81 protein-coding genes and 16 pseudogenes are annotated in these 115054 nt (G+C 68.0%); 51 read left to right on the forward strand and 46 right to left on the reverse strand.

Annotated features, from left to right (window positions below):
• Nucleotides 1-383 precede the first annotated feature (383 nt).
• Nucleotides 384-1391, reverse strand: coding sequence for a LacI family DNA-binding transcriptional regulator (locus tag P1P75_RS01480; RefSeq protein ID WP_006379104.1), 1008 nt, complete (start codon nt 1389-1391; stop codon nt 384-386).
• 339 nt (nt 1392-1730) lie between these two features.
• Here P1P75_RS01480 and P1P75_RS01485 point away from each other — a divergent pair, with 339 nt between their 5' ends.
• From P1P75_RS01485 to P1P75_RS01510, 6 genes are all read left to right on the forward strand, one after another.
• Entirely contained in the window at nt 1731-3020 is a 1290-nt protein-coding gene (locus P1P75_RS01485) for a glycoside hydrolase family 1 protein (protein WP_010358259.1), read from the forward strand.
• Between the two features lie 456 nt (nt 3021-3476).
• Nucleotides 3477-4484 (forward strand): Gfo/Idh/MocA family protein, encoded by a 1008-nt coding sequence (locus P1P75_RS01490; RefSeq protein ID WP_010358260.1) that lies wholly within the window; start codon nt 3477-3479, stop codon nt 4482-4484.
• 252 nt (nt 4485-4736) lie between these two features.
• Entirely contained in the window at nt 4737-6878 is a 2142-nt protein-coding gene (locus tag P1P75_RS01495; protein ID WP_234361249.1) for a DUF6351 family protein, read from the forward strand.
• 1299 nt (nt 6879-8177) lie between these two features.
• Nucleotides 8178-8957, forward strand: coding sequence for an ABC transporter ATP-binding protein (locus tag P1P75_RS01500; protein WP_006378852.1), 780 nt, complete (start codon nt 8178-8180; stop codon nt 8955-8957).
• 80 nt (nt 8958-9037) lie between these two features.
• On the forward strand, nt 9038-11548 hold the full coding sequence (locus tag P1P75_RS01505) for an ABC transporter permease (RefSeq protein ID WP_006378563.1): 2511 nt from the start codon (nt 9038-9040) through the stop codon (nt 11546-11548).
• Nucleotides 11549-11921: 373 nt separating this feature from the next.
• Entirely contained in the window at nt 11922-12617 is a 696-nt protein-coding gene (locus P1P75_RS01510) for a transposase (protein WP_006378841.1), read from the forward strand.
• Nucleotides 12618-12625: 8 nt separating this feature from the next.
• Here the strand turns inward: P1P75_RS01510 and P1P75_RS01515 are convergent, their stop codons facing one another.
• The 5 genes from P1P75_RS01515 to P1P75_RS01535 all read right to left on the reverse strand — a co-directional run bounded on the left by P1P75_RS01515 (nt 12626) and on the right by P1P75_RS01535 (nt 16577).
• On the reverse strand, nt 12626-12775 hold the full coding sequence (locus P1P75_RS01515; RefSeq protein WP_162138053.1) for a hypothetical protein: 150 nt from the start codon (nt 12773-12775) through the stop codon (nt 12626-12628).
• Nucleotides 12776-12957: 182 nt separating this feature from the next.
• Nucleotides 12958-13548, reverse strand: a complete 591-nt coding sequence (locus P1P75_RS01520) for a TetR/AcrR family transcriptional regulator (protein WP_006378871.1) — start codon at nt 13546-13548, stop codon at nt 12958-12960.
• A gap of 137 nt (nt 13549-13685) precedes the next feature.
• Nucleotides 13686-14699 (reverse strand): NADP-dependent oxidoreductase, encoded by a 1014-nt coding sequence (locus P1P75_RS01525; RefSeq protein ID WP_006378619.1) that lies wholly within the window; start codon nt 14697-14699, stop codon nt 13686-13688.
• Nucleotides 14700-14773: 74 nt separating this feature from the next.
• Entirely contained in the window at nt 14774-15685 is a 912-nt protein-coding gene (locus P1P75_RS01530) for an alpha/beta hydrolase fold domain-containing protein (protein ID WP_006378832.1), read from the reverse strand.
• Nucleotides 15686-15761: 76 nt separating this feature from the next.
• Nucleotides 15762-16577: an oxidoreductase gene (locus tag P1P75_RS01535; RefSeq protein ID WP_010358267.1), complete on the reverse strand. Its 816-nt coding sequence runs from the start codon at nt 16575-16577 to the stop codon at nt 15762-15764.
• 543 nt (nt 16578-17120) lie between these two features.
• Here P1P75_RS01535 and P1P75_RS01540 point away from each other — a divergent pair.
• Complete coding sequence (locus tag P1P75_RS01540; protein WP_006379225.1) at nt 17121-17891, forward strand: recombinase family protein; 771 nt, start codon at nt 17121-17123, stop codon at nt 17889-17891.
• A 224-nt stretch (nt 17892-18115) separates the two neighbouring features.
• On the opposite strand, the pseudogene P1P75_RS01545 reads toward P1P75_RS01540, so the two are convergent.
• Nucleotides 18116-19353 (reverse strand): annotated as a pseudogene (locus tag P1P75_RS01545) (IS256 family transposase).
• A gap of 610 nt (nt 19354-19963) precedes the next feature.
• Here P1P75_RS01545 and P1P75_RS01550 point away from each other — a divergent pair.
• Nucleotides 19964-20278 (forward strand): hypothetical protein, encoded by a 315-nt coding sequence (locus P1P75_RS01550; RefSeq protein WP_223786220.1) that lies wholly within the window; start codon nt 19964-19966, stop codon nt 20276-20278.
• Nucleotides 20279-20662: 384 nt separating this feature from the next.
• Entirely contained in the window at nt 20663-21100 is a 438-nt protein-coding gene (locus P1P75_RS01555; RefSeq protein ID WP_010361140.1) for a VOC family protein, read from the forward strand.
• A gap of 48 nt (nt 21101-21148) precedes the next feature.
• On the opposite strand, the gene P1P75_RS01560 is transcribed toward P1P75_RS01555, so the two are convergent.
• Nucleotides 21149-22339 carry an IS110 family transposase gene (locus tag P1P75_RS01560; protein WP_006378715.1) on the reverse strand — a complete coding sequence of 397 codons (1191 nt, stop codon included), beginning with the start codon at nt 22337-22339 and terminating at the stop codon, nt 21149-21151.
• Between the two features lie 455 nt (nt 22340-22794).
• Between P1P75_RS01560 and P1P75_RS01565 the strand changes: the two are divergent.
• A pseudogene (locus P1P75_RS01565) lies at nt 22795-23670 on the forward strand (helix-turn-helix domain-containing protein); the annotation flags it as partial.
• Nucleotides 23671-23767: 97 nt separating this feature from the next.
• Here the strand turns inward: P1P75_RS01565 and P1P75_RS01570 are convergent.
• From P1P75_RS01570 to P1P75_RS01580, 3 genes are all read right to left on the reverse strand, one after another.
• Nucleotides 23768-24178: a hydrolase gene (locus P1P75_RS01570; protein ID WP_223786221.1), complete on the reverse strand. Its 411-nt coding sequence runs from the start codon at nt 24176-24178 to the stop codon at nt 23768-23770.
• A 25-nt stretch (nt 24179-24203) separates the two neighbouring features.
• Nucleotides 24204-24824, reverse strand: a complete 621-nt coding sequence (locus tag P1P75_RS01575) for an enoyl-CoA hydratase/isomerase family protein (RefSeq protein WP_010354083.1) — start codon at nt 24822-24824, stop codon at nt 24204-24206.
• 165 nt (nt 24825-24989) lie between these two features.
• On the reverse strand, nt 24990-25283 hold the full coding sequence (locus tag P1P75_RS01580; protein WP_037727451.1) for a hypothetical protein: 294 nt from the start codon (nt 25281-25283) through the stop codon (nt 24990-24992).
• A gap of 102 nt (nt 25284-25385) precedes the next feature.
• Between P1P75_RS01580 and P1P75_RS01585 the strand changes: the two genes are divergently transcribed.
• Both P1P75_RS01585 and P1P75_RS01590 read left to right on the forward strand, forming a co-directional pair.
• On the forward strand, nt 25386-25511 hold the full coding sequence (locus P1P75_RS01585) for a hypothetical protein (RefSeq protein ID WP_010354081.1): 126 nt from the start codon (nt 25386-25388) through the stop codon (nt 25509-25511).
• Between the two features lie 703 nt (nt 25512-26214).
• Nucleotides 26215-26511, forward strand: coding sequence for an oxidoreductase C-terminal domain-containing protein (locus P1P75_RS01590; protein WP_006378921.1), 297 nt, complete (start codon nt 26215-26217; stop codon nt 26509-26511).
• Here P1P75_RS01590 and P1P75_RS01595 read toward each other — a convergent pair.
• Nucleotides 26498-27499 (reverse strand): MarR family winged helix-turn-helix transcriptional regulator, encoded by a 1002-nt coding sequence (locus tag P1P75_RS01595; RefSeq protein WP_006378900.1) that lies wholly within the window; start codon nt 27497-27499, stop codon nt 26498-26500. The two genes, P1P75_RS01590 and P1P75_RS01595, sit on opposite strands and share 14 nt — an antisense overlap.
• 264 nt (nt 27500-27763) lie before the next feature.
• Between P1P75_RS01595 and P1P75_RS01600 the strand changes: the two are divergent.
• The 7 genes and pseudogenes from P1P75_RS01600 to P1P75_RS01630 all read left to right on the forward strand — a co-directional run.
• A pseudogene (locus P1P75_RS01600) lies at nt 27764-28066 on the forward strand (FAD-binding protein); the annotation flags it as partial.
• A gap of 196 nt (nt 28067-28262) precedes the next feature.
• Nucleotides 28263-28697, forward strand: coding sequence for an FAD-binding protein (locus P1P75_RS01605; protein WP_306080762.1), 435 nt, complete (start codon nt 28263-28265; stop codon nt 28695-28697).
• Nucleotides 28698-28984: 287 nt separating this feature from the next.
• Nucleotides 28985-29725, forward strand: a complete 741-nt coding sequence (locus P1P75_RS01610; protein ID WP_223786223.1) for an IclR family transcriptional regulator — start codon at nt 28985-28987, stop codon at nt 29723-29725.
• Nucleotides 29726-29968: 243 nt separating this feature from the next.
• Nucleotides 29969-30217 (forward strand): alpha/beta fold hydrolase, encoded by a 249-nt coding sequence (locus P1P75_RS01615; protein ID WP_231885298.1) that lies wholly within the window; start codon nt 29969-29971, stop codon nt 30215-30217.
• Nucleotides 30144-30344: pseudogene (locus P1P75_RS01620) on the forward strand (PadR family transcriptional regulator); the annotation flags it as partial. The gene P1P75_RS01615 and the pseudogene P1P75_RS01620, both read left to right, overlap by 74 nt.
• A gap of 181 nt (nt 30345-30525) precedes the next feature.
• Nucleotides 30526-33423 (forward strand): glycosyl hydrolase, encoded by a 2898-nt coding sequence (locus tag P1P75_RS01625; protein WP_006378968.1) that lies wholly within the window; start codon nt 30526-30528, stop codon nt 33421-33423.
• Between the two features lie 55 nt (nt 33424-33478).
• Nucleotides 33479-34249, forward strand: coding sequence for an SDR family NAD(P)-dependent oxidoreductase (locus tag P1P75_RS01630; protein WP_010354077.1), 771 nt, complete (start codon nt 33479-33481; stop codon nt 34247-34249).
• On the opposite strand, the gene P1P75_RS01635 is transcribed toward P1P75_RS01630, so the two are convergent.
• From P1P75_RS01635 to P1P75_RS01660, 6 genes are all read right to left on the reverse strand, one after another.
• Nucleotides 34243-35856: a DUF5597 domain-containing protein gene (locus P1P75_RS01635; RefSeq protein ID WP_006379260.1), complete on the reverse strand. Its 1614-nt coding sequence runs from the start codon at nt 35854-35856 to the stop codon at nt 34243-34245. The genes P1P75_RS01630 and P1P75_RS01635 overlap by 7 nt on opposite strands.
• Before the next feature lie 200 nt (nt 35857-36056).
• Nucleotides 36057-38474, reverse strand: coding sequence for a glycoside hydrolase family 3 N-terminal domain-containing protein (locus P1P75_RS01640; RefSeq protein ID WP_223786224.1), 2418 nt, complete (start codon nt 38472-38474; stop codon nt 36057-36059).
• A 43-nt stretch (nt 38475-38517) separates the two neighbouring features.
• Nucleotides 38518-40353 carry a glycoside hydrolase family 3 protein gene (locus P1P75_RS01645; RefSeq protein ID WP_006378679.1) on the reverse strand — a complete coding sequence of 612 codons (1836 nt, stop codon included), beginning with the start codon at nt 40351-40353 and terminating at the stop codon, nt 38518-38520.
• 127 nt (nt 40354-40480) lie between these two features.
• Entirely contained in the window at nt 40481-41302 is an 822-nt protein-coding gene (locus tag P1P75_RS01650; protein WP_006378596.1) for a carbohydrate ABC transporter permease, read from the reverse strand.
• Between the two features lie 89 nt (nt 41303-41391).
• Nucleotides 41392-42471 (reverse strand): carbohydrate ABC transporter permease, encoded by a 1080-nt coding sequence (locus P1P75_RS01655; protein ID WP_223786225.1) that lies wholly within the window; start codon nt 42469-42471, stop codon nt 41392-41394.
• Between the two features lie 71 nt (nt 42472-42542).
• Nucleotides 42543-43817, reverse strand: coding sequence for an extracellular solute-binding protein (locus P1P75_RS01660; RefSeq protein WP_319251127.1), 1275 nt, complete (start codon nt 43815-43817; stop codon nt 42543-42545).
• Between the two features lie 269 nt (nt 43818-44086).
• Here P1P75_RS01660 and P1P75_RS01665 point away from each other — a divergent pair, with 269 nt between their 5' ends.
• Nucleotides 44087-44734 carry a TetR/AcrR family transcriptional regulator gene (locus P1P75_RS01665; protein WP_006379142.1) on the forward strand — a complete coding sequence of 216 codons (648 nt, stop codon included), beginning with the start codon at nt 44087-44089 and terminating at the stop codon, nt 44732-44734.
• Nucleotides 44735-44871: 137 nt separating this feature from the next.
• Here P1P75_RS01665 and P1P75_RS01670 read toward each other — a convergent pair whose 3' ends face one another.
• Entirely contained in the window at nt 44872-45285 is a 414-nt protein-coding gene (locus tag P1P75_RS01670; RefSeq protein WP_223786226.1) for a cutinase family protein, read from the reverse strand.
• Nucleotides 45167-46195 carry a LacI family DNA-binding transcriptional regulator gene (locus tag P1P75_RS01675; protein WP_319251130.1) on the reverse strand — a complete coding sequence of 343 codons (1029 nt, stop codon included), beginning with the start codon at nt 46193-46195 and terminating at the stop codon, nt 45167-45169. Before P1P75_RS01675 ends, P1P75_RS01670 begins: the two co-directional genes overlap by 119 nt.
• A gap of 384 nt (nt 46196-46579) precedes the next feature.
• Between P1P75_RS01675 and P1P75_RS01680 the strand changes: the two genes are divergently transcribed.
• Complete coding sequence (locus tag P1P75_RS01680) at nt 46580-48013, forward strand: GH1 family beta-glucosidase (RefSeq protein ID WP_010354074.1); 1434 nt, start codon at nt 46580-46582, stop codon at nt 48011-48013.
• A 215-nt stretch (nt 48014-48228) separates the two neighbouring features.
• Complete coding sequence (locus P1P75_RS01685; RefSeq protein WP_319251155.1) at nt 48229-49779, forward strand: endo-1,4-beta-xylanase; 1551 nt, start codon at nt 48229-48231, stop codon at nt 49777-49779.
• A gap of 444 nt (nt 49780-50223) precedes the next feature.
• On the opposite strand, the gene P1P75_RS01690 is transcribed toward P1P75_RS01685, so the two are convergent.
• The 3 genes from P1P75_RS01690 to P1P75_RS01700 all read right to left on the reverse strand — a co-directional run bounded on the left by P1P75_RS01690 (nt 50224) and on the right by P1P75_RS01700 (nt 54656).
• Complete coding sequence (locus tag P1P75_RS01690; protein WP_107308056.1) at nt 50224-51246, reverse strand: LacI family DNA-binding transcriptional regulator; 1023 nt, start codon at nt 51244-51246, stop codon at nt 50224-50226.
• A 200-nt stretch (nt 51247-51446) separates the two neighbouring features.
• Nucleotides 51447-53411, reverse strand: a complete 1965-nt coding sequence (locus P1P75_RS01695) for a glycoside hydrolase family 127 protein (protein ID WP_119580271.1) — start codon at nt 53409-53411, stop codon at nt 51447-51449.
• A 267-nt stretch (nt 53412-53678) separates the two neighbouring features.
• Complete coding sequence (locus P1P75_RS01700) at nt 53679-54656, reverse strand: hydroxyacid dehydrogenase (RefSeq protein ID WP_319251132.1); 978 nt, start codon at nt 54654-54656, stop codon at nt 53679-53681.
• A 414-nt stretch (nt 54657-55070) separates the two neighbouring features.
• Between P1P75_RS01700 and P1P75_RS01705 the strand changes: the two genes are divergently transcribed.
• From P1P75_RS01705 to P1P75_RS01735, 7 genes are all read left to right on the forward strand, one after another.
• On the forward strand, nt 55071-56402 hold the full coding sequence (locus tag P1P75_RS01705; RefSeq protein ID WP_119580269.1) for an ABC transporter substrate-binding protein: 1332 nt from the start codon (nt 55071-55073) through the stop codon (nt 56400-56402).
• A gap of 89 nt (nt 56403-56491) precedes the next feature.
• Nucleotides 56492-57445, forward strand: coding sequence for a carbohydrate ABC transporter permease (locus P1P75_RS01710; protein ID WP_119580268.1), 954 nt, complete (start codon nt 56492-56494; stop codon nt 57443-57445).
• Nucleotides 57442-58308, forward strand: a complete 867-nt coding sequence (locus P1P75_RS01715) for a carbohydrate ABC transporter permease (RefSeq protein WP_205576221.1) — start codon at nt 57442-57444, stop codon at nt 58306-58308. Before P1P75_RS01710 ends, P1P75_RS01715 begins: the two co-directional genes overlap by 4 nt.
• Before the next feature lie 14 nt (nt 58309-58322).
• Complete coding sequence (locus P1P75_RS01720; RefSeq protein ID WP_319128977.1) at nt 58323-61736, forward strand: twin-arginine translocation signal domain-containing protein; 3414 nt, start codon at nt 58323-58325, stop codon at nt 61734-61736.
• 88 nt (nt 61737-61824) lie between these two features.
• On the forward strand, nt 61825-62973 hold the full coding sequence (locus tag P1P75_RS01725; protein ID WP_119580266.1) for an alginate lyase family protein: 1149 nt from the start codon (nt 61825-61827) through the stop codon (nt 62971-62973).
• Between the two features lie 11 nt (nt 62974-62984).
• Nucleotides 62985-64583, forward strand: a complete 1599-nt coding sequence (locus P1P75_RS01730; protein ID WP_119580265.1) for a glycoside hydrolase family 43 protein — start codon at nt 62985-62987, stop codon at nt 64581-64583.
• On the forward strand, nt 64580-65383 hold the full coding sequence (locus tag P1P75_RS01735) for an alpha/beta fold hydrolase (RefSeq protein WP_119580264.1): 804 nt from the start codon (nt 64580-64582) through the stop codon (nt 65381-65383). Before P1P75_RS01730 ends, P1P75_RS01735 begins: the two co-directional genes overlap by 4 nt.
• A 223-nt stretch (nt 65384-65606) precedes the next feature.
• On the opposite strand, the pseudogene P1P75_RS41940 reads toward P1P75_RS01735, so the two are convergent.
• The 4 genes and pseudogenes from P1P75_RS41940 to P1P75_RS01750 form a co-directional block, all read right to left on the reverse strand.
• Nucleotides 65607-65822, reverse strand: a pseudogene (locus P1P75_RS41940) (DUF4259 domain-containing protein); the annotation flags it as partial.
• Nucleotides 65722-66210, reverse strand: a complete 489-nt coding sequence (locus P1P75_RS01740) for a transposase (protein WP_162948091.1) — start codon at nt 66208-66210, stop codon at nt 65722-65724. The pseudogene P1P75_RS41940 and the gene P1P75_RS01740, both read right to left, overlap by 101 nt.
• 68 nt (nt 66211-66278) lie before the next feature.
• A complete protein-coding gene (locus tag P1P75_RS01745) occupies nt 66279-66842 on the reverse strand; it encodes a transposase (protein ID WP_119580274.1) in 564 nt (187 codons plus the stop codon).
• Complete coding sequence (locus P1P75_RS01750) at nt 66752-67297, reverse strand: winged helix-turn-helix domain-containing protein (RefSeq protein WP_276145706.1); 546 nt, start codon at nt 67295-67297, stop codon at nt 66752-66754. The genes P1P75_RS01745 and P1P75_RS01750 overlap by 91 nt, the downstream gene beginning before the upstream one ends.
• Before the next feature lie 240 nt (nt 67298-67537).
• On the opposite strand from P1P75_RS01750, the gene P1P75_RS01755 reads away from it, so the two are divergent.
• From P1P75_RS01755 to P1P75_RS01765, 4 genes and pseudogenes are all read left to right on the forward strand, one after another.
• Complete coding sequence (locus P1P75_RS01755; protein ID WP_240439284.1) at nt 67538-68026, forward strand: fibronectin type III-like domain-contianing protein; 489 nt, start codon at nt 67538-67540, stop codon at nt 68024-68026.
• 746 nt (nt 68027-68772) lie between these two features.
• Nucleotides 68773-70602, forward strand: coding sequence for a SpoIIE family protein phosphatase (locus P1P75_RS01760; RefSeq protein ID WP_162948090.1), 1830 nt, complete (start codon nt 68773-68775; stop codon nt 70600-70602).
• Between the two features lie 1085 nt (nt 70603-71687).
• Nucleotides 71688-72035 (forward strand): annotated as a pseudogene (locus P1P75_RS41945) (transposase); the annotation flags it as partial.
• Between the two features lie 374 nt (nt 72036-72409).
• On the forward strand, nt 72410-72763 hold the full coding sequence (locus tag P1P75_RS01765) for a transposase (RefSeq protein ID WP_240439283.1): 354 nt from the start codon (nt 72410-72412) through the stop codon (nt 72761-72763).
• Here P1P75_RS01765 and P1P75_RS01770 read toward each other — a convergent pair.
• On the reverse strand, nt 72727-72933 hold the full coding sequence (locus P1P75_RS01770; protein WP_240439282.1) for a transposase: 207 nt from the start codon (nt 72931-72933) through the stop codon (nt 72727-72729). The two genes, P1P75_RS01765 and P1P75_RS01770, sit on opposite strands and share 37 nt — an antisense overlap.
• A 65-nt stretch (nt 72934-72998) precedes the next feature.
• Entirely contained in the window at nt 72999-73718 is a 720-nt protein-coding gene (locus P1P75_RS01775; RefSeq protein ID WP_319251137.1) for an IS6 family transposase, read from the reverse strand.
• Between the two features lie 486 nt (nt 73719-74204).
• Here P1P75_RS01775 and P1P75_RS01780 point away from each other — a divergent pair, with 486 nt between their 5' ends.
• Nucleotides 74205-75068 carry a hypothetical protein gene (locus tag P1P75_RS01780; RefSeq protein ID WP_319251139.1) on the forward strand — a complete coding sequence of 288 codons (864 nt, stop codon included), beginning with the start codon at nt 74205-74207 and terminating at the stop codon, nt 75066-75068.
• Nucleotides 75069-75118: 50 nt separating this feature from the next.
• Entirely contained in the window at nt 75119-76555 is a 1437-nt protein-coding gene (locus P1P75_RS01785) for an RICIN domain-containing protein (RefSeq protein ID WP_319251141.1), read from the forward strand.
• An 89-nt stretch (nt 76556-76644) separates the two neighbouring features.
• Here the strand turns inward: P1P75_RS01785 and P1P75_RS01790 are convergent, their stop codons facing one another.
• Together P1P75_RS01790 and P1P75_RS01795 are read right to left on the reverse strand one after the other, a co-directional pair.
• Nucleotides 76645-78915: a LuxR C-terminal-related transcriptional regulator gene (locus P1P75_RS01790; RefSeq protein WP_319251143.1), complete on the reverse strand. Its 2271-nt coding sequence runs from the start codon at nt 78913-78915 to the stop codon at nt 76645-76647.
• 494 nt (nt 78916-79409) lie between these two features.
• Nucleotides 79410-79961 carry an SDR family oxidoreductase gene (locus P1P75_RS01795; RefSeq protein ID WP_319251145.1) on the reverse strand — a complete coding sequence of 184 codons (552 nt, stop codon included), beginning with the start codon at nt 79959-79961 and terminating at the stop codon, nt 79410-79412.
• 137 nt (nt 79962-80098) lie between these two features.
• On the opposite strand from P1P75_RS01795, the pseudogene P1P75_RS01800 reads away from it, so the two are divergent.
• Nucleotides 80099-80699, forward strand: a pseudogene (locus P1P75_RS01800) (transposase); the annotation flags it as partial.
• A gap of 332 nt (nt 80700-81031) precedes the next feature.
• A pseudogene (locus P1P75_RS01805) lies at nt 81032-81523 on the forward strand (transposase).
• Nucleotides 81524-81564: 41 nt separating this feature from the next.
• Here P1P75_RS01805 and P1P75_RS01810 read toward each other — a convergent pair.
• Entirely contained in the window at nt 81565-82281 is a 717-nt protein-coding gene (locus P1P75_RS01810) for an IS6 family transposase (RefSeq protein ID WP_319251147.1), read from the reverse strand.
• 193 nt (nt 82282-82474) lie between these two features.
• On the opposite strand from P1P75_RS01810, the pseudogene P1P75_RS01815 reads away from it, so the two are divergent.
• A pseudogene (locus P1P75_RS01815) lies at nt 82475-82825 on the forward strand (response regulator transcription factor); the annotation flags it as partial.
• A gap of 140 nt (nt 82826-82965) precedes the next feature.
• On the opposite strand, the gene P1P75_RS01820 reads toward P1P75_RS01815, so the two are convergent.
• Nucleotides 82966-83778, reverse strand: coding sequence for a hypothetical protein (locus tag P1P75_RS01820; protein ID WP_119580257.1), 813 nt, complete (start codon nt 83776-83778; stop codon nt 82966-82968).
• A 67-nt stretch (nt 83779-83845) separates the two neighbouring features.
• Nucleotides 83846-84574 carry a hypothetical protein gene (locus P1P75_RS01825; RefSeq protein ID WP_119580256.1) on the reverse strand — a complete coding sequence of 243 codons (729 nt, stop codon included), beginning with the start codon at nt 84572-84574 and terminating at the stop codon, nt 83846-83848.
• Nucleotides 84575-84922: 348 nt separating this feature from the next.
• On the opposite strand from P1P75_RS01825, the gene P1P75_RS01830 reads away from it, so the two are divergent.
• Nucleotides 84923-86605: a CocE/NonD family hydrolase gene (locus tag P1P75_RS01830; RefSeq protein WP_119580255.1), complete on the forward strand. Its 1683-nt coding sequence runs from the start codon at nt 84923-84925 to the stop codon at nt 86603-86605.
• 553 nt (nt 86606-87158) lie between these two features.
• Nucleotides 87159-88157 carry a YdcF family protein gene (locus tag P1P75_RS01835; RefSeq protein WP_119580254.1) on the forward strand — a complete coding sequence of 333 codons (999 nt, stop codon included), beginning with the start codon at nt 87159-87161 and terminating at the stop codon, nt 88155-88157.
• On the opposite strand, the gene P1P75_RS41950 is transcribed toward P1P75_RS01835, so the two are convergent.
• Both P1P75_RS41950 and P1P75_RS41955 read right to left on the reverse strand, forming a co-directional pair.
• Nucleotides 88040-88780 carry a hypothetical protein gene (locus tag P1P75_RS41950; protein ID WP_369076325.1) on the reverse strand — a complete coding sequence of 247 codons (741 nt, stop codon included), beginning with the start codon at nt 88778-88780 and terminating at the stop codon, nt 88040-88042. The genes P1P75_RS01835 and P1P75_RS41950 overlap by 118 nt on opposite strands.
• Before the next feature lie 109 nt (nt 88781-88889).
• Nucleotides 88890-89678, reverse strand: a pseudogene (locus P1P75_RS41955) (AMP-binding protein); the annotation flags it as partial.
• A gap of 239 nt (nt 89679-89917) precedes the next feature.
• On the opposite strand from P1P75_RS41955, the gene P1P75_RS01850 reads away from it, so the two are divergent.
• Nucleotides 89918-90736, forward strand: coding sequence for a LuxR C-terminal-related transcriptional regulator (locus P1P75_RS01850; protein ID WP_119580253.1), 819 nt, complete (start codon nt 89918-89920; stop codon nt 90734-90736).
• Nucleotides 90737-91223: 487 nt separating this feature from the next.
• On the opposite strand, the pseudogene P1P75_RS01855 reads toward P1P75_RS01850, so the two are convergent.
• The 6 genes and pseudogenes from P1P75_RS01855 to P1P75_RS01880 all read right to left on the reverse strand — a co-directional run.
• Nucleotides 91224-93023 (reverse strand): annotated as a pseudogene (locus P1P75_RS01855) (RICIN domain-containing protein); the annotation flags it as partial.
• A 51-nt stretch (nt 93024-93074) separates the two neighbouring features.
• A complete protein-coding gene (locus tag P1P75_RS01860) occupies nt 93075-95231 on the reverse strand; it encodes a beta-galactosidase (protein ID WP_119580251.1) in 2157 nt (718 codons plus the stop codon).
• Between the two features lie 29 nt (nt 95232-95260).
• Nucleotides 95261-96173: pseudogene (locus P1P75_RS01865) on the reverse strand (carbohydrate ABC transporter permease).
• Nucleotides 96170-97088, reverse strand: a pseudogene (locus tag P1P75_RS01870) (carbohydrate ABC transporter permease). The pseudogenes P1P75_RS01865 and P1P75_RS01870 overlap by 4 nt, the downstream one beginning before the upstream one ends.
• Nucleotide 97089: 1 nt before the next feature.
• The gene (locus P1P75_RS01875) at nt 97090-98478 is read right to left on the reverse strand and encodes an ABC transporter substrate-binding protein (RefSeq protein WP_119580514.1); all 1389 of its coding nucleotides are present in this window, start codon (nt 98476-98478) and stop codon (nt 97090-97092) included.
• Between the two features lie 280 nt (nt 98479-98758).
• On the reverse strand, nt 98759-99865 hold the full coding sequence (locus P1P75_RS01880) for a LacI family DNA-binding transcriptional regulator (protein WP_240439307.1): 1107 nt from the start codon (nt 99863-99865) through the stop codon (nt 98759-98761).
• Between the two features lie 1730 nt (nt 99866-101595).
• On the opposite strand from P1P75_RS01880, the gene P1P75_RS01885 reads away from it, so the two are divergent.
• From P1P75_RS01885 to P1P75_RS01900, 4 genes and pseudogenes are all read left to right on the forward strand, one after another.
• Complete coding sequence (locus tag P1P75_RS01885) at nt 101596-102489, forward strand: ribosome-inactivating family protein (protein WP_319097541.1); 894 nt, start codon at nt 101596-101598, stop codon at nt 102487-102489.
• A 365-nt stretch (nt 102490-102854) separates the two neighbouring features.
• Nucleotides 102855-103179: pseudogene (locus P1P75_RS01890) on the forward strand (hypothetical protein); the annotation flags it as partial.
• A gap of 153 nt (nt 103180-103332) precedes the next feature.
• Nucleotides 103333-103787 (forward strand): annotated as a pseudogene (locus tag P1P75_RS41960) (Tn3 family transposase); the annotation flags it as partial.
• A 655-nt stretch (nt 103788-104442) separates the two neighbouring features.
• Nucleotides 104443-104730, forward strand: a complete 288-nt coding sequence (locus P1P75_RS01900) for a hypothetical protein (RefSeq protein WP_119580518.1) — start codon at nt 104443-104445, stop codon at nt 104728-104730.
• A gap of 53 nt (nt 104731-104783) precedes the next feature.
• Here the strand turns inward: P1P75_RS01900 and P1P75_RS01905 are convergent, their stop codons facing one another.
• Together P1P75_RS01905 and P1P75_RS01910 are read right to left on the reverse strand one after the other, a co-directional pair.
• Nucleotides 104784-105512, reverse strand: a complete 729-nt coding sequence (locus P1P75_RS01905; protein WP_119580519.1) for a response regulator transcription factor — start codon at nt 105510-105512, stop codon at nt 104784-104786.
• Between the two features lie 14 nt (nt 105513-105526).
• On the reverse strand, nt 105527-105886 hold the full coding sequence (locus P1P75_RS01910; RefSeq protein WP_319128983.1) for a hypothetical protein: 360 nt from the start codon (nt 105884-105886) through the stop codon (nt 105527-105529).
• 40 nt (nt 105887-105926) lie between these two features.
• Here P1P75_RS01910 and P1P75_RS01915 point away from each other — a divergent pair.
• A pseudogene (locus P1P75_RS01915) lies at nt 105927-106157 on the forward strand (histidine kinase dimerization/phosphoacceptor domain-containing protein); the annotation flags it as partial.
• Between the two features lie 750 nt (nt 106158-106907).
• On the opposite strand, the gene P1P75_RS01920 reads toward P1P75_RS01915, so the two are convergent.
• Both P1P75_RS01920 and P1P75_RS01925 read right to left on the reverse strand, forming a co-directional pair.
• On the reverse strand, nt 106908-107915 hold the full coding sequence (locus P1P75_RS01920; RefSeq protein WP_162948131.1) for an ATP-binding SpoIIE family protein phosphatase: 1008 nt from the start codon (nt 107913-107915) through the stop codon (nt 106908-106910).
• The gene (locus P1P75_RS01925) at nt 107899-109095 is read right to left on the reverse strand and encodes a GAF domain-containing protein (RefSeq protein ID WP_162948132.1); all 1197 of its coding nucleotides are present in this window, start codon (nt 109093-109095) and stop codon (nt 107899-107901) included. Before P1P75_RS01925 ends, P1P75_RS01920 begins: the two co-directional genes overlap by 17 nt.
• A gap of 397 nt (nt 109096-109492) precedes the next feature.
• Between P1P75_RS01925 and P1P75_RS01930 the strand changes: the two genes are divergently transcribed.
• The 5 genes from P1P75_RS01930 (at nt 109493) to P1P75_RS01950 (ending at nt 114270) form a co-directional block, all read left to right on the forward strand.
• Nucleotides 109493-109915 carry a Zn-ribbon domain-containing OB-fold protein gene (locus P1P75_RS01930; protein ID WP_119580521.1) on the forward strand — a complete coding sequence of 141 codons (423 nt, stop codon included), beginning with the start codon at nt 109493-109495 and terminating at the stop codon, nt 109913-109915.
• 59 nt (nt 109916-109974) lie between these two features.
• Entirely contained in the window at nt 109975-111222 is a 1248-nt protein-coding gene (locus P1P75_RS01935; protein WP_119580522.1) for a CaiB/BaiF CoA-transferase family protein, read from the forward strand.
• Between the two features lie 64 nt (nt 111223-111286).
• Complete coding sequence (locus tag P1P75_RS01940; RefSeq protein WP_205576242.1) at nt 111287-112462, forward strand: acyl-CoA dehydrogenase family protein; 1176 nt, start codon at nt 111287-111289, stop codon at nt 112460-112462.
• A gap of 25 nt (nt 112463-112487) precedes the next feature.
• Nucleotides 112488-113270 carry an electron transfer flavoprotein subunit beta/FixA family protein gene (locus P1P75_RS01945; RefSeq protein ID WP_119580523.1) on the forward strand — a complete coding sequence of 261 codons (783 nt, stop codon included), beginning with the start codon at nt 112488-112490 and terminating at the stop codon, nt 113268-113270.
• Nucleotides 113271-113304: 34 nt separating this feature from the next.
• The gene (locus P1P75_RS01950; protein ID WP_119580524.1) at nt 113305-114270 is read left to right on the forward strand and encodes an electron transfer flavoprotein subunit alpha/FixB family protein; all 966 of its coding nucleotides are present in this window, start codon (nt 113305-113307) and stop codon (nt 114268-114270) included.
• Nucleotides 114271-115054 lie beyond the last annotated feature (784 nt).

Genomic DNA, 115054 nt, shown 5'->3' on the forward strand with positions numbered 1-115054 from the left:
ATCCGAGACGACACTCGGGCCCTCAACCTGCCCAGCCTCAGCCCACAGCACGAAAACGGTCCACCGACTCCGTCGGCGGACCGTCACGCAAGATCGAGGCTAGGCCGCCTTTAGGGAGACGATTTCCGTGAGGGCGTTTGTGGCGATCAGCGAGGTGACCGGCTCAACGACTGCGCCTCGCCTGACCGTCGCATCGTGTCGCCGGATCCGCAGTAACCAGTCGCGCCCGGGTCCTCGCGCCGACGAGGCATTGCCGTCTCGATCTCATCATCCACAATAACTAAAGCGCGTTAGTAGCGCGCGCAAGCGCCATCCTACGCCCTCACCGCGGTCGGAGGAGACAGCATCCAGCCTGCTGCGGCGCGGCGGGGCGTGATCCGAGATCAGACTGAGCGACGCTCGATCACCCGGGTGACCTCAGGACCGATAGGGACGGGCCGTCCGTCGAGGAGACTGATGATCGCCTCGACGAGATGTCGTGCGGTGTCCCGCATATCTACTGCCACCATCGTCAACGGCGGGGCTGCGAGGCGTGCGGCCGGCGAATCGACCGCGCCGATCACGGCCAGGTCCGACGGCGCGGCTAGTCCTTGCTCGCGTAGACCCGCGAGGACGGCCAAGGCTGCCACATCGTCGTGGGCGCACACGCCGGTGACGGCGGGGGTCATCCCACGCCATGCCTCGACAGCGGCTCCGGCTCCCACCTCGTCGCAGGGAACAGCCAGAGCCACCGGGCCCGGCACACCGTGCTCGGCGCAGGCTCCCTGCAGTGCTTTCAGGCGCATCTCGCTCGCCTCGGCCAGGCGTTCGTCGTGCGGGCGGGCGTAGCCGAGCCGACGGTGCCCCGCCCTGAGCAGTCGCTCGACCTGCAGCCGGGCGATGCTGTTTTCCCGGGCTCCCCAGATCCACTGCGCGACGGGGTCGGACTCGGCGGTGAGAGAGACCACGGCGCGTACGCCATTGCGCCGCATCGCGGCGACGTCATTATCGGGCAGGTCCCATGCGAGGACGGCCACGGGCGTGATGACGGTCCACACATCACCATCGGGCCTGCGGGACCACGGATGGATCACCGCAGTGAGCCCGACGGCCGCGAACTCCGCCGAGAGAAACTCGACCAGTGTGCCCAGGTCGGTCAGCGGCAACTGAGGGGGCTGATAGAGGAGCACGACGTCACTCCGGCCGCGGCTGAGCGTCCGGGCCTCCGCCGAGGGGGCATAGCGCAGCCGGGCCGCCGCTTCGAGGACGCGCTGCCGCGTCGACTCGGAGATCGTCTGCCCCTTGGTGCCGTTGAGCACGAAGCTGACAGTGGCCCTGGAGACTCCGGCCTCCCGGGCGACGTCGGAACTGGTGACCCGGCCCTCCGGCCGAGCAGCGGCCTCGCCCGCCATCCATCGCCCCTTCCGCTCTTGTGGGTGTACCACGCCTGATGTACTGTACCCGCACTCACTAACGCGCGTTAGTGAATGAATAGTCGGTAGGGCGTCCCCGTGGCCACGGGGACTCGTCATGCCGCTCCGACAACCACCCCCTAAGGGCCCTGAGAGGGGCCGGTGCCAATCCACGGCTTACCCCTGAAGGGGCACGATCGGTTCTGCTCCGTGTTCCGGCGGAGCAGAACCCACGCAGCCCGTGCGGGGTTCGAGGTCGTCCGCAGACATGCAGATTCGTTCTGCTCGACGACCGCGCGCCTGATCCCTACGAACTCAGAACCTCAGGAGCTGCTGATCGTGCCCGAACCGTTGATCTTCCCCGAGCGCTTCCTTTGGGGGGCCGCGACAGCCGCACATCAGGTCGAAGGCAACAACGCGAACAGCGACTGGTGGGAATGGGAGACCGACCCAGCGCCCAAGGCGCCCATGGCAGGGCCCTCCGGCATGGCGTGCGACCACTTCAACCGTTACAAGGACGACATCGCGCTGCTCGCGGAACTCGGACTGAACACCTACCGCTTCTCCGTGGAGTGGGCACGAGTCGAGCCCCGCCAGGGAGAATTCGACCGCGAGGCGCTCCAACACTACGCCGACATGGTCGAGACCTGCCTGACCCACGGCGTCACACCGATGATCACGCTGCAGCACTTCACGTTGCCGGCCTGGGTCACCCACGCCGGAGCCTGGACCAATGCCGAACTCCCGGCCTGGTTCACGCGCTACACCAGGCACGTGATGGAACATCTACAGAACCGTGCTCCCTACATCTGCACGATCAACGAGCCCGGCAACATGATCACGCGGGGGTATCTGGGCACCTTCCCGACTCCGCCCTTCGTCCGGAACCTCGACGCGTTCGACGCCGCAGCCTCAGGAGTGATCGCCGCACACCGCAATGCCCGAGAGGTCATCCGTGAACTCGCACCCGGCGTCAAGGTCGGCATGGCCCATGCGCTGCAGGACTGGCACGCCAATCCCGGCGGAGTCCCAGCGATGGAATGGGCTCGGGAACTCCACGAAGACAGGTTCTTCGCCGAGACCGCCGACGACGACTTCATCGGCGTCCAGACCTACACCCGCCTCGACGTCAACGCCCCCCGCATCACCAAACCCCTCAGCGCGGCGCTTCTGCGCAGCCGTCGCCTTACGCAGTCGCTCGCCCTGCCGTACCTGCGCCGCCAAGCGGCAGCCGTGTCTGCGGAAGGAGCACCCGTCGGCGAGGGCCGCCGCACCCAGATGGGATATCTGTGGGCTCCTGAGGCGGTCGAGGCCACGACCCGGCGAGTGGCGGGCCTCTTCCCCGGCAAGGAGATCGTCCTCACCGAGCACGGTGTCGCGACCGACGTCGACAGCGAGCGTATCGACTACATTCGAGCAGGTCTGCGCGTCGTGCACCGGCTGATCGGCGACGGACTGCCCATCACCGGCTACGTCCACTGGTCACTGCTGGACAACTTCGAGTGGTGGGACGGCTACGGCCCCAAGTACGGGCTCGTGGCGGTCGACCGCAGCACTCAGGAGCGGGTCGTCAAACCATCGGCACATTGGTATGGCGACGTGGCCCGGATCAACCGGATGCCAACATGAGCCGCCGCCTGGGACACGGTACGGCTACCTCGGCATGAGCCGTTCGCCCGCTGGGTGGCGTGGCCGAGTCCGCCCTCGAAGCGGCGCCGACAGGCCTTGAGGTCTTCGATACCACATGCACGCAACTGGCCCAGGGCGAGCGTCGCATACGAATATCGGCGGCGCTGAACGACCAGATCGCGCCACGCACGGTCCAGGTCACTGCGCGCGTCAGGCGGGCGACCTAATTTGCATGCGGCTGCGGAGCAGGCGTCTCGATGAACGTCATGGACTGTGGCGAACGCACCTGGCCTGGCTCCACCATCCCCGTACCGCAGGACAACCGCCCGGTCGGCCTTGGATCAGAGCCAACGACGCCAGGTGGCGGTTCGTCGCCGCCGTAGGCCGCACCCACCTCGTGGTTCCGGTGCCCACAGCGCCATCCCATGATCACCATCACAGCAACAAGGAGTTCTCATGTCGTTCCGCTGGGGCATCGCCGGCACTGGTGTCATAGCAAACAGTTTTGCGGACGCGTTGGGCCGGTTGCCTGACGCCCACTTGGTCGCCGTCGGCTCCCGCAGTCGGAAAGGGGCCGACGCGTTCGGCGAGAAGCACGGCATCGCCGCGCGACACCGGCACGCTTCGTACGAAGATCTGGCCGCCGATGACACTGTCGACATTGTCTACGTCGCATCGCCCCACTCCCACCATCACGAGCACACGTTGCTGTTCCTGAACGCGGGGCGTCCAGTGTTGTGCGAGAAGGCGTTCTCGCTGGACGCGGAGCAGGCCGCTGAAATGGTGGCTGTGTCCAGGGAACGGGGCCTGTTCCTGATGGAGGCGATGTGGAGCCGGTTCCTGCCGGCCTATGTCAAAGTCAGAGAACTGCTCGCCGAGGACGTCATCGGTGAAGTCCAGTCCCTGGAGGCCGACTTCGGCTTCCAATTCCCGGCGGACCCCGAACACCGTCTGTTCGATCGCGCGCTGGGTGGCGGTTCCCTGCTCGACCTGGGTGTGTATCCCCTATCGCTGGCCAGCATGGTGCTGGGTACGCCCGACCGGGTCACGGCGTACGGCACACTCGGCTCGACCGGCGTCGACGAGCATGTCGCTGTCCTCTCCGGGTACGACAGTGGGGCGGTCGCGCTGGCCCAGAGTTCCATGCGGGCGAACCTCGGTTGCACAGCCCGTATCACCGGCACCGAAGGTCACATCGAACTGCCGTTCCTGATGCACTGCCCGGACGAACTGACCGTGCAGACGCGGGGCACCACCGAACGCCTGAGTCTGCCCGCCGCCCGCGAGGGCGACGGCGACGACACGGCGGGCGGCGGCCTGCACCGCCAGATCCGGCACGTCCAGGAGCGGCTACGCGCAGGGGAGTTGGAGAGCGAGATCATGCCTCTGGACGAGACCGTGGCGGTGATGCGCACGCTCGACACCGTGCGCGACCAGATCGGCCTGAGCTACACCACTCACTGACGTTCCCGCAACCAGCCAGCCATACGGATGCGTTCGGGGTTACGGCCACTCCGCTGCCGTAACCGCGTCCGAGGGGATCGGTACGGATCTCCGCCGCCTGATGTGGCCCGCACCCGTGGAGCCGCTTGCGGCGTCGCTACTCAACCGAAGCCGGAGAAGCCGATGGCTCACAGTGCAGAACGGCCCCCAGGCAGGCTCACGCCACGGGCCAGAACCAGATGGCTGGTTGTTTTCGTCATGGCTTTCGATCTCATGCTGACTGGAATCGCGTACTCCGCCTCAGGGGAATCGCCTCAGATCAGGGTGCTGTCGAATCGCGCGGATCTGGTGTCCGGGGGCGACGCCCTCGTCGAGGTGGCCCTGCCTTCCGGGGGAACACCAGAGAATGTGCGCGTGGACGTGGACGGCCGGGATGTGACATCCGCTTTCGCCGTCCGGCCGGACGGCCGCTTCCTGGGCCTGGTCACCGGCCTCCAGGTCGGCGAGAACAGGATGACGGCCCGGACACAGGGGGGCGCGGCAAGCCTTACCATCACCGGCCATCCCATCGGCGGACCGCTGTTCGCCGGGCCACAGGTACAGCCGTGGGTGTGCGCGACCGAGGAGAACGGCCTCGGGAAGCCGCAGGATGTCGCGTGCAATACTCCAGCGAAGTACAAGCTCTTCTACAAGTCCTGGCTGACCGGCCAGTTCACCGCATATGATCCGAAAAGACCGCCCGCAGACCTCGCATACACAACGACGGACCAGGGCAAGCGGGTCGCGTACGTCGTACGCCGGGAACGCGGCGTGATGGACCGTGGCATCTACGACATCGCGGTGTTGTACGACCCGGCCAAGCCGTGGCAACCGTGGGCACCGCAAGGCGGCTTCAACGGAAAACTCCTTGTGCCGTTCGGCGGCGACTGCACGCCGCGGCATTCACAGGACGCACCCATGGAGAACGTTCTCAACGACACGGCTCTGTCCCGCGGGTTCGCCGTCGCGGTGTCCAACCTGAACATGCTGGGGCAGAACTGCAACGACGTGGTCTCCACCGAAGCGCTGGTGATGCTCAAGGAGCACTTCGTCGAGAACTACGGCCCGATCCGCTACACCATCGGGCAAGGCTGCTCCGGCGGTTCCATGCAGCAGCACTGGATCACCTCCAACTACCCCGGTCTGTTGGACGGCATCCTGCCCTCCTGCAGCTTCCCCGACGTCTGGTCCACGCTGCAGGAGGCCGAGGACTGTCACGTACTCGACCACCACTTCGACAGGTCTCCATTGTGGGCGTTGACCACCCACAGAACCGCGGTGACCGGCCACGCGTTCGAGACGGTGTGCCGGACACTCTGGGACAACCCGACAGGCAACGGGCAGTACTCCAAGACCTGGTTGGACCCGGACAACGGGGCCGGCTGCCTCGGCGGATTCCTGGCCGGCCACACCACTCTGGAGCCCAATCGCTCGTGGGTGTACGACGCCGAGGCAAATCCTGCCGGTGAGCGGTGCACTCTTCAGGACTACGCCGTGGCCGTCTGGGGCCGAAGGCCCGCGAGTTCATGGGGGCCGGTCGAACAACGCATCCAACGCGGTTTCGCCAACCGGCCGTACGACAACACCGGTGTCCAGTACGGCCTGAAGGCCGTCGAGTCCGGCACGATCACCGCTGAGCAGTTCGTCGACCTCAACGAGAGCGTCGGCGGGCTCGACATCGACTGGAAGTGGCAGCCGGAGCGTAGTGAAGCCGACCCTGCGGCGCTGGAAGTCGCATACCGCTCCGGTCGGGTGACCTACCCCCGCGAGGCGGCCAAGGTCCCCGTCATCGATCTGCGCTCTCCCGGCAACTGGGAGATCCACAGCGACTTCCACAGTTACGCCATGCGTGCCCGCTTCGACCAGGCCAACGGTGGCCATGACAATCAGATCATCTGGACGGGTGTGCCTCCGGTGCAAACCGACGGCGATGCCCGCGAGAAGGCGTTCCTGCTCATGGACAGATGGCTGACCCGCATCGAAGCCGACACGTCCAACGACCCGATCGAGACCAAGGTGGTGCGCGACAAGCCGGCCGACGCTGTCGACGCGTGCTGGATCGGCAACCGCAAGATCTCCGATATGTCCGTCTGCCGCGCCACCTACCCTTACTTCGGTGTGCCCCGGACTGCGGCCGGGGGCCCGACGGCCAACAACATCCTCAAGTGCCAACTCAAGGAACTCAACCGGGACGACTACACCGTCGACTTCTCCAACGCCCAATGGGGCCGACTGCGGAAGGCCTTCCCCGAGGGGGTGTGCGACTACCGCGAGCCAGGCGTGGCCCAGCAACCCTCTCTGCCGTGGCTGACCTTCTCCGGCGGGCCGGGCGGACAGCCACTGGGCGCTCCGCCGGAGTCCGCCCCTACACCCTGAAAGGCTTCCCCTCATCCGGTGCCCACGGTGTCCCGCATCCCCAGCTAAGCGCTACACCGTGGGCGCCCAGCACCCTGTACGTCTCGATGTCCCACCCGGTGTACTACTCGCCCTCGGAGACGAAGCGGCCACGCGTGTCCTGGATGATCGCCATGAGCCCGCGCTCGGCCGCGGCAACAGATTGAGAGGCCTGGCCATGAAGGAGGTCTGCTTGCCGTTCAGCAGCCGACTCGGCAGCACCGGCCATGGCCCCGTCCCACCCAGACGGTGGACGTCCGCGCGCAGCACCATCCCGTCAAGCAACATCGGCCCGGATCGCAGTAGGCTCCGTAGCCCCGGCAAGCGCCCGGTCGAACTGCCGCCGTCCTCGCCGAGGAAACCATCTGCAACCCGTGGTGGAGACGCGCACCGGCCGACGCCAGCCGCGCCTGCTGGTCATCTGTCTGCACGGCACCGGACTGTGCTACCACAAGCCCACGCCCCTCGGCCCACAGGAGCCCTGCTTCGCCGCCGCCCCGGTACCCCGTGCGGCCAGCAGACGGCGTGCTCGGCACGCAACCGGACCAGGATCTCCGCCTGGCCGGGTCCGAACAGGTCCTGATAGAGGTGCTCGGCCAGCGCGAAGCAGAAGGCGCGGTGATCCCCTATAGAGTCAAGGGTCGGTCTGCCATCATCAAGGGCGATGACGGCCAATCCACCGAGTCCGGGCCGAAGAGGCGACCACTGCGGTGTGGGCCGTGGGAATGCACAGGCTGACGACGAGGGCAGTTGGGTGTGCGGTAGACATGGCAGGGAGCCCGCTTGCCCGCCCAACCGCCCCACCTCGGCCGAACGGCCAGGAAACGAAGCGGTCGCAAGCGTCCTCGGCCGAAAGGCTGATACCCCGCGCGCGTAGGTCGCAGCCTCTGGCGCGTCTCCTGTGCGGGGATCTGCCTTGCATCAGTGAGCTCGAGGTGAGTTTGGCACCTGACCTGCGCCCTAACGTCCCGGGGTGCAGGCATGCACGCCGTGCCAATCCAGGGACACCATCCCTACCGCGTGCCAGTTTCTCAGGCTGTTTCGCTGGGCGTCATCCCAGGAGCTGATGCGACGACATACCTGAGGCTGACGAAACCCTTTCTCGCATCAGCCTCAGGTGGTCGGCAATTCAGCTGATCCGCAGGATCTGTGGGAACCGGACGATAGAGAGGTTCCCAGCGGGATGGACCCGGACTCTCGCGTCCATGGGCCTCTTGTGGCCGTTTGCACGGCCCGTGGCACGTGCCCCTCGCTGTCTCTATCCCGATCGGAGTGCTACCCATGATCACTAGCCCGTCCACCGGCCCCCGCGCCGCCGCCCCTGCCATCGCCGCCCGCGCCACTGAGCTCTCCAAGGTCTACGGACAGGGCGACACCAATGTGGTGGCCCTCGATCAGGTCAGTGTCGGCTTCGGGCAGTCCCAGTTCACCGCGATCATGGGGCCTTCGGGGTCCGGGAAGTCCACGCTGATGCACTGTGTCGCGGGGCTGGACAGCTTCTCCTCCGGCTCGGTCCGCGTCGGTGATGTCGAGCTCGGGTCACTGACGGACAGGCAACTCACCAAACTCCGCCGGGACAAGGTCGGCTTCATCTTCCAGGCGTTCAACCTGCTGCCCACCCTGACCGCGTTGGAGAACATCACGCTCCCGATGGACATCGCGGGCCGGACACCGGACAAGGAGTGGCTGGACAGCGTCATTCGGATGGTCGGTCTGTCGGGCCGGCTCAGCCACCGCCCCGCCCAGCTCTCCGGCGGCCAGCAGCAGCGCGTCGCCGTCGCCCGTGCGCTCGCCTCCAAGCCGGACATCGTCTTTGGGGATGAGCCGACCGGCAACCTGGACTCACGCTCGGGCGGCGAGGTCCTCGGCTTCCTGCGTGACTCGGTACGGGAGCTGGGCCAGACCGTCGTCATGGTCACCCATGATCCGGTCGCCGCTTCCTACGCGGACCGGGTCGTTTTCCTCGCCGACGGCCGGATCGTCGACGAGATGTACGAGCCCACCGCGGACGGGGTCCTCGACCTCATGAAGTCGTTCGAGACCCCGTTCCGTACGAGCTGAGCGGCCCGCAGCAGAGCCGACCAACCGGTACGCACCCCCTCCGTCCTCAGCTCCCCTCACTTCACCGGGATCACACCACCATGTTCCGCACAGCGCTGCGCAACGTCCTCGCGCACAAGGCCAGACTGCTGATGACCGTGCTCGCCGTCATGCTCGGCGTCGCGTTCGTCTCCGGCACTCTGATCTTCACCGACACCTACACGAACTCCTCCAGCAGCCAGAAAGCCAAGAGTTTCGCCCACGTGGACGTCCAGGTCGACCCGGACCCCAACCACTACTCCGATTCCCCCGGCATCAGTCGGAAGACGCTCGAAGAGGTCGCCCGTGTGGACGGGGTCGCCGAAGCCGCCGGGCGGGTCGACGGACTCGCCTACGTCTCCGACAGAGACGGCGGACTCATCGGCGGCGCGTTCAACTCGGGCGCCAACTACGCGCCGGGCAAGAACGGCAAGGACCCGCTCTACGCGTTCACCGAGGGTGGCGGTCCCACAGAGGCCATGCAGATCGCGCTCGACAAGGACAGCGCCGACAAGGGTGGCTACCATGTCGGCGACACCGTGCCTGTCGCTCTGACGGGTCCGGCCAAGAAGTACAAGCTCTCCGGCATCTTCACCACCGAGGACCAGCTGGTGGCAGGAGGCGGCAGCCTGGTGCTGTTCGACACACCGTCCGCACAGCGGCTCTACCTCCAGCCGGGCTTCTTCGAGAACGTCACCGTCACCGCCGCCCCCGGCGTTTCGAGCACCAAGCTCGCCGCCGCCATCGGCAAGGTACTTCCGGACTCCGCGAAGGCCGAGACCGGTCAACAACTCGCCGACGCCGAGGCAAAATTGGCGGAGGGAGACGCCTCGCTGCTCAGTGGGATACTGCTTGCCTTCGCCGGTGTCGCGCTCTTCGTCAGCGTCTTCTTGATCGCCAATACCTTCACCATGCTGGCTGCCCAGCGCACCCGGGAACTCGCTCTGCTGCGTGCGGTCGGCGCCTCCCGCAGGCAGGTCACCCGTTCCGTGCTGATCGAGGCGATGGTGGTCGGCGCGGCCGGTGCGGTCGCTGGGCTCGGGCTCGGTGCCGTCATGGCCGCCATAGCACAGTCAGTGGTCGATTTCGGCGGAGGGAAGCTCCCGGACGGGCCGCTGATCGTCACGTCGACGACTGTCCTGGTCTCAGCATTCGTCGGTGTGCTGGTCACCATGGTGGCCGCCTGGCTGCCGGCCCGTCGCGCAGCGAAGATCCCGCCGGTCGCGGCGATCAGCAGCGCACACCTGCCCTCCACCATCAGGTCCCTGATCCTGCGGAACGTGTTCGGCGGCATCCTCACGCTGCTCGGCGCGGCGGTCGTCGTCGCGGGCGCCGGGACCGGCGGCTCGCGCGGCGCGATGATCGTCGGGTTCGGTGCCTTCCTCGCGGTGATCGGTGTCCTCGTGCTGATCCCGTTGCTGTCCCGGCCGGTGATCGCGCTCGTACGGCCGCTGCTGCGGCGGGGCTTCGGTGTCTCCGGCACGCTCGCGGGCCAGAACGCCGTACGCAACCCGCGCCGTACCGGCGCCACCGCCTCCGCACTGGCCATCGGCCTCACACTGGTCAGTGCTCTGACCGTGCTCGGCGTCACTGTCGGTCAGTCCATGGACAGGATGACCACGGACATCGTCAAGGCCGACTATATGATCACGACCACTGCTGTGGACCTGGACACCTCGGCGGTCGCCGCCGTGCGCAAGCTCCCCGGCGTCAGGGCCGTGTCGCCAGAGCAGCAGTCGTGGATGCAGATCGACGGCATCCAGGAGGATGTAACAGCCATCGCCCCGGCGGAGTTCGACAAGGCACTCGACCTTCCGGTGGTCTCCGGCTCACAGGGCACGCTCGCCAAGGGGCAGATCGCCGTTGCCGAGGACGAAGCGCGATCCCACGGTTGGAAGGTGGGGGACACCCTGCCAGCGGTGTACGGGGACTCCGGCAAGAAGCGCAGGGTGACCGTCGGGGCTATCTTCGAGTCCAACGAGGTCGTCTTCCCTGTCGTCGTCTCCGCGGACGTGATCGAATCGACCCTCGCGGCGTCCCTCTCCAAGATCTACGTCAAGACGGACGGCAGCACGGACAGGAAGGCGCTCGCTGACGCCCTCCCCGGGCGCCCGGGGATCAAGATCGACGACCAGCAGGCCATCCGCAACGAGTTCAGCGGCACATACGATGCTGCGCTCAACGTCTTGTACGCACTGCTCGCGATCTCCCTGGCCATCGCGGTGCTGGGAGTGGTGAACACCCTCGCGATGTCAGTCTTCGAACGACAGCGCGAGGTCGGCATGCTGCGAGCCGTCGGACTCGACCGGCGAGGCGTGACGCGGATGATCCAGCTGGAGGCCGTGGTCATCTCCCTCTTCGGCGCGGTCATCGGCATCGGAGTCGGTTCCTTCCTGGGCTGGGCCGTCTGCGAGATCGTAAAGGCGGACATCCCCGGGTACGCGCTGGTGCTGCCGTGGGGCCGGTTCGCGCTCTTCCTGCTGCTGGCAGCGCTCGTCGGACTCCTGGCCGCCATGTGGCCGGCCCGCAACGCGTCCCGACTGAACATGCTCATGGCCATCAAGACCGACTAGACGGAGGGAATCGCCGTACGGCCGTAGGCACATCGATGTGCCTACGGCCGTACGGTTGTGTGGCGAGCACGGGGCCCCCAGGCCCAACAGGTCAGTCTTCGGTGGGTCCACTGACTCCTCCTGCACACATCCTGCGCAGCCCCCGCCTGACGCAGTCGCTCGCCCTGCCGCCCCTGCACCGCCAGGCGGAAGTCGTCTCACTGGCGGAAGACGCACCCGCACCCGCTGACGGGATCCCGCGATGCACGTAAGCGTATCGACTACATCCGAGCAGGTCTGCGCGTCGTGCACCGGCTGATCGACGACGGACTGCCCGTCACCGGCTACGTCCACTTTCAAGTGCTGGGACGGCTACCGCCCCAAGCACGGGCTCGTGGCGGTCGACCACACCACTCAGGACCGCATCGTCAAGCGCCCGGCCCGTCCATTCGTCGGATTCGCCTTCGCGCACATGCTCGGCTTCAACCTGCTGCCCCGGTTGAAGAACGTGGGCTCGGCCCGGCTGTACCGGCCGGTTGCCGGCGAGGACGAGACGTGGCCGCACCTGGCCCCGGTGCTGTCCAGCAAGACGATCGACTGGGAGCTGATCCGCCAGCAGTACGACCAGATCGTCAAATACACCACCGCGCTCCGCCTGGGCACGGCCGAGGCCGAGCAGGTGCTACGACGCTTCACCTGCGGCGGCCCGAAGCACCCGACCTACCGGGCGATCGAGGAGCTCGGCCGCGCTGTGCGGACAGCGTTCGTCTGCGACTACCTGGCCAGCCCCGAACTACGGCGGGAGATCCACGAGGGCCTGCAAGTGGTGGAGAACTGGAACTCCGCCAACCACGACCTGTTCTACGGCAAGGACGGGGACCTGACCGGCGCCGACCGCGAGAGCCAGGAGATCTCGATGCTCGCCCTGCACCTGCTGCAGGCTGCCCTTGTCCACGTCAACACCCTGCTGCTGCAGAGGTCCTGGCCGAGCCGAAGGGGGTCGAGCGCCTCGGCGATGCCGATCGGCGCGCGTTGTCCCCGCTGTTCTGGACTCACGTCAACCCCTACGGCCGGTTCGAGCTGGACATGAGCAACCGGCTAGATCTCCAGTCGGCTGTAGTCGTCCCGGGCCAGCGAGCGGACGAACCGCAGTCGGCGCCCGCCGGGGAGAGCGCCGCGCAGCGGTAGCGCCAGCGATTCCGGGTCGAAGCCGTCGGCTGCGGCTTCGACCCAGAATCCCGTGGTCACGGCCGGGCGGTGGGGAGAGCCGGGCCGACGCCGGGAACCGCTCGGAGCGGGGACGGCCGCTCATCGATCAGGCGGTGTCGATGAGCCGGCGAAGTCTCTCCCGCCCGTTCGGTCTCGGGCGCGCGCCCGCTGCCTCGGATGTCGGCTTCGCCGGGCCGGCTCGGCGAGGCTGCTGCGGCGTGTCAGCGGGACTCCTGTGCGCTGAGCAGCGTGAGGGCGTTGCGGATGCCCTCTTCGAGGAGTTCGTCGGAGAGTCGCGGGTCAGACAGGGCGCGGGAGAGCTGCAGTGTCCCGACCATCATGGCGTAGACGCTGAGGGTCTTCGTGTGCGCCGAGCGCGGATCGGCGGGCGCCAGGCGGGCGGCGATGCCGTCGATGACGGCGAGCACCCCGTCGGTGTACGCCTGCTTGGTCTCCTGCGGGCAGCGCCCGATCTCATCGAGGAGTGCGGCGGAGGGGCAGCCGTCGTCGGGGCTGTCGCGGTGCTGGGGCGACAGATACCACCGCACGATCTGCTCGAGTCCTGCGATGCCGGGGGCCGCCTGGTCGATGACGTTGGCGTACTGCGTGCGCAGCTGGTCCGCGACCGAGGCGGCCACGAGGTCGTCCTTGGACGCGAAGTGGGCGTAGAAGGCACCGTTGGTCAGTCCGGCGTCCGCCATCAGCGTCGAGATGCCCGAGCCATCGATACCGTCCTGCTTGAACCGGCGGCCGGCGGTCTCGATGATCCGCTGCCTGGTCGCCTGCTTGTGCTCTTTCCCGTAACGAGTCACGCGCTCGCTCCTTCGTGCGCCGGAAGGGTCGCCCGCTTTCCGCCGGCCTCGCCATCATATTGGATTACGAACGCACTCTAATGGTGTGCGGGCGGCGTCTTGGAGCACCGCCACGCCTTCTGCGCGGCCGGCCTGGTTCAGTCGTCGCCGGGCGTCATCGAGATCACGACCTTTCCGGCCGTGGTACGCCCCTGCTCGACGTACGCCATCGCCTCGAGCGTCCGGTCGAAGGGGAACGTCCGGTCGATGACCGGGCGGAGCCGTCCGCTGTCGTACAGGGCGCCGAGTTCACGGAGCTGGGCGCCGCTGGCCTGCATGAAGAAGAACTCATAGCGCACACCCAGGGCCTTGGCCTGCTTGCGCACCTTGCGGCTGAGCGCGTTCATGGCCACGCCCATGAACGAGGGCGCGCCGAGTTGCCTGGCGAACCCGGAGTCCGGCGGGCCGGCGACACCGATGGCCAGGCCGCCCGGCTTCAGCACAGTCAGCGACTTCTCGAGGTTCGCCCCGCCAAGGGAGTCCAGCACCAGGTCGTAGCCGGACAGCACCTGCGAGAAGTCCTCCTTCGTGTAGTCGACGACGGTGTCGGCGCCGAGGCTCCTGACCATCTCCTCGGCGCGGGAGTTCGTGGTCGTGGCCACCGTGGCACCGAAGTGCTTGGCGAGCTGGATGGCCGTCGATCCGAGGCCACCGGCACCGGCGTGGACGAGCACTTTCTGGCCCGGCACCACGTGGGCGCGCTCCACGAGGATCTGCCAGGCGGCCAGGGCCACCAGCGGCACCGCGGCCGCCTCGCGGAGCGTGAGTGACGCCGGCTTGGGCGCGACGTCGTCCTGGTCGACCGCAATGAACTCGGCAAAGCCTCCGACCCGCAGGTCGCGGGGACGTGCGTAGACCTCGTCGCCGACCGTCAAGCCGCGCACGGTCGGCCCGACCTGCGTCACGATCCCGGCGACGTCATGGCCGAGCACGAACGGAAGCTCGTACTTCAGGAGTCGTTTGAACTCCCCGTTGCGGACCATCTTGTCCAGCGGGTTGATGCTGGCAGCGCTCACCTGGACCAGGACGTCGCCGGCCCCGACGGTGGGCTCGGGAACATCAGCGGCGCGCAGGCCGCCCTTGCCGTACTTCTCGACGACGAACGCCTTCATGTCAGCCGTCCCTTCGCGTGATCTTCTCGGTTGTCTTCTCGGCGGACGATGCGCATGTCCGGGCAGCTTCCACCTCAGCGGCCGAGGTGCCGTCGAAGCCACTGGCCCATCTGCTCGATCGCCCGGTCCACCTCGGGCACGCGTCCCGCGCCCAGGATGAACGAGTGCTGGCCCTCCGGCAGCGGGCGGACCTCAGAGACGATCTTGAAGTCGGTCAGTCGGCGGCCGAAATCGGCGCCATCGCCGGCAAGCGTTTCGTGCTCGCCGTAGTGGAGGGCCGTGGGCGGCAGGCCGGTCAGGTCGGCGTTCACGATGCTGATGGCGGGGTCGGTGAAGTCCACGCCGGGGTCCTGCAGCCAAGCCGCTCGGAACAGCTCGAGGATGCCCCGGCTGAGCATCCTGTCGAGTTCCTCGTTCTCGTCCACCTTCGGGTTACTGATGGTGAGGTCGGTCCAGGGCGAGATGCTGACGACCGCGCCGGGGACTGCCTCGCCCTTGGCGAGCAGGCGCAGCGGCAGCGCGATCGCGAGGGTGCCTCCGATGGAGTGGCCGGTGCTGCCGATGTTCCGCGGCGCGTAGCCCTGAGCGAGCAGCCACCGGTAGGCGGTCTCGGCGTCGTCGATCTGCGCCGGGTGGGGATGCTCGGGCGCCAGGCGGAAGCCCACGACGAGTGAGCGGATTCCGGCCGCCTTGGCGATGTGGCCGGCGGCCTTGCGGTCCGATGCGATCGAGGCGGCGACCGATCCGCCGAAATGGAAGTGAAGCAGCGCCTTGTCGGGGTCGGCGCCCTCGGGGATGACCCACAGGGCGGGGACGCCGTCCGCGTCCACGTCGGCGTAGGTGACGCCTTCCGGCTCGGTCGATGCCGAAGCATGTGTGTCGACGATGTCGCGGACGACGGCCAGATCGAGTCCCGGCGTCGACGCCTTCGCACGCACGCTGTCGAGGAACTGCGCGAACTGCTGCGCTTCCGTGCTCATTCCCATGGTGATGCTCCTTGTCAGGTCAGAGCTGAACGCGCCTCTCGCGCGCGCTGCGGGTCGATGGGCCGGGTGCGACGTTTCAGCCGGGCATCCGGTTGAACCTGCGGATCTGCTTGTCGAACATCCCGGCGGGGACGAGGCGTCGCGCGGTGGTGATGCGTGAGGCGAGCGGTCCGGCGGTGTAGCGCAGCTTCGGCTTCGAGGCGGTGGCTGCCGTGACGATCTCCTTGGCGACGACGGCGGGGTCGTCGCCGGTCTTCATCGCCGCGGCGACCACTTCGTCGAAGACACGCCGCCGCTCCGCGTACAGCGGCAGCGGGGTGTCGGGCTGCGCGGCATTGGCATCGAAGGCGGTCCGGGTGTAGCCGGGCTCGACGAGCAGGACGCGGACGCCGTGCTCGCGGACCTCGTGATCCAGGGACTCGGAGTAGCCCTCGACGGCGTGCTTCGCGGCGGCGTAGAGGGCCATGTAGGGCTGCGGGATGACGCCGAGGACGGACGAGACGTTGACGATACGTCCACGGCCCTGGGTGCGCATGTGCGGCAGAACGGCCTTCGCCATGCGGACATGACCGAAGAAGTTGAGGTTGAAGAGGCGCTGGGCCTGGGCGACGGAGCTCTCCTCGGCGGCGCCGGCCGAGCCCAGACCGGCGTTGTTGACCAGGACGTCGATCCGTCCGAACCGTTCGATCACTTCCCGGACCGCGGCGGTGACGGATTCGTCGCTGGTCACGTCGAGGTCGAGGAAGGCCACACCGGCGGGCGGGGTGAGCCCCGAGGTGTTCCGTCCGGTTCCGATCACCTCGAACCCGGCTGTGACGAAGGCCCGAGCGGTTGCGTTACCGATCCCCGATGACGCCCCCGTCACGAGTGCTACCGGCCGTTGTGTCGCCATGACGGACTCCTTACACATTGAATTTCGATCGTATGGCTTACTGTCGTAATGTTATTGCGGGGCGGAGTGGATGGCAAGGCCGCTCCGAAGGCGCCGGCATCTCCGGCCTGCCCGTCTCATCCAGAGCTCTCTCATGAACAGTCCTTTGCGCGAGCAAGATCAATCGCGGGCCGCCGGACCCCCGCCGATCCCGGGTTCGTTCGCAGAACCCGTTCTCACTAAGAAGCAGGACGGGCCTCCTTCTGAGACTTGCATTGTGCGAAGATCCGGGCCCGTGACGGACCCTCGGCTTCCTTCCTCAACCGACCGGTCGGACGCCGACGACGCCGAACAGCACGCCTGTCCGAAGTGCGTCGCCCAGCCCGGTTCCCCGTGCCGCTCGCGCGGCGGCGCGGTCGCCTCCGCCTACCACACCCGCCGCTTCACGAAGGTGCCCCGGCTGAAGAAGGCGCTGCGGGTGCCGACCCCGGCCGACCGTGGGCCGGGGTCGGCCGTGGCGGCCCGGCACCCCGCCACCGGCGCCGATCGACCCGGACCTGCCGAGTGCGGACATCCACATCGGCTAACGCGCGATGCTCGACGCTCAACTCCCAGCTCGACGCGCTCAGCAAGCACGGCATCCCGAGGGGCAAGATCTTCAGCGAGAAGATCAGCACCCGGGTGCGGGTCCGGCCCCGGTTCGAGAAGGCGCTGCGAACCGCGCGGGAGGTCAAGGCGCACGCCCCGCACTGCCGGGTCATCTTCACCGTGTACGAGATGAAGCGCCTCGGCCGCGACGCCGCCGAACTCACCGCGCTCACCGACCACCTCACCGCCCACGGCCTGGTCCTGGAGATGCTCGCCGGACCCCTGCCCGGCATCTACGACCCCACTGGCCCGGGCAAGCTGCTGTTCGCGTACTTCGCGGCGATGGCGGAGACCGAGCGAGAGAACATCCGCGAGTCCACGTTGGAGGGCCTGGACACCGCGGCCCGCAAGGGCAAGCACGGCGGCCGGCCCCCGGCGATGACCGACGACATGCTGCACACCGTGCTCCGGCGCCGGGCCGGCGGCGAGTCCGTCGGGCAGATCCAGCCCGACCTGTTCATCCCCACCGGCAAGCGCAAGGGACACAAGCCTTCCGTCAGATACTTGAGTCAAGACACTTGGAGAAAGTGCAGGTCAGAGCCGCCATGGACGAAATTTTGGAGCGTTGGGCATCTCGGCAAGCGGCGAAAGCCCCCCAGATCTCGGTTGAAGACCTCCGCGAACTCGCGGACAGTTTGGGTATCGAATTGGGTGACTGAGCTGCTTCGAGGGGCCCTGCCTGGATAGCAGGGTCCCTCGGTGTGTGTGAGAAATCGGCAAGCTGCCCCGCGCCATGGCCTCCCTGCGCAACCTCGCCATCAGCGTCTTCCGCCAGGACAGCCGGACGCCAGACCTACATCGCCGCGCCCAGACAGATCTCGTTCACGCAATGCCCCTGACTGGCGACCACGGCGGGGGTCACGTCCGCTGGAGTGGTGTATTGACGGCCACTCGGTGATCTCCTTTTGAGGCTATGCGGTGAGTTCGGTGGGCAGGTCGGTCTCGTGGGTTTCTGACTCGATCGGGTGGAGGCAGGCTTTGGCCAGCAGGTCGAGTCCCATGTAGCGGCGGGCCTCGGTCCACTCGTCGTTCTGTTCGGCCAGCACGGCGCCGACGAGCCGGATGACGGCGGTGCGGTCGGGGAAGATGCCGACCACGTCGGTGCGGCGGCGGATCTCCTTGTTCAGCCGTTCCTGCGGGTTGTTCGACCAGATCTGCCGCCAGATCTCGCGTGGGAAGGCGGTGAAGGCCAGCAGGTCGTGCTGGGCGGTGTCCAAGTGGGCTGCGGCCTTGGGAAACTTGGCCTCCAGCGCGTCCAGGACGTGCTGCATCTGGGCCTTCACGGCGTCGGTGTCGGGTTGTTCGAAGACGGTCCGCAGCAGCGTGGCCACCCAGGGCTGGGCCGATTTCGGGACCTGGCTGAGCAGGTTGCGGGCGTAATGAGTGCGGCATCGCTGCCAGCTCGCGCCGGGCAGGACCGCGCCGATGGCGTCGATCAGGCCGGCGTGCGCGTCGGAGATGACCAGCTGGACGCCGGACAGGCCGCGGGCGATCAGCGAGCGCAGGAAGGCCAGCCAGCCGGCGCCGTCCTCGGCGGTGGCGACATCGATGCCGAGGATCTCGCGGTGCCCGTCGGCGTTGACGCCGACCGCGATCAAGGCGTGGACGTTGATGATCCGGCCGCCCTCGCGGACCTTCTGGGTCAGCGCGTCCACCCAGACGAACGCGTAAGGGCCCTGATCCAGGGGCCGGTTGCGGAAGCGGCGACCTGCTCGTCCAGGTGCTTCGCCATCGCGCTGACCTGGGACTTCGACAGCTGGGTGACGCCGAGGGACTCGGCGAGCTTCTCGACACGGCGGGTGGACACGCCCAGCAGGTAGGCGGTGGCGACCACCGAGATGAGGGCCTGCTCGGCCCGGCGACGTCGCTCCAGCAGCCAGTGCGGGAAGTAACTCCCGCTCCTGAGCTTGGGGATGGCGAGTTCGACGGTGCCGGCCCTCGTGTCCCACTCGCGCGGGCGATATCCGTTCCGGTGGTTGACTCTCTCTTCGCTGACCTGCCCGTATTCAGCATTGCAGAGGGCATCCGCCTCCGCGGACATGAGCGCGTCAGCGAACGTCTTGACCATCGCGCGCAGCAGATCGGGACTCGCCGCGGCGAGGTTGTCTTCGGCGAGGGCGTGCAGGGGCAGACTGTCGGATGCGGTCATCGTGCTGATCTCCTTCGAGGCTTCGACACCTCGAAGATCAGCCGGTGGCCGTTCATCTATGCGGGCCTCATCCCGACGCCGGAGCAAACCCCCGGATCAGGTCGAACCCGTACACCATCTCCATGGACGCAACCACGGCGGGAGCGAACTGCTAGCACTTCAGATCGCCAATCGCCTCAGCCATTCGGCCAGACTGCGGGTCAAGGTCTGCAGGTTTCTGGCCTTTCGGTCGAGGTGCCCACGCCGAGACAGCGCGAAGATGAGCGCGAACGGAAGCCCCGGACGTAACGGGGGCCAACCAGTGCTTGGGCCGGTATGCTTCTTCCTGAAAGCGCCTTTTAAAACACCTCGCCTGCAGAGAGGACGTGTAGTGAATCTGAAAATTCGCACTCTTGGAGATCTCATGCGAACCTCTGGAGTGACGCCAAAGACTCAATCAAGTTCGCCAAAGCGTCGCGTTCTTACGAGCCTTGCGACTATTCTCGCCGCGTCGGGCGTTGTGGTCGCAAATCCTTCCGCTGCGTTCGCCAATTCCACCTTCACTGCTGTGGGGTATTGCGACACGAATTACCAGTGTGCGGGAGGTAGTGGCTCGAGTAGCAGATGGTCAGTGAATTTCGATGACGGGCCGACGGTATCGACAATTGACCTCCATGAACTGTACCGCGACCAGAGCGACACCATGTCCTCCTTTCGCATTCTCGGGAGTGTGATGTCGCGCGCCAATCACCCGAATGAAACAGTCACGATTCATCAGCAATTTTATCGAGACAATGGCGGGCAGGTGCCGCTCGGAGAGTACGAAACACGGTTCAGGGCGAGCAGCTCCAACAATGCCCAGCGCTTCAATTTCGATCAAGGCATACCCAATTTGCCGTGGAATGACCAGGTGTCGTCGGTTGCTATATGGATAACGAGAAAGTAGCTGACTGGCCTTAAAGAAGCTCGATCCTTCGTGACGACCTGCCGACTCCGTTGGCAGGTCGTTTCGCTTTCCGTGGCTCTTGGTGGGCAAATCTATAGTCCGGCTGGTGTCTCGGGTGAGCTCCGGATTTCATTGTTTCGAAATTGAACTTAGTCTTTTTGCCACCGAACCGAGTCATGCCGGATTGGCGCGCTCAGAACCACGACACGAGTGAGGGCCGACGGCAAGCCCTGGATCTCAGCACGTGGCCGGGGCCCCAAAAAACGGGGGCTGCGGTCGGCGATTCCTAATGCCGTTCGTCAAGCCGTGGCGCACGCCTGAGGTAGCGGGCAGGAGGTGTCGGAGGTGCGGGGTACAGTCCGTTCATCCGACTGGGGAGGGCTCATGGCGACCAAGTGGAGCTTGACGATCGACTGTGCGTACCCGGGGAAACTGGCCGCGTTCTGGGCGCTGGCGTTGGGCTACGCGGAGAAGCCCGCGCCCGCAGGGTTCGGGAGCTGGGAGGAGTGGTTCTCGCATCATGAGGTTCCGGAGGACGAGTGGGATGACGGGGCGTACCTGTCAGATCCGGATGGCGTGGGCCCCACCTTGTCCTTCCTGAAGGTGCCGGAGCCGAAGGTGGCGAAGAACCGGCTGCATATCGACGTGCAAGTTGGTGGCGGCCGTGAAACCCCGTGGGAGGTGCGCTGGCCGCGCGTGGTCGAGGCGGTGCAGCGGTTGACCACTGCGGGCGCGACCGTGGTCCGCGAGGACGAGTTGCAGGGCAGGCCGGATCACGTGGTGATGGCAGACCCGGAAGGTAACGAGTTTTGCCTGGTCTGACGGGGTCGGTCAGGCCAATTGGCCGCGCGCAGCGTGTCGCGTCCCTTCCTATGCGGCAGCCCTTGTCGGCGGAGCGGGCTCGTAGCGCCGTCCGTCGCGGAGGAGGGCCCAGAGGACGTTGACGCGGCGGCGTGCGAGGGCAAGGACGGCCTGGGTATGGCGCTTGCCCTCGGCGCGTTTGCGGTCGTAGAACCGCCGGGATGCCTCGGACCGCCGAATGCTGATCAGCGCGGAGGTGTAGAGCACGCGCTGGAGCCGGCGGTTGTAGCGTTGCGGGCGCCGCAGGTTGCCGCTGATCTTGCCGGAGTCGCGCGGGACCGGGGCGACGCCGCCGAAGGCGGCGAGGCGGTCGGGGGTTCCGAAGACGGCCATGTCACCGCCGGTGGCGGCCAGGAACTCGGCACCGAGGATGATGCCGAGGCCGGGCATGCTGGTGATCACCTCGAAGTGTCGGTGATCGCGAAATCGGGCCTCGATGAGCTTTCCGAGCTCGGCGACCTGCTCGTTGAGGGCCATCACCTCCTTCGCCAGGGTGTGCACCATCTGGGCGGTCAGCTTCTCGCCGGGCAGGCTGGTGTGCTGGCGTTCGGCGGCTTCGACCGCGGCCTCGGCGAGCTGGTCGGCTCGGAGGACCTTGCGGTTCCGCAGCCAGGTCTCCAGGCGCTTGGCGCCAAGTCTGCGGATGGCCGCGGGGGTCTGGTAGCCGGTCAGCAGGGTCAGCGGGCCCTTGTTGGTGAGGTCCAGGACCCGTTCCAGGCCGGGGAAGATGCCGGGCAGCTGGGCCCGGAGCCGGTTGACGATGCGGGTGCGGTCGGCGACCAGGTCTATACGGCGACCTGTGAGGATCTTGAGGTCGGTGACGGTCTCGTCGCCGGTGCGTAAGGGGTTCAGGTCGCGGCGGATGCGGACCTGGTCGGCGATGACGGCGGCGTCCTTGGCGTCGGTCTTGCCTTCGCCGCGGTAGCTCTCGGAGGCGCGGTGGATGGCGCGGCCGGAGATGTAGTGGACCTGCTGGTCGTGGTTGAAGAGGACTGTGATGGCCAGGGCGGCTCCGCCGTCGGCCAGGTCGATGCCCCAGGTCACCTCGTCGCCAAGGGCTAGGACGTCGGTGAGGAGTTCTAGGAGTTCGGGCTCGTCATTGGCGACGCGCCGGGACAGCAGCCGGTGGCCGCTCTCGTTGATCGCGACGCAGTGGTGGTGGGTTTTGCCTGCGTCGATGCCGGCCCAGATCGCGGCCATGGTGCCTCCGTGCGGTGGGTGTGCTCGGTGCCTCCCGACGGACGACCTCGCTGTCGATTCCCTACGGAGCGATCATTCGCAATTCCTAATTGGCAGCCGAGTCGTCGTGGGGCGTCGGGTGGCCAATCGCTGGTTGCCCCAAGCGGCAGAACTTTGAAAGCCACGCCCGACGCCCCTGGGTGGAAGAACCATACGAAGGGCTCGCCCTGTCCCGCAGACAACGTAGGGAACTGTTGAGTGCAGCCCGGCAGGCTGGGCTGGAGCCATGGCAGCCAGCCGCCGGTTCGTCGGGGCTGGACTGACCCAGGCACCACAAGTAGTCACCTCCTGCCCTGGGCACTCCACACTCGGCCCAGCGACCTCGGTACCGTCAAGGGGACAAGCCCTGATGGATGGAGCACGATGCCTCGCCGCCCTCTCGAACGCTGGCGCCTCACCCCCAGGGGGGCGCGCTGATGCTGGAAGAAGCCGAAGAGATCGGCCGTCGCGCACGTCGCGCACGGCTCCGCCTTGGCATGACGCAAGCCGACCTCGCTGCCGCCCTGGGCAAAACACAGGGTTGGGTGTCCAAGATGGAACGCGGCCACATCGAACTCGACCGCGTCGGCCTGCTCAACCTGCTCGCCTCGGAACTGCATGTACACCCGAACGACCTGATCGGGCGTCCGTACAACAACACCGCACCGGCCGAGAACCAGTGGCAGGTGTCTGCCGCCGCGATCATGCGCGAGCTGCGCCGCTACGACCTCGCTCCCGTCTTCGACGGAACGCCCCGTACAGCCGGTCAGCTGTGGCAGGAAACCACCCGCCTGCATCGCCTCCGCGACGCTGCCGCGAACGTGGCGATCGTGCAGGTGCTCCCCGACCTGTTCCGTGAGGCGCGCGCCCTGGCCGAAGTCGCCACGGGCCATGAGCAGGAAGAGGCGTATGCCATCTACGCGGTGTGCTGCAAGTTCGCCCACACTGCCGCGCACGCGCTTGGACACCCGGAGCTGGTGGCCATGGCATGCGAACGAGCTGCTTGGTCTGCGCGGCTGTCGGGCGACCCGGTGATGCCTGCCGTCGCCGACTGGATGCGCGTGTGGGACATGTGGGCAACGGCAGACTGGGACGACTCTGTTGCCCTGTCCGACAAGGCGATTCGCAGCGTGCAGCGAGAGTACGACCGCGGTGACCCGCTGGCTGTTCGGGCCTGGGGGACATTGCAACTGCGCGCTGCTGTCTCTGCCGCGCGCGGTGGTCGCAAGGCTGAAGCGAAGGACCGGATCAAGCACGCGCGGAGTGCAGCCAAGCGGATGCAAGAAGCCGCCGGCCCTCCGGTGTACGACCGTCTCACTGGACTTGAAATCTTCCGTGCAGAGGCCCTGAAATCACACTGAGCTACTTGCCCCCTCGCCGTAGCTATACGAGAACAGGGCCGTCGTAGCGTCACAGTCGGCCCGTGGGGCGGCCGACGGCATCGCGTTCCACTTCGGGTGAGTGGTCCAGGATGTGGTGGACGAGAGCCAGCGCAGGGGAGTTGAGAATCCACAGGGCCCCGCTGCGGTGCTGGACACGCACGGCCGGTCGGGCACCCATGCGTCGAGCACCCTGCCGGTCGAGGTGGCCCGCTGTGCGCTCGTGGTAGCCGACGGCGCGCACCCAGGTGCCGGGGGCCGAGCGCAGCGCGGCGGCCAGCCCGTCAGGGTCGCCCGCGTGGACACCGCAGTCGACGGAGGACGCGGCGGCCGCCATCGCGAGGAGATGCAGATGGTGGTCGTGCAGCCCGGGCAGCAGAGCGTCGCCATGACCCTCGACCACCTCTGCCCCTGCGACGGGGGTGATATAACCGACCGCCACGACGGTCGCACCGCGTACGTGGACGTCAACCCTTCGGCCGTCGACCTCGACGTCGCGGAAGACCGTGTCGGCACGGGAGTTCCTCCATGCTCCGCCGGTGCGGATCCCCTCTCTCGGCACGTGCGTCCCCCAGTCCCCAGTCCAGCGCCGGCGTCGCATCGATGGCGTGCCCGGTCAACGCGAGATACGCCGTCCGCCACCGCCCGATCCTGCGTGTGACGCCAACCGTGCCCCCGGCTCCCGGGATCAGGCCCATCTCCAGCTCGGGCAACCGAAAGTACGCGTCGTCTGCCGCCGTCACGCGGGGTGCGAAGGACGGTACTTCGACGCCCGCGCCGACGCGGGCACCGTGCACCTCGAAGCGGATTCGGTCGCCGAGAGCGGCGACATGACGCGCGGCGGAGCGGTGCAGCCTGAGGAGGTGAGCGGTCGCCATGTCCGGCGCCGTGCCGAATTCGTCCAGGTCGCCACCGCTGCAGAACGACGGGCCTGCGCCACTCACCACAACGTGTTCCACGCTTCGATCGAGGAGCGCTAACTCCAGCCCTTCGAGCAGCCCGTCGCGCACGGCGTGGCCGAACGCGTTATGCCGTTTGGGCTTGTTGAGAGTGATCCGTAGCGTGCCGTCGTCCCGGTCGAGGAGCACCGGATCCGCACAGGCCGCCGTGGGGCGCGGCTTGGAGCGCGATCGCCAAGCCGCGAACTCCCTGGCGCCGAGCAGTATCGAGTATGAGAGGGACTCGATGAGCAGTCCTTCGGCGACCGTCGCCTTGGGCGTCGCTCGGAGCGTTTCGTCCAGCGTCAGCGCAGCCTACGGAGCGCCGGCGACCGTGGCACGGACGGCGTCGACATCCGAAGCAGTCCCCGCGCAGTACGGGGCGAGTCCGCCGCCGAGGGTGACCGTGAGCTGCTCGACGACCGGCACCGCTTCGGGTGGGAGCGGCGCGGTGGCAACGCCCACGAGCAGCGGAGCAGGAGCTACGCGAGGCGGGAGCAAGGGGTCGTCCCAGTCCATGCCGTCGAGCGGAACGACATGAAGCGGCGTCACCGGGGCGCCCGCTGCGGTGAGTTCCAGGCGGCCGCTCATCAGGAATTTGCTTGTCATGAAGCCGTTAGTTCTCCCGCATCTGCGCTGTTGGCAGGTGTCCTGCGAACAGCGAAGCGGATATGTGTCCCACACAGTAAGACCTGTTCCCCTAAGGAGAAAGTGCTCCGCAACGTCCGGGTGCCGGTGGAGAACTGCATCGGTGGGGAGAACAACGGCTGGGCCATGATCACCGGTCAGCTCAACACCGAACGCGTCGCCGTGGTGGCCACGGCGCCCTTCGAGTAGATCCTCGCGAGTGTGCGGGCGTGGGCCGCCGAGACCAAGGCGCCTGATGGCTCGTATGTCCTGGACGACCCTTCGGTGCGCCAGGCGCTCGCCCGGCGCCACGCGCGTATCGTGCGACATCGCGCCGTCGACCCGCCAGGTGCGGCCGTCGAGACGGGCATGGAAGCCGGGCGACGTACTGGCGCACCGATCCAACCCTAGCCGACCGTGACGGCCGGCAGGCTGCGGACGAGGTGGAGGCCCGAATCGGCGCCTGGGTCGCGGAGCGTGAGGCCGATGAGTCGTCGGTCTGCTCCTCGCGGCCGGTGTCCCCGCCGCCGTGTCCATCGACAGTCGGTGGGTGCACGAGCACCCTCACCTCGCAGGACGAGGCGCGTACGAAACGGCCGAACTGCCTTATGCCGGCACGGTTCCGTTGCCGACTCTCCCGTTCCGCCACCGAGGCCGGCCCGCCTGGCTCACTCGGCGCCCGTCGACCCTGGGCGAACACAATCGCGAGGTGCTGATCGGTGAACTGGGGCTGACCGAGGAGGCGTACGCCGGCCTGGTGGAGCAGGGCGTCGTCGGCACCGCTCCCGAGGGGTTCTGATGGCGACCGGAAGCGGACCGCTGGCGGGCGTGCGCGTGGTGGAACTCGCCGCGCAGGGCCCGGCCCGATGCCGCGGCCGCCACGATCCTCGGCGAGCGTCGTCCGTACACGTGCGTGCCGTGGTTCTGGTCGGATCAGGGCAGCCTGCGCATCCGGATCGTCGGACTGCGTGCGAGCGACGACACTGCTGTCACACGCCAATTCGGCGATCGCGACAGATGCCTCGTCGGCTACTACCGGGACGGGCGACTGGCGGCTGTCGAGGCCGTCAACGCGACCGCCGACTTCATGGCCTTGAAGAAGGCGCTGGCCTCCGGAACGGAGATCGCGGCTTCCGATCTCATGGATCCGGACGTATCGCTGAAGACGCTCATCAAGGCGGTGACCGCGAATGCGGTCAGTTCCGGCTGAACAGATCTCCTCCGGACGGGCCGGTCGAGCCCCGAGCGTCGAGCAGCGTGGTGACATACGACTCGACCAAGGGCGTCCAGCGCTGTCGGTCCTCGGAGCTGAGGTCGTCGATCAGCTTCTGGAATACCGTCAGCTGGACTTCGAGCACGCGCGTGAGCAGCGCCGCCCCCTTGCGCGAGATGCGGACCAGTGTGCTGCGGCGGTCGAACCCGTCCACCGCGCGGTCCACCAGCCGCAGTTGGGTGAGCTGGCGCAGGCGCTTGCTCGCCTGCGAAGGGTCGATCGCGAGCCGGGCCGCGACCTCTGCGACGGGGAGAGGGCCGCTGCGTTGGATCACTTGGAGGGCGAACAGCCCGGTCTGCCGTACGGGCGCGTCGATGAGTTCCAGCAGATCGTTGAACCCGCTGGACTGGCCGACCCAGGTGACGATTCCGATGACTGGGCGGAAGAAGGCGCGGGTTCCGGCGTCGTAGTCGTCACCCGCAAGCTCCGTCCAGCGGTCAGCGGCCGCGGACCGGGGGCTGTCGGGCAGCGCCGTCACCAGCCGGTCATACACGAGCGTGAACCATTCGGCGAGCGCCGCGATGCCGTCAGCGGACCACCGGGGTTCCGCCACCAGGTAGTCGCGGCTCCATGCGAGCAGCCACCGGTCGAGCGTCGCCGCGGCCGGCTCCGACAGTTCCAACAGGGTCCGGCGGCGATCCGCAGGATCCGTGCTGCGTACGAGGTGTCCGGCAGCCTCGAGCTGGGCCGCCTGTCGGCTCGTCTGGCCGAGATCGATGCCGAGCTCGCGTGCCACCGTGCTGGTCGGCACCGCGCCACGGCTGCCGAGGAGCTCGATGAAGCGCAGGTCGGAGGGCGACAGTTCGGTTCCGGTCACCGCTCGCAACCCGCGGCTGTGCGCCCGCGTACCGGACATGAAGGCGACCGTGTTGATGAGTCTGAGCGTCGCCCTCTCCAGCGCGAGCTCCTCGGGCACCCGGTCCACGCGGACTCCCCTTCCCCCACCACTCCATGAACGGCAGCCCGTATGCCGAGATACGGGACATCTATCAAGCATTGCACATCCATGCGGGTGGCAGAGAGTCGGCAGCGGTGCCCAGCACTGACGGGACCATTTGGAACCACGAGGTCGACGTACTGATCGGCGGCAGCGGGGCCGGCGGAATGGTCGGGGCCATCACGGCCCAACACCTTCGGGCTCACGTCGCTCGTGGTCGAGAAGGCGGCCGGGATCGGCGGCTCGACCGCGATGTCCGGCGGAGGGATCTGGATCCCCAACAATCCCACCCCGCGCAAGGAGGGGCAGACGGACGATGTCGAGGACGTGCGGCACTATCTGCGGGCTGTCGTCGGCGACCGCGTCGCGGCCGATCGGATCGACGCCTACGTCGACTGCGGGCTCGAGGTGCTCGAGATGCTGCATCGCGTCAGTCGGCACATGGAGTTCTCCTGGTGTCCCGGTTACTCCGACTATCACCCTGAGCTGCCCGGCGGCAGGGCGGCGGGCAGGACCATCCAGCCGCGTCCGATCGACGTCCGCAAACTGGGGGACGAGGAGCGGAAGTTGCTAGCGCTGGACGTCCCCATGCCGCTCGGTCTGTGGTTCACGGGCTACGAAGCGCGTAACCTCATGATGATCCGGCGCGAGTGGAAGGCCCGGCGGATGCTGGGCGTGGCGGCCTGGCGGGTCGTCTCGCGCGCGGCCGCCGCGCCGTGGCTGCTCGTTCTACGCAGCGGCCTGGTGGCGAATGCGGACACGCTGCGCGAACTCGCCGAGAAGATCGCGGTCCCGCCGGACGCCCTGGAGGCCACGGTCGCTCGCTTCAACGGCTTCGCGGCCAAGGGCAGGGACGAGGACTGCGGGCGCGGCGACAGTCCGTACGACAACTATTACGGCGACCACTCACTGCCGAACCCCAATCTCGACACGATTGACGGCGGACCCTTCTACGCGATCCGGATCGGAGGCGGGGGATCTGGGCACCAAGGGCGGCGTACTGACGGACGCTCAGGGCCGCGTGCTGCGGCCGGACGGCAGCGTGATCCCTGGTCTGTACGCCACGGGCAACGCATCGGCCGCGGTGATGGGCAACGAGTACGCCGGGGCAGGAGCCACGATTGGTCCCGCCATGGTGTTCAGCTACCTGGCGATGGAGCACGCGGCGAAGAGCGCCGCGGGCTGAGTGCCCTGCCAAGGTACTCCCCGAGGGGCGCACACCTTACTTGGCTGCATACAGTCATCTGTCCGAGCTGTCCTTCAAGTTGGGGCCATTTCGCCCGATTCCTCCATTCTGTAGCGGAGGAAAGCGGGCTCAAAATTACTTGATAAAAGGCATGCACATCTCTTGGCAGTAACCGTGGCGTCACTAGAATTGAAATCAATTCCAGTGGCCGAAGGGTGCTGACAATGACGCTGGCGCTGTCGTCACGACCGGAGGTCGCGGTGCGACCGCCCTCGATGGTCGAGCGAATGACGTTGATCATGGACTGCTTCGAGGGACCGAAGACCCGGCTGCTGTTGGAGGAGGTCTCCCGCCGCACCGGACTTCCGAGGTCGACCGCGCACCGCATCCTCGACCAGCTCGTGCGGCTGCAGTGGGTCGAGCACACCCGCTCTGGCTACCACCTCGGGCGGCGAGTGCGGACCTGGGGGGCGCGGGAGAGCGGGCACTCGGATCTGCGCGCGGCCGCCGCGCCGTGGCTGCACGAGCTCGCCGTCATGACTGACCTCGTCGTACATCTGGGCACCCTCGACGAGACGTATGTCGAGTACCTGGACAAGGTCGGCGGCCGCCGGGCTGCCGCTGTCGCCTCCCGTGTCGGAGGCCGGGCACCCGCGCACTGCACGGCGCTCGGCAAGGCGATGCTCGCCTGGCTGCCGCCGGAAGAGATCGACGAGTTGTACGCCGACGGGGTGCCGGCCGCGACGGGCGCGAGCGTCGACGGCCTTCCCGCACTTCACCGTGAACTCGGCCGTATCCGGCGTGACCGAGGGCTCGCCGTCGAACGGGGGGAGTGCGTCGAGGGGATCGCGTGCGTCGGCGTGGCGATCCGGGGACCTGAGGGTCCGGTCGGCGCTATTTCCCTGGTCGCCGGGCACGCGTCGCCACTGGAGCGCATCGCGCCGCTGGTGTACGACATGGCGCAGCGGATCACTCTGGACCTGTTCGGCGAAAGCGCACTGCGCACGGCACGCGTAGGCACGGCCTGAGCGGCGCCTCTGCGCGTAGATTCCTGGTCCCTGTACAGACCCCGGTCGCCGGTCCCCCTGCCGGCGACCGGGGAGTTCAGCTTGATCTAGCGCGGAACCCCGGGCGTTCACGCCCGGGAGGAAGCGCTTCTCTGGATCGCTCTGACCCGCTCCTGCTGCACGGGTCGGGGCCCGGTTGTCACCGGCTGGCGCAACTTCCGGCACAACCTGCCGACGCTTGCGCGGCAATTCCGCTGTCTCGTCCTGGAGTTCCCTGGCTTCGGTATCAGCGATCCGACCGACAGGCACCCCATGCTGGCCGCGCCGCGGGCCGTGCGAGCGCTGCTCGACGGGCTCGGACTGCAGCAGGCCGACGTTGTCGGCAACTCTATGGGCGGAGTCGTCGCACTTCAGCTTGCGATCGGCAAACCGGAGCTCTTCCGGCGAGCACGCCGTGCTGCGGCGCCGGCTGGAGTTCCTGGAGACTTCCGCGAGCTTCTTCTACGAGGGTGATCGTCCGCTGTCCGCGGAGGAGACCGCCGATCCCTACCGCCGCGGCATGCTGCTCATGGTCCGCAGCATCAGCCAGGCCGAACGCGCCTGGTTGCACCAGGTGCTCGACGGCGGCGAGGGTGATTGAACGCCCCGCCGGATGGCGCAACTTTGCTGACGGCGGGACTGCTGCCTCTTCTTGAGGGTTGAGGGACCACGTGAGGCGCTCCCGGTCACCGGGATCGACCGACACCGAACGGCCCAGGCGATGAAAGGGTGCCCGGCACACCAACTCCCGACTGCCGGGGATCACTTCATCTGGAGCCGCTGTGTCCCGTTTCTCCCGCAGACAGTTCTGTGCGACCGCGGCCGCGGTGACGCTGGCACCCACGGGGACCTTGTGGGCCGGGGCCAAGAGCGCTGCCGCCTCTTCGTCGACCGGGCTGGACAGCGCCTTCGTCCGGCGGTTCGCTCACCCGCCTGCGAATGCCCGGCCGAAGATCCGCTACTGGTGGCCGTGCGGAGAGATCGCGGCGGAAACCATCGACGCGGAGATCGAGGCGATCGCAGGCCGAGGTTTCGGCGCAGTCGAGATCCAGTGCATCGTCACCGCCGACGCTCAGCAGTACGGCTGGGGCAGCGCTGTGCTCACCGAGCGCCTGGAGCAGGCGGTCGCCGCCGGTCACAGGCACGGGGTGCGCATCGATCTCACCGTGGGCCCGGCCTGGCCGCTGGTGGCCCCCGGGCTGTCGCCGGACAGCCCGGAAGCAGCCCAGGAGATCGCCTACGGGCGTGCGGTCCTTGCGGGCGGCGAAGCATACGACGGGCCCGTGCCGGCGGCCCCGCAGCCGCACGCGGGCGTCACCGAGCAAACCCTGATAGCGGTCCAGGCGTTTCGCTGCGCGGGCCCAACCGACGCGAAGCCCGTACTGCTCGAGCGGGCTTCCCGGATCGACCTCACAGGACGGGTGAGCGACGGCACCCTCGCCTGGACCGCCCCAGCGGATGGGCAGTGGCTGCTGTTCGCGTTCTGGCAGCGCGGCACCGGCCAGGCCGCCGTCGTCGGCCAGGCCGCCACGACAGAGGCGGCGTATGTCGTCGACCACTTCAGTGCCGCCGGTACCCGGGCAGTAACCAGCTACTGGGACGAGCGCGTCCTGACGCCCCGCCTGCGCAGTCTGCTGCAGGACAACGGAGGGGATCTCTTCGAAGATTCCCTGGAGTTGGACTCCGCCCAGCACTGGTCCCGGGAACTTCCGGCGCGCTTCAAGAAGCTGCGCGGCTACTCCTTGATCGACAACCTGCCGGTGCTGTTCATCGACCGGATCCACCGGCAGTACACGAGCGTGACACCCGACGACACCCCGGACTTCGCGTTCACCGACGACAGTGGCGCCCGCGTCCGCGACGACTACTATCACACGCTCACGGACCTGTACATCAGTGAGCACGTCGAGCCACTGAAGTCCTGGGCGCACGCCATGGGCCTGAGACTGCGGGCCCAGCCCTACGGCACCACCACCGACGTTCCCACGATCGGCGCGGCCCTCGACATCAACGAGACCGAGTCGCTCGGCGCGGCGCCCGACTACACCGACGAGCCATACCGATGGCTCTCGTCCGGTGCGGTGCACCTGTCCGGGCAGCGCGTCTTCTCGCTCGAAGGCTGCGCGATCTACGGCGAGGCGTACGCGCAGACCTGGCCGCAGATGCTCAAGCACTTCAACGCCGCCTTCGCCCACGGTGTCAACCAGGTCGTCTATCACGGCTTCGCCACCGAGGCGGGCCTGGGAACCACCTGGCCCGGCTTCTCACCGTTCACCCTCCAGGGCGGCAACGGTTTCTCCGAGGCATGGGGGCCGCGCCAGCCCACGTGGAACGACACCGGCAAGATCGTCGACTGGACTGCGCGCACGCAGTTCGCCCTGCGCCAGGGCAGGCCTTCGGTGGACTTGGTCGTCTACCGCCACGCCTACGGGACCGGCATGCGCATCCCGGCCGGGCTGGACGGCTTCACTTACGACTTCGCCGGCCCGGCACAACTCGACGGAACCCGCGTACGTGACCGGCGCCTTGCCCCGGAAGGACCCGCCTATCGTGCGCTGATCCTCGACCGCCAGCCCACGTTGCCCATAGCCACCGCCCGACTGCTGCTGTCGCACGCCCGCAGCGGCCTGCCCGTAGTGATCGTCGGTGCGCCGCCGACCCGCACGCCTGGCGCCCACCGGGCGGCACAGCAGGATGCGGCACTGGCCGAGTTGATGGACCTGTTGCTCAAGCAGGCCTCGGTACGCCACGTCGCCGAACCGAGCGGGTTGCCCGCCGTCTTCGAGGTGCTCGGCATCCGTCCCGCAGCGGACACGCGCGTCGCTCCCGCCGTGCTCGCCCTGCGTCGCACACTGTCGCGAGGCGCGCTGTATCACCTGCACAACTCCTCGGAAAGAGCCGTGTCCGAGGAGGTCGCCCTGGAGGGCCGAGGCACCCCCTACGAACTGGATGCCTGGACGGGCACGGTCACCTCAGTCGCCCAGTACCGAACAGAACGCGGGCGGATCACAGTCCCGGTGCGGCTCGCACCCGGCGAATCCACCATCATCGTTCTCGTACCGGGCAGTGCCCGTCATGTGGTCGCCACCACGGGCGGAGAGGTCGTGACGGCGCCCGGTGGCGGTCTGCTCCTGCGGGGCTCAACGGCTGGTTCGTACACCGTGAAGCTTGACGACGGCTCCGAACGGAGGGTGACCGTTCCTCCCACCGGGGCAGCCCAGGAGCTGAACGTGTGGGAGCTCTCCGTCGAGGACTGGCACCGAGGCCCGGACGGCAAGCTCGAAGTCAGCGAGCACGAGCATCACCTGAACCGCCTTGCACCCTGGTCCGCCATCCCCGGCCTTGAGGACGTCTCCGGGGTCGGCACCTATCGCACCACGGTACGGCTCGTGCGGTTGGACGGGGCCTACCTCGACCTCGGACAGGTCACCGACACCTTCGAGGTGACGGTCAACGGCACGACGCTGCCACCGTCCGACCAGGTCGGCCGGCGGATCGATCTCAGTGGCTACGTGAAGCAAGGAGACAACAGCATCACGGTCCGGGTGGCGACACCGCTGCGCAATCGCCTTCGGGTCACGGAAGGCTTCCCGGGTCAGGCCGAGAAGCCCCGGCAGCAATACGGCCTCATGGGGCCGGTCCGTATCGCGCCGTACCGCCAGGTACCGATCCCGGAATGAGCGGGCGGCGATTCGCGGCCAGGGCAAGCGCACCGTCGAGACCTGGAGGAACCTCATGGAACGACTCAGCAGCAGACGCGTGTTCGTCACCGGAGCCGCTTCGGGCATCGGACGCTCGACGACGTTGAGGCTGCTCGAGGAAGGAGCGGCGGTCGTCGCGACGGACATCGAGGAAGAGGGGCTCAGCGGGACCGCCGGCCTGGCCGCGAAGGCCGGCACCGGCGAGCGGCTCGTCACCGCGGCGCTGGACGTGGCGGACGCGGACGCGGTCGTCGACGTCGTGGGTGAAACGATTGCCACCCTCGGCGGGCTCGACGCGCTCGTGAACATCGCCGGCATGCTGCGCGGAGCGCATACACACCAGTGCTCGCTCGAGCTGTGGAACCGCGTCCTTGCCGTGAACCTCACGGGCACGTTCCTGGTCACCCGGGCCGCGTTGCCCGCGCTGCTGGAGACGGGTAACGGCGTCGTGGTCAACTTCAGCTCCACGTCAGCCCAGTTCGCCCATCCGTTCCTGGCCGCGTACTCCGCCAGCAAGGGCGGGATCCTGTCCTTCACGCACAGCATCGCCCAGGAGTACGCCAAGCAGGGCTTGCGCGCGGTAAACATCTGCCCTGGCGGCATCGTCAGCGCCATGACCGAGAACTTCGCGTCACTGGTGCCGGAGGACACCGACTGGAGCCTCTTCGCGAAGCTCACTCCCGCAGTCCGGGAGCGCTACGGGTCGCCGGAGGTGGTGGCAGCAGTCGTGGCCACGCTCATCTCCGACGACGGCGCCTTCATCTCCGGCACGGAGATCCGTATTGACGGCGGCACCCATCAGTAGTCCGGGGCGGCGGTGCCCCTCGGCGCCCCGGGGAAGTACAGCGAGAACCTCACCACCCCTGACGGGATCCCGCTGGTCGCCATGAAACCGTGCATCGGGGCCGGGTGCTCCGCGATCCTGATGCCGGTGCCGGACAACGTCTCGTCACCATTGAGGCGCCTTCGCGGACGGAGCCGGCCCGTGCCTGCCACGAGTTCGTCCGCCTGCAAGATGGCCACCGGCCGGCCGTCCGGCGAGCGCGGGCAGACCGTGAAGTTGTCGCCGACGGCGATGAACACGTCGTCGTCGAACTGCAGCAGGAGCCCATAGCCGAACCGCTCGCCGTTGCCGTGTTCCGGATAGGCCCTGATCACGAACTCGTACTTGCCGAGGGCGAACGTCTCCTCCTTGGAGGCCGGGACCCGGAAGCCGCGCACGCGCCCTCGCGGCTGTGCGGCAAGGATGTCGTTCTCCAGCGCCGCGAGCTGCGCATAGATACGGCGCAGCTCCACCGTGCGGTCATCGTCGAGGGAGTCGAAGCCGAACGGCGAGACCCCGATGGCACCGTACTGTCCGATGGCGAGGAAGCTGTGCGAGACCCCGTGGCAGTCGGCGCGCATCTCGGGCACGAACAAGGTGGTGTTCGTGTCCGCGTAGCGCTTGAACGGGATGTCGAAGTCGCCGAAGTACACGTCTGGGGCGAGGAACGCGAGCGAGGGAGCGGCCAGCTTCCAGGCAGCGCTGACATGCGGTAGTGGCCCCCCACTGGGGAACACCCCCGGCGCGCTGCCGCCGGCGACGGCGATGTTCGCGGACTCCGATCCGTTCGGCACGCTCGAGTCCAGCCAGGCGTTGGCGAACAGCGGGATGTCGTAGCGGGCCAGGCCTGCGGCGGCGACGTGCTCGATGTAGCAGGCGTAGTGCCAGGCCATGAACAACTCGGCCTTCCGGTCGGAGTCGCCCGTCAGGAGGTCCCACGTCGGGGTGGACGGCTCGTCCGGGGCCTGGACGTACGGGGAGGCTCCGTTGCGCAGTGCTTCCGCAAGGGCTGCCGGAACGGGAGCCGCCCATGCGGCTGCCGCGTCCGCTCCGTAGGAGCGCGGTGCCCCGAGCAGCCCGACCTCGTTCTCGACCTGCACCATGATCACGGTCTTCTCGCGGCCGTCGACGCGTGCGAGGTGCTCCATGAAGGCCGCGAAAGCGGCCGCGTCGGCGTCGCGGTTGTTCGTGGAGAACGGGCTGAGGTTGTCCAGCGGATCGCCGGCCTCGTCGACCTGCAGCGGAAAACGGACCGGATCGAGCTTGACCCAGGCCGGCACGTAGCTCGACGAAGCGTTCTTCCAGCTGCCGAACCAGAGAAGCACCAGCTTGAGCTCGTGGTCGCGCGCACCGGAGAGCATGGCGTCGACCAAGTGAAAGTCGAACTCTCCCTCCGTCGGTTCCACAAGCTCCCAACTGACCGGTGCAAGAACGGTGTTGACCGCTGCGTCCGCACACCGCTTCCACACGGGTTCCAGGTAGTCGGCGTGGGACGAGGTGGAGTTGTGGACCTCGATGCCGCGGATCAGGTACGGCGTACCGCCGACGATCAGCTGGCCCGTGGCCTGGTCTATGCCGTGGTGTTGCAAGGGGCTCCCATCGATGTCTTCCGGTTGAGCGGTGTCTTCGGGCGAGGGCGGCGGACGGCGCCAGGTCGCTGCCGGCGCTCTCAGCCATCGCCGTCCCAGGGGTGCGGCGCGATGCCGGATAGTTGGCCAGGCGAAGGCCCGTGGGGAGCGGTGTCAGGTCCGCTCCCCACGGGCTGCTGGCGGGGCGGCGGTCTCGCGTGTCACGTTCCCGTCGTAGGAGCGGTCCGTGCAGAGTGGGTCAGGTACACCCTCCGTCGCGTGACGTCCACGGTGTCACCGACGACGTCCAGGCGACCGCGCAGGCGAAGGTCACTCGACGACGAGCCGACCGAGATCCACATCGGGCCCGGATCCACGACCCATCTGTCGTCCAGGGACAGGTAGGCCAGCAGCGGGAGTTCCAGAGCGAATCTCACCGTCGCCTGATCCCCTGGCTGCAGTTCGAGGCGATGGAACCCCGCGAGCTGGAGCGCCGGCCTCGACACGCCGGGCGCATCGTCCTCGACGTAGAGCTGCATGAGTTCTACGCCTGGGCGGTCGCCCGTGTTCGTGACGGTCGCGGTGACCTCGACGGTGCGGTCGGGTGCGATCGACGTGCTGCTCAGCTGGAGGTCGGAGTAGACGAATTCGGTATACGTCAGGCCGTGCCCGAACGGGTAGAGCGGTGCCGCGGACTCGTCCACGTATCCGCCGTGCGGATCGCCTTCCCGACGGCGGTATCCGCTGCCGAACCGCTGGCCCGCATGGAGGGGGACCTGACCGCTGGAGCGGGGGATCGTGTACGGCAGGCGGCCCTGCGGCTCGGCCGTGCCGCTGAGGATCTCCGCGACGGCAGGTGTGCCGAACTGCGAGCCGTAGTACCCGAGCAGGATGGCGTCGAGCTCGGGCTCGACGTCACCAAGGGCGAGAGGGCGGCCCGAGAAGATCACGCCGACGGTCGTCTTGCCGAGCGCGGCGATCTCGTGCACGAGCCGACGCTGTACATCCGGCAGCGTCACATCGGCGGTGTCCGCACCCTCACCCTCCGTCCGTTCACCGAAGAACCATCGCGCCACGCCGCCCAGTGCCAGGACCACGACATCCGCATCACGCGCGACGTCGACTGCCGCGCCGATCCCCTCGGCCCCGTCGGTGACTCCGCATCCAGTTGCGACGAGGATTTCGGAGTCGGGTAGCGCGGCTTGGAGGGCGTCCGCCAGGGAGACCGCTTCGTAGCGCGACCTCGCGAACTCGTCCTCGCTCATGGCGAGCAGGTCGCCGATCTCCTCGTGCACGTAGGCGTCGTCGGGGCCGAAGGAGTCGAGGTTTTCGACACCGACCATGGAACTCGTCTTGCCGTTCAGCAGTGCTCGGGTCAGCTCGATGAAGGAGGGGAAGGTGTACGGGGCGAAGGCCGTGCCCACAGCCTCGGCATGAGGTCCGACGACCGCGATGCGCGGGGCGCCGCTGAGTGGGAGCACCCCGTCGTCGTTCTTGAGGAGCGTGACGGACTCGCGCGCAAGACGCAGGGAGAGGTCGCGGCCCTCCTGCGCCACGGACATGATCTCCACCGGGTCGGTTTCCACGTAGGGGTTCTCGAACAGGCCCAGTTGGAACTTGTGCGTCAGTACGCGGAGGACCGACTCGTCGACGGTCGTTTCGGGAATCTCGCCGTCGCGGACGGCCTCGACGAGGTTGTCGCCGTAGCCGAACGGCTCGGGCATTTCCACGTCGATGCCGGCCCGCATGCCGAGCACGCCCGCTTCGCGTGCATCGCGCGCGGCGCGATGATGGGTCACGAGGTTCTCGATCGACAGCCAGTCCGACACGACGGTGCCGTTGAACCCGAGTTGGTCGCGCAACATCTTGCGGAACACCCGAGGGTCGGCGGCAGCGGGCACTCCGTCCCAGTCGGCGAGCGAGTTCATGATCGAGCCCAGTCCCGCGAGCTGGATGGCGGCGGCGAAGGGGCGCGCGTACACCTCCCGCAGCTCGCGCGCTCCCATCGGCACGGTCGCCATGTTGAGACCGGCCTCACTCATTGCGTAGCCGAGGAAGTGCTTGCCGGTGGCGATGACCCCGTCCAGCAGCGACTCGCCTTGAAGATTGCGTACGAAGGACACTCCCAGCGCGCTGACCAGGTATGGATCCTCGCCGTACGTCTCGTGAACTCGGCCCCATCGCGCGTCGCGGGCGATGTCGAGCAGCGGCGACAGGGCGTGGTGCAGGCCCACGGATCGCATCTGCCGACGGGTCAGTGCGGCCATCTCGCCCACCCCGGTGGTGTCCCAGGTGGCCGCGAGGGCGATCGCGGTGGGGAAGGATGTGAAGGTGGGGGCGTTCACACCGTTCAGCGCCTCGATGTGCATGATCGCGGGAATGCCCAGGCGGGTGTTCTCGACCAGGTGGCGCTGTACCGCGTTGTTGAGCCGGGCGAGTTCGGCCGCGTTCGCCGGAAAGCCCCCCATGTGCGGTTCGATGTAGCCGATGCCATTCGCCAGCTTGGCCGCGGCGACGTCCGGGCGGATGCCTTTGGCGTCGAAGAGCATTGTCGGGATCAGCGACGTCAGCTGCGCGACCTTTTCGTGCAGGGTCATGCGACCGAGCAACTCGATGGCGCGGGAACGTGCGTCGGTCATGACGTGATCCTTCTGTGCGAGTGCGGGTTCCACGAACGGGACATCAGATCTCCAGCCCCGATCCCAGGGGGAACAGCGGGTCGGCGGTGTCCGCCAGCGCGTCCGGCGCGGACTCTCGTACGGCCTGCATCGACCGCGGAAGCTCGACGGGAAGTTTGCCCTCCGGAGCGATGCGGCCGGTGAGGGCGGTGAGCAGAGCGTCATCCGAGACACCGAAGGTGACGGTCAGTCCGGCGAGCGCGTCGACGAGCGGCGTGAGGATGGCCGGGCGGTCCAAGGCGACATCCACGATCAGCGGGGCGTAGTGGGCGATCCTACGCAGTCGGTGTACGAGGCCGGGGGGCAGGTCAAGAGACCCCTGGTGGAAATACGACTCCAGGAACAGGTCGTCCCGCGGCTCGAACGGTGCGTCGATGCGCACGATGGCCAGTTCTGCCTCCTGCGGCGTCGTCACGGGGGTGAACTCCCGGCCGAGGACCTCCGGATCGATCCCCTCCGCGTACAAGCGCGCGCCCACGGCGAGCGGAAGCACTGGCCTTCCTTCGACCACGGAGTTCTTCAGGACGGTGACGGAACGGGACTGTGTCTCCAGGGCGACCCGCCGGGTCTCGGCGTTGCCCACAACGGCCACGGCGGCATCTTCGTCGATGAAAGGGTTGTCGAACAGACCGAGCCGGAACTTGATCAGCAGGACGCGGCGCGCCGACTCGTCGATCCTGCTCTCCGGGACGACGCCATCCCGTACGAGCTCAAGCAGGAGATCCGTGCACTGTTCACCGCCGAACTGGTCCGCGCCGGCATTGAGGATCTTGACCATGCGCTCGCGGGCGTCGAGCTCTTCAACCCCCCACGCGCGTGCGGGCAGGACCTGGTCCCCGACGTGGTTGTCGTTCACCAGCTCCCAGTCCGTGACGATCAGCCCGTCGAAGCCCAGCCGCTCGCGCAGCAGCCCGGTGAGGATCTGCTTGTTGTACCCGAACCCGACCTCCTCGATCGGTTCGCCGTCGATCTCAAGACCGACCGGCATGCCGTAGTAGGGCATGACCGCGGCGGTGCCGTGCTCGACGGCGGTGACGAACGGACGGAGGTGCTCCTCGAACGCACCACCTGGGTAGACCTGCTCGCGACCGTACGGGAAGTGCGCATCCTCGCCGTCCAGCTGCGCGCCGCCGCCGGGGAAGTGCTTGGTGACGCAGGCGATGCTCGTTGAGTCGAGCGCCGCGCCCTGGAAACCTTCGAGGTACGCGCGCGTGTAGGCGACCACGAGATCGGTGTCGGCGCCGAACGTCTGGAGTTGGCGTGCCCAGCGGGGTTCGCTGGCGAGGTCGACCTGAGGATGCAGTGCCATGCGGATGCCGACGGCGCGGTACTCCTCGCGCACCCGGCGCGCGAACTCGCGCACGGTGTCCGGGTCGCGCAGTGCCGCAAGGCCGAGGGCGTCGGGCCACTGCGAGAACGGACCTGCAGTGAAGGAAGCCCCGATGTTCTCCAGGAATCCGTGTCGAGGGTCGCTGGAAATCGTGACCGGGATGCCGTGCGGGGTCTTCTCTGCGAGCCGCTGGATCGCGTTGTGCCACCGTGCGGCTGCCCGAGGGTCTTCGATTCGGTGCGTGTTGAAGTGGCTGATCCCCCTGCCCAGGATCACCTCGCTGGTGGGTGACTTGCTGATCGCACCGGGCTCTTCGAGGACGGTGCCTCCCGGGCCCATCTCGATGACTGTGTGGAAGAGCAGACCGACTTTCTCTTCGAGCGAGAGCCGGGTCAACAGATCTTCCGTGCGTTCCTCGGCGCTGAGCCGCGGGTTCTCGTAGGGCTCCATGCGCCCGTTGCCGTTGAGATCGCGGAAGGTGGTACTGCCCGATGCAGTCGTCGCAGGCATGAGTGGTGGGAGTTCCTCTCGATTTCGTTCCCGGGGCCTGGGTGCAGGCCCCCTCGGGGCGGTCGGGGCCGTGCACCGTGTCAGTGCACCGGCACATGTCCCGGTCCGGCAGTGCGGTGCGGGCGGGTCACCCCTTGACGGCTCCCTGCATGACGCCTGCGACCAACTGCCTGCCGAGTACGGCGAACAGCACGAGAAGCGGCACCACGGACACGAGAACGCCGGTCATGATGAGGGGGATGTCCTTGAAGAACCCGGCCTGCAGCAGTTGCAGCGCGACGGGGAGTGTCGGATTGGTCGTGCCGAGCACGATCGACGGCCAGAAGTACTGGGTCCACGCCCCGATGAAGGTGAACAGGCCCAGCATGGCGGCCGCGGGCCTGGCGGCCGGCAGCACGATGGAGCGGAAGATCCGGAACGTTGATGCCCCGTCGATGCGGGCTGCCTCGATGAGCTCATAGGGCAGCGCCGACTGGAGGTACTGCGTCATCCAGAACACGCCGAAGGCGGAGGCGATACCGGGGATGATGACCGCCCAGAGGCTTCCCGTCAGGCCCATCTCGCGCATGACGATGAACAACGGCACGACCCCGAGCTGAGTGGGTACCGCCATGGTGCCCACCACGAATGTGAGGAGGCCGGCACGTCCCTTGAACCGGAGCTTCGAGAAGGCGAAGCCGGCCAACGTGGACACCAACACGACGGCGAGGGCCGTTGTCACCGAGACGAAGACCGAGTTCCAGACCGCGCGCGGCAGGTCGATGTCCGACTCGAAGACCCGCGTGAGATTGTCGGCCAGCTGCCCGCCCGGGATCGGCGAGGGGATCGGGTTCTGCGCGACCTCTGCCGACGTCGAGGACGCGAGCAGGAGCGCGTAGTAGAGCGGGAAGATCGAAATGAGCGCGACCAGAGTGAGGATGACGTAGGTCGTCTTTCCCGGTCGGCGCACAGCGCCGTCGTTCCGTCCACGCCGACGGCGCGCCGCACGGGCGGCTCCACGACCGGACGTCTGCTCGATGTACGGGATGGAAGGAGGGGTCACGTGCTGCTCCCGGGCGTGGCACCGGACGGTGCGGAGGAGTCGGGCGTACGAGCTGCTGCGCTCGGTGCGCTGCGTCGGGCGGCACGGCGCGTCTGCCGGGAGCCGGCCGTGGCGTCGTCTCCGGAAGCGATGCGGCGCGACAGCCAGTTGCTGACCAGAGCGAATGCGATGATCAGCAGGAAGAGCAGCCACGCGACGGCCGCTGCACGGCCCAGTCGCTGCTGGTTCCAGCCGAGTTCGTACAGGTACAGAGTGATCGTCTTCCACTGCCCTGAACTGCCGCCGAGCCCTTGCGTGTCGTACAGACGCGGCTCGTCAAAGATCTGCAGCCCGCCGATCGTGGACGTGATCACGACGAAGATGAGCGTCGGACGCACGGACGGCACCGTGACGGAGAAGAACTGTCGAATCCGCCCCGCGCCGTCGAGGATCGCCGCCTCGTACAGGTCACGGGAGATCGCCTGCATCGCCGCAAGCAGCACGAGGGTGTTGAAGCCGGTCCACCGGAAGTTGACCATGTTTGCGATGACGATGTGCGCCGGAAGGCTGTCCCGGTGCCATCCGATCGGATCCATGCCCAGCTGCTCGAGAAGCGCGTTCACCAGACCGGACTGGTCCGCGAACATGCGCGAGAAGATCAGCGTCACGGCGACCGGAGCGATCACGTACGGCAGCAGTACCCCCATCCGCCAGAAGGTGCGCGCACGAATGTTCGCGTGCAGGAGGCTGGCAAGTACGAGGGCGATCAGAATCTGGGGGACCGTCGAGAGCAGGAAGATGCTGACGGTGTTGCCCATCGCATCCCAGAAGACCGGCTGGTCGAGGATAAAGGTGAAGTTGTCGAGCCCGACGAATTCGCTCTGCCCACCGATGAGGTCCCAGTCGTGCAGCGAGACGTAGGCGGTGTACAGCAGCGGGAACAGGCCGACGATCCCGAACAGGATGAAGAACGGGGAGATATAGGCGTACGGCGACGCCTTCATGTCCCAGCGGCCCAGACGCTGATGCCAGGGCGAGGGCGTGTGTGGAGGTGAGGCATCACCACGGGGTGACGCGCTCCCTGCCGGACGGACCATGCGCTCTTCCTCCGATGGTGAATCGGGGGCGCCGTCCGCGGAGGGCGCCCCCGAGCGCGCGGACGAACCGATCACTTCAGCGAGTCCAGTCCCTCGACGAACATGTCCCATGACTCCTTGGCGGAGTGGGTCTTGTCGACCGAGACACGGTTGACCGCGTCGTTGAATGCCGCTGTGATCGCGAAGTAGTTGTCACCCTTGTACGGGACCACGCTGATGTTCGACGCGCGCTCGGCGAGGACCTTTCCTACGGGCGCATCGTTGAAGAAGGGTTCGGTCACCTTCTGCATCTCAGGGCTCTTCTGGGCCTCGACCTGGCTGGGGAAGTTGCCCGACGCCTTGAACGCCTTCATCTGCTGCTCCGGGGCGGTGAGCCACTCCGCCAGCGCCTGCGCCTCCTTGGGGTGCTTGGACTGCTTCGGCACGCTGAGGTACGAACCGCCGCTGTTGACACCGCCGTTGGGGAAGACGTCGGCGATATCCCAGCCCTTGACCCCGGCCGAATTGCCCTTGATGACGCCGAGCATCCACGAAGGCGCGAGCATCACCGCGAACTTGTCCTTCTGGAATGCGCTGACCCAGTCCTCACTGAACCGCGCGAGGTCTGCGGACAGGCCCTCATGCGACATCACGGTGTCGTAGATGTTCCGGAGGTCCTTGTTCTCGCCGGCGATGATCTCGCCGTTCTTGGGGTCCTCCCAGAGCACCTCGTACTGGTCGGTCCAGCCGGTCGCCACCGAGGCCGACGCATCGTAGAACGCCGGACCTGTCTTGGCGGCCTTGAACTTCTCGCCGACGGCGAAGAAGTCGTCCCATGTCGCGTTGTCGCCACCGAAGAGCTTGGCGACCTCCTCGCGGTCGTTCGGCAGACCGGCCTCCTTGAACAGGTCGGCGCGGTAGGCGATCGTCTGCGGTCCCAGGTCCGTCGCGTATCCGAGCAGCTTGCCGTCGTCCGTGGTGGCGATCTTCGTTGTCCAGTCCAGCCAGCGGCCCTCGACCTTCGGTGAGGAGAGATCCACGAAGTTGTCCGGGTACTTGAGGATCTGCGGCATCCAGCTGTTGTCGACACCGATGACATCGGCGAGACCCGAGCCCGCGCCGAGCGCGGTCTGGAACTGCTCCTTGGCCTCATCACTCGTGGCGAAGCGGTTGTGCTTGATCGTGATGTCGGGGTGGAGCTTCTGGTACTCCTTCAGCAGGCCGCTGTAACCCCACTCGCTGAACGTCGAGACGTTGAGGGTGATCTTGCCGCCGGCATCGCCCTCGTCGCTGGATCCGCACCCGGCGGTGACGGCGGTCAATGCGACCGCTGCAAGCACAGCGAGGGACCTTCGAATGGATCGCATCTGTACTCCTTATTTCCAGGCGGTGTGCCGCGATGTTGCGGCGGCAAGGAGCCGCCCCCCCCCGGCCGCACCACGCTCCTGAGACGTGCGCGAACCCCGTCACCCGAACGTCGTGTATGCCGCTGCGTCCCCGGCTGAGATGTCGTCTCGGAGTGGCGGTGGCCGTCAGTATCACGTAACACAGTTCACCTGACAAGTTTTCGTGGAGTTTTCATCGTCACGCCCACACCCAGGTCAAACGGGCCGCCGCGTCGCTGTATGTTGAAGGCATGGCGGAAAGCACCGGGCCTCGGGGGCCCTATCGCAAGGGGCTCCAGCGCCGCCGGGAGATCGTCGCCGCTGCAGCCGAGCTCTTTGCTGAATCCGGATACGCACACTCGTCGATGCGTGAGCTCGCCAGGCGGATGCGCCTGACACAGACAGGGCTTCTCCACCACTTCGCCGACAAGGAAGAACTCCTGGTCGAAGTGCTCAACTTGCGCGATTCGTCCGTTGCCGACTACCTGTCGGAGCAGCACGCCACCGATGTCGCTACGCGGTCCCGCGAGGTCGCGCGTCACTCCGCGGAGCACGAGGGACTGACGTCCCTGTACATCATCCTCTCGGCCGAGGCGATTGATCGCGATCATCCGGCGCACCCGTACTTCGTCGAGCACTACCAGGCAGCCCAGACACTCACGCTCGACCCCGGCCCTGAGGCGCCCGAAGGTGCCCCGATGGGGATCAGCCCGGAGATGATCGCCACGCTGGGGACCGCCCTGCAGGACGGGCTCCAGATCCAGCGGCGATACCGGGACGACCTGGATGTCGTCGAGGCCATCGACGCCTTCTGGCGGCTCGTGGCTGCTGCTCGGGCGCACTGGGTGCAGCAGGCGGCTTCGGACGACTCCAACCGCCGCGACGACGACTCCGACTGAGCGTCGTTCACGGTCCGCCGGGTTGATGAAGACCTCCGGCTCCGCTCGCGCGCGAAGCCGGAGGCGCAAGCGGCCGTCAGGCGGCGGTCTCAGCGGTGCTCATGACTCGCATCCGTTGTCGGACTGTGGATGTTGCGTCACATGCGTGCCGCAATGAACTCCGCGGCGGAGTCGTTGTGTTGCGGTTGGGAGTAGGCGCCGTGGGCGGCGGAGTCCGTCCCGCCGCCACAGATCGGGTCGCCGGTCGCGCAGTCGTCGAGCGTGCGTGCCTGGTAGGTGCCGGTCACCTGACGGTAGGTCGGGAACCCGCGGATGGGGTTGCCGAAGAGCACAACTGCCTTGACCTTCGGCTCTGTGGCGCCGGGTATGACGGCCACGGTGGCCGCACCCGTGAGGGCTCCTTGGCTGCAGACTCCGACATTGGAGAACCGGTCAGGCGGACGCTCGGGCCACGATGTCCGGTGTCCACACCGGAGGTTCGTCCGAGCTGGGGGGCGCGACTCCGCCGGCGTCGAGCCGCTGCAGAACCCACCCGGCCAGCATGGCCCCAAAGGGCTTGTTGGAGCCGCGGATCGTAGTCAGCGGTGGGCAGGCGTACCGGGCGGCCGCGATGTCGTCCGCGCCGATCACGGCCGGCTCGGAGGGAACTTCCACGCCCAGAACCCACGCGGCGTTCAAGATCGCCAGGGCGACGTCGTCGTTGAACGCGGCGATCGCGGTGACGGGCGCTTGTGCCGGCCAACTGCGCAGTATCGGCGTGAAGTCCCCGTCGTCGGGCATGCGACGCGAGGGCACCATAGGCAGGCCGAGCCGGCGCGCTGTTTCGTCGGCGCCCGCGTGGCGCCGGTCGGACATCGGTCCGAGCCGGGGATCGGCGGGGTGGACGTAGCCGATGCGGACGGTGCCGCGCCAGGCCAAGTGGGTCGCCTGGGCCGCGCCGACGACGCGGCCCGCGTCGTCACGGGGAGGCGGCGGGTCGTCGGGTCCTGGCAGTACCACCCGGGCGCCGCGTGCCTGAAATGCGACGACTTGCCTTGCGTCGAAGGGGGTCAGTCCCGGTACCGCGACCGGGGCGGCCAGCGATAGAGCCGGCTGGCGGCCCGGGCCGGCCGTATGGGTCACCAGCATCAATCCTTGCGAGGCCAATCCCCGATCGAGCTCGGCGACGATCGAGCTGGGCGGAAAGTCCGGCAGGCGCAGCAGCACAGTGCTGCCGCGTCCTCGCGACAGTGCCTGCGTGGGCCCGTTCGGGGTGTAACCCAACCGCTCGGCAGCCGCCAGAACCTTCTGTCGCGTCGCTTCCGGGATGGTCTGTTTCGGCACGTAGTTGAGTACGAAGCTCACCGTTGACCGCGACACGCCTGACTCCCGCGCGACATCCGCGCTCGTCACCCGCGACGCACCACCGAGACCCTCCAAGCGCCGGCTGCCGGAGCCGTCCAGCCGCAACCCGACGGCCACCTTACGCCCGACCTGGGGCGCTCTGCCTGACGGCACCAGCCCAGGGACCGCACCGACACCGGCCATGGTCGGTCAGGACCTGTGGCGTTCAGGCAGCCCTGCGCTGGTCAGCGTTGGCAAGCGCCTCGTCGGCTGCCGTCGTTGCCGTACGCACCCGCAACTGCCGTGACGGCGAAACGGCTTGGTCCGAAGTGCGCCGATTGGTCGATCCCTGCAGAAGCACGCCCATCGTGAGTCGATCGCCGTCTTCCCCTCAGGTCAACGTGGATGTTCGGCAGCGGAAGTCATCGCGAATGTGAAGTCGCAGTTCGCCTTGACGCAACCCTGTGCCGATAACAGTTCAGGTGATAGGTTTTGGCGCCACGTCACCAGAGAGGCTGATCCATGTATCGCGACTCCATCGACCGCGGGCACTTGGCGTTCCCGCCCGACTTCATCCTCGGCGCCGCGACCGCCGCGTACCAGATCGAGGGTGGCGCGAGGGAGGGCGGTCGAGGCTCGTCCATCTGGGACACGTTCAGCCACGCCCCGGGGAAGACTGCTGAGGGGGCGACCGGGGACGTCGCCGCGGACCACTATCACCGCGTCGAGGTCGATCTCGACCTGATGGCCTCGCTCCACCTCGACGCCTACCGGTTCTCCATCTCCTGGCCGCGCGTGATGCCCACGGGCGAGGGCGAAGCGAATCCGGAGGGTCTGGAGTTCTACTCGCGCCTCGTCGACGGACTGCTCGCACGCGGCATCAAGCCGATCGTGACGCTCAACCACTGGGACCTCCCGCAGGCATTGGAGGATCGCTACGGCGGCTGGCGAGGGCGGGAAACCGCATTCGCCTTCGAGAAGTACGCGGAGATCGTGGGGGCGGCCCTCGGGGACCGGGTCGCCGTCTGGTCAACCCACAACGAGCCGTGGAACAACTCCTTCGCCGGGTACGGCAATGGCGTGTTCGCGCCTGGCGGTAAGAGCCATGCAGATGCGCTCAAGGCTGCGCACCACCTCAACCTTTCCCACGGACTCGCGGTGGCAGCACTGCGGCGCACCGTGACCAATGCCGAAGCACAGATTTCCGTGGTGCTCAACATCTTCCGCATCGAAGCCGAGACCCCCGAGGACGCCGAAGCCGCGCGTCGGTTCGACGCTGTGGCCAACCGCGTGTTCACAGGGCCCATGCTCCGCGGGAACTATCCGGCCGATCTGCTGCAAGACACCCGGGCTTTCACCGACTGGAGCTTCGTTCTGCCGGGCGACTTGGAGATCTGCCACCAGCCCATCGACCTGCTCGGCGTCAACTACTACGAGGTCATGCACGTACGTCTGAATCAGGACTTCGACCCCAGCGCCGAAAGCTCCGGCGGCACGCCCTTCCCGGGCTCGGAGCGCATCGAGTTCGTCCGCCGCGACGAGCTGGCGCGAACGGTGATGGACTGGGGGATCGAACCACGAGGCCTCGAGGATCATCTGGTCGCCCTTTCCAAGGAGTTCCCCGAACTGCCGATCATGGTGATGGAGAACGGCGCGGCCTTCGAGGACGTGGTCGACGACTCGGGTGGCCGGCGCGTGGTCGTCGACCGCGACCGAACACAGTTCCTCATCGATCACGTCACGGCGGCTCATCGTGCTCGCGAGAGGGGCGCCCGCGTTGTCGGGTACCTCGTGTGGTCGCTGCTCGACAACTTCGAATGGGTCATGGGATACGGCCCGCGGTTCGGCATCATCCGGGTCGACTACGACACCCACGAGCGCATTCCGAAACTGAGCGCGCACTGGTTCGCGGAATTGTGTGCCACGAAGGTCGTCCCGGCCCTCGCCGGCCGCTGAGCGACCACCCTCAATTTCCGCATTCTGCACACCCGCAGAGGCGGTCTCGGGCCGAGCCGCGTTCGTGGGCCGCCGGGAGACAGCGTACGGTCCACGTCGTCCGGATACCGCAGCGTGCCCTCGGACCATCCTTCAACAGGAAAGCGAGACACCATTCAATGAGAATGCACCGCATCGGCGCGGCGCTCGCAACTGTCACCATAGGGCTCTTGACCGTGGCCCTCCCCACCACCGGCGCCTCAGCTGATTCAGACGCGACCCTCCGCGAACTGGCAGCGAAGGAGGGAATCCTCATCGGCTCGGGGGCGACCAACCCCACCTATCTCGACGAACCGAAGTTCGGCGAGGTGCTGGCGGAACAGTTCAACAGCTTGTCTCCCGAGAACGAGCTGAAGTGGAAATTCGTCCAGCCCACGGAGGGCGACTTCGAGTTCGGGGGCCTCGACCAGCTCGTCGACTTCGCTGAAGACAACGACATGGTAGTCAAGGCACACGGGCTCATCTCCCAGTGCTGCAACCCGGAATACGTGACCGACGTCACCGACCCGGACGAGCTGCGCGCGGTCATGAAGACTCACTTCAACACGATCATGGACCGCTACGCCGGAAAGATGGACCGGTGGGACGTCATGACCGAGCCGTTCTCCACCTTCGGCGGCACCGGCCTCGCGCCGAACCACTTCTACGAGGTGCTCGGCGAGGACTACATCGCGGAAGCGTTCCGGATCGCGCACGCCGCTGACCCCGAGGCGAAGCTGTTCATCAACGAGGCGTTGGTGGAGTTCTACCCGGCGAAGCGCCAAGAGCTCTACGACCTAGTGGCCGGCATGGTCGCCGACGGTGTGCCCATCGACGGGGTGGGCTTCGAGATGCACGAGACACAGGCGGGTCCCGAGCCCGGAGTCATCACAGAGATGACGAAGTCCTACCAGAAGCTCGGACTCGAAGTCGCGATCACCGAACTCGACGTGCACACCTACGACGTGGATCAGCAGACGCAGATCTACGGGGACGTCATGGCCGAGGCGCTGGCGGCCGGAATCCGGGACATCAGCTTCTGGGGCTTCACCGACAAGCACGCCTACACGTGGCTGCCGGGCGCGAAGCCGCTCATGTTCGACGAGGAGTACAACCCCAAGCCCGCGTACTACGCCACGCGCGACGCTCTGCGGAACTTCGTCTCCGCTTCCTCGGCTGCTGGCGCCGGCACCCTGTCGAACACCAGCGGGTGGACCCACGGCCTCCATGACGGCAACTACAGCGTGAAGATGAACCTTTGGCACGGCACGCCAGGCAGCTTCTTCCGTCTTTACGAGAACGACAAGCTCGTCGCCGCGCGGGTGCCCACGACAGTCAGCGGCACCTCGCAGTCAGTCGTGACCGAATTCAAGGACAGGCCCAACGGCACCTACGCGTACCGGGCCGAACTGATCAACTCGAAGGGCACCACGTCCACGAACACCACGACTGTCACGGTCACGGATGCCGCCCCGGGCAAGCCCGTGGTCAGCCACGACAACTGGGACAAGGACGGCACCTTCACCGCCACCGCGAACCTGTGGTGGGGCACCAACGCCACCTCGTACACCTTCTACCTCGACGGGGCAGTCGTCGGTGAGGGCCAGCTGGCCGCCGATTCGCCGAACGCACAGTCGCCTCAGGTAGCTCTGTCCGGGGTTCCGAAGGGCAAGCACAGCCTGAAGGTCGTCCTTACCAACGCGAGGGGATCGACCGAATCGGATCCCGTGGACGTGACGGTCGCCTGACGTCAAGTAGTTTCTCGTCTACGGTCAAACGGGGGATAGACGCCCGGCGCGCTCACGACAGGGTGCGCCGGGCGTCTGCGTCGCGTGCTGTCCAACTCCTCCGCCGGGTGAGAGGACGAAGGGCCACCGGCAGGCTGGAGACACGGGCACCCAATGCGTTGACGGAGGGTTTGCACTCGCCCCGGCTGCGACTTGCGCACGAAGTGCTGCGTTGGTCGTTGCCCTCGCTATTGTGGATGGGTGGTGGTCCGGGCTGCGGGAGTACACCGCTGCGGGCCTCTTTCTGGAGTGGAAGTCGGTATGAACGAAGTGGGAGGTTGCCAAGAGGACTGCGGGACTGGGTGATATTGCCCTGGCGGGGGCGGAGTGACCCAGGGCGGGATCTGCGGAGTTGTTCCCGCCGTCCAGGGTTCCCGACCGAACGGACGAGGAGTCTCAACGGCCTTACGGACGGGGGCGGCGTACGGACTGACGGATCACCAGTTGCGTACTGAGGACGACATGGTCGTCGCCGCTGATGCGTTCGCTGTGCTCCAGGGCGAGCCGGACCGCTGTTCTGCCGAGATCCTCGTACGGCACCCGGACCGACGTGAGCGACGGGGTCAGGTCCGAGGCGAAGGGGACGTCGTCGAAGCCCACCAGGGAGATGTCCCGGGGGACGTTCAGGCCGGCGTCGCGGAGCGCGGCCAACGCACCGAGGGCCACCATGTCCGTCCCCGCGAGGACGCCCGTGAAATCGACCCCCGCCTTCAGCGCGTCCCTCGTGCGCTGGTAGCCGGAGACGCGGGTGTACGGACCGGGGACGTCCAGTTCTTCCGCGTACTCCACGCCGTGCGCGCGCAGGGCGTGGAGGTAGCCCTCCCTCCGTTGCGCCCCCGTACTGAGTTGTGGGTCGCCGCCCAGGAAGAGGACGCGCCGGTGGCCTTGGACGAACAGATGGTCTGCGGCCTGGAAGGCGCCTCCGCGGTTGTCGTAGTCCACGACGGTGACTGGGTGATGCCCGGGCAGGGGCGGGCGGCCGACCAGGACCAGACGTGACCCGGCGGCGTCCAGGGCGCGCGCGTACTCGGTCATGCGCTGGAAGTAGACCTCGTCCTGCACTGCCCCGCCGACGAGGACCACCGCGGCCGCGTGCTGCTCGCGCATCAACTGCACCAGGTCGTCCTCGCGGGCAGTGTCTCCGTGAGTGGCGCAGACCAGGCTCAGCCGGCCCCGCAGGGCCGCCTCCTGCTCGACCCCGGCGGCGACATGGGCCAGCGACGGCCCGGTGATGTCCCGCAGGACCAGTGCGACGGGACCGGCCACCCGACCGGAGAGGGCTTTGGCGTGGACGTTCACCACGTAGTGCAGCGACTCCACGGCAGCCATGATGCGCTCCCGGGTGGCGGCCGACACGGGATAGTTGCCGGCCAGGGCCCTGGAAACGGTTGCTACCGACACCCCCGCCCGTTCGGCGACATCGCGAATCGTGCTGGGGCGCTCTTCACCTGCCTGGTTCTTGCGCCGACGCCTAGAAGCCTGGGAGGCGGGCGTTGGGGGAGAACCGTTTCCGTTCGCTGTCACACCTTGACGTTACTGCACTGAGCATCCTCGCGGACACAGAAGGGTGCGACCGGTTCCCGAATCTTGGTAAACGATTACTGCGGGCATGTTGACCGCGCCGACGTCTACCCGCGGGCGGCCAGCGGCAGCCAGACCCGCATGGCGCCCGGCTCGCGGTTGGCCCAGGCGTAGTACGGCACCGCCGTCAGCTCGACGCTCTCGTGGGGTTCGCCGGAAGTCGCCGACGTGTACGGCAGGTAGGGCCAGTCGCCGGACGTATCGTCGGCGCGGAGCCGGTTCCCCGCGACGCTCACCGTTCGCACCCCGCCGAGCAGTTCGGGGCGGCTGCGCACGGTCAGTGGCGTGTCCGGCGGCACAGCGATCGTGTCCGGGTCCAGGCGCCCCGGTTGGTCGGTCTGCTCCAGGCAGTAGACCAGCGGACCGCGTTCGACGGCGGCGCAGCCCCGGACGGCGTCGACGCGTGAGGAAGGGACGGTGAGCCGGGCCGGCATCGCGAGGTCGAGGCGGACGGTGTCGCCGGGGGTGAACGCGCGGGTGATGCGCAGCCAGCCGGAGTCGGCCCCGTCTTCGACGGTGGTGCCGTTCACGGTCAGGGTGTGGTCGGCGCACCACGCCGGCAGGCGTAGGGAGAGCGTGCGCGGCAGGGCGGTGGGAGCCTCGTCCACGGTGACGGTCACCGTGCCCTCCCACGGATACTCCGTCGTCACCCGTACGGTGAGGCCGTCGCCGCCGTAGACGCCCGTGGCGTACTGGTGCAGTTGCAGACCGCTGTCGTCGGCTGTGGCCAGGTAGTGCGGGAGCCCGGCGAGCAGGCGCATGACGTTGGGCGGGCAGCACGCGCAGCGGAACCAGGGGGTGCGGTGGGCGGTCTGGTCGCCGGGGCGTTCGTGTGAACGGGCCCGCCGATGAAGCGGGTTGACGTACAGCCAGGTGCGGCCGTCGAGACCGGCGCCGGCCAGGAAGCCGTTGAACAGGGTGCGCTCGACGAGGTCGGAGTAGCGGGCCTCGCCGGTGAGCAGGGCCATGCGCCAGGAGAAGTGGACGGAGGCGATGGCGGCGCAGGTCTCGGCGTAGGCGCGGTCGGCCGGCAGTTCGTGGGCGTCGCCGAAGGCCTCCCAGTCGTGCCGGGAGCCGACGGCGCCGGTGAGGTAGGTCTTGGTCGTGACCATGTCCCGCCACAGCCGCTCCAGCGCCGTGCGGAGTTCCGTGTCGCCGGTCTCCGCGGCCAGGTCGGCGGCTCCGGCGAGGAGGTAGAGCTGGCGTACGGCGTGGCCGGTGACCTCGTCCGCCGCGCGGACCGGCGTGTGGTCCTGCCAGTACTCGGGCCCCGGGTCGCGGTCGTGGCCACGGTCGGCGCCGGACGAGAGAGAGCCGTGGCCGCGGCGTTCCAGGAAGTAGCGGGCGAGGTTCAGGTACCGCTTCTCTTCGGTCGTCCGGTGGAGTTCGACGAGGGCGGTCTCCACTCCGGGATGGCCGCAGACGGTGTCCACCTGCTTGCCGGGACCGAAGACGGACGCGATGTGGTCGGCGAGCCGGCGGGCCACGTCGAGCAGCCGGTCGGACCCGGTGGCCCGGTGGTGCGCCACGGCGGCCTGGATCAGATGCCCTGCGCAGTACAGTTCGTGTCCCCAGCCCAGCTCGGTCCAGGGGATGCCACCGCCGAGCTGGTAGTACGTCTGGAGGTAGCCGTCCTCGCGCTGGGCGGCGGCGATCAGTTCGACGAGGGCTTCGACCTCGGCGGCGAGGCGCTCGTCGTGGGTGTCCGCGAGCTGCCAGCACGCGGCCTCCAGCCACTTGTAGACGTCGGAGTCCTGGAACTGGAAGTCGCCGGAGAAGCCCTTGCTCGGCGGGGTGTCCACGTCGTCGGCGCGCAGGGCCGCAGCGGCGCGGAAGTTGGCGAGGTTACCGGCCTGCTCCAGCCGCGTCGGCCCCTCGGCGAGGGAGATCCGAGCGTTGACCTGGCGGCGTTCGGCCCAGAAGCCGCCCTCGATGCGGGCCACGAAGGCGGGGCGCAAGGGGGAGAGGGCACGCACGGAGGGGCGGACCGGTCCGGAATGTGCGGTGTTCAGGGTGTGCCTCCGAAGGTAGAGGAGCGGGCGGTGGTGGGATGACGGGAGCCGCGCACGCGGGTCCCGGCCGGCGAATCGCCCCCGGCCGCGGCGTCGAAGCCCTTGGCGGGCTTCGCACTAGGAGCGTCCGACGGGGTCGCACGGTCTGGTGCCGCGCATGGCAAGGCGCCGGAGAGGCCTTGTGGCTGAGCGAGCAGGGCTTTTCGGCAACGGGGCGAGGTGCGGTGCCGGGCCGCGCGACCCGGGCGGGCCGTGCGCGAGGCCCCTTCAGGCGCTGATGGCCAGTTCGGACCGGTGGACCGGGTGGGCTGGGGGTAGTCCCGTCGTCATGCGTTCCAGTTCCGTCACGACCGTGCCGCCGAGGCGAGCCAGTTCGTTGCCGAGGGAGCCGGCGATGTGCGGGGTGAGGAAAACGTTCGGAAGGTGGTAGAGGGGGGATTCCGCGGGCAGCGGCTCGGGGTCGGTGACGTCAAGGATCGCGCCGAGCCGGCCGTTCACCAGGTGCTCGGTGAGCGCGGTGTGGTCGATGAGAGCCCCCCGTGAGGTGTTGATCAGGACGCCGCCGTCGGGGATGAGCGCCAGCCGTTCGCGGTTGAGCATGCGGCGGGTCTGCGGGATGTCGGGGGCGTGCACGCTGACGATGCCGCTGGTGCGCAGCAGCTCATCGAGGTTCAGCGGGGTCGCGCCCAGCTTCGCGGCCTCGGCGGCGTCGACGTAGGGGTCGTAGAGGCTCACCGACAGATCGAGGGGCCGGAGCAGTTCCAGGACCCGGCGGCCCACCCGGGACGCGCCGATCAGGCCGACCCGGCGGCCGAAATTGCCGACCCCCGCGTACTCCGTCGGAGCGGGATAGACGTGCTCGGCACGGAAGCGTTCGCGTAGTCCGAAGGCGTCCTTGCCGGCCAGCAAAATCATGGCGAGCGTGTACTCGGCCACGGGCAGGGCATTGGCCCGCACCGCGCTGGAGAGAGTGAGACCGCGCTCCCAGAACGGCTCGCCCACGAGGTGGCGGACGCTGCCGCCGGCGTGCAGGACGGCGCGCAGCCGCGGCGCGGCTGCGAGTGTCCGGGCGTCGAGGGGAGGGCAGCCCCAGCCGGTGATGAGCACGTCGGCCCGGCCCAGGGCCTCGACCGCGGTGGGGTCCGAGAAGTCCTGGACCACGAGCGCGGGATCTATCTGCGCGAGCTGCTGCAGATGTCTCATCAGGCCGGGCGGAAAGAGTTCGGGTATATGCGAAGGGTTCATTGCAAAAAGGGCAAAAGGTGGCGGTGATGGCGTGCGCATGGTGCTCCTGTGAGCGTGAGGGGCGAGGGTGAGGGGTCGAGAGAGTGCAGTAAACGTATTCCACGCTAGAAGGCCAGTCGGGTCCCGGTCAATGGTCGTCTTCGTGGCAGATGGCCGTCACTCAGAGTTCCGGCCGCGGCGGATCGGGAAGGAGCGCGCCGGTCAGGGGTTTGTTCAGGTAGTGCTCTTGAAATTATGGCGAAACAATCCGGCCGGGCCTCTTGTGGATTCGACACCTCCGGTCGTACGGTCCCCACAGCAAACGATTACTGCGCCGCTGATGCGCAGTATCGGCTCCCCTTCCTTGCGTCGTCTCGACCGCGCCGTCTCTCCCCCACGTGCGAGCGCCGTCCCATTCCCTCTCGTGGAGGACCGATGTCCAAGCACCGCATCCGCCCCAGAGTTCTTGTCCCGGTGGCCGCCGCCGCGTCGCTGTCCCTGCTACTGAGTGCGTGTTCGGGCGCCTCCGGCACCGACGACGCCTCGTCGGCGACGGAGGGCAAGGTCACCCTGGAGTTCTGGAGCTGGACCGACGGCATCGAGGCCCAGACCGAGGTGTGGAACAAGGCGCACCCCGAGACCCAGGTCAAGTTCGTCAACCCCGCGGGTGAGACGGCGTACCAGAAGCTGCGCGCCGCGGTGAACGCCGGCACTGCTCCCTGTCTGTCGAAGATGGACGGGATGAACCTGGCGAGCTTCGCCGCCGACGGTCTGCTCACCGATGTCACCGAGGTCGCCGCGCCGTACAAGGACAAGTACACTGCCGCCGCGTGGAACGCGGTCAGCCCCGGCGGCACCACGTTCGGCATCCCCATGGGGTCCTCGCCGCTGTTCACCGCCTACCGCGCGGATCTGTTCGAGAAGTACGGCATCGAGGCGCCCAAGACCTGGGACGACCTGATCGCCGCCGGTGAGAAGGCCCAGAAGGAGAACAAGAAGGTCAAGATCTTCAACATGGCCGGTGAGGACCCGTCCACCCTGGTCGACCTGTCCTGGGAGGCGGGTGCCCAGTGGTACAAGGTGGAGGGCGACCACTGGGTCGTCGACTTCACCTCGCCCGAGGCGCTGAAGGCCGGCGGCATCGTGCAGCGGCTGGTCGACAACGACCTCGCCTCCAGCGCCTCCTACGCCGACCCGGGAGTCTTCAAGACCTGGGACCTCGGGACGACGATCGCGATGACGACGTCGACCTGGCAGCTGCCGATCTACGACACCAACTTCCCCAAGTCGAGGGGCAAGTGGCAGCTCGCGGACTCGCCGGTCTTCGACACCGCCAAGCCGCGGACCTCCTCCAACTTCGACGTCCTGGCCGTCCTCAAGGGCTGTAAGTATCCCGACCGCGCAGCCGAGTTCGCCGCATGGCTGTCCAGCAGCAAGGAGTCACTGACTGCGCTCACCGACCCCGCCTCCAAGTCCGGTCTCTTCCCGGCGGTCCCGGACGTCTCGCCGTACGTCGACAAGATCATCCCCACCGAGATGTTCAACGGGAAGTCGGACAGCGCGAAGGTGATCACCGACGCAGCCTCGCGGGTGGGTGAGCAGTGGCAGTACGGGCCGAACTACGCGGCCATGTACTCCGAGATGCAGAAGCAGTGGGGCAAGGTCATGAAGAAGGAGATCACGGTCGAGGAGATGCTCACCAGCATCGAGAAGTGGACCGTCGACGACCTCAACAACAAGGGCGTCAAGGCCGTCGCGGGCAGCTGACCCCTCCCGGCCAGGAGCGGCGCGGTCGTGCCCCGCTCCGCTCCCGCGGACAGTCGACCCCCTCTCACCCGGATCCATTGGAGACACCCGTGTCCACCCTGACGCGACCGGCGAAGGTCGCGACCGACTCCCCGGCCCGGCGGTCCTCCCCCCGCCGGGCCGGGAGACGGGGAGCCTACAAGGGGCTGCTGTTCATGCTCCCCTTCCTGCTCGGCTTCCTCGCCACCTACGTCGTGCCGATCGGCTACGCCTTCAGCCAGAGCCTGCACGAGAAGAAGAGCAGCGGCCTCGGCTTCGGGCCGACACGGGTCGTCTACACGGGCTTCGCCAACTTCGCCTCGGTCCTCGGCGACGGCGGGTTCTGGGCGAGCATGGGCCGCACGCTGCTGTTCGGCGCGGCGCAGATCACGGTGATGCTGGGCATCGCCCTGCTGCTGGCCCTCCTGCTCGACGGGGTGGCGGCCCGTGCGGTGCGCTTCTTCCGCGCGGCGCTGCTGATCCCGTACGTCATCCCGGCCGTGGTCTCCACCCTGATGTGGCTGTTCCTCTACAGCCCGACGGGCAGCCCGCTGCTGGACATCGCGGAGCGTGCCGGCACGGAGATCACGTTCTTCGGCGGCCTCAACACCTACCTCTCGCTGGGCAATCTGCTCACCTGGCAGGGGATCGGCTTCAACATGATCCTGATCTCCGCCTCGCTGCAGGCACTGCCCCGTGAGCTGTACGAGGCGGCCCGACTGGACGGCGCGCGGGAGTGGCGGATCGCCTGGTCGATCAAGGTGCCCAACATCACCGGGATCCTGGTGCTGACCGGCATGTTCTCGCTGATCAGCAGGCTCCAGCTGTTCGGTGAGCCGCTGATCATGCGGCAGATCGCACCGGAATCCATCAACACCGACTTCACACCGATGATGGAGATCTACGACAAGGCCTTCAAGGTCGGCGACTACCAGTACGCCGCCGCCGAGTCCCTGGTCCTGGCCGTCGTCACCGGCATCCTCGCCTTCGTCTTCTACCGCGCCACGAACAGGAAGATGTCATGAGCAGTGTTGCCTCCGGGGGCGGCGTGCGCCCCTCCCGCCGCGCGGTGGTGCTCACCACCGGTCTGCTGGTGGTCTTCCTGCTCTACTCGCTCGCCCCGACCTGGTTCCTGATAGTCTCCGCGACCAAGGACCAGACCGACCTCTACTCCACGTTCGGTCTGTGGTTCTCCACCAACCACCTCGGCGACAACCTCCAGGACATCTGGACCTACCACGACGGGGTGTTCGTCCGCTGGCTGGGCAACTCCGTCCTCTACTCCACCCTCGGCGCGGCGGGTTCCACCCTCATCTCACTCGCCGCCGGGTACGGACTGTCGAAGTTCGACTTCCGCGGCCGGGGCGCGCTCTTCGCCGTCATCGTCGGCGCCTCGCTGCTGCCCAGCACGCTGCTGGCGTTCCCGCTGTACCTGGTGTTCTCCGAGATCGGGCTCACCAACACCATCTGGTCGGTGCTCATCCCGTACTTCATCAACCCCTTCGGGGTCTACCTCGGCAAGGTGTACGCCGACACCTCGGTGCCCACCGAGCTGATGGAGGCGGCCCGCATCGACGGCGCCGGCGAGCTGCGGATCTTCTACGCGGTCGCGTTGCGGCTGATGAGCACCGGCGGCATCACCATCTTCATGCTCGAGTTCATCAACATCTGGAACAACTTCTTCCTCCCCTTGTTCATGCTCAACGGCGAGCGCACCTTCCCCGTGACTCTGGGCCTCTACTCATGGCTCCAGCAGGCGCAGACCGCACGCGACATGAACACCCTCGTCCTCACTGGGTCCCTGCTGTCGATCGTTCCGCTCGCGATCTTCATGTTCACGCTCCAGAAGTACTGGCGCAGCGGAATTCTCATGGGCAGCCTCAAGTAAGAAGGAACAGAGCCGTGTCCCACGCTCCCAGAAGACGTGAAGTGCTCAAGTACGCCGGGACGACCGGCGTCGCCGCCGGTCTCGGCCTGCTGACCTCCCAGCCCGCCGCCGCGGCGTCGCCGGCTGCGGACGTCGCTTTCAAGCCGGCCGTCTGCAAGCCCCTGGACACTCTTGTCTTCGGCGACAAGCGTTCCGAGTCGGCGCACGGTCTCACCGCCACGCTCTCCGACACCGTCACCGGCGGCCTCGGCCAGAGCGCCCGCGTCCTCAATCCCACCGAGCCCGCCACGTACTGGGGCGGCACGCTGAAATTCGACGTTTCCGTCAGCCCGACAGAGACCACCTACGTCACCGTGCGGCTCTGGGGCGACGACTACGACCCCACCTCCGAGCAGGCGGGCTCCGGCACCAACATGTGGCGGCTGCAGCTGTTCTGCGATGGCAAGCAGGTCGGCTACCAGGACGAGGGCGCCGTCGACAGCCTCGACATCCTCGACACCGCGCCCCGCACCCCCGGCCGGTTCTTCTTCCACACCCTGCCGCTGCCGGAGAGCATGACCTCCGGCAAGAAGGAGGTGACGCTGGAGATCCGCTCGATGGGCCGCATCTGGTCCTACGGCCAGAACGTCGACCAGCTGTACTACAAGATGACCACGCCGTCGCGGGGTATCTACCGCCTCTACACCCACATCGAGCCGTACTTCGTCCCGCCCAAGGGGGAGGCGCAGGGCCCCGCGCCGGTGCCGAAGGTCCGTACCGTCGAGGGCCGCGAAGTTCTGGAGGCGGTGCGTCAGCGCGTCGCCAAGGACCAGAGGTTCTACCTGACCGGCGCCAACCCCGCCGGCATGGACGCCTTCGCCTTCCAGTCCCTCGCCGAGGGCTACCTCTGGTCTGGCAGCCCCGCCTACCAGAACCCGACCGCCCTGGACCGCGTCCTGCGCGCGCTCGACGGCCGGTACATGGCGTGGAAGAACGACGCGACCGTGATGACGGGCTCCGACCAGCAGTGGCAGGGCTTCGGCCGCGTCGGGCTGACGCTGGCCTTGCTCTGGGACCACCTCGGCGACCGCCTGGACCAGAAGGTGACGGGTTCGCCGTACGAGATCGCCAACCCCGGTTTCGAGGAGGGCGGCGACACGCCCATGGGCTGGGAGGTGCCGGGCTGGGGGAAGACCGCCGACGCCGACTGGACGCGGGACACCAGCGTCTCCCGTTCGGGCTCTGCCTCGCTCAAGGTCTCGGCGAGCGCGGCGAACGGCTTCATCACCGTGTACAACGCGCCCAAGACCCGCGTGGGCAAAGGGAGGTACACCTACGGCGCCTGGATCAGGACCGACGGCGTCACCGGCGCAGGCGCGCACATCGACCCGCTGTTCTTCGACGCGAGCGGCAAGCTCGTCGGCAGCGACAACCGCAAGTACGCCACCACCGGCACCCACGACTGGGAGTACGTCTCGATAGACATGGACACCCCGGACGGCGCCACCCAGATAGAGATGCACCTGCGCCTGTCCGGACCCGGTACGGCCTGGTTCGACTCCGTCGACCTGGTCAAGCCCACCGAGCTACGCAACCCCGGCTTCGAACAGGGCGCCGGCACTCCCTCCGGCTGGGAGGTGCCGGGCTGGGGCAGGACCGCCGACGCCTCCTGGACGCGGGACACCTCCCTCAACCGGTCCGGCTCCGTGTCGCTGAAACTGGCGGCCACCGCGGCGAACGGCTTCGTCACGGCGTACAACACGGCGAGGTTCCAGGTCGGCAAGGGCACGTACACCTACGGCGCCTGGATCCGGACGGACGGTGTCACCGGGACGGGCGCGCACATCGACCCGCTGTTCTTCGACGCGAGCGGCAAGCTCGTCGGCAGCGACAACCGCAAGTACGCCACCACCGGCACCCACGACTGGGAGCAGGTCTCCCTGGACCTGATGACGCCTGACGGCGCCACCCAGGTCGAGTTCCATCTCCGGCTGAGCGGCCCGGGCACGGCCTGGTTCGACGACCTGACCGTCACCCCGCCCGTGGACACGGGCACCCCCGAGCAGCCGGTGCGGCGCGCCGCGTACATCGACATGCTGATGTCGAGCCGGGACTACTGGAGACAACACTTCCCGCACTACACCAACCAGTCGCAGATCTGCGCCATCGGCATCTACCAGGCCAACCGAGGTCTCGGACTCCTCGACCCGGACCTCGCCCTGCCGGAGGAGAAGGCCCGCGACTACATGTACCAGTCCCTCGGCATGAAGCCCTACCTCGGCCGGGAGGACAAAGACGGCAACCCCACCAAGCCGCTCGGTGAGAGCTACCACCAGGTCAGCCGGGCCGGCCTGACCCGTGAACTGGGGTACGTGGGCAGCTACGGCGAGGTCCTCGACTGGCTGGTCATGATGTACGAGTCGGTCACGCGCGGGTACCGGGGCCAGGAGGCGCCGGAGCTGCGCGAGCAGATGGTGAAGATCATCAAGGCCCGGGGGCGGTTCCGGGTGGTCGACGTGGACGAGACGGGGGCCCGCGTCTCCCGCATAGAGACGGTCGTCGGCTGGCGCAACGAGGTCTATCCCGGTGAGGTCGCCTACGCGTCCCGTACGGCCTGGGACTCGCACCCGGTGATGTCGGCGGCGGTGTTCAAGGACCCGGACATCGTCGGCTGGACCCAGGAGATGATCGACGACGGGCAGTTCTACAGGCAGCTCGATCTGCTCGTCCACCACACCTGGACCCGCGTAGGCCTCGCCGCGCTGCGCCTGGTCTCCCGCGACTGGGATGCCTTCCAGGCCCTGCCGGCCCGCCCGGGGCGCATTCCCACCGCCTGGTCCCGCCCCGACTTCGTCTTCACCGACGAGGAGAACGGCGTCCTTGCCGTGAAGAACGGCGAGGAACTCCTCTTCGCCTCCCTGTACTGGCGTGCCCGCCAGGGTGTCAACGACTATGCCCGCATCCACCACCTCACCCCCGCCGACCAGCGCTCCGCCACGATCCGCCAGCACTCGGCAGGCACCACCGACGACACGTACACGGTCAACGACTGGATCCTGTGGGACTACGCGATCAACGACCCCGGGGCCGGGCACATCCCGCCCGGTGGCTTCCCGCCTCCCGGCGGCACCCTCCACCAGGCACTGAAGGGTGATGTGTATCCGCTCGCTCCGGTCCCGGCGGACGTCCCCGACCCCGCCATGGGCGTCCACTTCGAGGGCGTGGAGACCATGCTCGTCGGACGCGCGCCCTTCTATCTGTGCGAGTACGGCGACTATCTGATCGCCATGAACACCAGTACCGACCGGACGTACACCCTGCCCGCCCGCCAGGACTTCGGTCCCGCCCGCGACCTCGCCACGGGCAAGACCGTGGGTGCCGGCAAGCGTCCCAAGGTTGGCCCGCGCAGCACTCTCGTGCTGTACCGGGGCCGACGCGCGGCCGACTGACCGCATCGGGGGGAGTCGGGCTGACGCCCGGCTCCCCCTTCTCACCCCCGCTCCCTGGCACTCAACGACGAGTGAAAGAGGAAGACACATGGCCGAGCCGCACTCCACCATGCCCGGTTCCCCCAGCCGCCGCCGATTCCTGCAGATCACCGCCGTCGGCACCACGGCGGCCGCAACCGGGCTCGCCGCGATTCCGGCGGCGGACGCCCTGACCTCCTTCATCCACCCCGGGGTGCTGCACAAGCTCTCCGACATCCAACGGATGAGGACCCGGATCGCGGCAGGCACCGAGCCCTGGCTCAGCGGCTGGAACGTGTTCAAGGCGAACGCGTACTCGCAGTCGACGTACGCCATGGCGGGCCCCCGCACGACCATCGACCGCGGCACCACCGAGATCGGTAACTGGGAGTTCTGGAACGACTGCAACGCGGCCTACCAGAACGCCCTGATGTGGAACCTGACGGGCACCACCGCCCACGCCACCAAGGCGCTGCAGATCATCAAGGCCTGGTCGTCCACGCTCACCTCGATCACCGGCAAGGACGCCCAACTCGCCGCCGCCATCTACGGTTTCAAACTCGCCGCGGCAGCCGAGCTGATGCGGTACACGGCCCCTTCGGGCAGCTGGTCCGCTGCCGAGATTTCCCAGACCGAGAACCTCTTCAAGAACGTCTTCGTGCCCCTCGTGAGGACGTTCGGCGACGCGGGCTGGGGCACCAACTGCATCAAGGCCATGATGGCGTTCGGGGTGTTCTGCAACGACACCTCCGTCTACAACGCCGCCGTGGACGCCTTCCACCTGCACGACTGCTGCAAGATCAGCCGGGTGATCAGGGACTCCGGCCAGTGCGTGGACAGCGGCCGCGACCAGGCCCACACCCAGCTCATCCTGGGCAGCATGGCCGAGGCCTGCGAGATCGCCTGGGTTCAGGGCCAGGACCTGTACTCCGCCTCCTCCAACCGACTGCTGGCCGGCTTCGAGTACACCGCGAAGTACAACACCGGCAACGCCGTTCCATACACGGTCTGGGGCTCCTGCCGGCTCACGTTCAACTCCATCTCCACCATCGAGCGCGGCAATCTGCGCCCGATCTACGAGATGGCCTTCAACCACTACGTCAAACGCCGCAGCCTGCCCGCCCCCTGGACGTACGCGGCCATCGGGAACATCAGCCCGGAGGGCGCGGCGTTCCAGTGTGACCACGTGGGCTTCGGCACCCTGCTGTTCACCCTCTGAGCGGAGCTTTTGTGATCCACAACCCCGTCCTGCGCGGCTTCGAACCCGACCCCGTGATCCTCCGCGTCGGCGACGACTTCTACATCGCCACCTCCACCTTCGAGTGGTACCCGGGCGTTCGGATCCACCACTCAAGGGACCTGGTCAACTGGCGGTCGCTGGGCGGGGTTCTGGACGGCACGCGTCTGCTCGACCTCAAAGGTGTCCCCGACTCCGGTGGCGTCTGGGCGCCCGGACTGTCCTACGCGGACGGTCTGTTCCACCTCGTCTTCACGGTCGTCGACACCTACGCGGAGGGTTGGAAGGACCTCCCCAACTACGTCACCACGGCAGCCTCGATCGGCGGGCCATGGTCCGACCCGGTCCCGCTGCACGGCCGCGGCTTCGACATTTCGCTCTTCCATGACGATGACGGCGACGGCCGCAGTTGGCTGCTGAACATGCGGTTCGACTGGCGTCCGGACCGCGAGGGCTTCGCAGGGATCGAGATCCAGGAGTACGACCGCGAGAACCGGGTCCTGCTCGGTGAACCCCGCACCATCTCCACCGGAACCTCCGCCGGGGTCGCCGAGGGCCCGCACCTCTACCGGCGCGACGGCTGGTACTACCTGGTGCACGCGGAGGGCGGCACGGGCTACGAGCATGGCGCCGCCGTGGCCCGCTCCCGTGACCTGCTCGGCCCGTACGAACCCGACCCGAACGGGCCCCTGCTCACCTCCCGCGACGACCCGTCCCTGGAACTGCAGAAGGCCGGGCACTGCTCCCTCGTCGAGACGGCGACGGGCCAGTGGTACGCCGCCCACATCGTCGCCCGCCCCCACACACGGCGGGGCCGGTGTGTACTCGGCCGGGAGACAGCGCTGCAGCCGGTGACCTGGACCGACGACGGCTGGCCCCGGATCGCCGGAGCCGCCCCTGCCGTCACGGTACCGGCACCCGCGCTGCGCTCCGCGCCCGTTCCCGCACCACCGGCGAACGATCGCTTCGAAGCCCCTGTCCTCGGCTCCGACTGGTCCACCCTGCGCCGCCCGGTCGGCGACGACTGGATCGAGACGGCGCCGGGGCGGCTGCGCATCCGGGGCGGCCAGTCGCCGGTGGGCCGCCGCGCGCCGAGTCTGCTCGCCCGGCGAGTGACCGCCCCACGCTGCTTCTTCGAGACCAGCCTGACCTTCTCACCCCGTACCGCCGACCACCTGGCCGGTCTGACCGCCTACTACAACACCCGCAACTGGCACTATCTGTACGTCACCGCCGAGGATGACGGATCCCCCGTCCTGCGCGCGCTGAGCTGCGAGGCCGGCCGTCTTGCGCCACACGAGCCGGTGGTTCCGCTGGAGCCCGCACGCCCGGTCGTCCTGCGCGCCGACATCGACGTGCCCGTCCTGCGCTTCTCGTACGACACCGGTTCGGGGGCCCAGGTGCTGCCGGTCGAACTCGATGTCACCGTGCTCTCGGACGAGCACGCCGACGAGTTCCACGACGGGCAGCTGCGCGTTCTCGGGTTCACCGGCGCCATGCTGGGGCTGTGGGCGCAGGACCTCGACGGCGCCGGTGTCCACGCGGACTTCGCCTACGCCACCTACCGGACCTCCCAGGACGGCCCCGCATGACGACGATCGACCTGGGACGCGTCCGTCTCTTCTGCACCGCGTTCGGCCCCGACCGGGTGACGCCACTGCTCCTGGTGCACGGTTGGGGTGGAGACGGCCGCGAGTGGTCCGCGCACGCCGAGGCGCTGGCCGACCGGTTCTGGGTGATCGTCCCCGACCTGCGCGGACACGGCCGCTCGGGAGTACCCGCCGAAGGCAACACCCCGGTGGAGATGGCCGACGACCTCGCCGCGCTCCTTCGTCACCTGGGCACCGGGCCGGCGATCACCGTCGGTCACTCCATGGGCGGCCAGGTCGCCAACCTGCTCGCGGTACGGCATCCGGAACTCGTCGGCTCGGTCGTCGCCCTCGATCCGGCGCACGGCGCGCACGGCGCGGAAGTGGAGGGGATCCCGGCCCGGCTGGCGGAGTACAAGGAGTACGGGGCCCGCGCGGCAGCCGGGTTCGTCGCCGGTGCCTTCTCGGCGAGTGCTCCGGCCGGACTACGCACGGCTCATGTCCGCACCGTGCTCGGCACGCCGGACCACGTCATCGCCCAGGCGTACGCCGGCATGTACACCGACCCCGACGCGGTCGGTGTCCGCCCGCACAGCGAGGCGTACCTGCGCCACCGTGCGCAGCCCGCGCTTACCGTCTGGACCTCGGCGGAAGCGGCCGTCTGGGAACGCGGCACCCTGCACGTCCCCGGTTCCCGCGTCGACCACTGGCCCGACAGCGGGCACTACCTGCACGAGGAACACCCCGAACGGACCGTGCGCCTGGTCGAGGACTGGGCGCTGGGCAGTCCAGAGCCCGATTGACGAGTGCAAGGTCCCTCCACCGGCTCCCCGTCCAGAAGCTGTCGAGTATGGACATCACGGGCGGATTCAACCGGCCGCTCACGCGGCGGCATGCACTATTCCAGGGCGGACCACTCATCGCACGGGGCGGCTCTTTCGGCCCGTCGTCGGGGTCGATCACAATCCTGCTGCCAGGGACCTGGGCGGCGACCAGAGCGGCTGAAGCGACGGCTTCCACCCCGTCACCGCTATCCACCCGCGTGCCGGAATCCGCGACACGCTGGAGTGCCTTCTGCAGCACCTCGATGATCTGCTCAGGAGAGCACCTCTCCAGCTCGTCGACAAAGTCTGCGGCGAGGTCACTGTCGAATGGGCCGGTTCCCCACGTTCCCATGCTCGGCTCCTGGTATCGCTGGTCGTTGGCTGAGGCAGCACGCCAGCAGCCACGGACAGTGGTCATTAAGCAAGGAGTACTCGCTTGCGCAGGAGAGCGAATCCGGCGCGGCCGAACATCTGGCGCTTGAGCATCTTGATCCTTTTAGGTTGACGTGGCTTTCGACGACGCCGGAGTTCCAGGGGGTAGAAAGCCCGGCGGTGACCGCATCCATGTCTCGCTCGAGGCCGCTGGCGAAGGTGTGAAGGCTGGGGAGATCGTCGGCGCGAACAGCCGTGATCCACTCGGCGATCTGCTCGCCGTCGCGCTGGGTGAGCATGCGGGCGAAGGCACGGATGTGCCCGGCGAGGGCTTCCAGCTCGGGGCAGTTGACGAGCGCGGCCTTCAGCCGGATCCGGTGATCCTCCTGAAGAGTGTCGGGGTGGGTGAGCAGCCAGCCGGAGACCGTCCTCACCGAGGGCGGCCCGACGGCCGGGGGACGCGGGTTCGCCCGTAACGGACGCAGAAACTGACTTCGGCTCGTCAGGGTGACGCTGGTTCTTCGAGGGCCAGGCCGGTGCCCGCTATGAAGCCGTCGAGGATGCCGGACCGGTACTGAAGGCGCTTGAGCCGGTTGCGTACGAGTGCTTCGAGCCGGTCGAGGACGACGGCGAGGTTGGCCAGGCTGCGCTTGACGTGCGCCCATACCCACTCGACCGGGTTGAGGTCGGGTGAGTAGGCGGGCAGCAGGAATACCGTCAGCCACTCACGCTCGGCGATCAGCTCGCCCATGGCGCGGGAGACGTGGGTGTCCAGACGGTCCCACACCAGCACGATGGGCGCCTTGACGAGCTGGTGGACGCCGTCGATCAGCGCGATGAAGTCGCGCTCGCCCATGCTGCGACGTTTGCCTTTGCCCGCGCGGTGGGTGCGCAGGCGGTGGCACAGCCGGGTCCGGGAGCCGGGCCGCATGGCGATCAGCCCGGCCACGGACAGTCGGCCCGAACGTCGTCCGCTCACCGCCACCTGTGGGGTGTGGCCGCGGCGGCCCCAGGTGTGTCCCCTGGGCGGCCGGCGGGTGAAGCCTGCCTCGTCCTCGAAGCAGATGTAGCCCCCGCAGGCCGCCCGGGCTCGTTTACCTCCGTCCAGGTCGCCTCCTTCCACGCGGTGACGGCCTGCTCGTCGCGCTCGGCGACCCGCCGTGCGGGGACCTGCGGGCTGAAGCCGAGCCGGTGCATCAGCCTCGTGGCACCCGAGACGCTGTAGGAGACGTGAAACTTCCTGCCGATCAGCGTGGCCACCCTCGCCGCGGTCCACACCTGGTCCTCCGTCCAGCCATGCGCGGCCGGGCCCTGCTCGAGATACCTGGCGAGCTTTTCCAGACAGCGAGGCGACAGGCGACACCGGCCCCCGCTCGGTCCTCGCGAAAGCAGCTCGTCGGCACCGCCTTGCCGCCACAACTGCTGCCACTGGTAAGCCGACTTCAGACTCACACGCAGCTGCCGGGCCACCTCGGGCGGTTTGACCTGCTGCGCGAACAGCTCCGCCGCCTGTATCCGCACCGCTTCCCGACGCCGCCGTGCCGCAGGCGTCAGCCCGCCCCCATCCGCGTATCTCACACGCCACGGACTACCGACAACATCACACCCACATCGGCAAGTTCAGCAAACATCACCCTAACGAGCCGAGATCAGTAATCGCGGACAGCGCCGTAGCCGCTTCGGTAACCGCGCTCCGTGATCTCCTCCCACAGATGCGAGGCGTTGGTGCAGCCTTCCTCCCATCGCGGGTGGAGGTACGGCTTGAACGTATCGAGTTTGGTCCCGGTCAGCAGCCCGGCCCGCGAACTCCGGGGCTTCACCAAGGTGACCCTCGCCCCGGGCGAGAGCACCACCGTCGTGATCGCCCTCGACCGGCGTGCCTTCGCCTACTGGGACATCACCCGCGACGACTGGACCGTGGCCGCGGGCGAGTACCGGGTGCAATTCGGCGAGAACGCGCACGACGTCGTGGCGTCCGCCTCGCTGGAACTCGCCGGCGACCTGCTGGCCAAGCCACTCACCCTGGACTCCACCGTCGGCGAGTGGTTCGGCCACCCGACCGTCGGCCCGGCCCTCACCGACGCCATGACGGCCGGGATGACTGAGGAGCAGGCCGCCGCCGCCGAGAACGAGGACGCCATGCGCATGGTCGCCTCCATGCCCGTGCGCCAGTTCCTCGGCTTCCTGCCGACTCCGCTGCCGGACGAGTTCCTGGGCCAGCTCATGGGCATGAGCCGCACCCCGTCGTGATCGCTGCCGGAGCCCTCGTCCTCGCCTGCCGCCGCGATGTGCCGTTCGGCGGCAGGCAGGAGTCCTGCACTCGCCCCGGTAGACGGGGCGTGCCTGTGGTCAGGGCCCTGCGTACGGCCGGGAGGCCAGCCGGACTGGTGAACACACTCGACGGCGCCCGAACGCCCGGCACGGTACCGCAGCGCCGGATGCGCTCCGGGCCGCCCGCCCCGACGCTGATCCTCCTCACTATGCCGGGAAGGCCGCGACGGCCACCAGGTGGTCGCAGGTCGTGCGCTGCGTATCGAAATCTCCCCGGATCTGCGCAGCGGAGACCCGACCGCCGACCGGCTCCTCGTCTCGCGGTTTGCTCCGTTCTCCAGGTCCTCCGTGACAGGCAGCCTTCGCCCCGTCGCGACGCCCGGTGCACCCTCTCGGCCTCGCTCGACCGGGGCGATTCCGACGGGCCTGCCGCCCGCGCCGTTTCTCTTCCCCACAGGAGCGTTCTCGGATGCGCGGGATACTGAGAGGGAAGTGACCTCCCGCGCAGGGGCCAACACGAACACCTTGGGGTGCGTATGCTTCCGCAGACCCAGCCCGAAACCGGGGGCGGCGGTCGGTGGCCTCCGGCCACGCTGGTCGTGAGCATGCTCGGAGAGGTCGTGAGCTGGTCGAGGGGCGCCTAGACGCTGCTCGGTCACCGAGCCGAGGAGACCGTCGGTCTCGACGTCTCGAAGGTGCTGTCGGATCCGCCCACCTGGTCCGCCATGCTTGCCCACGCCGATGACCTCTCCGACGGGACGATCGCGGTACTGCGGCGGCGCGGCGGCGACGAGGTCCGTGTTCTCCTGTCCGTCGTGCCACTGACGGAAGGCGACACCTTCCTGGTCGTGGCGTTTCCGGTGGCGCACGGCGCGGTCGCCTTCGATGAGCTGGAGATGGCGGACCGTACCCGGCTGAGCGTGATGCGCGAGGCGTCGGCGCGGATCGGCAAGTCCCTGGACTTCGTGACGACCGCGCAGGACCTGGTCGACGTGCTCGTTCCAGCACTGGGGGACATGAGCTGCGTGACGCTGGCCGAATCCGTCCTCACCGGAGACGAGCCACCGTCGGTCTTCCAGAACGACGTGTTCATGCGCATGCTGGCGACCAAGCACGCTCTCGGCCCCTGGCCGCCTGGCCTGCTCCAGGCAGGGGAGGCGTGGCCGCCCTTGCCCGCGCGAGCGGAGTTCGAGTCCTCGTTCGAGGGCAAGGCCATCGTCTACGACGCCCGGCAGGCCTCGGCCATGCTGGGCGATGACCCTCGGCTGGTGGCCCAGCTGGTGCCGCCCGGCATGAGGCAGGCCATGACCGCTCCGCTGTTCGCCCGCGGGGTCGCGGTGGGCGCGGTGACCGTGTACCGCACCTGGGACACGCGTCCTTTCTCCGAGGCGGACAAGGAGCTGACGGTGGAGGTCGCCACCCGTGCCGGTCTGGCGATCGACAACGCACGCCGCTTCACCCGCGAGCGCCGGACGGCCGTCGAGCTCCAGCACAGTCTGCTTCCGCCTTCGGGCACGAACACCGCTGCCGCCGAGACGGCCGGCGCCTACCGGGAGACCGGGGGCGACGTCTGCGTCGGCGGTGACTGGTTCGACGCGATCCCGCTGTCCTCGATGCGTATCGCGCTGGTGGTGGGCGACGTGATCGGGCACGGTATCGGTGCCGCGGCGACCATGGCGCGGCTGCGCACGGCGGTGCAGACCCTCTCCGACCTCGACATAGCTCCGGACGAGCTGTTGCTACGCCTCGACGACCTGGTCCAGCGCCTCGCCGGCGAGGCCCAGCATCCCGATGTCGTGGGGGCGTCCTGCTTGTACGCCGTCCACGACCCCGTCAGCCAGATCTGTCTCCTGGCCAACGCGGGACACCCGCCACCCATCGTGGTGCGTCCGGACGATACGGCGCACTACGTCCATGTCGATCCGGGCCCACCGCTCGGTGTCGGTGGCATGCCGTTCAAGCTGACCCGGCTGCCGCTGCCCGCCGGCAGCGTCCTGGTCTTCTACACCGACGGGGTGCTGGGCCCCGACCGTGATCCGCAGGAATGGCTGCATCGGGTGACCTCCGCCTTCCGTCCCGAGCGGAGCCTCGCGGAGATCACCCGCGAGCTGGTCTACGGGCCCACGGTCATCCGTGACGACGCCACGGTGCTTCTCGCCCGGCTGCACGCCATACCGGCAGCGAGTACGGCCACCTGGACGTTCCCCGCCGACGCCGCGGCGGTGGCCCGCGCCCGCGAGGCGGTGGTCGGTCAGCTCTCCGCGTGGGGACTGGACGACCTCTCCTTCACCACCGAGCTCATCGCCAGCGAGCTCGTCACCAACGCGATCCGCCATGCCCGCAGTTCGGCCGACCTGCGTCTGATCCGTGACCGCGTCCTGGTGTGCGAGGTCGCCGACACCAGCAACACCCAACCTCGGCTGCGTCATGCCCGCTCGATGGACGAAGGCGGCCGCGGTCTGTTCCTCATCGCCCACGTCTGCAGCCGCTGGGGAAGTCGTTACGGCCTGTCGGGCAAGACGATCTGGACCGAGCAGCCGATCGTGGGGGCGTAACCGGCAGCACGGGCGCCGACGAATCCACGAGCCGTGCCGGCTCAGGCATGGGCCCCGGTGTGCGGTCTCCTCGCCGTAGTCGTTCCAGCAGTTGTCCATCCGTGAGGTCGGACTCGGACACGGAGTGACCGATCCGGTCACACGCGGCCTCAGAGCAGCGGCGCACCGCCCGTTCGGTGATCGGGTGTGCGTCGCGCCGAGCGATCCATGTCACAACCACACCCGACAGCGGATTCAAGTCGAACGACTTTTTCGAGTGATGAAGTCTATCGAACAAGGATATGCCGCATCACCGGGATCGGCGACGCCTGCCACTCCGCGCGTTCGCGTCCCTGTCCGCAGAGCTCCTCGCGCGACCCCTCTCCCAGGAAGGGCGGCCCTACCCATGCGTCTGTTCGTGAATGAACCGGTCGAGCGGATGGAGCGGCCCTATGCCCAGCGCTGGTGGGCACTGCCTCTCCACGACACACCCATGCCAGTGCGACACGCCGATCAACATCACGCGAAAAAGACCCGACAAGGTCACACGAAGGGTGGGGAGATCAAAAGAGCAGGTTTGGTCCACCTCAGAGCACAAGGTGGCCGCTTTCAAGGTTCAGGCAAGATTTTCGTGGAGCGTGACAGAGCGTCATCTACCTGGCATCGTCGTCTAAGTGTGACGAGCTTCTGAATATAGCGTTTCAGCACCTGAAGACGGTGCTGGTGGAGCGGTTGTTTGTCGAGGGTGGCACGGTGCACGTCACCGCGCGTACTCGGGACGACCTCGTGGTGGACTGCCCCGGCTCTGGTACGGCCGCGCATCGTGTCCACAGCCGTACCAGCGGCACCTTGCCGATACCGCCGTCGCCGGGCGGCCCGTCGTTATTGACCTGTCGGTTCGCCGCCTCGTCTGCGATCAGCCGGCTTGCCTGCGCCGTACCTTCGTTGAACAGGCCGAGGGCCTGACCGTCCGCTAAGGCCGGAGAACCCCGCCACTGCACCGCCTGCTGGTGGCGATCGCGTTGGCCCTGGCCGGGCGGGCCGGAGCCCGTATGGCGGCGGTGCTTGCGGTGGCAGTCAGCCGGGTGACGCTGCTCAGCATGCTGATGGCTCTGCCCGACCCGCCCGCGACCAACGCAGCGTCCAGTCCGCTGGTGCTGGGGGTGGACGACTTCGCCTTCCGCAAGGGCCGGACCTACGGCACCGTCCTGGTCGACGTCGACTCCTCGGCGGTGATCGATCTGCTTCCCGACCGTTCGTCCGACACTCTCGTCGCGTGGCTGACCGCGCACCCCGGCGCCGAGGTCATCTGCCGTGATCGCGACAGCAGCTGCAGCCTCGCTGCGACCACGGCCTGCCCAGATGCGGTGCAAGTTGCTGATCGATGGCATTTACTTCAGGGCTTGTCCCGGGCGGTCGAGCGGGTCTGTCACCAGCACCGCAGCTGCCTGAAGAAGCACGCAGAGCGGGGCCAGGGGCGTCCCGTTCAGCTGCCGGTGCTTGATGCCCTGCCTCCGACGTTGATCGTCCAGCGTGTCCTGAAGCGGCACGTGGAGATCAACCGCGTGGTCAATATCGGCTACCCGGTCAGGGAGATCGCCCGCCGCCTGGGCCTGGACCGCAAGGCCGTGCGCCACTACCGTGACATCGACCTCGACACCCAGCTCGCCTCCGCCCGCGACCGCCGCAGCGTCCCCCTCGACCGCTTCAAGCCCTTCCTGCAGGCCGAGTTCGCTGCCGGCCCACGAGCGGCAAGGAGTTATTTCAACGCCTGCGCGAGCAGGGCTACCGGGGCGGCTACTCCACCATCACCCGATACCTCCGCACCGTGTGGGTCGGCACCGCGCCCCCATCCCCCGCCGAGATACCAAGTCCACGCCGGATCACCGGCTGGATCATGCAGGCCCGCGAGAGCCTGTCACCACGCAGCGCCGCAGGGCTGGACGAGGTACGGCTCGCCTGCCCGGACATCACCGCAGCCTGCGACTTCGCCCGCGCGTTCACCGACCTGCTCCGACATCGCCGAGGCTCCCTGTTGGAGGACTGGATACGCCAGGCCGAACGAACCGCACCGCCGCCCATCAAGGGCTTCGCGGGGTTCCTGCGCCAGGACCTCGACGCCGTACTGGCCGGACTGACCCTGCACTACAGCTCCGGCATCGTCGAAGGGCACGTCAAGTAGTGCTGCTCGAACTCGCGCAGGGCGTGGAGCAGATGGTGCTGGTTCCGGATCAGGGTGCGGTCCAGCAGCTCGCGTCGGCAGGTCTGCCCCCACCGTTCCATGAGCGCGTTCATGCGCGGCATCCGGATCCCGCTGAGTACGACCTCGATCCCCGCATCCGGCGCTGTCACGTTGTTGGGTGGGTAGGTGTCTGATGGTGCGTCGTGGTGTGGTGGAGCCCGGTTCCGGGCTGTGCTCAGGCCGTGGTGGAGGGGTAGGCGGCGCCGGTGATCTGCTCCCAGATTGCGAAGCGGACGGTCATCTCGGCTCGGTAGCGGTGTGCGGACAGCCGGTGGCGTCGGGGTCGGAAGTGGGGTGAGATGCCGCTGAACGCGGACAGGAACCGCTGGGCTGCGCCGGTGCCGCGGAAGCCTTTCATCGCGCGTTCGCGCTGCCTTGTCGGCTGGTGGCTGTTCTCCGCCCGGTTGTCCAGCCCTTTGTGGGAGCGGTGCTCGACGGAGGGCATGACCTCGCGGTGGGCCGCGCCGTAGGAGCGGAGCTTGTCGGTGACGATCACCCGCGGCACCGTGCGGGTCTTCTTCGTCAGCCTGCGCAAGAAGCGCCTGGCCGCGGCCTTGTCCCGGCGGCTCTGTACCAGGATGTCCAGGACGTTGCCGTCCTGGTCGACCGCCCGCCACAGGTACTTCTGTTCCCCATTGATCTTGATGAAGACCTCGTCCAAGTGCCACTTGTCACCAGGTCGGGGCCGGCGGCGGCGCAGCGAATCGGCGTACCGCTGACCGAACTTGGCGCACCAGCGGCGCACCGTCTCGTAGGAGAGGACGATCCCGCGCTCGAGCATCAGCTCCTCGACCTCGGGGAACGACAGCGGGAAGCGGTGATACAGCCACACGCAGTGGGAGATGACCTCGACCGGGTATCGGTGCCCCTTGTACGACGGAGCCACGGCCCCCACGGAACAGCCCCCTCCAACACGATCAACCAGAAGATCATCCCACCCGCTCAGCCAACGTGACAGCGCCCGGCAGAGGGCTCGGCCCGGCAGAACGCCGGCGCCTCCGGAAGGTTCGGCCTGCGTCGTAGAGGCCGTAATTCAGGTTCGAACCTCGTAGAACTACCGGTACCGGGGGGACGATGCAGCCCCGATGCTTGTCGGCGTGGACGCACGACGGCGGACATGACACATCGGTGGCACGGACCGCCTGCCTGCACAAGCAGTCGTTCCCGATCCCACGCGGCAACAACTCGTTCGTCACCGGCCCATCAGACCAAGCCGGGAAACGCCCCCCGTTCATTGGACGGCCCACCGGCCAGAACAGGCCAGCCGCACTCGGGCCTGTCGAGTATTCCTACCCAGTCCGGAGCACACATGATCAGGCGAATCACGCTATGCACAAGAAGACACAGGACAACCAGGAATTCTGCTGCCCTGACGCTCCTCATGGCTCTCTTGGCCATCGCATTCCTCCAGTTCCCCCTGGGAACCACGAAGGCGCACGCCGCAAACCAGAACTGTCCGGGAGGCTCTACTTCGGGACAAGGATCATCGAACTGTTCCAACCTTCACAACGCGGGCCTGCTGACCCAGAGGTCCTTCCCGCAGTCGCTGTACCGCGGTGACTCCAGAACGCCGTACACGATCTTCAGCACCGGGTTCGGCGCGCGTGGGGGCAACAACAACCTCGTCTCGCATGTCCAAGGCGACCGGGCCGGCAACAGCAATTACATTTCGACCACCGGGACGCTCGGCACCGCAGCGACATTCGCGCAGAGCCAGGGGCTGCGCAACCTGGACAGTGCTGCCCGAGCGCACTGTGCGCAGGTGAGAGCTACGAACGACGCGAGGCGGGGGTGGGTCTCGAGAATTTTCCCGTCGAACTGCAATGGACAGGCGCTGATGCGGGCCGAGAGCTACGTCTATGAGATAGACCCCAGGTTGGCCAGGAATGCATTGTACGTGCCCGATGAGATTCGCGGGAACGCAAATCTCTACAACCAGTACGCATCCCAGGACGAATGGGCTTACGTCCATCGGATTCCGCGCGAGGCGATCCGGGGGGTCCGCGTCTATCGTATGACCGCTCGAGCTAACGGAGACGTACTTGACCTGCGTACCCGGACGTTCACCTACGACCGGTACATAATAAATCCCCACTATGCGACCGTGACCATAAACTACAACCCCGGTTACGACCCGAATTCCCACTTCACCTATTCCTCGAACCTGAATATTGCAGCACCACCAGCGAATCCGTACACCCGAGGTTGCAGCGCGATCACCCGGTGCAGAGGTGGCGGAAGCTGATGACGCGAGAAGTAGGAGAACCAACGTCCGAAGGCGAAGGGAATTGCATTGTGAAGAAGAACAAGCGAAGAGCAGTGGTCCGGACCGGCGCCTCATCTCAATGGCGCATACGCGGCGGTCTCCTCGCCACCCTGGCCCTGCTGGCCGCCAGCACGCTGACCTTCGCCGCTCCAGCGCGGGCCGACGAGAACGCGGTGTGGGAGCAGGTGGGGGCCCTCGCCGACCACGAAGGCGCCATCGCTGCTTTCGAGGATCCCAACATCGGGCCGGTGATCATCTTCCCGAAGGACCACACCGGAGACATCGACCACCTGCAGCCGCCGCCGAACTGGACGGACTCCTCCGGGAACACACCCACCAGCTGGCCCACGCCCACCACCGCGAAGAGCCAGCTCTTCACCCTCGACGACATCAGCCAGCTCATCAGCGCGGCCTACGAAGTGGTGCAACCCGAGGGTGACCTGACGTACGACCTCTTCGTGACCTACGACGGGCCGACCGACCGGGTGGTGGTGCAGACGAACGCCCCGTCCGCGGTGACAGACCCCCTGGCCCACGAGCATTCCGGTGAACTCGTCATCGACGGGACCACGTCCGACCTATCTGAGGTCGCCAAGTGCAATCCGGCGCGCGGTCCTCTCGCGTCGGGGTACCTCTCAGACCCCCTGACCCAGCTGAAAGAGCTGGCCGACTTCAACTGTGCGCTGTCGTACTTCAACGATGCCAACATCGGGCCGGTGGTCATCTTCCCGAAGGACTACGTCGGTGACATCGACAACCTTCCAACACCGGCGGACTGGACCGACGCCGGCGGAGAGGCGCCGAGCAACTGGCCCACCGCCACCACCGCGCGCAGTGTCCAGTTCACCACCGCCAAGGTGAAGGAGGTCAGCGAAGCCGCCTACGCGCGGCTGGCGCCCAACGGTGACAACGCCTTCAACACGTTCGTCTACTACGACGGCGAGAGCGACCGGCTCGTGGTGGTCACCGCCGCTCCGTCCTCGGTAACCGCTCCACTGCTCAGCGACTATCCCGACATGATCACGGTCAAGCCCAGCCCGAGCAACAACGTGCGGCTGATCAACGTCAACAGCGGCAAGGCCCTCAACGCGGCGGACTGCGGTACCGCCGACGGAACAGGGATCAACCAGTGGGCTTCGATCGACAACACCTGTCAGCAGTGGCAGTTCGCCCCTACGAGCGACGGCCACTACACCATCACCAACGTCAACAGCGGCAAGGCCCTGGAGAACTATCACTGCGGAACATGGAATGGCGCGCTGATGGCCCTGTCACCTTCCGCCGACAACGACTGCCAGAAGTGGGACTTCGCCGAGGTCGACGGCCACTACACCATTACTAACGTGAAGAACAGCCTGGCCATCGACGTGCAGAACTGCGCGACGAACGACGGCGCTCTGGTCCGCCAGTGGACCTCGCTCGGCAACACCTGCCAGAAGTGGGACATCGTGCTCGCCAACGGGTGATCGCTCGACGTCCGTAGGCGCGACGGTCCGTCGGCTCCACCGACGAACCGTCGCGCAAGGCCGAGGTCAGCGGGCTTCTCGCCTGGCACTTACTCGATCGGTCCCTGGGTCGACACCCACCAGCCCGCGATCTGGGCGCGAGTCCGGAAGCCGAGCTTGGCCCGGATGTTCCCCACGTGGAAGTCGACTGTGCGCGAGGAGAGGACAAGGCCGGTGGCGATCTGCCGGTTGCTCATGCCTTTGGCCACCAAAGCGGCCACCTCCAGCTCCCGCCGCGTCAGAGGACTGGGACCGGAGGCCTGGGCGGCGGCCGGTTCCACATCGCTGCCCAGGGCCTGCTCGATGGCCTGGCGGGGACTGGCATGACCGCCGCCGAACGCAAGTGCCCTCTCGTACGCCTCCGGACCCAGTGCTCGTACGACCGACTGCTCGCACTGTATGTGGTCCTCGTCCAATGGCGGACCGAACGCGGAGATGTCCGCACCCACATCGCGCCACAGCTTGCGCACGGAGCCCAGCAGCCGCCCTGCTCGCTCGTACTCCCCGTAGGAAGCGCTGATCCAGGCGAATGCCTCCAGCATCAGCGCGGCGCTGAGCGGCTCGTTGAAGCCCCGCTCGATCTTGAGCGCGGCCCGGATCAGCGCTAGGGCGTCCTCGCGGTCACCCTGCCTCCAGGCGTAGCAGCTCAGGCTCCACAGCGCGTGCGCGCGTGCCCAATGCTCACCGTGGGCCTCCGCCAAGGCGACCGTCCGCCGGCCGGTCTCCGCCCCACGCGGATCCCCCTGCTCCATCTGCACCGCAGCCAACTGGAACAGCTCGAACAGCGCCGAAGCCTCGCCCTGGGCTGTCGTGAGTGCGGCGATCGCGTCCTCGAACAACAACACCGCGTCGGCCAACCGCCCCTGGAACCCCGCCATTGAGCCTTGCAGGCCCAAGACATGCGCGCGCATCACCGAATCATCCTGTTGTTCGCCGAGGTCTGCGGCCTCGGCTAGCCACTGGCCGGCCGCGCTGTGGTCACCCTGCAGTAGCGCCACCCAGGACGCGGCGTACAGCGCCCGGGCGCGAGCCGGGGTGGGCTCGGGCGCGGCAACGAGTGCACGGTCGAGCCATCGTCGCCCTTCGGCGAGGAACCCACCGGCGCACCAGTGGTAGCGCAGCGCCGCGGCCAGCGCGAGCGTGGCCTGCGGGTCGTCGCCGTGAGCCAGGGCGGCCAGCAGATTGGCGTGCTCGGCGCGCATTCGGGCCAGGGCCCTCTCCTGACCAGGGCCGAACCAGCCGTCGGAGATGCGCTCGGTGAGGGCAAGGTGGAAGTCGCGGTGCCGCAGCAGCAGTCGCTCTTCCTCGCCGGACTCGGCGAGGCGCTCGCGGCCGTACTCTCGGATGGTCTCCAGCAGGCGGTAGCGGGGCAGGCCCTCGGCTTCCGTAGGCAGGACGACGGACTGCACGACCAGCCGGTCGAGGAGGTCCAGAACATCCTGCTCGGGGATGTCCTCTCCCGCACAGACGCGCTCGGCCGCGTCCAGGCCGAAGCCGCCGGCAAAGACCGACAGCCGCCTCCACAGCTGCCGCTCGGCCGGGGAACAGAGCTCGTAACTCCACTCCATCGCCGCACGCCGCGTGCGCTGCCGCGCCCTCGCGGTGCGGCTGCCCCCGGTGAGTAGCGCGAAGCGGTCCTCCAGCCGGTCCACGGCCTGTTCGAGGGTGAGCGTACGCAGCCGGGACGCAGTCAGCTCGATGGCAAGCGGCAGTCCGTCCAACCCAGCGCACAGCCGGATGACCGTGTCCCAGTTATCGTCGGTGATCCTGAAGTCGGGCCGGACGGCGCAGACACGGTCCCGCAGGAGTTCGACCGCTTCGTCCGGGACCTTCAGAGGCGGCACGGTGTACACATGCTCGCCGGCGATGCCGAGCGTCTGGCGGCTCGTCGCCAGTACGCGCAGTTCGGGGCAGGCCGACAACAGCGTGTCCGCCAGCTCGGCGCAGGCATCGATCAAGTGCTCGCAATTGTCCAGCACGATCAGCGCCCGGCGCTCGGCCAGGTGATCGGCAAGCCGGTCAAGGGCGGGTCCGGTGCCCAAGTCCACGATGCCTACAGCGGTAGCAGCCGTGGTCGCCACCGCTGAGGGGTCCCGCACCGGCGTCAGGTCGACCAGCCACGTCCCGCCGGGGAAAGCCTTCCTGGCCGCGGCAGCCACCTCCAGCGCCAGCCGCGTCTTGCCCACGCCGCCCGTCCCGGTAAGGGTCAGCAGCCGCGCCGAGCCGAGGACGCGGCGGACCTCGGCGATGTTGTGGCGCCTGCCCACGAACGTGGTGAATGCCTCGGGCAGGTTACCTGCCCGTGCCACGGGTACGGTCACGTCAGTCGCCTCCCTGCCCACTCCGGACGATGCCCGAACGCTCACTCAGCCCCTGATCGGCGGCCGTACGTGGGCGGTCGATGCAGAGGTGCACCAGTCGCCGCAACTCAGCTACGTCGCCTGACACAGACACGCCCTGGGACGACGCGGCAGTCGATCCGGTCGGTCCCGCCGTATCTCGTGTCCCATTACGCACTGGTCCATCATAGATTATTCGCCCACGAGTGATCACTGCGAGCACTATCGGGCGTACCACTGCACGATCCGGAATCGCTGACAGGGCGTCAGCAGGTCGGGGAGGCGTAGGTCAAGTCACCCGCAGGGCGGATGGGCCAGATTCCTTCCAAGCGCTTGGCGCAGGTTCGAGTCCTGCTGGGGGGCCACTGACCATCAGCCTGACTGGCAGTGTTTCCGCAGGTCAGACCAATGACGGCGATTCGGCGCAGGTCAGGCGGGACGGCGTGCCCGTTCAGCGAGCGGGCCGCCCCTGCCCTTCAGGCGACCATGGCCATGCAGCTCATCGCGGCTGGAAGTGCGGCGGCCACTGCGGCTCGGACGGTGTGGACCGGTCCTGGCGGGTCCATGCGGGCTGCCCATAAATGGACTGACCGCCATCGACAACGAGCGCCGCGCCATCTGTCCACTGGGCCTCGCGCGAGGACAAGATACGCGACCGCGGAGGTCACATCGCTCGGTCGGCCCAGCCTGCCCATCGGTGTCAAGTTCAGCAGGCCCTCGGTGACACCGGGCTCGTCGAGCATCTGCCGGGTCATCGCGGTGGCAATGGCTCCGGGTAGTACGGCGTTGACGCGGATGCGGTGAACCCCGAATTCCGCAACGGCGGAACGCACCATCGACAGCAGCGCGGACTTGGTGACGTTGTAGGCGCTGACGTAGTCGGTGTGTCCCAGCGCCAGGTTGGAGGAGATCACCGTGATCCAGCCGCCGGTCCGGGCCGCCACCATCACCTGCGCCACGACCTGGCATACGCGGAACGTGCCGGGAAGGTTGACCTGTACGTGCCGATCCCAGGTCGTGGCAGGCATGTCGAGCAATGCTCAAGATCTGTGGATCGGACTCGGGAGAGGTGCCTCGCGGAACGCGGAGGGCGTACCTTCCCGAGTGATCGATTTCTGGTCATCGAGTAGGCCCGCGTTGCAGCGCGGGTCAGGAAGGCACGCCCGTGCTGAGCGTAGTCAACGAGGACGGCACCACCCAGAGCGGCTCCCTGATGGACGACATCGTCCGTGAGGATGCTCGCCGCGGCCCTGGAAGCCGAAGCCAACCAGTACATAGCCGAGTTGGCGGGCGAGCGGGACAAGGCCGGTCGGCGTCTGGTGGTCCGTAACGGTCACCATCGTGAGCGGACGGTGACCACTGCCGCCGGGCCGATTGCAGTGAAGGCGCCGCGGGTGAACGACAAGCGGGTCGATGGCGAGACGGGCGAGCGCAAGCGGTTCTCGTCGAAGATCCTCGCCCCTTGGTGCCGGAAGTCCCCGAAGATCAGCGAGGTCCTGCCCCTGCTCTACCTGCACGGTCTGTCCTCCGGCGACTTCGTGCCCGCGATGGAGCAGTTCCTCGGCTCGGCCGCTGGGCTCTCGCCGGCCACGGTGACCCGGCTGACCAAGCAGTGGAGCGACGACCACGCCGCCTTCCAGGACCGGGACCTGTCCGGATCCGACTACGTGTACGTGTGGGCCGACGGCGTCCACCCCAAGGTCCGCCTCGGCCAGGCCCGCTCCTGCGTCCTGGTCCTCATGGGCGTGCGCACCGACGGCAGTAAGTTGTCGTTCCGATCTTGAGGGGTGTGCGTCGAACGGGAGTCTCGATCGGGTGATCGCAGCTGGTCGCGGGCATGAAGGCAGGGCCTCTTGGTAGTCATCCCGGGCCCTGTCGGTCCCGCCCCGTGGCCGGGAAAATCGGGGCTGGTGCCCGTCCGGAGGACGTCGATAGAGCTTGGTGCCGAACATTGAGCCCGTTTGGTAGTCGGACGCGGGGGCCGAGCGCAGGAGTCCAGTGATGTTGCCGCGAGCACGCAAGAGAGCTTCTTTGAACCCTGTGGTCCCTGATGGGCGGGTACCGCTACTGGTGCACGTCAGGAAGGGCGGGGCGGGACATGGATGTGATCGAAGAGCGGTGCGGGGGAGCCGACTTGGGCAAGGCGGATGTCAAGGTGTGCATCCGGGTGCCGGGCACCGGCAAGCGCGCCCGTTATGAGGTCCGCACGTTCTCCACGATGAACGACGGCCTGCTGGAGTTGCGGGACTGGCTGGTGGAGAACAGGATCGCCCGGATCGGCATGGAGGCGACAGCGTCGTACTGGAAGCCGCTGTTCTACCTGCTCGAGGCCACTGACGGGATCGAGCCGTGGCTGCTGAACGCCCGGCACATCAAGACGGTTCCCGGTCGTTAGACCGACGTGAAGGACTGCCAGTGGATCTGCAAGCTGGTCGAACACGGCCTGGTCCGCCCCTCTTTCGTTCCCCCGCGATACATCCGTCAGCTGCGGGACCTGACCCGGTATCGAACCGAGACCGTCCGGGACCGGGCCCGCGACGTGAACCGTCTCGCGAGGCGCTGTCACGTTGTTGGGTGGGTAGGTGTCTGATGGTGCGTCGTGGTGTGGTGGAGCCCGGTTCCGGGCTGTGCTTAGGCCGTGGAGGGGTAGGCGGCGCCGGTGATCTGCTCCCGGATTGCGAAGCGGACGGTCATCTCGGCTCGGTGGTGGTGTGCGGACAGCCGGTGGCGTCGGGGTCGGAAGTGGGGTGAGATGCCGCTGAACGCGGACAGGAACCGCTGGGCTGCGCCGGTGCCGCGGAAGCCTTTCATCGCGCGTTCGCGCTGCCTTGTCGGCTGGTGGCTGTTCTCCGCCCGGTTGTTCAGCCCTTTGTGGGAGCGGTGCTCGACGGAGGGCATGACCTCGCGGTGGGCGGCTGCGTAGGAGCGGGGCTTGTCGGTGACGATCGCCCCCGGCACCGTGCGGGTCTTCTTCGTCAGCCTGCGCAAGAAGCGCCTGGCCGCGGCCTTGTCCCGGCGGCTCTGTACCAGGATGTCCAGGACGTTGCCGTCCTGGTCGACCGCCCGCCACAGGTACTTCTGTTCCCCATTGATCTTGATGAAGACCTCGTCCAAGTGCCACTTGTCACCAGGTCGGGGCCGGCGGCGGCGCAGCGAATCGGCGTACCGCTGACCGAACTTGGCGCACCAGCGGCGCACCGTCTCGTAGGAGAGGACGATCCCGCGCTCGAGCATCAGCTCCTCGACCTCGCGGAACGACAGCGGGAAGCGGTGATACAGCCACACGCAGTGGGAGATGACCTCGACCGGGTATCGGTGCCCCTTGTACGACGGAGCCACGGCCCCCACGGAACAGCCCCCTCCAACACGATCAACCAGAAGATCATCCCACCCGCTCAGCCAACGTGACAGCGCCGTCTGCACTGATGTCCGAAGTCCTCCCGCATGCGCGTCGGCTGAGGTCGGCGACGGTCGCGCTCGTCCGAACTTCCCGTGCACTCGACTACGAACGCGCTGGTCACCCGTGCAGACGACTTCGGACATTGACAGCGACTACTGCACCTGCATGCTCTCCTCCGCAGTCATGGGCGCCACCGTCGGGCACACCTACCTCTCCCCGGCGGCCTGCGCCGCACTGCAGGAGGGGGCCCGGCGACTGCCCACCGGCGGGGCGGCGCTGGAACGGCTGCGGGAGATGCTCTCGCCGCGCGAGCGACAGATCATGGAGCTGCTGTCGACCGGCCTGGGCGCGCAGGAGATCGGGCTGCGCTTACAGCTGAGCGAGAAGACCGTCCGCAACAACCTCAGCAACATCTACGCCAAGCTGGAGGTCCGGGGGAGCGCCGAAGCGGTCCTGACGTGGCTGGGAGCCACCCCTGCGGTCCGGTCCTGAGTTCCCTGGTTCGCGTATGGGAACGAGCCTCCGCGTGGAGTCCACACGGGGGCTCGTTCCGATGGCGCCGGCCGTCGCCGCCTCTTATCCGGCCGGCGCTTTCCGCGATCGCGCGGGACATCGCGAGAATCGCTGCGGAGCTAGGGTGCGACAATCTCCGAGAGCGGGATTTCGACGTCGATTACGTCGGGGCCGCCCTCTTGGAAACCGGGTTGCGTCCCGTCATCGGATCCGGGGCGCTCCCGGGCGCCGTTTGACGAGTTCTGGAGCTCGCCCGCCTGCGGAGTTTCGCACTTCACGTTGCGCAGCCAGAGCCGGCCGTCGGGAGTGCCGCCTTCCAAGAGCTGCGGATAGAACACGTGTACGCTCGTGCTCCCCTCCTTGGGGGAGAAGAACACCTTCTGGCCGTCCTGCGCGTCGTTGTACGTGGCCTTGAGGTAGCCGCTGACATCGGTGCGCTTCTCCGACCACATGAAGAAGGCGATGTGGCCGGCCTTCACGGTGTCGGTCCTGGAGAAATCGAACCCGACCGTATTGTCGTCGCGCTGGATCGTGTATTCCGTCGTGTTGAACTTGGCGCCGATCTCGAAGAACGAGTTTCCCAGCTTCGAGTCGGCGGAGGCAGTGAATCCTTCCTCGAGCGTGATGGACCTCGTCACCGAGGCGGACACGCTGAAGCTCTTCGTGGCGTCGGATGCGGATCCGCAGTTGTCCGTAACCGGGGAAACGCGCTTGTTCGGGCCCAGGTTGTCCCTCTTGAACTGGACATCGACGAATTCGCAGTTCTCCAGCTTGGAGGAGTCCTCCGCACAGTCCTTGGACACCTCGGAGGCGGTCGCGGCACCCGCCTGGTTCATCAGCGGAACGGCCGCCGCGACGGCCACCAACGGGGCCAGGATGAGACCTACGCGCTTCTTCTTGCTCCGGTGGTTTCCGCGTCCGGTGCGGGTCATCGTGCGTCTCCTTGAGAGGGCCGGGGACATGTGAGGGGGCTGCGAAGTTGCCTGGTCACGAGGGCCGTCAGCAGTCGGTCAGGACGGGCTTGGACGTCCCGTCCGCGATGCCGGGAGCGCCGGCGGCGCCGTCCAGGACGACAGCTCCCTCGACGGATTCGGGCGCGGCGTAGTTCTGTTCCTCGACGGGGTTGATGGCCGTGCTCCCCGGCTTGGCGTTGATCTTCACCCGCCATTCGCCCGTCATACGCTGCATCTTCGGCGTGAATTCCAGGTGGAGGACCTTGCCGACGGGGACCTCCCTTGTTTCCGTGTCGCCGGCGGCGACCGACTTGAGGGTAAGGTCCGTCGTTGCCTTGTGCTTGAGCCAAGCTCCGCTCAAGGCACCGAAGAGCCCTCCACCGGCACCCTGTTGTGTCGCGGTGTACTTGCCTTCACCCTGGAGGACGGCCGCCTTCCAGGTGATCGACACCTTTGCCGGTTCGGTGGCATTCGGCTCGCAGTTCGGGAAGTCGATCGAGGCCTTCTTCGTGGGGCCGTCAAAGGTCTCGAACTTCGTCTTGACGAACTCGCAGCTGTCGGCCAGGAAAACATCCTGGACGCCGCTTCCCGTCTTCTGCTCCTTGCCGTCGATCACCTTGGCCTTCTGGCACATCCGCATGATCTCGTCCGGAGTTTTCTCTGCCTGGGCGGCATTCGCCGACGGCAGCAGGGTGATAACGGCCGCACCGGTGGCGAGCGCGGAAACAACGGCGACGAGCCGGACCTTCCTGCTCTTCAGGTCCCTCTTACCCATGTCGTGCTCCTTCCTTGAACGATTCTTTGTCTCACCGGGATGAAATTATTGGACCGAACCGAAAGGGCTGACAGAGTCAAATGTCCCTACCGGCTGGTATTGATGTGTGCCTTGAGGCACATTCAGGGGTTTGTCGCCTCGCCTGACCATGCGTCGGCAATGTTCACGAGTGCCTCGTCACAGGCGCGAAGGACGCGGGTCCGTTGGGTAAAGCCGTCCTGGCGCCACCGTGTGGCTCCCCCGTCTCCGCCAGCGACACCCCCTCTTTCGGGGGTGCCGGGGCGTGATGCGGCCTGCGAGAGTCCGGAATCCCTCGACACGACACGACACGACAGAAGGATCCGGTACATGCCCGACGTGACGGCCCGCTACGACGTTCCCGCCACCATGCGCGACGGCACCGTGCTGCGGGCCGATGTGTATCAGCCCGTCGAAGGCGGACCATGGCCCGTACTCCTCACCCGTCTTCCCTACGGAAAGAACACTCCGTTCCTGCTCGGCGCTCTCGATCCGACGGGCCTGGCACGCAAAGGATTCCTCGTCGTGATCCAGGACACCCGAGGCCGGTTCGCCTCGGACGGCGCGTGGGACCCGTGGACCCACGAGGCGGACGACGGCTACGACACGGTCCGCTGGGCCGCCGCCCTCCCGGGCTCCAACGGCCGCGTCGGCATGTTCGGGCAGAGCTACTTCGGCAACACGCAGTGGATGGCCGCGCTGTCGAAGCCACCGGAGCTGAAAGCCATCGTTCCGCTCGACACCTTCTCCGAACCGGACGACGGGCTCTTCGCGCGGGGAGGGGCCCGCGAGCTGGGCATCGCGCTGCCCTGGTCCTTGCAGCAGGGGGTGGACACCATCCTGCGTCGGCACGCCGCCGACCCGGCCGCACTCCCGCCGGCGCTCCAGGCGTTGGTCCACGATCTGGACATGGCCGAGACGTCCGGATACCGGGAACTGCCCGCCGGGCACCATCCCGCCTTCCAGCGCCACGGCATCCCGGACATCGGCTACGAGCGCTCCCGCCAGGAGCCCGAGTGGAGCTCGGCCTGCCGGGTCGCAGGACGCCAGGCCGAAGTCGACCTGCCCAGCCTGCAGACCGGCGGCTGGTACGACATCTTCAGCCAGGGCACCCTCGACAACTTCGCCGCAAGCCACGCGGCGGGGCGGCCCAGCACTCTGATCATGGGCCCCTGGACACATCTCAACCACGGTCAGCAGATCGGTGACGTCAACTTCGGCATGGCGGCGAGCGCGGAACTCCTCGGTTTCCGCGGCAGGCTCACTGACATCCAGAGCACATGGCTCCGGCAGTGGCTCACCCCCGAAACCACCCCGTCGGGGCCGGAGCTGCCCCCGGTGCTGCTCTTCGTCATGGGCAGGAACGAGTGGCGCGAGGAGCAGGAGTGGCCGCTGGCGTGCGCCGTCGACACGGACCTGTTCCTGCGAGCGGACGGCGCGCTCACCTTCGAGCTCCCGCAGGCGGGTGAGGAGAGCGACACCTACACCTACGACCCCGCCGACCCCGTGCCGACCATGGGCGGCGCGCTCCTGATGACGGAGAACTTCCGGCCGGGCCCACTCGATCAGGCCGCGGTCGAAGCACGGCCGGACGTCGTCGTCTACACCACGGAGCCGCTGACCGAGGACCTGGAGGTCACGGGCCGCGTTCGCGCGATTCTCCACGCGGCGACCGACGCCCCCACCACGGACTGGGTGGTCCGGCTCTGCGACGTCGACACCGCGGGCGTCTCCCGGAACATCGTCGACGGGATCGTGCGGTCGGTCACCACACCGGGAGAGTTCACCGAGCACGCCGTCGACCTGTGGTCGACGAGCCATGTCTTCCTCGCCGGGCACCGCGTACGCGTCCACGTCACCTCCAGTAACTTCCCCCGCTGGGACCGCAATCTCAACACCGCCGACTTCCTCGACGGCGGAGCGGACTCCCGGCCGGCCCGCCAGCAGGTCGCCCACGACGCCGTACGCCCCTCCCGCATCGTCCTGCCGGTCGTCCCCACGCCCGCAGGCTGAAAGCAGGAAGCCCGCCGGCCGCTCACGCCGGTTCGACGGCGGGACGCATTCCGGCCCCGCCCGTCGCCGTACGCCGAACCCACCCTGCGGAATCCCGCCAGGGACGGGGGCCAGCAGGCGAGGCGGTGGTCACCGGCACTCGATCAACGGCGGGGGCGGTACGGCTTCTCCATCGTCCGGCTCGAAGGGACCCCGCGTATCGGCCAAAGAGCCGACCACCTCGGGCTGACGCGGGCGGCCGTCCCATCAGCCTCAGGTATACCGTCGCATCAACTCGGAGGATGACACCCGGCGGAAACCGCCGGGTAAGAGGGTCTGCCGTGGGGACGACGGCCCCCGATCATCGAGGCGCGGCGCCATCTGATGACAGGACTCCGCTCCGTCACCGCATCGGCCGTTCGGCCGATGCACAGCCGAGCCGAGCGATGCGACGCTCATCCGGGCGGCGGGCGAAGCACGGCCTGCACGGTCGGCGGATGCCCCTTCTTCATCTCCCTACTCGGCCGGGGGGCTCCTCACGGCCCGCTCAGTTGACAGACAAAGGGCCCAACGCGTGATCACCTTTGCTCCTGCAGGCGTCTTCTTCCTGGTGTTCGCCTGCGGCTTCCTGCATGACCGAAGACTCGTACGCAACGGCGTCTACCTCTTCTTCGGGCTCCTCTTTCTGTCCTTGGGGCTGCTGTACAGACTGGCGTCGGTGTCCACGACGGCGACCCTGATGCTGCTGTGGTCGCTCTGGTTCCTCCTCATCCTGCTGCCCTTTGTGCTCGCGATCTTCCTGATCGCCAACGGAGTGACGATGCTGCGCCGCGAGGGCAGGCGCCCGGCAAATCTGCTGTCTCTGGCAGCAGGCGCGTGCATCCTCCTGTTCATCACGCTGAAGGCGCTGGCCAACAGCACTCGGTGGAAGCTGCTGGACACCCCGCTGGACGCGGTGGGGTTCGTCCTCGGTTACGTGTCGCTGCTGTTCGTGTGCTTCCTGCTCTACTCGTTCCTCTACGGCAGGATTCCGCACCGGCACTCCGTCGATTTCGTCGTGGTGCTCGGTTCCGGGCTGATCGGAGGTTCGCGGGTCCCGCCGCTGCTGGCCGGCCGACTGGACCGGGGACGCGCCGCCTTCGACGCCGAACGGGCCGAGGGCCGGGAGACGATGCTGCTGATGTCCGGTGGCCGGGGGCCGGACGAGGACCTTCCCGAAGCGCGGGCGATGGCCGACTACCTCATCGCGGCCGGCGTGCCGGGCGATCGGATCCTCATCGAGGACAAGTCCCGCACCACCCAGGAGAACCTGCGGTTCAGCAAGACGCTGATGCAGGACCGCAAGGCGGATTACCGAGCCCTGATCGTGACCAACAACTTCCACGTCATGCGCGCCGCACAGATCGCGCGCATGGAGATGCTCGAGGCACAGGTCATCGGCTCGCCGACGGCCCGCTACTTCTGGCCCAGCGCGACGATCCGCGAATTCGCGGCCGTCTTCCTGTCGCACCGGGTCCTGAATCTCGGCATCTGCGCGCTGCTGGCCGTCATCGCCCTTCTGCGCCTGTACTGATCCCATTTTGGTGTGCCGACGCCGACCAAGGTCGCGGCGCTGAGAGGAATCCGCTCGTGATTACGAGGATGGAGCCGGCCATCTTGGCCGCCGTGCTGATGTCCGTGGCCGCGTTCGTGCTGTTCGTGCCCTATATCGCCGTACGGTACCGGCGACGCGGCGAACTGGGCCTCGGAAACCTGGCATTGGCGTTCGCCGGGCCGCTGTATGGCCTGGCGCTGTTCTTCTACGTATTCGCCCCGTTCCCACCCGTGCGGCCGGACTTCTGTGCCGCCATCGGTGTGCGCCGACCGCAACTGATCCCCTTCCAATTCCTGCACGACATGGGGAAGTCCGCCTGCGGAAGCGGTCCCATGGCGATGCTGAACAACCCGGCGCTGACCCAAGTGCTGCTGAACGTGGCGCTCTTCATACCTCTGGGCCTGTCCCATCGAGCCGGGACGCACGTCGCGCAGCAGTCTCGGGTCCCAGGCATTGACGATCACCATGCCCTGCTCGGTCTGGCCGAAGTGGTCGCGGACCTGTGTCCCGAGAGCATCCGGAGCCCACGCGGTGACATCGGGGGTCAGCGGCTCGCCGGCCGAGGACGCGACGCGCAGACGATCGCTGTCCGCCAGGACCACTCCCCGCTGCTTGAGCGCCCGGTAGACGGTCGGCGCCGCCGCGAAGTTGGTGACACCGGCCGCGCCGGATCACTTGTGCCGTGAGTTCCGCCGAGAACCCGCTGGAGAGCAGCACATTGGGGCGCCCCATGGCGAGGGGGCCCACCACACCGAAGTACAGCCCGTACGCCCACCCCGGGTCGGCGGCGTTCCACAGAACATCACTGTCGAGGAGGTGACAGCCGTAACGCATGTAGGCGACGAACGCGGCGATGGCCCGCGCCGGCACTCCCACGCCTTTCGGGGCACCCGTGGTTCCCGAGGTGTACAGCTCGATGAACAGACCGTCCGGGCCAACGGCCGCGCTGTCCTCGACCGGGCGGTGCGCCGCGACAAGGCCGTCCAGCTCGTCTCCCGCCTCGATCACGTCCGTCCCCAGCCCGTCGACCTTCGCACGCTGACCCGGCTCGGTCACGACCAGCTTCGCGCCCGCCCCCCCCCGCACCCGCACGCTGATGGCCGGTGCGGCGAAGGCCGTGAAGAGCGGCACCTGGACAGCGCCGAGCCGCCACAACGCGAGCAGGACGACGGGAAGCTCGCGCCTCCTGCTCATCAGCACCCCGACCCTGTCCCCCGGGCCGATCCCCCGCGCACGGAGTGCGGCGGCGAGCCTGCGCGACTCGTCCACGAGTTCACCGAAGGTCAGGCGGCGGACATCGAGCTCACTGTCGACGAGGATGAACGCCGTGTCCTCCCGCGGATGCTCGTCGCACAGGACGGACGCCACGCAGAGATCCGGCTGATCGAATCGCCGGCGCAGGTCTGCCACCTCATCCACGACGTCCGGCAGGTCCAGCCATGGTGCGGGGGCGGCCAAGGGGATGTCATCAGCGGCTGGGGCGGCCGGCAGACCGGCCATGGGGTCGGACACTTCGCCTCCGTGGGTCTGGCATCAATGCGAACAGCGCCCACGCCCGAGGAACGCGGCCGGGAGGCTGCGGGTCCACTGTCTTCTCCTGGCGAGGCGGAGCCACACCCCCCCATGGAGGGGGCCGAACTCGTTGCCGATGTCCTGGCCTTCGCTGAGAATGACCTTCCTGCCTTCCCCTCGCCCAGACGTTCCGACCCCACGGCAGGCATGTACGAAGAAGGGGATCAATGAAGATCGCCAATGACCTCCCCCACCGGCTTGACCGAACGGCCGAACGCGTCCGCAAGGTGACAGGTGTCTCCCTGGCCTTCGCAGGCTCCGTCACACCCGCCAACGACCTCGTGCTCGGCAACTTCGCGGGACCGACGGTGGGCGCCCTGCCCGGAGTGATCCTGCGCTACGGCGAAGGACTGGGCGGCCGAGCAGTGGCCTCACGCCGGCCGATCGCGGTGAACGACTACTTCTCCTGTGACCAGATCACCCACCGCTACGACCTCATCATCCGCGCCGAGTGCATCCGCTCCATCGCCGCCGTTCCCGTGGTCGTCGACCGCAGGCCCATAGCCCTGGTGTACGCGGCATTCCGCACCGACGAGATCGTGGGCGACCGGATCCAGGACGGCCTCAAGGACGAGGCCCGCGCACTGGAACAGGAACTCGTCACCCTGCACGCCCTGCGCGGCAGCCAGGAGGAGACGGACGCGGATCTCGGAAGGCTGCGCGAACGCGTTCGGGAGGCGTACACCGAGCTACGGGCCCTCGGCCGACGTGTTTCGGACCCCGCGGTGGAACGGGCGCTCCACGACATCGCGCGACGGCTCACGGAGCCAGGCACCGACGCACGCCCCCTGGACAACCTGACCAGGCGAGAGTTGGACGTGCTCGCTCTCGCGTCCTCCGGGCTGCCCAACAAGACAATTGCTGACCGGCTCGGACTGACTTCGCAAACCGTGAAGAGCTACATGAAGTCCGCGATGTCCAAGCTGCACGCCACCACCCGCCTCGAAGCCGTCGTGATCGCCCGCCGCGCCGGCCTCCTGCCCTGACCCCTTCCACGCGCACGCCCTGCGCCGCCGCCGCCGCAGGTCATCTCCCGCTATCACCGCTGCATGGTCTGACGGGCTGGCGGAGGACGACGCCGCACTGCTCCTGGTACGGGGTCAGCCGGCTCGCCGGCTCACCCCGTACGCTGGGTCAGCGTTCGGTGGCAGCAGCCCGAACGGTGACCGCGTCCCACATCAGCGGCGTGTCGTCGAAGACGACGGCGATCTTGATCTTCTTCCCGGCCGCGATCGTCGTCGGCAGCGTCACGCTGCCCTTCTGACCCTCGTCGAAGGAGACTGTGCCAAGGTCCGTGACCTTCCCGCCAGCCGTGAACGCATAGGCGTGGCCGGTCGTGTTCGCGTGCAGATCCGTGCCCGCGGGATCCGACGCGGCGGCGTTCAGCGACACGGTGGCCTTCTGCCTGACGTTGCTCGTGACCAGGTGCTTCGACCGCTTGAGCTTCGTCAGCTCCGCGGCACTCGGCACCTGTTGGACGAGCTGCCACTCCTGCGAGCCGTCCGTGGCGGCGTTCTGCAGGGTCAGTGGCGCGCCCTTGGACGCACCGGTCAGGTACAGGTTCGTGTTCTTGGACGCCTGGAACTTGTAGTAACCATCGGCGGTCCTGACGACGTTCCAGACTCCTGTGGCGCTGTTGTCGACCCACTGGCCGATCCGCTGGCCGGGCGTCGCGTTCCCCGTCCAGATCCCCGCCATGCGGCCGCCCGACTTGTTCAGCAGGGTCGTGCCGCCCTTCGGCGCGTCCACCACGTGCCAGTACTGGGTGTCCTTGTTCGCCGCCGAGCCACGGTCTTCCATGACGACGTCAGGGACGTCCCCGTTGCCGATGTTCGCGTCGTTGGTCTTGTTCCCGGTGCCGATCACCTGGCCGGTCTTTCGGTTCACCAACTCGTAGTAGGCGCCCTCTGAGTCACCGAGATCGACCTCGGCGTAGGCGAGCGTGGAGGTGCCCTGGTTGTTGAGTATCGAGAGGCGCCCGGTGCCCTCGACGTACTGCAGGTTGCGGCTGTAGCCGTTGCGCGAGGTCGTCTGGTACTCCTTCCACTCGCCGTCGCTGCGTCCGCTCTCATTGACCCAGACGTTGCCGCTGCCGTGGGCGTTGTAGACCAGGCGTCCATCGGGGAGCCTGATGATGACCGGGCTGCCGCCGGTCGCGAGGGGGCGGGAGCCGGGGGCGAGCGGCAGTTTGGTGACGGGGTTGCCCGCGGAGCCCTCGTAGAACTTCAGTGGGTCGTCGGCGACGACGTACCTGGTGTTCTCTCCGCCGCCCCACCACTCGTAGGTGAGGAGCCACTTGCCGTCCGTCGTCGGGACGACGTTCGTCATGCCCGGCCGCCCTCCTCCGATCTCCTTCCTGCCGCCTCCCATGTCGGTGGTCAGGCCCGCGACGTCGAGAACGGGCTCGCTCCACTGCGCGCCGCGGCCGTTCCAGGTCTTGTGGACGAGGATCTGGCCGTGCGAATCCGTAGCCGTTTCGTTCTCCGGATCGACCTTCGCCACGCCGGTGACCGGGTCGTATCCGGTGTAGTCGTTCTCGTCGGAGTAGTAGCAGACGAGCTTGCCGTTGTGGACCATCAGGTACGGCTCCCAGAGGGGATCCACCTGCTTGTACGTGTTCGCCGTGGCGATGTTCCTGCCGATCGCGCCCGCGCTGCCGCCCTGCCAGCCGCCTGTCGCGATGATGTTGAGGACCTTCCACGTCGCACCGTCGTCAGTGCTGGAGTACAGGGCGAGCGCCATGTCGGGGCGGTCCCCGTCGTTGGACGGGATCCAGTTCGGGTCGGCTGCCTTGTGTTCGTTGTAGTAGGCGTCGTCGCCCGTCACGACGCTCGCGAGGAGCAGCGTGCCCTTCTTCAGCTTGCCGACGCTTTGCGGAAGCGCGTAGAGGTACGGGCTCCCCCAGTTGCTCTTGTACTTCGCGTAGCGGGGATCGCTGGAGAGATACGCCGGGGCCTTGACGTCCGACAGGTGCTGCCATGACGTTCCGTAGTCGTCGCTCTTGTAGATCGGGAGCGTCTCCTGGTCGGCGCTTCCCGTCTGCGGCACGACCGTGGCCTTCTCGAACGACGCGACCAGACGTCCGCTCGGCAGCTGCGTCGACTTCGGGTAGATCGCGCAGTTGCCTCTTCCCTTCAGGCATGGCTCGTTGCCGAGCTGGTAGAGGATCCCACCTGTCGGGTTGTATGCCTGCGCACCGCCCATGGGTATCGCCACCAGTGCGGATGCCGCGACGAAGGTTCCCAGTGTCTTGCCCAGTCTTCTTCTCTGCATTGCCTCTCCTTCGAGGTTGATCACGGTGCCCCCGTACCGACGGCCTTCGTCCTAGGCCGTCGGCCTGTCTGCGGCGATGAACACCCGTACGTCCCAGGCGTGGAGCTCCAGCGTCGTGCCTGCGGGTATCGGACCGCTGTCCAGGAGGTCGGACAGCTCGACCGGAGCCGTGACGTGGGCCGGCTCCCAGCTCCAGTTGTGGATCACATGGACTCGGCGTCCGTCGGGGGACGTGCCGGTCGTCGCGGTGACGGTCTCCGGAAGGTCGCGCCACCCGCTGACCGCGGAGGGCACGAGCCACTCGGCCACCGCGTGCGCAAGACTCCGGTTCGGGACCGTGCCGACACAGGTGACGCGGCCCGCGCCGTGGCGGCGGGTGGTGACGGCGGGCCAGCGGCCGAAGTGCGGGTGGTCGTATACGGCGAGGACCTCGGCGTCGGTGACGGTCAGGCCGTCGGTCCAGCGGGTCGCCGTCGCCTCCTGCGGCAGCTGCAGCGGGCTGCCGGACACGGGGCGGACCGGGATGTCGCGCGAGAGGTTGCTGAACTCGTCGTACGTGACTCCCGCGGCCTCGGTGAGGCGTCCGGGTGCCTCTTCATGCCGGGCGCGGGCCTCGTGGTCGGCGTATCCGGTGCGCGGTCCGAGGGCCAGGTGGCCGCCCGCGTCGGCGTAGGCGGTGAGCCAGTCGAGGGTCGCGTCGGCGGCGATGTACAACGCCGGTACGACCAGCACGGGGTGGCGGCCGGCGGCCTCTGCCGGGGCCATGCCCTCCTGCTCGCCACTCGGGTCGTGCAGTTGGCGGGCGTGCACGATCCGCACCTGGCGGCCGGCGTCGAACGCGCCGCGGTAGAAGGGGTCGAAGATGCGGTGGTAGGCGGCGGGGTCGGGGGCGCCGTCGGGGGTCGCGAGCGGTGGGTGCTTCTGCAGCAGCCACTTGCTGGGTGTCGAGTAGACCATCGTGATGTCGGCGTCCGGCTCGATCCCGGCGACGAGTGGGCCGGCGGCCTCGAACTCGGCTCCCAGACGCGCGAGTTCGGCGTAGACGCGACCGGGTTGTCCGCTGTGCGGCAGGACGCCGCCCCAGTAGGTCTCGGCGCCGAAGCGCAGGGTCTGCCACTGCCAGTACTCGATCATGCGGGCGCCGCGTGCCACGTGTGCCCAGGCGGCCTGCCGCCACTGGCCGTCGTAGCCGGGCCGGTTGTCCCAGGCGAAGCCGATGGAGGCCGCGTTGGTCTCGGTGACCAGGAAGGGCTCCTGACGGGAAGAGAACATCCAGTCGGCGGTCTCGTACATCGACCAGACGCCGGTGGTCTTCCAGACCTGCTCGTGGTCCTCGGGGGTGGGGTCGGGGAGCAGGAGGCCGTCTTGCATGTCGTAGTACGGGTTGCCGGAGGCTATGTCGAGGCGGGCGGACAGTTGGTCGTCTACCACTCCCTGGCGGGTGTAGGAGATGCAGGTGGTGACGAACTGGCCGGGGCGCGCGTACTCGCGGACGATGTCGGCCTGCCAGCCAATGAACTCGGTGACCTGGCGGGCCTGGAACTCCCGCCAGGCGACGTCGTACTGGGGCTGTTGGTTGCCGTCCGGGGTCCACAGGTCGGCCCAGGTGGACAGGCGGTGGGACCAGTAGACCAGGCCCCACTCCCGGTTGAGGGTCTCGACGTCCCCGTACTTGTCGCGCAGGTGGTCGACGAAGCGCTGGAAGACGCCTTGGTTGTGGAAGAGGTGCAGTCCCGGTTCGTTGTCGACCTGCCAGCCGATGATCGCCGGGTGGTCGGCGTACCTGGCGATGATCTTGCGGATGACGTGCTCGGCGTGGAAGCGGAAGGCGGGGTGGGTGAAGTCGGCCTCCTGACGGCCGCCCCAGCCGATGCGCTTCCCGGTGGCGTACTCGCCGGTGATCTCCGGGTACTGGCGGGCCAGCCACGGCGGTACGGCGTACGTCGGTGTGCCGTGGATGACGGAGATACCGCGTTCGTGGGCGCCGTCGAGCACCGGCTGCAGCCAGTCGAGGTCGAACCGGCCGTTCTCCGGCTCCCAGGTCGACCACACCGACTCGCCCACCCGGATCACGGTGAAGTTCGCCTCGGCCATCAGGTCGAGGTCGGCCGTCAGCCGTTCGTCGGACCGCGATTCGGGGTTGTACGCAGGCATGTACTCGTGGCAATACGCGGCCCCGAACAGGACGTGGGCGGGTAGATCCGCCATGAAAGACATCTCCGGGAGAGTCGAGGGGGTTACTGCTTGACGCCGCCGGTGGCCAGCCCGCTCTGCCAGCAGCGCTGGAGCAGGAGGAAGGCGATGACGAGCGGCACGATGGAGAGCAGGGAGCCGGTCACGACGAGTGGCAGCATGTCGCTGCTGGCGCCGCCTCCTCCGTTCTGTGCCTGCGCGGCCCAGGAGGAGAGGCCGACCGTGATCGGGTACAGATGCGGGTCGTTGAGCATGATCAGCGGCAGGAAGTAGTTGTTCCAGGTCGCGATGAGCGTGAACAACAGGACGGTGACCAGGCCGGGGGCCAGCAGCCTGAGCGCGATCCGGAAGAAGATCCGCGCCTCCCCCGCGCCGTCGATGCGGGCGGCCTCCAGGAGGCTGTCCGGGATGGCGTCGGCCGCGTAGATACGCATGAGGTAGAGGCCGAAGGGGTTGACGAGAGGGCAGGATGATCGCCCAGGGGGTGTTGACCAGGCCGACCTTGGCGAACAGCAGATAGGTCGGGATCGCCAGGGCGGTGGCCGCGATGGCGCCGAGGATCAGGTTGAACGCGGCGTGGTCGCCGCGGAAGCGGAACTTGGCGAACCCGTATCCGGCGGCGGCCGCGAGCAGGGCGGCGCCGACCGCGCTGACGCCCGCGTACGCGGCGGTGTTGAGCAGCCAGTGGACGAAGACGCCGTCGTCCTGGGTGAAGGTGGCTTTGATGTTCGCCAGGAGCTGCGGGGCGTCGGAGAACCACAGGCCGAAGCTGTTGATCAGGTCCTGGGTGCCCTTGGTCGAGGCGACCAGCAGCCAGAACAGCGGGAGGAGGAAGTAGGTCAGGGCCGCCAGCATGGCGATCGTCAGCGGGGTGCTGCGGCGGCGGGGCGCGGGCCGGCGCCGCCTGGGCGCGGTGGGGGCCGCCGCGGTAGCCGGCGGCTGCAAGGTGGTCGTCACGCGGCCCTCCTGCGGTTCGTGGTGAGCAGGACGACGTAGGAGGCGATGACGATGACCAGTCCGAGGAGGAAGGACACCGTGGCCGCGTAGTTGAGCTGGTTGCCGGTGAAGGCGAGGGAGTAGGAGTAGAGGTTGGCGGTGTAGGAGCTGCTGATGACGTCCGGGGCGATCTTCATCAGCAGGTTCGGTTCGTTGAACAGCTGGAAGCTGCCGATCACCGAGAAGAGCAGGGTCAGCAGGAGCGCCGGCCGCAGCGCGGGCAGCTTGATTGACCGGGCGATCCGCCAGGCGCCGGCCCCGTCCATCGCCGCCGCCTCGTAGAGGTCCTGCGGGATGGTGCGCAGGGCGGCGTACAGGATGATCATGTTGTAGCCGACGAATTCCCAGGTCACGATGTTCGCCAGGCTGCCGAGCATCCAGCTCTCGCTGAGGAAGGCCGGGGCCGGGATGTCCAGTTCCCGGCTCACCTGGGCGAACGGGCCGAAGCCGGGGCCGTAGAGGTAGCCCCACATGAGCGCGGCGACCACGCTCGGGACCGCGTACGGCACGAAGATGCCCAGCCGGATCACGCGCGCCAGCCGCAGCAGACCACTGTCGAGGGCGAGGGGCCGCCAGGGCCAGCAGCAGCACCAGCGGAACCTGGATCACGAAGAACAGGGCCACGCGACCGATGCCGTGCAGGAGGAGGGGGTCCTTGAGGGCGGTGACGTAGTTGTCCAGGCCGACGAAGACGGTGCCGCCGATGAGGCGTTGCTGGAAGAGACTGAGGTAGGCGGCGTAGCCGAGCGGCGCGAGGAACAGCAGGAGGAAGAGGACCAGGAACGGGGCCACGAACAGGGGGCCCGGACCGCCGAGCCGGCGGCGCGGTCCGGCTCGGCGCGGTTTCCGGGCAGGGGCGGCGGCGGTGGCTGCCATGTCAGGCCCCCTTGACCGTGAAGCCCTGGTTCTTGGCGTACGTCGTCAACCGTGACTGCCAGGCGCCGAGGGCTGCGACGGCGTCGGCCCGGTCGGCGAGGGACTTGCCGACGGTCTCGGTCCAGTCCTTCGCCGCCTGGCCCAGGAACGGCGGCCACTGGAACGTGGTCGGGACCGAGTCGCTGATGTCGGCGAAGACCTGGTTGACCTTCTGGCTGCCGTAGAAGGCGGGGGCATCCCTGGTGAAGCTCTCGTCCGCGAGCAGGGCCTTGGTCGCCGGGAAGAAGAACTGCTTGGTGGCGAACATCTTGGCGCTCGCCGGGTCGGTGTTGAGGAACTGGGCGAACTGGGCTGCCGCGATCGGGTTCTTGGTGGAGCGGATGACCGCGGTGGTGGAGCCGCCCCAGTTGCCCGAGACCGGCTTGGCGGCGTCCCACTGCGGCAGCGGCGCCGCCCGCCACTTGCCCGCGGTGGGCTTGGCGGACCCGGAGAGGAACGCCGGGCCCCAGGCGGCGGTGAGCCAGATGGCGTACTTGCCCTTGTTGAACCCGGCGTACCAGCCGTCTGTGAAGTCCGGGTCGGTACTGATGACGCCTTCCTTCGCGAGCCCGCCCCAGTAGCCGGCGAGCTTCTTGGAGACCGCGTCGTCGACGCTGATGGTCAGGTCGCTCTTGCCGGAGGTGGCGTACGGCTTCGCGCCCGCCTGCCAGAGCAGTCCGTGCCAGGCGGCGTGCTCGTTCGCCGCGAGGTTGGTGAGGTAGACGTCCGGGTCGGCCTTGTGGAGCTTTCGGGCCGCGGCCGCGAACTCGTCCCAGGTCTTCGGCACTTGGATGCTGTGCTTGTCGAAGATGTCCTTGCGGTACAGCATGCCCATCGGGCCGGTGTCCTGGGGGATCGCCCAGACTTCGCCGCCGGGTCCGCTGACCTGTCCCCACGTCCAGTCAACGAACCGGTCCTTCAGTGCCGTGGCGCCGTACGGGCTCAGGTTCAGCAGGCTGTCCGTGATCGTGAAGGTGGGGATGGCCTGGTACTCGATCTGCGCCATGTCGGGCGCGCCGGTGCCGGCCTTGAGGGCGGTGCGCAGCTTCGTGTAGTGCGCGACGCCCTGACCGGCGTTGACGACCTTGACCTTGATCGCGGGGTACTTCTGCTCGAAGAGCGCGACTTCCTGCTGGATGTCCGGGACCCAGGTCCAGAAGGTGAGCTGGGTCGGCGTCTTCATCGCCTTGTCGATGTCCGCCTGGCTGACCGGCTCGGTGGCGGCGGAGGAGCCGCCGGAGTCGCTGTCGCCGCTGCACGCGGCGAGTGCGGCACCGAGGGAGACCGCTCCGGTCGCGGCGAGGAACCGCCGACGGCTCATGGAGGACGTGGGTACGAAGGATCTGGGCATGGTTGAACTCCCGCCGATGGGCATGGGCACGGCACGCCTGACGTGGGCGTGTCGCCCGGGTGGGAAGGATGAGGTGTGAGGAGGGGCGAGGCGCGGACGTCGCTACCAGGGCATCGGGGTCGCCGTGTTCGGGTGTGCGTCGCGCGGGCTGTGGCGGGCCCGCGCGTCGCGTGCCTTACAGCGGAAGTCCACGGTCGTGGAGAGTCTTCGAGGAGCGGTGAGCGCCGACGGGCTCACCGCCCGGCCATGAACGGGTGGCGCTCGGGCCGATGAACGTTGATCAGTCGGCGGTGCACGGTCCGTGTTCGGCCGGGGGTGCGGATTCGGCCGGGGGTGCGTGTGCCGAGTCGTTCGAGCGGGAGGCCGTGCGCTGCCCGCGTCCCGGGGTCTTCCGGGCCGGTGGGGGTGAGGTCGAGGAGCGGACGACGAGTTCGACCGGCGGATCGCTCGCCGGTGCCGGATCCTCGTCCGGTTTCTCAATGGCCTGCACGAGGAGCCTGAGCCCTTCCTGGGCCACGGCGTTGAACGGCTGGCGCACCGTGGTCAGTGGTGGAGTGACGTAGGCCGAGACGGGGGTGTCGTCGAAGCCGACGACGCTCACGTCGTCCGGCACACGCAGGCCGGCTTCCGTCAGAGCGCGGATCAGACCGATGGCCATGTCGTCGTTGGCGGCGAACACCGCCGTGACGTCACCGGCGGAGGCGAACTGGCGACCCGCCGCGCAGCCGGACGCGGCGGACCAGTCGCCCTCGATGACGGGCGGCTGTTCCCTGCCCCGTGCCGACAGCGCCGCCCGCCAGCCCTCGATGCGGTCCCGGGCCGCGAACCACCGCTGTGGTCCAGCGACATGATGGACCGTCACATGCCCGAGATCCACAAGGTGTTCGGTGGCCTCCCGCGCAAGTGACTCGGCACCGACCCCCGCGACCACGGTCCGGGAGCCACCGAAAGTCCCGGGCGCGCCGAGGACGAGGACCGGTACGTCGACGCTGAGCGAGACGGATCCCTCGTCTCCCTCGTCGATCGGTTCCGACACGACGATTCCGTTCACACCCTGCTCGAGCAACGACGCCACGGCGCCGGAGACGCCCCCCGGGTCGCCTTCCACCGTGTTCGACACCCGCAGCGCATAACCCGCGTCCCGGGCGGCCCGCTCGATTCGGATGAGCAGTGAGGCGGGTCCGTACAAGGCGGTCCCCAGGGTGACCACCCCGATGGTGCGGGAACGCCCCGACGCCAGTGCCCGGGCCGCGCTGTTCATGCGGTAGCCGAGTTGCTCGGCGGCGTCGAGAACGCGCCGACGCACCTCGGCGGACACGTAACGCTCACCGTTGAGGACCCGCGACACCGTCTTCTGCGAGACGCTGGCCGACCGGGCCACGTCCACGCTCCGCGGCGCTGCAGGGCTACCGCCCCGTCCTCCCACTCGCGTCATTCGTGTCTCCCGATGTCCGGCGGCTGAGATCCTGGCCCGTCACGTTCCGTCATCTGATGTCAACTGGCCGTCATGCGTGACTGCGCTGTCATGACTGCGCAGTCATATCTACGCAGTCGAACAGGAGGTGTCAATCCTTCGCGCAACATCGCGGCAGCCCGGTCCGCGAGGACGAACGCGGGTCAGGATGCGGTAACGATCTCTCAGCCTGCGTACCGATCAACCATCTGAGCAGGCGTTTTCCGACTCATGGGCCACGACGCCTTCGCCCGACACGGCCTCGGCAGTGCCGCCCTCATGGTCATCAGCGCGCTGCACCAGCCCCCGACCAGACGGCCAGCGAGCTCGTCGGTACCTCCTCGGTCTCCCGCGCGACCACCTACCGGACCTCGCAACGCCTCGCCGACCACGGCCTCGTCCACCGCACCGGGGAGACCTGGTCCCTGGCGCCACGGGCCCTGGAGGGCATTGGTGACAGCCATCCTGAGTCTGCTGCCGGCCCGGACGCAGCGCCTGCCCAGGGCTGGTACGAGGTCGCCGAGCGCCATGCCACCAAGGGGGTCGCGGCCAGGCGGAATGCCCGGCCCGCGGCTCAGCGTGCGGCGTACCGAGAGGCGCTGGAGCGGCTCGCGGAACACCGGAGCAAAGCCGTGGTGGTCCTCCGAGACGGCCGCCCTGTGCTGGTCCCCGCGCGACGGCCCGACGAGATCCCGCCCGCGTGGCACGCCCCGAATGGGCGCGTCCTCGACCCGGTCACAGGTCGTCCGGCCGCCGACTGGCGCGTCGCCACTGACGGCCAAGATGGTTCAGCCAGGTGCCGGTCGCGATGTCCAGGCGTTGTCGTCGAGCGGCCAGGAATCGGCCCAGAGTGCGGGCGCGGGGCGCCTCGCGTGAGTCCGCCAGGGTGGCCCAGGCCGGGCCGAGTCCGGCGGCAGGACGGGGACATCGCGGCGAGCGTGAGCGCCTGGGTCCGCCGACTGACGATCGCCGGAGCAGGGCCAACGTAGTAGGAGTGACCCGCAATACCGGTGACTTACCGCGTGTCTGCAGTTCAGGCGTTTGCCGGTGGTGGATTCCAGGCGAAATATCCCCTGGTGGGTGTTGCGGAGTTCGTCACTTCGGGTAATGCACCGCGAAGGCCGGGACGCGGCAACGGAGCTCCCGGCAGGACAGAAGATCCGGCTGTCGGTGAGGGAACTCCGTTGGGTGCTCAGGAATTGAGGAACCGTCTGCGTGGCGCCGGATTCATCCTCCGCTCCAAGGCACCAGAACTGATCTACCAGGCCGCAGCCCTCGGCCCTGCGCCACGGTGCCGGGCCCGGCACCGTGGCGCGGTACGCGCGGGGCTCGATGAACCGGACCGATGCGTGCATCCCGAACTCTTCTCGTTACTCATTGGTCGGGATGTTTGACTCTGGTGAAGTCAGTTGCCCGAGTGAAAACTGAGACGCCCAGAAACCTCCTGCCTGGGCCATTTGGGGCGGCATGCGGACGACATGCCCGCGTGCACCCGGAAGCACTCCTTCCGAACCATGCGGTCCGCGGATCCGTTGGGGCAGGACGGTACGCCGGCAGAGAAAGGGCACACGCACATGCACTCGGTCTCCGATCCAGCCCCGTCGCCGAGGGCGGGCAGCCGCGGGCACAGGCGCGGTTCCCGATGGTTTACAGGGAAGTTCCTGGTGCTATTCCTCGCCGTCGCCACGCTGCTGGGCGGCGCCGCCCTGGTGGCCCCGCAGTTTCAGGAGAAGGCCAGTGCGGCCGGCGACAATGTGGCACCCCGCGCCACGTCGTCACCAGGGGAAAGTAAATTCCTCGAGGAGGTCGCCTGGGACATCGGCAACGGAAACGCCGGCGCGTCCCGCTACACCAGCATGCTCAACGCCGTACGGCAGCGCGCGTCGAGCAACACGTTCCTGCACGACAACACGCACCGCACGCGTCCCGAGGCCAGCAACGAATTCTTCAGCGTCAACATCAGTGTGCAGGACGAGGGAACGAGCACCCCGAACCAGATCCGGGTGCTCATCCGCGCCAGCGACCTGTTCGTCGTCGGCTGGCTCAACCAGAACGAGAACATCTACAATCAGCTCGAGGCTGGCACTCCCGTCCTCGGTACGGACGTCACGCCGCGCGCCACCCCCTTTAGCGGCAGCTACATCGATCTGGAGCGCCGGGCCGGCGACCGCGCGAACATCCCGCTCTCTCCCAACTCGGCCCGGCAGGCGGTCCGCGACCTGGCCAGGAGCGGGTCCAGCGCAGCCCAGCAGGCCCGCGGCCTGATCGTTCTCATCCAGGCGATCTCCGAGGCCGCCCGGTTCCGCCCGATCGAGAACCTGTTCCGCAACACCTACACCACCGAGGCGGCGCTTCCAGAGGGGCACATCCTGGACCTCGAGAACAGCTGGGACCCCATGTCCGAGATCGCCAACCGGGAGGTCAACAACCCGAACGACCAGCTCACCCAGGAACTCATGCGCCGGCACAAGAGCATGCTGGATGAGCTCCAAGTCTTCACTCCCAGGAATGTGCTCACCTTGGTACTCGCGATAGCGCTCTTCAGCCCTATCAAGTGACGCCCCGGCCGGCCGGTAGATCGGCGGCCCGGCCGCCCACGGCGCTGACGTCCACCCGGTGGGTCGGGCGAAGAACTCCCCGACGGCACCAGAACCTTGTGGCCGTCGGGGAGTGACTGCTGGTTCGGGAGCGATTGCCTGAAAAGGCATCCGCCATCGCGACGACTACCTGAGGCCCTCGACAGCGAGCGCGGTCTACACGGCGGCGGGTGCACGGCTCTCCCCGAATCACTCGCCGACACGTACCCCGTGGATCGGCAGGAGGCGGGGTTGAGGACGAGCGCCACGACCCCAGACAAGGACTCGGGGGCACCGCCGCGGCTCCACGTCCCCACGACAGCCGGACCAGGATGGCACCGCTCGACCTTCCCGAGGATCCCAGGGCGGCAGCGGAGGCCCGCGAACATGTCGGAAGACAGCTCGCGCGCTGGCATGTGGACGACCTCGTCATGAGACGACCGAGTTGCTGGTGAGCGAGCTGATCGGCAACGTGTGTCGCCGTTCCTTGAACCGTGGTTCAGCGACCGCCGACAAACGTGATCCGACACGCCGAGGACCCCATACGACTGAGACTGCTGCGCGGCGCATCGCTGATATGCGAGGTCTACGACGGCAGCCTCACCTCGCCCCGCATCCCGCGCGCGGGCTTCAACTACGAGGGGTCGTGGGCTCCATCTGGTGGCTGCCGTGTGAAATGGGGCAACGTCAGTGCCAAGCATCTTCTGTTCGAGTTCCCTCAGTGCGAGAGCGCCTCCCCTCGTACTGGTGCTGGCCGCTGATATCGCTGTCACAGAAGACTCGGCGGCCTTCGCCCAACTGGAGATCAGCCGCGGCAGACCGCCCCTGCTGACGGCGGTGGTGTGCCAGCTGGCGGCGCAGGCGGTCGACGACGCCCTGGACCTGTTCGCGGTGCTTATGGCGAACCGGCTGATCAGCCCGGCCCGCCGGGCCTCGGACCGGGACCGCCTGGCGATGCTGCCGCAGCTGGAGAAGGCGGCCCGCATCCTGGCGAAGCGTCGAAGATCCTCATCGAGGAGCTGGACCTGGTCGCCGAGGCTGGGACGGACGTCGGCGCCCTGTGGGCGGCCGTGGAGGAGGCCGTGCCGCGTACGGCGGTCGCCGGGGCGGTCGCGACCGTCGAGGCCCTGGTGCCGGAGGACGACGGGTCGGCCGAGGCGGCGATGCGGGAGAAGCTGGCCCTGCGCTACAACACCGTGCGCCCGTTCCTGTCTCTGCTGGGCGAGTCGGACGCGCTCGGCGCCTCTCCGGCCGGTCGGCGGGTACTCGCCGCGGTGCGCCTAGGGAACCCCGTCTCCCCAGCTCACACGCCGTGACCGCCCACCCCAGGGCTGTGATCAATCTCATCGGCACTTTCTGCACCGCAACTATTAACACCCGTTGTCCATGAATCGCGCGCGCTGTGCTCCATGCGCTGAAGTTGCGGGGCGGCCTCCTCGTGGACGAACTGGGCATGCTGGCAGACCAGTCGAACTGGTCTTCGTTTAACCGTGTGCTGGGCGGTGTGTCGGTCATGGCCTCGGAGGTGATGGCCGGACTGCGCAGAAAGTCCGTGGTCACCAGCCAAGGACACTCGCCCACCTCAGGCCGCTCACGCCGGGTGGCGCCGACCGCGGCGGCATCGGCCGAACGGTCGAGGGGCGCCGTCCGAACCCTGGCCGTATGGCCGAGGTGCGCGCCCATGGCCGCAGGCAGGGTGGAGCTACTTCCTCCGCTGCGCCTGGCGTGTGCCTCGGCCGATCGGCCGAGGCACGGCTGACCGCTTCTCCTTACAGTGACCGATGCGAACCTCCTGCCTGCGACTGCCTACCCCACCACGACGCGGACCCGCTGGCAGGGCTGCCTGCGTGCGCTGGGTATCACCACGCTGGTCCTGCTGACCGCCACGGAACGTGCTCATCGCGACGCCAACGACAAGACGCGGAGGGCCAGAGAATGGGGCTCGCGCTGGTTGTAGCGCTGCGCATGACGCCCGAGCGGATGCAGCAGTATCTGGATCTGGATCGGGAGATAGCCGCGAGCCGAGGTCTGTACATCCCAGGCAGGGGGCAGGGTCTGGGGGTTCATGATCCGGACCGGGAGGGCGGCCATGTCGACCGCGAGCGCCGGTCGTGGCGGCTTGTCCTGCCGGAGGAGCGGCTGCGGCTGGTGGCCCCGCAGTCGACCGGTGTGCAGTTCACCGACTGGGACACCGGCTTTCGCCGGACCTTGAGGGGCCGATAAGGGAGACTCGGCATACCCATGCTCGGCATGAGTGCCATGGCTGTGTTGCGATCCTATTGTCGTGGCGTACCCCCGCGCCCAGACTCGGAGCAGGGTTGTGCGTACCCGTTCTGCCAGGCCCAGGCCGCGATCCCGACCCGGTTCCGGGCGGCCAGTTTGAGCTGGACGCTCGACAGGTGGGTCTTGACCGTAGAAAGGGAGACGTACAGCTCGGCGGTGATCTCGGCGTTCGTGCGGCCGAGGGCGACCAGGCGGACGACATCGAGTTCGCGGTCAGTGAGGGGTTCCGCGTGCGGGGCCGCCAGCTTTGCCGGGGTGGCGCAGGCGGCCTTCGGGGCGGTGATGTGCTTGAGGAGGCGGACCGTGACCGACGGCGAGACCAGCGAGTCACCAGCGGCAGCGGCACGGACGGCCTCCACGAGGAGCGTCGGCCCCGAGTCCTTCAGCAGGAACCCGCAGGCGCCACCGCGCAGTGCCCCGTATACGTACTCGTCGAGGTCGAAGGTCGTCACCACGACCACCCGCATGGGGTCGGCCGCCTCGGGCCCCGCCAGCAGCCGGGTCGCCTCCAGCCCGTCCAGCTTCGGCATCCGGATGTCCAGCAGGCACACGTCGGGTCGTTCCCGACGGGCCAGCGCCACGGCCTCCTCGCCATCGGCGGCCTCGGCGACCACGGTGATGTCGGGCTGGGCGTTGAGGAAGAAGCGGAAGCCGGTGCGGACCATCTCCTGGTCGTCGGCGATCAGTACCCGGATGGGCACCCCGTTGGCGGTTGTGGTCATGGCAGGATCATGCCTCACATGCAGGGGGCGTCGGGGCGGTTCCTCCGTCGGTACGGTGTCAGTCCGCCGTCTGTGCCCGGATCGTCCCTCGCCTTCTGTAGCAGCGGCCTGCTGCCGGCGATCGCGGCGAGCATAGCCAGCGCGCCGACGGCCACGCGGACCGCCAGTTGCGCGGCGCCGGAGTTGTTGATCGTGGTGCCGACCACCTTGTTGAGCTGCACGTCGCCCAGCTTGTCGATGCGCTCGCCGCGCAACTGCACCTGGCTGTCGTCGAGGCGGATGATCCCCGCCAGGGAGTGCAGCAACGTGGACTTGCCGGACGCGGACGGGCTCGTGATCGCCGGAGCGTCGCGCTCGCCGACCTCGACGTCCATGCCGGTGGTGGAGCCGTACTTCTTGACGAGGCCGTAGCTGGCGATGGACTACCACCGCAGCGTCGCCGTGAGCGACATCCGTTGCAGTGAGCGCCTGGCCATCGTCGCCGACCTCCACGACTTCGTCGCCCACCACATGACCGGCATCCTCGTGCAGACGCAGATGGCCCGTATGATGGCGGCCACCCAGCCACGGGAACTGGACCCTGTCCTTGCCGGTATCGAGCGTGCCGCGACCGAGGCCGTCGCCTCGATGCGGCGCACGGTCGGTGAGCCGGGCGGTGGTGTGGAACGCCTTCTTCTTATTGGTGAACGCCGTGAACGGGACTTCGGTGATCTCCGCGTCGGAGATCCAGCGTTCCTCCTCGGCGTCTCAGACGGCGGCGGCATACATGACCGGCGTCCAGGCATCCTCGCCGATGGTGGCGATGGCCTCGCGGATTTTCCTCCTGACCGCGACGGCAAGGGAGAAGCGTGCACCGGGCCGTGCGGCAGAGTTGATGGGGCACGCACCCCGCCGAACAACCGGGCCAGCCCACCGTGACGCAGCACGTCCAGATCATCGATGCTGTCCGCCCCGGCCGCCATCCCGCCCACGATGCTCATCGTCTTCGCCTCGGCGGCAGTCCCGGCGCCGTTTTTCGCGCCGGTCAGCTTCACCTTCTCGGCCACCAGAGCGGGCAGGCCGCACCGCACGGCTGTGACGCGGGCACTGGCCCAGGCGGATCTGCAGGCCGCCGATCACCTCTGCCGGAGCGGAAACCATCGCCCCTGCTGGGCAATGGCGCCGGGGAGCGTCGCGGGTGCCGGCCAGCATGACGCGGTACAGCTCGGCGTACGAGATGTAGATCCGGGCCATCGGGCGGTACCCGACACCTGGGTGCCGAGTGTCAACCTCGCTCGGCTTCTTGCCCTTGGCTGCGGCTTTGGCGTTCTTCGTGTCCCCAACACCCGGCGGGTCGTTCGGTTGCTTCGGTCGGTGGAATCAGTTGGCTCGGGCGTCTCGCTGCAGCGACCGGGTTCAGTCCCGTTCCGATGTGGGCGGTCTGGTCAGCTCGAACCAGACCGACTTGCCGTGCCCGCTGGGAGAGTTGCCCCAGGACGAGGCCAGGGCGTCGACGATGAGCAGTCCACGGCCGTGTTCGGACTCGCGGTCGGTCTCACCGGAGGCGAGCACGGGTGTCGGCAGTGGAGGCCGGGGGTCGGAGTCGCGCACGTCCACGCGCAGCCGGTCGGCGTACTCGCGCAGCCGGATCTCGACCTCGCTGTCGGCGTGGACCAGTGCGTTGGTGACCAGTTCGGTGACGGCCAGCTCGAGATCCGACAAGAACGCTTCCCAGTTCCACTTCCGTGCCTGTGTGCGCAGGAAGCGGCGGACGTCGGCGACAGCGCGCAGATCGTGGCGCTGGACGAACGTGCGTCCCACCCGCTGGCGTCGGTCGGCGCGAAGCCCCGGGAAGTGTGCGATCAGCAGCGCGGTGTCGTCGTCCCGCCGGTCGTCGGCGCCGGTGGTCTCGAGCAGGTGGTCGGCCAGTACCTCCAGCCGCAGGTCGCCGGACGCCGCGAGGCGTGCGTGCAGCGCGGCGACTCCCTCGTCGAGGTCCATCGAGTGGGAGTGCACCAGTCCGTTCGTGTACAGCACCAGGACGGTCCCCTCAGGGAGCGGGATCTGTACGGACCGGTAGGAGGTGTCAGGCCACACGCCCAGCGGTGCCCCCTGGGGGAGATCGGGCGGCGCGAAGCGATCGCTGGGGCGGCCGAGCAGCGGAGCCGGATGCCCGGCGGAGAAGATCTCGGCGGTTTCGGCTTCCAGATCCAGCCACACGCGGCAGCACGTGGCGAGCAGGTCGATGCCGAGGTCCGTGAGGAGCCGGTTGGTGCGGGTCAGTACGTCTGCCGGACGGTGGCCTTCGGCGGCGTAGGCGCGGATCGCGGTGCGGATCTGGCCCATCGTCGCGGCGGCGCGGGGCGTGTGCCCTTCGACGTCGCCGATGACCAGGCCGACGGTGCCGTCAGGCAGGTTGACCACGTCGTACCAGTCGCCGCCGACGGCCCCCTCTCGCCGGTGTGACGTAGCGGGTGGCGATGTCCACTTCGCCGTGATGCGGGAGAGCGTGGGGCAGGAGGGCCCGCTGAAGTTCCTGGGCCAGCCGGTGCTCGCCCTCAAACCGCCGGGCCCGGCCTATGGACTGGGCCAGTAGCTGTGCCACCGTGGCCAGGGCGGCTCGCTCGTCCGCAGGGAAGTCGTGCTGGTGGTCGAAACCCAGGGCGAGGGTTCCTGTGTCATGGTCGTCCATGGCCAGGGGGAGCAGGCAGTAGGCCGAAATCGGTTCGTCCGTCTCCGCGGACTCGAAGAAGAGGGGCCGGTCCACGGGCGGTCCGTGTTCTTCGAGGGACGGCTCTTCCGCGAGCGTGCCCGTCGCGGCTCTGGTGAGCCGTGCCGCGAGCATGCGGCTGGATCCGCTGTAGCCGAGCAGCCGTGGTCGTCCTTCATCGACGACCGAGAGGGCGAGGCACTGGGCTCCGAAGGGTTCCATGATTCGTGCGATCGCCGTTTCAACGACGTCCTGAAGGCTCGGAGCCTGGCTGAGCTGCGCGGCGAGCCGGGTGATCCGGTGAACGAGGGACAGACTCGCCGACTCGAGCAGAGTGTCCTGCTCCGTGGGCCTGGACAGGATGAATCTCGGCCCCCGGGGGTCCCGCCTGCGCGGGGACAGGCCGCCTCGTCGCCGCAGACTGCGGGCGAGTTCCTGTGCCAGGGTCTCGCAGCGGTTCCGCACTCGTGCGGAGACGCCCGTCCGGTCGACAGGGTCGGCCCAGATCAGGACCAGGACCCCGAACGACCGCCCCTCGTGGCTGACCAACGGTGTGGCGACGATCGCATACGGGAACGGCATGGCCGGGCGGACACCGCTGGGGGTCTCACTCCGCACGCGTACGCACTGGCGGCCCGTGCGGTAGGCGACGGATCCTGTGTACCGCTCGTCGTCCACCGGGTGGGAGTCCGCCACGGTGAAGATCGACAGGGGACCACCCACTGCGACGACGTTGGCCAGCGTCCGGCCGTCCTCGAGCGGGACCATCGCGGTACCGGCGGTCGCCCCGAGCTCATGCACCGCCTGTTGCAGCGTCGCGGCGAGCACCCGGTCCTCGGCGCTGAGAGCCTTGCCAGGGCCTGCTGAGCTCGCCGGATTCCCCTCGCCTTCCATGGCCGCTTCACGAAGCCGATGCTCCTTAAGCGAGGCTATACCTCGTCGCCATGGCGGTCGCGTCGGCCGGTTTGTCCACGAAGGCCCGCCGTCAGCATCCCGTTGCGTGAAGACCGCGGCTGCCTGCTCCGGCGCACAGCGCCAGCCTACGCCGACAAGCCAGGGTCCTGAACGTGGGCAACCACCGCACCGCTGACGGGGCCACGCCGTGAGAGTAACGCCAGGAAACCGGCTCTGACCTCCGTGAATGGAACGTTTTCCGCGCACAAAGATGCGTCAGCTCGTCGTTGACCGCCACTCCTCGGCGGGGTCAGGGTGAGGGAGCCGGACCGGATGCCTGACACCACATTTCCGGTCCCTCATTTTCCGGTCATCGAACTGAGCGCAGGAGGTCGTGATGCTCCACACGGACACCCGTGAAACCACCGAGTGCGGGGAGTACGAAGCGGCTGCCGCCACCACGACCGTGTCGGCCGCACCGGCGGCCGGCCACGAGCTGTTCTTCCAGCGGTGCCTCTGGTGCGGCACCCCCGCCTACCGACGGTCGTTCTGCCGGGCCTGCGGATCCACGGCCCTCCGACGCGAGCGCAGCGCCGGCGCCGGAGCCGTCGTCCGCCGAACCGGCCACGCTCCGCATCACACGTGGTTCGTCGCGATGGACGAAGGCTTCAACCTGCTCTGCCAGGTCACGGGGACGGCGCCGGTCGTAGTCGGGATCGGCGCCAGGGTGAGGGTCGTACGGACGGCCGCCCCTGTCGGTCAGGGCCTGCCCGTCGTCGAGCTCACCCACCCGGCGACGTCTTTGGAGCGCTGGTGGTGAGGGCTGACGGCTCGGACGGAGCGGTGTTCGCAGGCCGGTACGACGAGAGAGGAGGGTGCATGGGCACCCAGTACGACGCGCCGGACGAACGGGCCGGCACCGGCCGCGAAGGTGCGGGGCGCGGTGCGCTGGAAGGGCTGCGCATCGCCGACTTCTCCCGGGTTCTCGCAGGGCCCTACGCCACGATGCTCCTCGCCGATCTCGGCGCCGAGGTGGTGAAGGTGGAGAGGCCGGGTGCCGGGGACGAGACCAGGGCCTGGCACCCGCCGGCGGACCACGATGGCACCTCTACGTACTTCCTGAGCGTGAACCGGAACAAGAAGTCCGTCGTCCTGGACCTCACGACCGAGGCCGGTCTGGAACAGGCCCGTGCCCTGGTCGCCGAGTCCGACGTGCTGGTGGAGAACTTCCGTCCCGGCACGATGGAGCGGCTGGGGCTCGGCCCTCACGAACTGCGCGCCCGGCACCCGGGGTTGGTCTACTGCTCGATCAGTGGCTTCGGCAGCGGTGCGGGCGCGGCGATCCCCGGATACGACCTGCTCGTGCAGGCCGTCGGCGGTCTGATGAGCGTGACCGGAGACGCGGCCGGGGAGCCGGTGAAGGCCGGCGTGGCACTCGTCGACGTGATCACCGGCCTGCACGCCTCGCTCGGCATTCTCGCCGCCCTCCGCCATCGGGACGCCACCGGGGAGGGCCAGCTGGTCGAGGTGAACCTGCTCGGCTCGCTGCTGTCAGCCATGGTTAACCAGGCGTCGGCGTTCGCCGTCGTCGGCGTGGTGCCGGGCCGCCTGGGCAACGCGCACCCCAGCATCGCCCCGTACGAGACCTTCCCGGCCGCCGATCGCCCGATCGCGATCGCGGTGGGCAACGACCGGCAGTTCGCGGCGCTCGCCGAGGTCGTCGGGGATCCCGGTCTCGCGCTGGAAGACCGCTTCCGCACCAACGCCAGCCGCGTCGCCCACCGCGACGAACTCAAGGAGCTGCTGACCGAACGGCTGGGCGTCGCCGGCGCCGACCACTGGTCTGCCGTCCTGCTGGCCGCGGGCGTGCCCGCCGGACCGGTCAACACCCTCGACGAGGCATTCGCCTTCGCGGCGAAGCTCGGCCTTCCCGGCATCGTCGACATCCCCGCCGCACCCGCCGACAGGGCGGAGGGCAGGCCCTCCCGTCAGGTCGCGAGCCCCATAGCGCTGAGCGGCACACCCGCGCAGTACCGCCTGCCGCCACCACGCCTCGGTCAGCACACCGCGGACATCCTCGACCGTCTTCCCGAATCCGCCACCGAACCGGAGGGACCGGCCACGTGACCGATCCCCGCCTCGACACCAGCACCCCGACCTCACCCACCACCGTCACCGCCAGGAGCCCACGATGAGCCGCAAGCCGATGAAGGACCCCCTCGACCTGCTCGACCTCGCCTCCACCCTCACCGACGAGGAACGGGAGATCCAGGCCACCGTCGCCAAGTTCCTCGCCGACCGGGTGCGCCCGCACCTCGGCGAGTGGTTCGAGAACGCGCACTTCGCCCGCGAACTCGCCCCTGAACTCGGCAAGTTGGGCGTACTCGGCATGCATCTGGAGGGCTACGGCTGCGCCGGCACCAACGCCGTCTCCTACGGACTGGCCTGCCTGGAACTCGAGGCGGCAGACTCCGGTTTCCGCAGCTTCGTCTCCGTGCAGGGCTCGCTGTCGATGTTCTCCATCTGGAAGTGGGGTTCGGAGGAGCAGAAGCTTCAGTGGCTGCCCCGGCTGGCCGCCGGTGAGGCGATCGGCTGCTTCGGTCTGACCGAGCCCGACTTCGGCAGCAACCCCGCAGGGATGCGCACCAGGGCCGTCCGCGACGGCGACGACTGGATCCTGAACGGCTCCAAGATGTGGATCACCAACGGCGGCATCGCCGATGTGGCCACCGTCTGGGCGCAGACCGAGGACGGCGTCCGCGGCTTCCTCGTCCCGCGCGGCACACCCGGCTTCACCACCCAGGACATCAAGCAGAAGATGTCGCTGCGCGCCTCGATCACCTCCGAGCTGTACTTCGACAACGTACGGCTGCCGGAATCGGCGCGGCTGCCGCTGGCGGAGGGCCTGCGCGGACCGCTGTCCTGCCTGAACGAGGCCCGTTTCGGCATCCTGTTCGGCGCGGTCGGCGCCGCCCGCGACTCGCTCCAGGCGGCCATCGAGTACGCCGACTCCCGCGTGCAGTTCGACAAGCCGATCAGCGCCTTCCAGCTCACCCAGAAGAAGCTCACCGACATGAGCGTGTCCCTGGGCAACGCCGCACTGCTCGCCGTCCACCTGGGCCGGCTCAAGGACCAGCACCGCATCCGGCCCGAGCAGATCAGCGTCGGCAAGCTCAACAACGTGCGGGAAGCGATCGCCATCGCGCGCGAATGCCGCACCGTGCTGGGGGCCAACGGCATCTCCCTGGAGTACTCACCGCTGCGCCACGCCAACAACCTGGAGTCGGTGATGACCTACGAAGGCACCAACGAGATGCACACGCTGGTCGTCGGTCAGGCGATCACCGGATACCCGGCGTTCCGCTGACCACCCCGGCTGAAGGAAGACGCCCGTGAACATCGTCGTACTCGTCAAGCAGGTCCCGGACACCGGAGCCGAACGCACCCTGTCCGCCGACGACCACACCCTTGACCGCGAGGGTGCCGACCTGGTGCTCGACGAAATCAATGAACGCGCCGCGGAAGAGGCCCTGCGGCTGAAGGAGTCGTCGGACGCCGAGGTCACCGTCGTGTCCATGGGACCCGACTCCGCACTCGACGCCATCCGCAAGGTACTGGCGATGGGTGCCGACCGCGCGATCCACATCTGCGACGACCGGCTCCCCGGCGCCGACGTGGTGACCACCGCCACGGTGCTGGCGGCCGCCGTACGGACGGTGAAGGACGTCGACCTGGTCCTGGCGGGCGACACGACCACCGACGGACAGGCGAGCGCGGTCCCCGCCATCGTCGCCGACCTGCTCGGTCTGCCGCAGCTGACGCATGCGCGCGAACTGGACGTGGACGGGGGACGCGTGCGAGCCGAACGCGAGACCGACAGTGGCGAGGCGACGCTGGAGGCATCACTGCCCGCGCTGGTCAGCGTCACCGAGAAGATCAACGCACCGCGCTACCCCTCGTTCAAGGGGATCATGGCCGCCAAGAAGAAGCCGGTGGAGACGGCCGACCTCGACGACTTGTTCCCCGACGCGGATGACACCGGGTTCCGAGTGACCCGCACCCGCGTGGTGGAGGCCGTCCCGCGTCCGGCCCGGACCGCAGGGATCCGTGTCACGGACGACGGCTCGGCCGGCCGGCAGCTCATCGAACACCTGATTGCCCAGAAGCTCCTCTGAATCGAATCGCTCCGCAACAAGAAGCAGGCACCCCATGCCCGATGTCCTCGTCCTCGTCGCCCACGACGGGGAACGTGTCCACAAGTCCACGTACGAACTCCTGGCCGCCGCACGGCGGTTGGGAGACCCGGCCGCAGTCGTCGTGGGAACCCCCGGCACAGCGGCCCGCCTCGCGGAGTCTCTGGCCCGGTACGGTGCCACAACCGTCCACGCTGCGGAATCCACCGACGCGGCCGACTTCCTGGCCACGCCCGCTGTCGATGCCCTTCACCACGCGGTCCGGGAAGCCTCTCCCGCCGCTGTTCTGGTCTCCGCGACGGCGGACGGCAACGAGGTGGCCGGACGTCTCGCCGCGCGGCTGGACGCCGGGCTGCTGATCGACGCGGTCGACCTCGACTCCTCCGGGGTGGCCACCCAAATCGTCTTCGGCGGGTCGTATACTGTGCGCTCGCAGGTCACCCATGGTGTACCGGTGATCACCGTACGCCCGGGGGCCTTCGAACCGGAGGAGCGTCCGGGGCAGGCCGTGCAGCGGACGCTCGCCCTGCCGACGGCCGACCCCGCCGCGTCCGCTCGTGTCACTGCCAGGCGCGCCGCACCCACCGGCGACCGGCCGGGGCTCACCGAGGCGAGCGTCGTCGTCTCCGGCGGCCGTGGTGTCGGGGGAGCGGAGGGCTTCAAGCTGGTGGAGGAGCTGGCCGACGCCCTGGGCGGTGCGGTGGGCGCCTCGCGCGCCGCGGTCGACGCCGGCTACTACCCGCACCAGTTCCAGGTCGGGCAGACCGGAAAGTCCGTCTCCCCGCAGCTGTACGTCGCCCTGGGTATCTCCGGGGCCATCCAGCACCTCGCCGGGATGCAGACCTCCAAGACGATCGTCGCCGTCAACAAGGACCCGGAGGCCCCCATCCTCGGCCTCGCCGACTACGGCGTGGTGGGAGACCTGTTCGCGGTGGCGCCCCAGCTCACGCAGGAAGTGGCAGCCCGCCGCACAGCCGGCTGACGTGGTGCGCCGTCGGCTTGGGAGCAGGGGGTGCTCGGCTGGGCGGTGGTAGATCCTCCAAGCCCTCGCACAGCGCCGGCCCTCCACCGACTGCCTGTGCGACAGGGCCCAACCCCACCCGGACCAGCCGACACCACCTCGACGAAGCGGTGACGTACCCATGCCCACTGACCATGCCTGCCAGAGTGCGGCTGAATCGGCCGCACAGGCCCTCGACTCGCTCCGCCCCTTCCTCCAACCCGGCTCTCCACGCGGGGCGGGTGGGTTCGACGACTGGGCGACGGGAGCGGCGGCCCTGCTCGTCGTTCTCGCCGGCCTTCAAGCCGATCGGCCCGGTGAGCTGACACTGTGGCACGCCCGCATCGGCGATCAGCTCCACGATGCCCTCGGCCTGCCCGTCGCCGGGGCCGAGGGACTCCGGCCGGTACTCCGACCACGGGGATGGGACGCCGTGGCTGCTGTGCAGCACGAGGCACGAGAGCTGCTGACCGGCCTGGCGGGCGTCGGCCGCCCGGGCGGGCCGGTCGAGCTGTCGAGACAGCTGGACCTGGTGGAGGACGCGTGCGCCGGGGCTCTGCGGCGGATGGCAGTCCCGCCGGAGGCGGCGGTGCGATGCGCCGCGGCGTTGGCGGAGGCCGCCGGTTCGCTGTTCGGTCTGCACCCCTGTCTCTTATCCACATCTCCTGGCCAACGAGACAGTCAGAAAACTCGTATGCCGTCTGCGTCTTGGCTAACAAAAAACTACTGGGTGGTGTCTGCCGCGTGACAAAAAAGGGGATTCTAT

This window comes from Streptomyces sp. ID05-39B, assembly GCF_033794725.1.
Taxonomy (GTDB): Bacteria; Actinomycetota; Actinomycetes; order Streptomycetales; family Streptomycetaceae; genus Streptomyces; species Streptomyces bobili.

Excerpts from the sequence above, each read along its gene's own strand:
- P1P75_RS01935 (WP_119580522.1), top strand. The coding sequence starts at position 109,975 with ATGGGCACCCAGTACGACGCGCCGGACGAACGGGCCGGCACCGGCCGC.
- P1P75_RS01760 (WP_162948090.1), top strand. The coding sequence starts at position 68,773 with ATGCTTGCCCACGCCGATGACCTCTCCGACGGGACGATCGCGGTACTG.
- P1P75_RS01905 (WP_119580519.1), bottom strand. The coding sequence starts at position 105,512 with ATGACCACAACCGCCAACGGGGTGCCCATCCGGGTACTGATCGCCGAC.
- P1P75_RS01850 (WP_119580253.1), top strand. The coding sequence starts at position 89,918 with ATGAAGATCGCCAATGACCTCCCCCACCGGCTTGACCGAACGGCCGAA.
- P1P75_RS01500 (WP_006378852.1), top strand. The coding sequence starts at position 8,178 with ATGATCACTAGCCCGTCCACCGGCCCCCGCGCCGCCGCCCCTGCCATC.
- P1P75_RS01530 (WP_006378832.1), bottom strand. The coding sequence starts at position 15,685 with ATGGGAATGAGCACGGAAGCGCAGCAGTTCGCGCAGTTCCTCGACAGC.
- P1P75_RS01795 (WP_319251145.1), bottom strand. The coding sequence starts at position 79,961 with ATGCCTGCCACGACCTGGGATCGGCACGTACAGGTCAACCTTCCCGGC.
- P1P75_RS01505 (WP_006378563.1), top strand. The coding sequence starts at position 9,038 with ATGTTCCGCACAGCGCTGCGCAACGTCCTCGCGCACAAGGCCAGACTG.
- P1P75_RS01580 (WP_037727451.1), bottom strand. The coding sequence starts at position 25,283 with ATGACAAGCAAATTCCTGATGAGCGGCCGCCTGGAACTCACCGCAGCG.
- P1P75_RS01490 (WP_010358260.1), top strand. The coding sequence starts at position 3,477 with ATGTCGTTCCGCTGGGGCATCGCCGGCACTGGTGTCATAGCAAACAGT.
- P1P75_RS01930 (WP_119580521.1), top strand. The coding sequence starts at position 109,493 with ATGCTCCACACGGACACCCGTGAAACCACCGAGTGCGGGGAGTACGAA.
- P1P75_RS01640 (WP_223786224.1), bottom strand. The coding sequence starts at position 38,474 with ATGACCGACGCACGTTCCCGCGCCATCGAGTTGCTCGGTCGCATGACC.
- P1P75_RS01910 (WP_319128983.1), bottom strand. The coding sequence starts at position 105,886 with ATGGACGTCGAGGTCGGCGAGCGCGACGCTCCGGCGATCACGAGCCCG.
- P1P75_RS01495 (WP_234361249.1), top strand. The coding sequence starts at position 4,737 with ATGCTGACTGGAATCGCGTACTCCGCCTCAGGGGAATCGCCTCAGATC.
- P1P75_RS01925 (WP_162948132.1), bottom strand. The coding sequence starts at position 109,095 with ATGGAAGGCGAGGGGAATCCGGCGAGCTCAGCAGGCCCTGGCAAGGCT.
- P1P75_RS01680 (WP_010354074.1), top strand. The coding sequence starts at position 46,580 with ATGTATCGCGACTCCATCGACCGCGGGCACTTGGCGTTCCCGCCCGAC.
- P1P75_RS01705 (WP_119580269.1), top strand. The coding sequence starts at position 55,071 with ATGTCCAAGCACCGCATCCGCCCCAGAGTTCTTGTCCCGGTGGCCGCC.
- P1P75_RS01715 (WP_205576221.1), top strand. The coding sequence starts at position 57,442 with ATGAGCAGTGTTGCCTCCGGGGGCGGCGTGCGCCCCTCCCGCCGCGCG.
- P1P75_RS01830 (WP_119580255.1), top strand. The coding sequence starts at position 84,923 with ATGCCCGACGTGACGGCCCGCTACGACGTTCCCGCCACCATGCGCGAC.
- P1P75_RS01820 (WP_119580257.1), bottom strand. The coding sequence starts at position 83,778 with ATGACCCGCACCGGACGCGGAAACCACCGGAGCAAGAAGAAGCGCGTA.
- P1P75_RS01560 (WP_006378715.1), bottom strand. The coding sequence starts at position 22,339 with ATGGCCGCGATCTGGGCCGGCATCGACGCAGGCAAAACCCACCACCAC.
- P1P75_RS01655 (WP_223786225.1), bottom strand. The coding sequence starts at position 42,471 with ATGGTCCGTCCGGCAGGGAGCGCGTCACCCCGTGGTGATGCCTCACCT.
- P1P75_RS01630 (WP_010354077.1), top strand. The coding sequence starts at position 33,479 with ATGGAACGACTCAGCAGCAGACGCGTGTTCGTCACCGGAGCCGCTTCG.
- P1P75_RS01825 (WP_119580256.1), bottom strand. The coding sequence starts at position 84,574 with ATGGGTAAGAGGGACCTGAAGAGCAGGAAGGTCCGGCTCGTCGCCGTT.
- P1P75_RS01555 (WP_010361140.1), top strand. The coding sequence starts at position 20,663 with ATGGCGACCAAGTGGAGCTTGACGATCGACTGTGCGTACCCGGGGAAA.
- P1P75_RS01780 (WP_319251139.1), top strand. The coding sequence starts at position 74,205 with ATGGCTCTCTTGGCCATCGCATTCCTCCAGTTCCCCCTGGGAACCACG.
- P1P75_RS01525 (WP_006378619.1), bottom strand. The coding sequence starts at position 14,699 with ATGAAGGCGTTCGTCGTCGAGAAGTACGGCAAGGGCGGCCTGCGCGCC.
- P1P75_RS01940 (WP_205576242.1), top strand. The coding sequence starts at position 111,287 with ATGAGCCGCAAGCCGATGAAGGACCCCCTCGACCTGCTCGACCTCGCC.
- P1P75_RS01480 (WP_006379104.1), bottom strand. The coding sequence starts at position 1,391 with ATGGCGGGCGAGGCCGCTGCTCGGCCGGAGGGCCGGGTCACCAGTTCC.
- P1P75_RS01665 (WP_006379142.1), top strand. The coding sequence starts at position 44,087 with ATGGCGGAAAGCACCGGGCCTCGGGGGCCCTATCGCAAGGGGCTCCAG.
- P1P75_RS01535 (WP_010358267.1), bottom strand. The coding sequence starts at position 16,577 with ATGGCGACACAACGGCCGGTAGCACTCGTGACGGGGGCGTCATCGGGG.
- P1P75_RS01610 (WP_223786223.1), top strand. The coding sequence starts at position 28,985 with ATGACGTTGATCATGGACTGCTTCGAGGGACCGAAGACCCGGCTGCTG.
- P1P75_RS01950 (WP_119580524.1), top strand. The coding sequence starts at position 113,305 with ATGCCCGATGTCCTCGTCCTCGTCGCCCACGACGGGGAACGTGTCCAC.
- P1P75_RS01700 (WP_319251132.1), bottom strand. The coding sequence starts at position 54,656 with ATGAACCCTTCGCATATACCCGAACTCTTTCCGCCCGGCCTGATGAGA.
- P1P75_RS01725 (WP_119580266.1), top strand. The coding sequence starts at position 61,825 with ATGGCCGAGCCGCACTCCACCATGCCCGGTTCCCCCAGCCGCCGCCGA.
- P1P75_RS01875 (WP_119580514.1), bottom strand. The coding sequence starts at position 98,478 with ATGCCCAGATCCTTCGTACCCACGTCCTCCATGAGCCGTCGGCGGTTC.
- P1P75_RS01660 (WP_319251127.1), bottom strand. The coding sequence starts at position 43,817 with ATGCGATCCATTCGAAGGTCCCTCGCTGTGCTTGCAGCGGTCGCATTG.
- P1P75_RS01735 (WP_119580264.1), top strand. The coding sequence starts at position 64,580 with ATGACGACGATCGACCTGGGACGCGTCCGTCTCTTCTGCACCGCGTTC.
- P1P75_RS01605 (WP_306080762.1), top strand. The coding sequence starts at position 28,263 with ATGCGGACACGCTGCGCGAACTCGCCGAGAAGATCGCGGTCCCGCCGG.
- P1P75_RS01645 (WP_006378679.1), bottom strand. The coding sequence starts at position 40,353 with ATGCCTGCGACGACTGCATCGGGCAGTACCACCTTCCGCGATCTCAAC.
- P1P75_RS01860 (WP_119580251.1), bottom strand. The coding sequence starts at position 95,231 with ATGGCGGATCTACCCGCCCACGTCCTGTTCGGGGCCGCGTATTGCCAC.
- P1P75_RS01900 (WP_119580518.1), top strand. The coding sequence starts at position 104,443 with ATGGGGCTCGCGCTGGTTGTAGCGCTGCGCATGACGCCCGAGCGGATG.